Source organism: Ensifer sp. Root31 (assembly GCF_001424825.1).
Taxonomy (GTDB): Bacteria; Pseudomonadota; Alphaproteobacteria; order Rhizobiales; family Rhizobiaceae; genus Ensifer; species Ensifer canadensis.
In genome coordinates this window covers 169,197-282,151 of the sequence record NZ_LMCO01000001.1, presented here as the reverse complement: position 1 = coordinate 282,151, position 112,955 = coordinate 169,197, and the positions used below count along the sequence as shown (strand labels likewise).

106 protein-coding genes, 1 tRNA gene and 2 pseudogenes (2 of these 109 cut by a window edge) are annotated in these 112,955 nt (G+C 62.6%); 60 read left to right on the top strand and 49 right to left on the bottom strand.

The features are described from left to right. The 3 genes from ASD00_RS01325 to ASD00_RS01315 all read left to right on the top strand — a co-directional run. A protein-coding gene (locus tag ASD00_RS01325; RefSeq protein ID WP_025425669.1) for a DoxX family protein crosses the window boundary here: on the top strand, window positions 1-97 show its end. The gene continues 326 nt to the left of window position 1, outside the view; the window shows 97 of its 423 coding nt (coding positions 327-423); the start codon falls outside the window, past its left edge; the stop codon is at window positions 95-97. Window positions 98-110: 13 nt separating this feature from the next. Beyond that, window positions 111-479: a DUF1801 domain-containing protein gene (locus tag ASD00_RS01320; protein WP_025425670.1), complete on the top strand. Its 369-nt coding sequence runs from the start codon at window positions 111-113 to the stop codon at window positions 477-479. 111 nt (window positions 480-590) lie between these two features. Then, window positions 591-1,205 carry a glutathione S-transferase gene (locus ASD00_RS01315; RefSeq protein ID WP_025425671.1) on the top strand — a complete coding sequence of 205 codons (615 nt, stop codon included), beginning with the start codon at window positions 591-593 and terminating at the stop codon, window positions 1,203-1,205. 141 nt (window positions 1,206-1,346) lie between these two features. Here ASD00_RS01315 and hemW read toward each other — a convergent pair whose 3' ends face one another. The 4 genes from hemW to rph all read right to left on the bottom strand — a co-directional run bounded on the left by hemW (window position 1,347) and on the right by rph (window position 4,493). Then, window positions 1,347-2,528, bottom strand: coding sequence for a radical SAM family heme chaperone HemW (gene hemW / locus ASD00_RS01310; RefSeq protein ID WP_025425672.1), 1,182 nt, complete (start codon window positions 2,526-2,528; stop codon window positions 1,347-1,349). A 119-nt stretch (window positions 2,529-2,647) separates the two neighbouring features. After that, on the bottom strand, window positions 2,648-3,295 hold the full coding sequence (gene rdgB, locus ASD00_RS01305) for an RdgB/HAM1 family non-canonical purine NTP pyrophosphatase (RefSeq protein ID WP_025425673.1): 648 nt from the start codon (window positions 3,293-3,295) through the stop codon (window positions 2,648-2,650). A 41-nt stretch (window positions 3,296-3,336) separates the two neighbouring features. Further along, window positions 3,337-3,756, bottom strand: a complete 420-nt coding sequence (locus tag ASD00_RS01300; RefSeq protein WP_025425674.1) for a VOC family protein — start codon at window positions 3,754-3,756, stop codon at window positions 3,337-3,339. A gap of 17 nt (window positions 3,757-3,773) precedes the next feature. Further along, entirely contained in the window at window positions 3,774-4,493 is a 720-nt protein-coding gene (gene rph, locus ASD00_RS01295; protein ID WP_025425675.1) for a ribonuclease PH, read from the bottom strand. A gap of 159 nt (window positions 4,494-4,652) precedes the next feature. Between rph and hrcA the strand changes: the two genes are divergently transcribed. Both hrcA and grpE read left to right on the top strand, forming a co-directional pair. Further along, window positions 4,653-5,732: a heat-inducible transcriptional repressor HrcA gene (gene hrcA / locus ASD00_RS01290; protein WP_057204296.1), complete on the top strand. Its 1,080-nt coding sequence runs from the start codon at window positions 4,653-4,655 to the stop codon at window positions 5,730-5,732. A 154-nt stretch (window positions 5,733-5,886) separates the two neighbouring features. Next, window positions 5,887-6,507, top strand: a pseudogene (gene grpE / locus ASD00_RS01285) (nucleotide exchange factor GrpE); the annotation flags it as partial. Window positions 6,508-6,579: 72 nt separating this feature from the next. Here the strand turns inward: grpE and ASD00_RS01280 are convergent. Together ASD00_RS01280 and ASD00_RS01275 are read right to left on the bottom strand one after the other, a co-directional pair. Next, on the bottom strand, window positions 6,580-7,815 hold the full coding sequence (locus ASD00_RS01280) for a D-arabinono-1,4-lactone oxidase (protein ID WP_025425678.1): 1,236 nt from the start codon (window positions 7,813-7,815) through the stop codon (window positions 6,580-6,582). A 14-nt stretch (window positions 7,816-7,829) separates the two neighbouring features. Further along, a complete protein-coding gene (locus ASD00_RS01275; RefSeq protein ID WP_025425679.1) occupies window positions 7,830-8,597 on the bottom strand; it encodes an SDR family NAD(P)-dependent oxidoreductase in 768 nt (255 codons plus the stop codon). A gap of 137 nt (window positions 8,598-8,734) precedes the next feature. Between ASD00_RS01275 and ASD00_RS01270 the strand changes: the two genes are divergently transcribed. Continuing rightward, a complete protein-coding gene (locus ASD00_RS01270) occupies window positions 8,735-9,541 on the top strand; it encodes a helix-turn-helix transcriptional regulator (RefSeq protein WP_025425680.1) in 807 nt (268 codons plus the stop codon). A gap of 20 nt (window positions 9,542-9,561) precedes the next feature. On the opposite strand, the gene ptsN is transcribed toward ASD00_RS01270, so the two are convergent. From ptsN to lptC, 6 genes are all read right to left on the bottom strand, one after another. Beyond that, window positions 9,562-10,026 carry a PTS IIA-like nitrogen regulatory protein PtsN gene (gene ptsN, locus ASD00_RS01265; RefSeq protein WP_025425681.1) on the bottom strand — a complete coding sequence of 155 codons (465 nt, stop codon included), beginning with the start codon at window positions 10,024-10,026 and terminating at the stop codon, window positions 9,562-9,564. 172 nt (window positions 10,027-10,198) lie between these two features. Then, complete coding sequence (raiA, locus tag ASD00_RS01260) at window positions 10,199-10,768, bottom strand: ribosome-associated translation inhibitor RaiA (protein ID WP_025425682.1); 570 nt, start codon at window positions 10,766-10,768, stop codon at window positions 10,199-10,201. Window positions 10,769-11,061: 293 nt separating this feature from the next. After that, complete coding sequence (gene rpoN / locus ASD00_RS01255; RefSeq protein WP_025425683.1) at window positions 11,062-12,621, bottom strand: RNA polymerase factor sigma-54; 1,560 nt, start codon at window positions 12,619-12,621, stop codon at window positions 11,062-11,064. A 142-nt stretch (window positions 12,622-12,763) separates the two neighbouring features. After that, window positions 12,764-13,582 (bottom strand): LPS export ABC transporter ATP-binding protein, encoded by an 819-nt coding sequence (gene lptB / locus ASD00_RS01250; RefSeq protein ID WP_025425684.1) that lies wholly within the window; start codon window positions 13,580-13,582, stop codon window positions 12,764-12,766. A gap of 13 nt (window positions 13,583-13,595) precedes the next feature. Further along, entirely contained in the window at window positions 13,596-14,156 is a 561-nt protein-coding gene (locus ASD00_RS01245) for an LptA/OstA family protein (RefSeq protein ID WP_025425685.1), read from the bottom strand. 14 nt (window positions 14,157-14,170) lie between these two features. After that, window positions 14,171-14,839: an LPS export ABC transporter periplasmic protein LptC gene (gene lptC, locus ASD00_RS01240; RefSeq protein ID WP_025425686.1), complete on the bottom strand. Its 669-nt coding sequence runs from the start codon at window positions 14,837-14,839 to the stop codon at window positions 14,171-14,173. A gap of 262 nt (window positions 14,840-15,101) precedes the next feature. Here lptC and sppA point away from each other — a divergent pair, with 262 nt between their 5' ends. The 3 genes from sppA to ASD00_RS01225 all read left to right on the top strand — a co-directional run bounded on the left by sppA (window position 15,102) and on the right by ASD00_RS01225 (window position 16,921). After that, window positions 15,102-16,061, top strand: coding sequence for a signal peptide peptidase SppA (gene sppA / locus ASD00_RS01235; protein ID WP_025425687.1), 960 nt, complete (start codon window positions 15,102-15,104; stop codon window positions 16,059-16,061). Between the two features lie 129 nt (window positions 16,062-16,190). Beyond that, complete coding sequence (locus ASD00_RS01230; RefSeq protein ID WP_025425688.1) at window positions 16,191-16,493, top strand: integration host factor subunit beta; 303 nt, start codon at window positions 16,191-16,193, stop codon at window positions 16,491-16,493. Window positions 16,494-16,576: 83 nt separating this feature from the next. Beyond that, the gene (locus tag ASD00_RS01225; RefSeq protein WP_025425689.1) at window positions 16,577-16,921 is read left to right on the top strand and encodes a hypothetical protein; all 345 of its coding nucleotides are present in this window, start codon (window positions 16,577-16,579) and stop codon (window positions 16,919-16,921) included. Window positions 16,922-16,942: 21 nt separating this feature from the next. Here ASD00_RS01225 and ASD00_RS01220 read toward each other — a convergent pair whose 3' ends face one another. Further along, complete coding sequence (locus ASD00_RS01220; protein WP_025425690.1) at window positions 16,943-17,401, bottom strand: carbon monoxide dehydrogenase subunit G; 459 nt, start codon at window positions 17,399-17,401, stop codon at window positions 16,943-16,945. Between the two features lie 313 nt (window positions 17,402-17,714). Here ASD00_RS01220 and ASD00_RS01215 point away from each other — a divergent pair, with 313 nt between their 5' ends. The 5 genes from ASD00_RS01215 (at window position 17,715) to ASD00_RS01195 (ending at window position 23,549) form a co-directional block, all read left to right on the top strand. Next, window positions 17,715-18,866 (top strand): class I SAM-dependent rRNA methyltransferase, encoded by a 1,152-nt coding sequence (locus ASD00_RS01215; protein ID WP_025425691.1) that lies wholly within the window; start codon window positions 17,715-17,717, stop codon window positions 18,864-18,866. Then, window positions 18,866-19,726, top strand: coding sequence for an RNA methyltransferase (locus ASD00_RS01210; protein ID WP_025425692.1), 861 nt, complete (start codon window positions 18,866-18,868; stop codon window positions 19,724-19,726). The genes ASD00_RS01215 and ASD00_RS01210 overlap by 1 nt, the downstream gene beginning before the upstream one ends. Beyond that, window positions 19,723-20,214 carry a signal peptidase II gene (gene lspA / locus ASD00_RS01205; protein WP_025425693.1) on the top strand — a complete coding sequence of 164 codons (492 nt, stop codon included), beginning with the start codon at window positions 19,723-19,725 and terminating at the stop codon, window positions 20,212-20,214. The genes ASD00_RS01210 and lspA overlap by 4 nt, the downstream gene beginning before the upstream one ends. Before the next feature lie 55 nt (window positions 20,215-20,269). Then, complete coding sequence (locus ASD00_RS01200) at window positions 20,270-22,537, top strand: ATP-binding protein (protein ID WP_025425694.1); 2,268 nt, start codon at window positions 20,270-20,272, stop codon at window positions 22,535-22,537. A 121-nt stretch (window positions 22,538-22,658) separates the two neighbouring features. Then, window positions 22,659-23,549 carry a GNAT family N-acetyltransferase gene (locus ASD00_RS01195; protein WP_025425695.1) on the top strand — a complete coding sequence of 297 codons (891 nt, stop codon included), beginning with the start codon at window positions 22,659-22,661 and terminating at the stop codon, window positions 23,547-23,549. Window positions 23,550-23,897: 348 nt separating this feature from the next. Here ASD00_RS01195 and ASD00_RS01190 read toward each other — a convergent pair whose 3' ends face one another. Continuing rightward, on the bottom strand, window positions 23,898-26,183 hold the full coding sequence (locus ASD00_RS01190; protein WP_025425697.1) for an NADP-dependent malic enzyme: 2,286 nt from the start codon (window positions 26,181-26,183) through the stop codon (window positions 23,898-23,900). A 103-nt stretch (window positions 26,184-26,286) separates the two neighbouring features. Here ASD00_RS01190 and mutS point away from each other — a divergent pair, with 103 nt between their 5' ends. The 17 genes from mutS (at window position 26,287) to trmB (ending at window position 47,157) form a co-directional block, all read left to right on the top strand. Beyond that, window positions 26,287-29,031, top strand: a complete 2,745-nt coding sequence (mutS, locus tag ASD00_RS01185; protein ID WP_025425698.1) for a DNA mismatch repair protein MutS — start codon at window positions 26,287-26,289, stop codon at window positions 29,029-29,031. Window positions 29,032-29,234: 203 nt separating this feature from the next. Next, a complete protein-coding gene (locus ASD00_RS01180) occupies window positions 29,235-32,078 on the top strand; it encodes a [protein-PII] uridylyltransferase (RefSeq protein ID WP_025425699.1) in 2,844 nt (947 codons plus the stop codon). Beyond that, a complete protein-coding gene (gene murJ, locus ASD00_RS01175; protein WP_057204294.1) occupies window positions 32,075-33,679 on the top strand; it encodes a murein biosynthesis integral membrane protein MurJ in 1,605 nt (534 codons plus the stop codon). Before ASD00_RS01180 ends, murJ begins: the two co-directional genes overlap by 4 nt. 155 nt (window positions 33,680-33,834) lie before the next feature. Further along, window positions 33,835-34,899, top strand: a complete 1,065-nt coding sequence (gene trpS, locus ASD00_RS01170) for a tryptophan--tRNA ligase (protein WP_057204292.1) — start codon at window positions 33,835-33,837, stop codon at window positions 34,897-34,899. A gap of 52 nt (window positions 34,900-34,951) precedes the next feature. Further along, window positions 34,952-35,443 carry a universal stress protein gene (locus tag ASD00_RS01165; protein ID WP_025425702.1) on the top strand — a complete coding sequence of 164 codons (492 nt, stop codon included), beginning with the start codon at window positions 34,952-34,954 and terminating at the stop codon, window positions 35,441-35,443. 108 nt (window positions 35,444-35,551) lie between these two features. After that, the gene (locus ASD00_RS01160) at window positions 35,552-36,118 is read left to right on the top strand and encodes a NifU family protein (protein WP_025425703.1); all 567 of its coding nucleotides are present in this window, start codon (window positions 35,552-35,554) and stop codon (window positions 36,116-36,118) included. 121 nt (window positions 36,119-36,239) lie between these two features. Continuing rightward, the gene (gene tsaB, locus ASD00_RS01155) at window positions 36,240-36,899 is read left to right on the top strand and encodes a tRNA (adenosine(37)-N6)-threonylcarbamoyltransferase complex dimerization subunit type 1 TsaB (RefSeq protein WP_025425704.1); all 660 of its coding nucleotides are present in this window, start codon (window positions 36,240-36,242) and stop codon (window positions 36,897-36,899) included. Window positions 36,900-36,905: 6 nt separating this feature from the next. After that, window positions 36,906-37,403 (top strand): N-acetyltransferase, encoded by a 498-nt coding sequence (locus ASD00_RS01150; RefSeq protein ID WP_025425705.1) that lies wholly within the window; start codon window positions 36,906-36,908, stop codon window positions 37,401-37,403. A gap of 93 nt (window positions 37,404-37,496) precedes the next feature. Continuing rightward, window positions 37,497-38,288 carry a lysophospholipid acyltransferase family protein gene (locus ASD00_RS01145; protein ID WP_025425706.1) on the top strand — a complete coding sequence of 264 codons (792 nt, stop codon included), beginning with the start codon at window positions 37,497-37,499 and terminating at the stop codon, window positions 38,286-38,288. A 72-nt stretch (window positions 38,289-38,360) separates the two neighbouring features. After that, window positions 38,361-39,758 carry a tRNA (N6-isopentenyl adenosine(37)-C2)-methylthiotransferase MiaB gene (miaB, locus tag ASD00_RS01140; protein ID WP_025425707.1) on the top strand — a complete coding sequence of 466 codons (1,398 nt, stop codon included), beginning with the start codon at window positions 38,361-38,363 and terminating at the stop codon, window positions 39,756-39,758. 26 nt (window positions 39,759-39,784) lie between these two features. Beyond that, a complete protein-coding gene (locus ASD00_RS01135; protein ID WP_025425708.1) occupies window positions 39,785-40,840 on the top strand; it encodes a PhoH family protein in 1,056 nt (351 codons plus the stop codon). A gap of 18 nt (window positions 40,841-40,858) precedes the next feature. After that, window positions 40,859-41,365 (top strand): rRNA maturation RNase YbeY, encoded by a 507-nt coding sequence (ybeY, locus tag ASD00_RS01130; RefSeq protein WP_025425709.1) that lies wholly within the window; start codon window positions 40,859-40,861, stop codon window positions 41,363-41,365. 12 nt (window positions 41,366-41,377) lie between these two features. Beyond that, window positions 41,378-42,544: a hemolysin family protein gene (locus ASD00_RS01125; RefSeq protein ID WP_025425710.1), complete on the top strand. Its 1,167-nt coding sequence runs from the start codon at window positions 41,378-41,380 to the stop codon at window positions 42,542-42,544. A 219-nt stretch (window positions 42,545-42,763) separates the two neighbouring features. Further along, window positions 42,764-44,359: an apolipoprotein N-acyltransferase gene (gene lnt / locus ASD00_RS01120; protein WP_025425711.1), complete on the top strand. Its 1,596-nt coding sequence runs from the start codon at window positions 42,764-42,766 to the stop codon at window positions 44,357-44,359. Between the two features lie 147 nt (window positions 44,360-44,506). After that, entirely contained in the window at window positions 44,507-44,923 is a 417-nt protein-coding gene (locus ASD00_RS01115; RefSeq protein WP_025425712.1) for a helix-turn-helix transcriptional regulator, read from the top strand. Between the two features lie 197 nt (window positions 44,924-45,120). Beyond that, window positions 45,121-46,359 (top strand): methionine adenosyltransferase, encoded by a 1,239-nt coding sequence (gene metK, locus ASD00_RS01110; protein WP_025425713.1) that lies wholly within the window; start codon window positions 45,121-45,123, stop codon window positions 46,357-46,359. Between the two features lie 99 nt (window positions 46,360-46,458). Beyond that, complete coding sequence (gene trmB / locus ASD00_RS01105; protein ID WP_025425714.1) at window positions 46,459-47,157, top strand: tRNA (guanosine(46)-N7)-methyltransferase TrmB; 699 nt, start codon at window positions 46,459-46,461, stop codon at window positions 47,155-47,157. A gap of 120 nt (window positions 47,158-47,277) precedes the next feature. Here the strand turns inward: trmB and ASD00_RS01100 are convergent, their stop codons facing one another. Next, window positions 47,278-47,535, bottom strand: a complete 258-nt coding sequence (locus ASD00_RS01100) for a DUF1150 family protein (protein WP_025425715.1) — start codon at window positions 47,533-47,535, stop codon at window positions 47,278-47,280. A gap of 47 nt (window positions 47,536-47,582) precedes the next feature. Further along, window positions 47,583-48,014 carry an Hsp20 family protein gene (locus tag ASD00_RS01095; protein WP_025425716.1) on the bottom strand — a complete coding sequence of 144 codons (432 nt, stop codon included), beginning with the start codon at window positions 48,012-48,014 and terminating at the stop codon, window positions 47,583-47,585. 158 nt (window positions 48,015-48,172) lie between these two features. Between ASD00_RS01095 and ASD00_RS01090 the strand changes: the two genes are divergently transcribed. Further along, on the top strand, window positions 48,173-49,117 hold the full coding sequence (locus tag ASD00_RS01090) for a nucleoside hydrolase (protein WP_057204290.1): 945 nt from the start codon (window positions 48,173-48,175) through the stop codon (window positions 49,115-49,117). Between the two features lie 74 nt (window positions 49,118-49,191). Here the strand turns inward: ASD00_RS01090 and ASD00_RS01085 are convergent, their stop codons facing one another. The 3 genes from ASD00_RS01085 to ASD00_RS01075 form a co-directional block, all read right to left on the bottom strand. Further along, on the bottom strand, window positions 49,192-51,603 hold the full coding sequence (locus ASD00_RS01085) for a methyl-accepting chemotaxis protein (protein WP_057204288.1): 2,412 nt from the start codon (window positions 51,601-51,603) through the stop codon (window positions 49,192-49,194). 486 nt (window positions 51,604-52,089) lie between these two features. Further along, window positions 52,090-52,989 (bottom strand): ribokinase, encoded by a 900-nt coding sequence (locus ASD00_RS01080; RefSeq protein WP_025425719.1) that lies wholly within the window; start codon window positions 52,987-52,989, stop codon window positions 52,090-52,092. Between the two features lie 52 nt (window positions 52,990-53,041). Continuing rightward, window positions 53,042-54,232 (bottom strand): DNA recombination protein RmuC, encoded by a 1,191-nt coding sequence (locus tag ASD00_RS01075; RefSeq protein ID WP_057204286.1) that lies wholly within the window; start codon window positions 54,230-54,232, stop codon window positions 53,042-53,044. A 151-nt stretch (window positions 54,233-54,383) separates the two neighbouring features. Between ASD00_RS01075 and def the strand changes: the two genes are divergently transcribed. From def to truA, 3 genes are all read left to right on the top strand, one after another. Then, entirely contained in the window at window positions 54,384-54,908 is a 525-nt protein-coding gene (def, locus tag ASD00_RS01070; RefSeq protein WP_025425721.1) for a peptide deformylase, read from the top strand. A 104-nt stretch (window positions 54,909-55,012) separates the two neighbouring features. Next, entirely contained in the window at window positions 55,013-55,948 is a 936-nt protein-coding gene (fmt, locus tag ASD00_RS01065; protein WP_025425722.1) for a methionyl-tRNA formyltransferase, read from the top strand. Continuing rightward, window positions 55,948-56,691, top strand: a complete 744-nt coding sequence (gene truA, locus ASD00_RS01060) for a tRNA pseudouridine(38-40) synthase TruA (RefSeq protein WP_025425723.1) — start codon at window positions 55,948-55,950, stop codon at window positions 56,689-56,691. The genes fmt and truA overlap by 1 nt, the downstream gene beginning before the upstream one ends. 38 nt (window positions 56,692-56,729) lie before the next feature. Here truA and ASD00_RS01055 read toward each other — a convergent pair whose 3' ends face one another. From ASD00_RS01055 to ASD00_RS01035, 5 genes are all read right to left on the bottom strand, one after another. After that, complete coding sequence (locus ASD00_RS01055) at window positions 56,730-57,326, bottom strand: hypothetical protein (protein WP_025425724.1); 597 nt, start codon at window positions 57,324-57,326, stop codon at window positions 56,730-56,732. Then, on the bottom strand, window positions 57,313-58,506 hold the full coding sequence (dapE, locus tag ASD00_RS01050; protein WP_025425725.1) for a succinyl-diaminopimelate desuccinylase: 1,194 nt from the start codon (window positions 58,504-58,506) through the stop codon (window positions 57,313-57,315). The genes ASD00_RS01055 and dapE overlap by 14 nt, the downstream gene beginning before the upstream one ends. A gap of 185 nt (window positions 58,507-58,691) precedes the next feature. Further along, window positions 58,692-61,877 (bottom strand): multidrug efflux RND transporter permease subunit, encoded by a 3,186-nt coding sequence (locus ASD00_RS01045; RefSeq protein ID WP_025425726.1) that lies wholly within the window; start codon window positions 61,875-61,877, stop codon window positions 58,692-58,694. A 140-nt stretch (window positions 61,878-62,017) separates the two neighbouring features. Continuing rightward, a complete protein-coding gene (locus ASD00_RS01040) occupies window positions 62,018-63,223 on the bottom strand; it encodes an efflux RND transporter periplasmic adaptor subunit (protein ID WP_057204285.1) in 1,206 nt (401 codons plus the stop codon). A gap of 84 nt (window positions 63,224-63,307) precedes the next feature. Next, window positions 63,308-64,132: an alpha/beta hydrolase gene (locus ASD00_RS01035; protein WP_025425728.1), complete on the bottom strand. Its 825-nt coding sequence runs from the start codon at window positions 64,130-64,132 to the stop codon at window positions 63,308-63,310. 140 nt (window positions 64,133-64,272) lie between these two features. Between ASD00_RS01035 and ASD00_RS01030 the strand changes: the two genes are divergently transcribed. Further along, the gene (locus tag ASD00_RS01030; RefSeq protein WP_025425729.1) at window positions 64,273-65,184 is read left to right on the top strand and encodes a LysR family transcriptional regulator; all 912 of its coding nucleotides are present in this window, start codon (window positions 64,273-64,275) and stop codon (window positions 65,182-65,184) included. A 2-nt stretch (window positions 65,185-65,186) separates the two neighbouring features. Here ASD00_RS01030 and ASD00_RS01025 read toward each other — a convergent pair whose 3' ends face one another. After that, window positions 65,187-65,588: a helix-turn-helix domain-containing protein gene (locus ASD00_RS01025; protein WP_051509149.1), complete on the bottom strand. Its 402-nt coding sequence runs from the start codon at window positions 65,586-65,588 to the stop codon at window positions 65,187-65,189. Window positions 65,589-65,670: 82 nt separating this feature from the next. On the opposite strand from ASD00_RS01025, the gene ASD00_RS01020 reads away from it, so the two are divergent. Next, window positions 65,671-65,988: a multidrug efflux SMR transporter gene (locus tag ASD00_RS01020; RefSeq protein ID WP_025425731.1), complete on the top strand. Its 318-nt coding sequence runs from the start codon at window positions 65,671-65,673 to the stop codon at window positions 65,986-65,988. Between the two features lie 93 nt (window positions 65,989-66,081). Here the strand turns inward: ASD00_RS01020 and ASD00_RS01015 are convergent, their stop codons facing one another. The 3 genes from ASD00_RS01015 to dapD all read right to left on the bottom strand — a co-directional run bounded on the left by ASD00_RS01015 (window position 66,082) and on the right by dapD (window position 69,451). Beyond that, window positions 66,082-68,049, bottom strand: coding sequence for a DEAD/DEAH box helicase (locus ASD00_RS01015; protein ID WP_057204282.1), 1,968 nt, complete (start codon window positions 68,047-68,049; stop codon window positions 66,082-66,084). Between the two features lie 156 nt (window positions 68,050-68,205). Further along, window positions 68,206-68,589, bottom strand: coding sequence for a DUF805 domain-containing protein (locus ASD00_RS01010; protein WP_025425733.1), 384 nt, complete (start codon window positions 68,587-68,589; stop codon window positions 68,206-68,208). 4 nt (window positions 68,590-68,593) lie between these two features. Continuing rightward, window positions 68,594-69,451 (bottom strand): 2,3,4,5-tetrahydropyridine-2,6-dicarboxylate N-succinyltransferase, encoded by an 858-nt coding sequence (gene dapD, locus ASD00_RS01005; protein ID WP_025425734.1) that lies wholly within the window; start codon window positions 69,449-69,451, stop codon window positions 68,594-68,596. A gap of 310 nt (window positions 69,452-69,761) precedes the next feature. Here dapD and ASD00_RS01000 point away from each other — a divergent pair, with 310 nt between their 5' ends. After that, window positions 69,762-70,661, top strand: coding sequence for an LOG family protein (locus ASD00_RS01000; RefSeq protein ID WP_025425735.1), 900 nt, complete (start codon window positions 69,762-69,764; stop codon window positions 70,659-70,661). 444 nt (window positions 70,662-71,105) lie between these two features. Here the strand turns inward: ASD00_RS01000 and ASD00_RS00995 are convergent, their stop codons facing one another. Both ASD00_RS00995 and ASD00_RS00990 read right to left on the bottom strand, forming a co-directional pair. Then, window positions 71,106-71,627, bottom strand: a complete 522-nt coding sequence (locus ASD00_RS00995; RefSeq protein ID WP_158071680.1) for an EF-hand domain-containing protein — start codon at window positions 71,625-71,627, stop codon at window positions 71,106-71,108. 128 nt (window positions 71,628-71,755) lie between these two features. Next, entirely contained in the window at window positions 71,756-72,469 is a 714-nt protein-coding gene (locus ASD00_RS00990; protein ID WP_025425737.1) for a pyrimidine 5'-nucleotidase, read from the bottom strand. Window positions 72,470-72,620: 151 nt separating this feature from the next. Between ASD00_RS00990 and ASD00_RS00985 the strand changes: the two genes are divergently transcribed. From ASD00_RS00985 to ASD00_RS00970, 4 genes are all read left to right on the top strand, one after another. Next, window positions 72,621-73,418 carry a sterol desaturase family protein gene (locus tag ASD00_RS00985; RefSeq protein WP_244495987.1) on the top strand — a complete coding sequence of 266 codons (798 nt, stop codon included), beginning with the start codon at window positions 72,621-72,623 and terminating at the stop codon, window positions 73,416-73,418. Window positions 73,419-73,498: 80 nt separating this feature from the next. Next, the gene (locus ASD00_RS00980; protein ID WP_025425739.1) at window positions 73,499-74,413 is read left to right on the top strand and encodes a DMT family transporter; all 915 of its coding nucleotides are present in this window, start codon (window positions 73,499-73,501) and stop codon (window positions 74,411-74,413) included. A gap of 80 nt (window positions 74,414-74,493) precedes the next feature. Continuing rightward, the gene (locus tag ASD00_RS00975; RefSeq protein ID WP_025425740.1) at window positions 74,494-75,573 is read left to right on the top strand and encodes a trifunctional transcriptional activator/DNA repair protein Ada/methylated-DNA--[protein]-cysteine S-methyltransferase; all 1,080 of its coding nucleotides are present in this window, start codon (window positions 74,494-74,496) and stop codon (window positions 75,571-75,573) included. Continuing rightward, a complete protein-coding gene (locus ASD00_RS00970; protein WP_025425741.1) occupies window positions 75,570-76,337 on the top strand; it encodes an isocitrate lyase/phosphoenolpyruvate mutase family protein in 768 nt (255 codons plus the stop codon). The genes ASD00_RS00975 and ASD00_RS00970 overlap by 4 nt, the downstream gene beginning before the upstream one ends. A 77-nt stretch (window positions 76,338-76,414) precedes the next feature. Here ASD00_RS00970 and argB read toward each other — a convergent pair whose 3' ends face one another. Beyond that, window positions 76,415-77,302, bottom strand: a complete 888-nt coding sequence (gene argB / locus ASD00_RS00965) for an acetylglutamate kinase (RefSeq protein WP_025425742.1) — start codon at window positions 77,300-77,302, stop codon at window positions 76,415-76,417. A gap of 156 nt (window positions 77,303-77,458) precedes the next feature. Here argB and ASD00_RS00960 point away from each other — a divergent pair, with 156 nt between their 5' ends. The 4 genes from ASD00_RS00960 to msrB all read left to right on the top strand — a co-directional run bounded on the left by ASD00_RS00960 (window position 77,459) and on the right by msrB (window position 80,202). Further along, a complete protein-coding gene (locus tag ASD00_RS00960) occupies window positions 77,459-77,998 on the top strand; it encodes a sigma-70 family RNA polymerase sigma factor (RefSeq protein ID WP_025425743.1) in 540 nt (179 codons plus the stop codon). Then, entirely contained in the window at window positions 77,995-78,717 is a 723-nt protein-coding gene (locus ASD00_RS00955; RefSeq protein WP_025425744.1) for an anti-sigma factor, read from the top strand. Before ASD00_RS00960 ends, ASD00_RS00955 begins: the two co-directional genes overlap by 4 nt. Before the next feature lie 205 nt (window positions 78,718-78,922). Further along, the gene (locus tag ASD00_RS00950) at window positions 78,923-79,480 is read left to right on the top strand and encodes a fasciclin domain-containing protein (RefSeq protein ID WP_057204278.1); all 558 of its coding nucleotides are present in this window, start codon (window positions 78,923-78,925) and stop codon (window positions 79,478-79,480) included. A 221-nt stretch (window positions 79,481-79,701) separates the two neighbouring features. Then, entirely contained in the window at window positions 79,702-80,202 is a 501-nt protein-coding gene (gene msrB / locus ASD00_RS00945) for a peptide-methionine (R)-S-oxide reductase MsrB (protein ID WP_025425746.1), read from the top strand. Between the two features lie 152 nt (window positions 80,203-80,354). Here the strand turns inward: msrB and ASD00_RS00940 are convergent, their stop codons facing one another. From ASD00_RS00940 to rpmH, 5 genes are all read right to left on the bottom strand, one after another. Then, window positions 80,355-80,894 carry a DUF1269 domain-containing protein gene (locus ASD00_RS00940; protein ID WP_025425747.1) on the bottom strand — a complete coding sequence of 180 codons (540 nt, stop codon included), beginning with the start codon at window positions 80,892-80,894 and terminating at the stop codon, window positions 80,355-80,357. 119 nt (window positions 80,895-81,013) lie between these two features. Then, window positions 81,014-81,667 carry a ribosome biogenesis GTP-binding protein YihA/YsxC gene (gene yihA / locus ASD00_RS00935; protein ID WP_025425748.1) on the bottom strand — a complete coding sequence of 218 codons (654 nt, stop codon included), beginning with the start codon at window positions 81,665-81,667 and terminating at the stop codon, window positions 81,014-81,016. A 192-nt stretch (window positions 81,668-81,859) separates the two neighbouring features. Then, the gene (gene yidC / locus ASD00_RS00930; RefSeq protein WP_025425749.1) at window positions 81,860-83,656 is read right to left on the bottom strand and encodes a membrane protein insertase YidC; all 1,797 of its coding nucleotides are present in this window, start codon (window positions 83,654-83,656) and stop codon (window positions 81,860-81,862) included. After that, window positions 83,656-84,054 carry a ribonuclease P protein component gene (gene rnpA, locus ASD00_RS00925; protein WP_025425750.1) on the bottom strand — a complete coding sequence of 133 codons (399 nt, stop codon included), beginning with the start codon at window positions 84,052-84,054 and terminating at the stop codon, window positions 83,656-83,658. The genes yidC and rnpA overlap by 1 nt, the downstream gene beginning before the upstream one ends. A gap of 20 nt (window positions 84,055-84,074) precedes the next feature. Further along, window positions 84,075-84,209 carry a 50S ribosomal protein L34 gene (gene rpmH, locus ASD00_RS38180; RefSeq protein ID WP_081788836.1) on the bottom strand — a complete coding sequence of 45 codons (135 nt, stop codon included), beginning with the start codon at window positions 84,207-84,209 and terminating at the stop codon, window positions 84,075-84,077. A gap of 388 nt (window positions 84,210-84,597) precedes the next feature. On the opposite strand from rpmH, the gene ASD00_RS00920 reads away from it, so the two are divergent. From ASD00_RS00920 to ASD00_RS00900, 5 genes are all read left to right on the top strand, one after another. Beyond that, on the top strand, window positions 84,598-86,601 hold the full coding sequence (locus ASD00_RS00920) for a methyl-accepting chemotaxis protein (protein ID WP_025425751.1): 2,004 nt from the start codon (window positions 84,598-84,600) through the stop codon (window positions 86,599-86,601). Between the two features lie 243 nt (window positions 86,602-86,844). Further along, complete coding sequence (locus ASD00_RS00915; RefSeq protein WP_025425752.1) at window positions 86,845-87,645, top strand: TVP38/TMEM64 family protein; 801 nt, start codon at window positions 86,845-86,847, stop codon at window positions 87,643-87,645. A 16-nt stretch (window positions 87,646-87,661) separates the two neighbouring features. Beyond that, window positions 87,662-89,086, top strand: coding sequence for an FAD-dependent oxidoreductase (locus ASD00_RS00910; RefSeq protein ID WP_025425753.1), 1,425 nt, complete (start codon window positions 87,662-87,664; stop codon window positions 89,084-89,086). Window positions 89,087-89,108: 22 nt separating this feature from the next. Then, window positions 89,109-90,590: a HAMP domain-containing sensor histidine kinase gene (locus ASD00_RS00905; protein WP_025425754.1), complete on the top strand. Its 1,482-nt coding sequence runs from the start codon at window positions 89,109-89,111 to the stop codon at window positions 90,588-90,590. A gap of 161 nt (window positions 90,591-90,751) precedes the next feature. Beyond that, window positions 90,752-90,828, top strand: a tRNA-Arg gene (locus tag ASD00_RS00900). A 159-nt stretch (window positions 90,829-90,987) separates the two neighbouring features. Here the strand turns inward: ASD00_RS00900 and ASD00_RS00895 are convergent. From ASD00_RS00895 to ASD00_RS42415, 9 genes and pseudogenes are all read right to left on the bottom strand, one after another. Then, window positions 90,988-91,458, bottom strand: a complete 471-nt coding sequence (locus ASD00_RS00895) for an aminoacyl-tRNA deacylase (protein ID WP_025425755.1) — start codon at window positions 91,456-91,458, stop codon at window positions 90,988-90,990. A 592-nt stretch (window positions 91,459-92,050) separates the two neighbouring features. Next, window positions 92,051-92,488 carry a DUF1810 domain-containing protein gene (locus ASD00_RS00890; RefSeq protein ID WP_198956827.1) on the bottom strand — a complete coding sequence of 146 codons (438 nt, stop codon included), beginning with the start codon at window positions 92,486-92,488 and terminating at the stop codon, window positions 92,051-92,053. A 204-nt stretch (window positions 92,489-92,692) separates the two neighbouring features. Next, window positions 92,693-93,679 carry an aldo/keto reductase gene (locus ASD00_RS00885; RefSeq protein WP_025425758.1) on the bottom strand — a complete coding sequence of 329 codons (987 nt, stop codon included), beginning with the start codon at window positions 93,677-93,679 and terminating at the stop codon, window positions 92,693-92,695. Window positions 93,680-93,776: 97 nt separating this feature from the next. Then, window positions 93,777-94,361 carry a YigZ family protein gene (locus ASD00_RS00880; protein WP_025425759.1) on the bottom strand — a complete coding sequence of 195 codons (585 nt, stop codon included), beginning with the start codon at window positions 94,359-94,361 and terminating at the stop codon, window positions 93,777-93,779. Between the two features lie 170 nt (window positions 94,362-94,531). After that, window positions 94,532-98,239 (bottom strand): trifunctional transcriptional regulator/proline dehydrogenase/L-glutamate gamma-semialdehyde dehydrogenase, encoded by a 3,708-nt coding sequence (gene putA / locus ASD00_RS00875; protein WP_057204275.1) that lies wholly within the window; start codon window positions 98,237-98,239, stop codon window positions 94,532-94,534. A 189-nt stretch (window positions 98,240-98,428) separates the two neighbouring features. Next, entirely contained in the window at window positions 98,429-98,743 is a 315-nt protein-coding gene (locus tag ASD00_RS00870; RefSeq protein WP_025425761.1) for a YkgJ family cysteine cluster protein, read from the bottom strand. 310 nt (window positions 98,744-99,053) lie between these two features. Continuing rightward, window positions 99,054-99,860, bottom strand: coding sequence for a phosphodiesterase (locus ASD00_RS00865; RefSeq protein ID WP_025425762.1), 807 nt, complete (start codon window positions 99,858-99,860; stop codon window positions 99,054-99,056). 129 nt (window positions 99,861-99,989) lie between these two features. Continuing rightward, complete coding sequence (locus ASD00_RS42420) at window positions 99,990-100,289, bottom strand: tetratricopeptide repeat protein (protein ID WP_348272059.1); 300 nt, start codon at window positions 100,287-100,289, stop codon at window positions 99,990-99,992. 15 nt (window positions 100,290-100,304) lie between these two features. Beyond that, window positions 100,305-100,850: pseudogene (locus ASD00_RS42415) on the bottom strand (sel1 repeat family protein); the annotation flags it as partial. Window positions 100,851-101,081: 231 nt separating this feature from the next. On the opposite strand from ASD00_RS42415, the gene ASD00_RS00855 reads away from it, so the two are divergent. After that, window positions 101,082-101,702 carry a FecR domain-containing protein gene (locus ASD00_RS00855; RefSeq protein WP_025425764.1) on the top strand — a complete coding sequence of 207 codons (621 nt, stop codon included), beginning with the start codon at window positions 101,082-101,084 and terminating at the stop codon, window positions 101,700-101,702. A 68-nt stretch (window positions 101,703-101,770) separates the two neighbouring features. Here the strand turns inward: ASD00_RS00855 and ASD00_RS00850 are convergent, their stop codons facing one another. Continuing rightward, entirely contained in the window at window positions 101,771-103,645 is a 1,875-nt protein-coding gene (locus ASD00_RS00850) for a CHASE2 domain-containing protein (RefSeq protein ID WP_025425765.1), read from the bottom strand. Between the two features lie 5 nt (window positions 103,646-103,650). After that, on the bottom strand, window positions 103,651-104,355 hold the full coding sequence (locus ASD00_RS00845; protein ID WP_025425766.1) for a Crp/Fnr family transcriptional regulator: 705 nt from the start codon (window positions 104,353-104,355) through the stop codon (window positions 103,651-103,653). Between the two features lie 265 nt (window positions 104,356-104,620). Here ASD00_RS00845 and ASD00_RS00840 point away from each other — a divergent pair, with 265 nt between their 5' ends. Beyond that, window positions 104,621-105,043, top strand: a complete 423-nt coding sequence (locus tag ASD00_RS00840) for a DoxX family protein (protein WP_025425767.1) — start codon at window positions 104,621-104,623, stop codon at window positions 105,041-105,043. Window positions 105,044-105,114: 71 nt separating this feature from the next. Here the strand turns inward: ASD00_RS00840 and ASD00_RS00835 are convergent, their stop codons facing one another. Together ASD00_RS00835 and ASD00_RS00830 are read right to left on the bottom strand one after the other, a co-directional pair. Further along, window positions 105,115-105,543 carry an RbsD/FucU family protein gene (locus ASD00_RS00835; RefSeq protein ID WP_025425768.1) on the bottom strand — a complete coding sequence of 143 codons (429 nt, stop codon included), beginning with the start codon at window positions 105,541-105,543 and terminating at the stop codon, window positions 105,115-105,117. Beyond that, on the bottom strand, window positions 105,543-106,775 hold the full coding sequence (locus ASD00_RS00830; RefSeq protein WP_025425769.1) for an ROK family transcriptional regulator: 1,233 nt from the start codon (window positions 106,773-106,775) through the stop codon (window positions 105,543-105,545). The genes ASD00_RS00835 and ASD00_RS00830 overlap by 1 nt, the downstream gene beginning before the upstream one ends. Window positions 106,776-107,058: 283 nt before the next feature. Between ASD00_RS00830 and ASD00_RS00825 the strand changes: the two genes are divergently transcribed. From ASD00_RS00825 to ASD00_RS00795, 7 genes are all read left to right on the top strand, one after another. Continuing rightward, window positions 107,059-108,084, top strand: coding sequence for a sugar ABC transporter substrate-binding protein (locus ASD00_RS00825; protein WP_025425770.1), 1,026 nt, complete (start codon window positions 107,059-107,061; stop codon window positions 108,082-108,084). Window positions 108,085-108,284: 200 nt separating this feature from the next. Beyond that, window positions 108,285-109,370 (top strand): ABC transporter permease, encoded by a 1,086-nt coding sequence (locus tag ASD00_RS00820; protein WP_025425771.1) that lies wholly within the window; start codon window positions 108,285-108,287, stop codon window positions 109,368-109,370. Further along, window positions 109,370-110,152, top strand: a complete 783-nt coding sequence (locus ASD00_RS00815; RefSeq protein ID WP_025425772.1) for an ATP-binding cassette domain-containing protein — start codon at window positions 109,370-109,372, stop codon at window positions 110,150-110,152. Before ASD00_RS00820 ends, ASD00_RS00815 begins: the two co-directional genes overlap by 1 nt. Beyond that, the gene (locus ASD00_RS00810) at window positions 110,149-110,769 is read left to right on the top strand and encodes a nucleoside triphosphate hydrolase (protein ID WP_025425773.1); all 621 of its coding nucleotides are present in this window, start codon (window positions 110,149-110,151) and stop codon (window positions 110,767-110,769) included. The genes ASD00_RS00815 and ASD00_RS00810 overlap by 4 nt, the downstream gene beginning before the upstream one ends. A 204-nt stretch (window positions 110,770-110,973) precedes the next feature. Then, window positions 110,974-112,011 (top strand): dihydroorotase, encoded by a 1,038-nt coding sequence (gene pyrC / locus ASD00_RS00805; RefSeq protein ID WP_025425774.1) that lies wholly within the window; start codon window positions 110,974-110,976, stop codon window positions 112,009-112,011. Window positions 112,012-112,038: 27 nt separating this feature from the next. After that, window positions 112,039-112,737, top strand: coding sequence for an orotate phosphoribosyltransferase (locus tag ASD00_RS00800; RefSeq protein WP_025425775.1), 699 nt, complete (start codon window positions 112,039-112,041; stop codon window positions 112,735-112,737). A 70-nt stretch (window positions 112,738-112,807) separates the two neighbouring features. Further along, window positions 112,808-112,955 carry the beginning of a carbohydrate kinase gene (locus ASD00_RS00795; protein ID WP_025425776.1) on the top strand. 779 nt of this gene lie beyond the right edge of the window, so only the first 148 of its 927 coding nucleotides appear in the window; the start codon lies at window positions 112,808-112,810; its stop codon lies beyond the right edge, outside the window.

Here is a 112,955-nt window from a genome sequence, read left to right as displayed (position 1 = left end):
GTTCGGGTTCTATCTCGGCGTCATCGCCTGGGCTGGCCTGTGGCTCCGAGACCGTCGCGTGCGCGCGCTGATCCCGTTCAAGAACGAGCAAGCCTAAGGAGAATTTCGCGATGAGCAAAACGGTTAGCGACTACATTGCAGGCCTTTCCGGTACGCCGGCTGCCGTGGCGAAAGAGTTGCACGGTGCCATTCTTGCCGCCGGCGGCACCAGGGACAGCGTGAAATGGGGCCATCCGATCTATGAGGCCGGCGGACCGGTCTGCCTGATCAAGGCTGCCAAGGACTATGTGACGCTCGGCTTCTGGCGCGGCGCCGATATGCTCGATCTCGACCCACGACTGGCCAAGGGCGGCGGCAAGGGCGACATGGCCTTCATCAAGGTGAAAGCGACCGGCGAGGTCGACGGCGCCCAGGTGGCGCGGCTGGTAGCCAAGGGTATCGCCCTCAATGCCGAGAAGGGCGATCCGTTCAAATCTTGAACGACGAAACAAACTTGCAAAGGGCGCTCCGAAACAGAGCGCCTTTCTCTTGTCCGATGCAATACATCTTCGCGGGACCGGATAATTTCCTTCCAACACCCGCGAGGCACGATGATCCTCTATTACCAGACCCATTCCCCTTTCGCCCGCAAGGCACTCGTCTTCGCCCACGAGGTCGGCATCGCTGAGCGACTGGAGGTGATCCACCACGAGACCAGCCCGACGCTGCGCAATGAAGAGGTCCATGCCGAAAATCCACTCGGCAAGGTGCCGGTTCTCTTGCGCCCCGAGGATGCGGCGATCTTCGATTCCGACGTCATCTGCGCCTATTTCGATACGCTGCATGATAGCCGCAAGCTCATCCCCGAAAGCGGCGAGGCGCGCTGGCATGCCCTGAGATTGCAGGCCGTGGCGCAAGGGCTGGCGCAGGCGGGGATCGGGTTGCGTTGGGAAACGGAGCGACGCCCGGAAGCCTTGCGCTATCCGGCGCTCGCCGACGGCTATGCCGAAAAGATCGAGCAGACCTATGACTGGCTGGAGCAGACGCTCGATGTCGACGCGCCGCTTGATATCGGCCACATCGCGCTCGCCACGACCCTGTCCTGGATGGCGTTCCGCGACCTGCCGTCGTTCCGTGACCGGACGAAGCTGAGCGTCTGGTTCGATGCCTTCGAGGAACGACCATCGATGCGCGCGACGCCGCTCTCCGGCGAGACCCACGATTGAGCCTTCGGTTTCCTTGCGTTGGATGCAGGCAGGGCGGCCGCTAAAACATTTGCGTCTCAGACGGTGGCATCGAGACGCGATATTTCCTTGCTCTACGCATTTCCTGACGGAAAACCGCTTCGCACTTTTCCTGGAAAAGCGCTAGCAGGCGAGGTCGGCGACGACGGCGTCGAGAATCAACATGCCGGAAGGCGTGCAGCGCAGGCGGGAATTTCCCAGCCGCTCGATGAACCCGTGGTCGATCAGGAACTGCTCGCGGTCTGGATCGGGATCGCGGCCGGACAGCGTCTGCCAGCGGGCGAGATCGACGCCTTCCTTGAGGCGCAGGCCCATCAGTAACAATTCGTCGGACTGGGCCTCGAGGTCGAGCACTTCGCGCTCGACCATGCCGTGGCCGTAGGTTTCGACCAGCCGCAGCCATTCCTCCGGCTTGCGCTCGGTCGCCGTCGCCAGCTTGGCGCCGCCGACGCTGAGGCGGCCATGGGCACCAGGCCCGACGCCGGCATAGTCGCCATAGCGCCAGTAGGTGAGGTTGTGCCGGCTCTCGGCACCAGGGCGGGCATGGTTGGAGACCTCGTAGGCGGGCATGCCGATCGCCGCCGTGATGTCTTGGGTCGCCTCGTAGAGGACCGCCGATTGCTCACCATCAGGAACGATCAGCTTGCCGGCCTTGTGCAGGCCGAAGAAGGGCGTGCCCTCCTCGATCGTCAGCTGGTAGAGCGACAGGTGGTCGACGGCATAGGAGACGGCCTCCTTGAGCTCGCGTTCCCATTCCTCGACCGTCTGGTTGGGGCGGGCATAGATCAGGTCGAAGGACATGCGCGGGAAGATCTCGCGCGCCAGCCGGATCGCTTTCAGCGCGTCTTCGACATTGTGCAGCCGGCCGAGAAATTTGAGGTCCCGGTCGTTCAGCGCCTGCACGCCGAGCGAGACACGGTTGACGCCGGCCGCGCGATAGCCGTGGAAGCGCGTCGCCTCGACACTCGAAGGGTTCGCCTCCATGGTGATCTCGATGCCATCGGGCACATGCCATTCGCGGGCGATGCCCGAGAGGATAGCGTCGACCGTTGCCGGATCCATCAACGACGGCGTGCCGCCGCCGATGAAGATGCTGGTGACGGTGCGTGGACCGGAAAGCTCACGCGCCTCCGCCATTTCCTTGAGGAAAGCGGCGACGAAACGCGGCTGGTCGATCGGCTGGTGGCGCACGTGGCTGTTGAAGTCGCAATAGGGGCATTTGGCCGCGCAGAACGGCCAGTGCACATAGATCCCGAAACCGGGATCCATGCCGTCACCGAGTGCCGATAGCGTGGCCGTCTGCATCGTTGCGTCTCTCATGCGGTAGATCACGTTGACCTTGGGCCGATCGACCCGAAGTCATGACCGCGATCGCTTCTAACAAATTGGAGCGGGATGTTGCGGAAAACCGCATACACGTTTCCTCAGCCCGCTCCAAGGCAGGTTTCGGCGAAGATCTTGAAGGCGCGGGCACGGTGCGACAGCGCTTCAGCATCGCCCGGCTTCCAGCCGTGTTTCTCGTCCGCGCTCATCTCGCCGAATGTAGTGTCGTAACCCTTCGGCTGAAAGACCGGATCGTAGCCAAAACCCTGGTCGCCGCGCGGCGGCCACACGACATGGCCCTCGACCTCGCCGCGGAAAAGTTCGACATGGCCGTCTGGCCAGGCAAGGCAAAGCACCGAGACGAAACGGGCCGTGCGTTTTTCAGGCGCACTTGCGCCCTTGCCCTGCAGCGCCTTTTCGACCTTTTCCATCGCCATGGCGAAATCGCGGCTGCCGTCTTCGCGTTCGGCCCAGTTGGCGGTGTAGACGCCAGGTGCGCCATCAAGTGCGTCGATCGCCAGGCCGGAATCGTCCGAAAGCGCCGGCAGGCCCGAGGCCTTGGCCGAGGCGAGCGCCTTGATCGTCGCGTTTTCCTCGAAGGTCGTGCCGGTCTCATCCGGTTCGACGAAGTCGAGGTCGGCTGCCGACTTGGCCTCGAAGCCGAGCGGCCCGATCAGGTCGCGGATCTCGCGGATCTTGCCGGCATTGTGGCTGGCGACGATGAGCGTCTTGTCATCCAGTGTGCGCATGATGTGTCGTCTCTTAAAAGATGCGGCGCGAAGGCCGCGGTTCATTCGATGGACCAGAGGCCCGGTTCCGCGCATTCGAGGCTGTTGCCGGCCGGATCGCGGAAGTAGAAGGAGCGCGTGCCGTTCGGCCAGACAACATCGGCTTCGATCGTGACACCCGCCGTTTCCAGCTTGGCCCTCCAGGCGTCGAGTGCCGACGCGGAAACGCGGAAGCACATGTGGCCCTGGCCGGTGGTGCCGTGCGGCGGCACCGGCAGGGCCGCATCCGGCGAAGGCGGTTTGACCGTTTCCGCAGGATTGAAAATCAGCAGAACGCCCGAGCCACAGCGAAAGAACACATGTCGGTTCTCCCGCCGTGTAATCTTCTCCAGCCCCAGCACACCGCTGTAGAAGGCCTCGGCGGCGTCGAGATCCGACGCATAGAGCGCAGTCTCAAGAATGCCATCCAGCGCCGGGGCCATCGTCTCCGTCCTTCTCGTCAGCCGGCGATCGCCTGCTTCTGCAGTGCGACAAGCTCGGCAATGCCGGTCTTTGCCAGTCCGAGCAGGCTTGCGAATTCCGCTTCGCTGAAGGGTTTGCCTTCGGCCGTGCCCTGGATCTCGACAATGCCGCCGGTGCCGGTCATGACGAAATTCGCGTCGGTCTCGGCGGCGGAATCTTCGAGGTAGTCGAGGTCGATGATCGACTGGTTGGCGAAGATGCCACAGGATATGGCGGCGACATGGTCCTTCAGGACCTTCTCGACCTTCACCATGTTGCGGGCTTCCATCCACTTCAGGCAGTCATGCAGCGCCACCCAGGCGCCGGTGATCGAGGCCGTGCGCGTGCCGCCATCAGCCTGGATGACGTCGCAGTCGATCGAGATCTGGCGTTCGCCGAGTGCGGGCAGATCGACGACGGCGCGCAGCGACCGGCCGATCAAGCGCTGGATTTCCTGGGTGCGGCCGCTCTGCTTGCCGCTCGAGGCTTCGCGACGCATGCGCTCGCCGGTGGCGCGCGGCAGCATGCCGTATTCGGCCGTCACCCAACCCTTGCCGCCGTTGCGCAGCCAGGCCGGAACCTTTTCCTCAAGGCTGGCTGTGCACAGCACGTGCGTATCGCCGAATCGCACCAGACAGGAGCCTTCCGCGTGCTTGGAGAAATTGCGCTCGAACGAAACCTTGCGCATTTGGTCGATTTTTCTGCCGGATGGCCGCATCATCAAACTCCTATCGTATCTGGTGAGCCTTCTAGAGCATGGCGCAGCCAAAGGGAACCGGTGGACAGCCGGGGATCGGGGCGATTTTTCCCTTTTGCTATCGGGCGCGGGGATCACTATATTTCCGGCGGCAGGATTGGCCTGCGAACATGGAGCGACATGGTACTGCGCAATCCCGGAGTGACCGATATCGCGGCGGCGCTGGACGAGCGTTCCGGTGAAATCTTCCGTCGCATCGTCGAAACCTATTTGAACAGCGGAGAGCCTCTCGGCTCACGCAACCTTTCGCGGTTGCTGCCGATGTCGCTGTCGCCGGCGTCCGTGCGCAATGTGATGAGCGACCTCGAAGATCTCGGGCTGATCTATTCGCCGCACATCAGCGCCGGCCGCCTGCCGACGCAGACGGGCCTGCGTTTCTTCGTCGACGCCTTCATGCAGGTCGGCAATCTCTCCCCAGAAGATCGTGCTTCGATCGATCGGCACGTGCGGTTGAGCGACCATGCCCAGCCGGTCGATACGCTGCTGGCAGAGGCAAGCCAGATGCTGTCGGGCATGTCGCGCGGCGCCGGCCTCGTGATCACCGCCAAGAACGATCCGGTGCTCAAGCATGTCGAATTCATCCGGCTGGCGCCCACCAAGGCGCTGGCCGTGCTCGTCGGCGAGCATGACCAGGTCGAAAACCGCATCATCGAGCTTCCCGCCGGCGTGACGAGCTCGCAACTGACGGAAGCAGCGAACTTCTTGAATGCCCATCTCGCCGGCCAGACGATCGGCGAGGTGCGCTCGCAGCTCGAAACCGTCAAGCAGACCGTGCGCAGCGAACTCGATGCCCTGTCCCAGGATCTGGTCGAGCGTGGACTGGCGATCTGGTCGGGCAACGAGGGCGATGAAAAGCCGGCACGGCTGATCGTTCGCGGCCGGGCCAACCTGCTCGAGGGCCTGGAGGGAACCGAGGATATCGACCGCCTGCGCATGCTCTTCGACGACCTGGAAAAGAAGGACAGCCTGATCGAGCTGCTTGACCTCGCAGAGAGCGGCCCGGGTGTCAGGATCTTCATCGGTTCGGAGAACAAGTTGTTTTCATTGTCCGGTTCGTCGCTGATCGTTGCGCCCTATCGCGACAGTGAAGATCGCATCGTCGGCGCCGTCGGCGTCATCGGTCCGACGCGGCTCAACTATTCGCGCATCGTGCCGATGGTCGATTATACCGCGCAGTTGATGTCGCGGCTTTCGCGCTGATCAGGCGCTTTTGGCCACAGGCAGCATTGAACCCTTGATTTTTCGGCCCTAAACCTCGATATCGGCATCAAATCCAGTCACTGGGCATTTTACGCCATGCGGCCATCGTTGCGCGCGGGCGTCGGAATGCGGAAGACAAGACAGACGAACACCGGAGAACGTCATGACCGACGAAACAAACAAGCACGGACACGAAGCTGCCGCGACCGACGAGGCAGTCAACGATACGCCCGAGGTTGTGGAAGCGGCGCCGGTTGCCGAGCCCGATCCGCTGGAGCTTGCAAGGGCTGAGAACAACGACCTGCGCGACAAGTATCTAAGGCTCGCCGCCGAAATGGACAACCTGCGCCGCCGCACCGAACGCGACGTCAAGGATGCCAAGTCCTATTCCGTTGCTGGTTTTGCCCGCGACATGCTCGCCGTCTCCGACAATCTGCGCCGTGCGCTCGATGCCATCCCGGCTGAAGCGAAGGAAGCCGGAGAAGCGGGCCTTACTGCCCTCATCGAAGGTGTCGAGATGACCGAGCGCGCCATGCTGTCGGCGCTGGAACGTCACGGCGTGAAGAAGCTTGAGCCGGAAGGCCAGAAGTTCGACCCGAACTTCCACCAGGCAATGTTCGAAATCCCGAACGCCGACGTGCCGAACAACACGGTGCTGCAGGTCGTTCAGGCCGGCTACACCATCGGCGACCGCGTGCTGCGCCCGGCCATGGTCGGCGTATCCAAGGGCGGCCCGAAGGCGGCAGCTACGGAAGGCGACAGCCCGGCGGCCTGAGCTGCGGTCTGATCCATTTCAACGCCGCGCGTCCACTCGGATGCGCGGCGTTTCTTGTTTTCGGCAATCATATCAACCGAACAACTGCCGCAGGTGATCGTTGAGGAAACGGCCCTCCGGGTCGACTTTCGCCCGTAATGCCCGGAAATCGCCGGATCGTGGATAGAGCGCAGTCACGTCCTCCGCGCCGAGGAAATGCAGCTTCCCCCAATGCGGCCGCGAGCCGTATTGGCGCAGGATCGTATCGACGTCTTTGAGATACTCCCAATAGTCCGTGCCCGGCTCGCCCGAGACGGAAAGCGTGATCGAATCCTGCTCGTAGAACGGGCTGATCCAGCCGGTGTCGCCTGCGGTGAAGCGGTATTCGATCGGGTAGATGCAGGTCGGGTGCTTTTCCAGCATCAGCTTGCGCACAGCTTTTACAGCCTCCTTGCCGTGGGCGATGGGCACCGCATATTCAAGTTCGTGGAAGTTCGGCACATACTCGATCGGATAGATCTCCGAGGAATAGGCGATCTTCTCGAACCCCTGCTCCATCGGCGGCCGGTCGGTGATGTCGATCACCTTCATCTCGCAGACGTCGGACGTCTTGTCCGTCGTCGAAACCGACGCGGTATCCGGCAGGCAATAGCAATGCCGGCTTTCGGAAACCGGGCACCAGAAGAAGCCGAAGTGCCGATGCTTGGCGGCGAGTTCGTCGTGCTGCTCGATCATCTCGTCGAATGTGCAGCGCCAGAGCTTTTCATGCAGGTTGTAGCTGTCCATCGCCTGCAGCGTGATCTCGGAGATCACGCCGAGCATGCCGATCGAGACGCGGGCCGCCTCCAGCAGGTCCGGCGTCGTCTCGTCGACGACGAGAATGCTGCCGTCGGGCTCAACGAGCCGCATGCCGACGATCTGCGAGGCCATGTTGCCAAGTGCTGCTCCCGTGCCGTGGGTGCCGGTGGTGAGCGCCCCAGCCAGCGCCTGGCTGTCGATGTCGCCCTGGTTGATCAGCGAGAGGCCGTTCGACTTCAATACCTTGCCCAATTGGTTGATCGTCGTTCCCGCCCGGACCGAGACGCGTTTGCGCGCCTGGTCGATGGCGACCACGCCCTGCATGTTGGCAAGCGTCAGGTGGAGCCCGCTGGTCAGCGCCACCGGCGTGAAGGAATGGCCGGAGCCGGCGCAGCGCACATTGAGCCCTTGCGACGTCGCCTCGCGGACCATTTCGGCGAGCGCCGCCTCGCTCTCGGGTGCACCGCGCTGGCGCACGATGCAGGATTGGTTTCCGACCCAGTTGCGCCAGTGGCCGCCCGTCTGAAGCATATCTTTCCCCTCTCTCAGACCGCTGTGAAGCAATTGTCGACGAACAGATGCGTGCCGTTGACGAAGCTTGCCTCGTCGCTGGCCAGAAACAGCGCGGCATTGGCGACCTCTTTCGGGTCGCACATCCGCCCCTGCTGGGCAGCGATCGCCGCTTCCGAGACATCGACGCCGTATTTACTGAGGCCCACCAGTTCGCGCTTGCCGTGATCGGTGGCGATGAAGCCGGGGCAGACGGCGTTGCAGCGGATGCCGCGGTCGCGGAACTCAACCGCGATGGCACGGGCGAACATGTGGCAGGCGCCCTTCGTCGTGTCGTAGAGCACTTCCATCGGCGTCGCCGCCACGGCCGAGATCGACGAGGTGCAGACGATGCTGCCGCCGCCGGCGGCGAGCATCCCTGGAAGCACCGCCTTGGTCATCAGGAACATGCTGCGCACGTTGACGGCCATCAGCCGGTCCCATTCGTCCTCTTCCGTCTCCAGAAAGGGCCCGACCGCCAGGATGCCGGCATGGTTGAAGAGAACGGTGATCGCGCCGAAGGCTGCTTCGACCGCCTTGACGGCCGAGCTCACCTGCGCAGAAATCGAGACGTCGGCCGGCGCGAAGATCGCATCGCCGCCGTTTGCGCGGATGGCGGCGGCAACCTCTTCGCCCTTGCTGCGTGGCAGATCGACGATGCCGACCTTGGCCCCTTCGCGGGCAAAGAGTTCGGATGCGGCAAGCCCGCAGCCACCGGCGCCACCACTGATCAAAGCCACTTTTCCGGAAAGTCTGCCTGCCATCGTGTCCCCCTGTGCTCAAGCGTCGCGGCTAAACACGTGCTACGATCTTGGTCCCTCGTGGGATGAATTATTGTTGACGAAGAGGGGGCTGTCGATATCCCATGCGGGATACGGGGGTAGGGGAGAGTTCGACGCGGATGCTGGCTCGGGAGTCGGCCGATATTTCGGCCATGATCGGATTGATCGGAACACAGGATTTCGGCGGCGCGCTCGATCGCATGCTGCGCTCGGTCGCAAGCTTCGATCTCTCGGTTGCCTTCGCCTATCCCTATGATAACAGACCGATCGTGCTGCATGACGGCTACACCGCCAAGGTGTCCGCCAGCGCGCTTTCTGCCTATCTCGGCGGCGCCTATCTGCTTGACCCGTTCTATGTTGCCTGCAGCTCCGGCCAGCCGCAGGGGCTATGGCGCATGCGCGAACTTGCGCCTGACCGGTTCTTCCATTCGGAGTTTTCAAGCTCGGCCGAGGTGCATCCCTGCATCTCGATGGAAAGCGGGGTTCTGGTCGAAGAGATTGGCTTCGTCATTCCGCTCGATGACAGCGTGCAGGCCACCTATTCGCTGATGCGCGGCCGCGGCGGCACGCCGTTCAGCGACGAGGAACTGGAGCGCTTGCGGGTCTACGAGCCGATCGTGCGAGAGGCCGTGCGTTCGAACTGGCGCCAGCAAAGCCATGCCGTGGCGGCGACGCCTCGGCCCGACGACGCGATCGAAACCGCTTTCGACAGCCTCTGCGCCGACCGCCTGACCCGGCAGCAACGCAACATCGTCCGCCTGATCCTGCGCGGGCACAGCAACCTGTCGATCGGCAAGACGATGAACATCGCCGAAGGAACCGTCCGCATTCACCGCAAGAACATTTATCGCCGGCTCGGTATTTCGAGCCAGGGCGCACTGTTTCGAATTTTCATTGATCATTTGAACCGCCGTCAGCTTTACTGACGGCCGGTCCGGGCCGTGGCTCAGGCGGCGTGCGAGGTCGTGTCCTCGTTGAGCAGCGTGTAGATCGCGCTGGCGGAATCGCTCGATCGGATCTTCGCCACCATGTCGTGGTCGCGCAGTACGCGGGCGATGCGCGACAATGCCTTGAGATGGTCGGCGCCGGCGCCTTCGGGCGCCAGGAGCAGGAAGACGAGGTCGACAGGCTGGTCGTCGAGCGCTTCGAAATCGACCGGCGTGTCCAGCCGCGCAAAGATCCCGATGATCGACGGCAGGTTGTTGAGCTTGCCGTGCGGGATAGCAATGCCGTTGCCGACGCCCGTGGAGCCCAGCCGTTCACGCTGCAGGATGACATCGAAGATTTCGCGTTCCGGAAGGCCGGTGATCTTTGCCGCTTTAGCCGCCAATTCCTGAAGGAGCTGTTTTTTCGAGTTGGCCCTCATGGCCGGGATGATCGCATTTTGGTGCAGTAAGCCTGCCAATGCCATTCTTTTGTCCTCGTTCGCCGGTTAGAGCCGGACAACATCATCATAAATGCGTCGCAATGGCTCTAACCATCTTTGTCTTGGCGGGTGCCATGCACAGAAAAGTCGTATTTTCCGGCCTGTCCGCTGATCCAAGTGGCGGGAGCGCCGGCGCACCGGCACTCCCTTTTTCCACTCATCCCTTGATATTGGCGGCGTCAATCCAGCCAATATTTCCGTCGTTGCGTCTGTAGACGATATTCAACTCTGCCTTGCCGGGAGTGCGGAACATGAGGACGGGTTCATCCGTCATGTCGAGCGCCATCACGGCGCTGGCGACAGACATCGTCCTCAGGTGTTTCGAGCTTTCGGCGACGATCGTCGGTGCGTAATCCTCGGGGACTTCGTCATCCTCGAATGGCACCGAGTCCATCACTGTGTATGCCACCTCGGTACCTTGACCATTACCGTTGTGGTGGTCCTTGAGCTTGCGCTTGTAGCGACGTAGGCGCTTTTCGATGCGCTCCGACGCTGCGTCAAAGGCAGCCTGAGGGTCATTGGCCTGTCCATTCGCCTGCATAACCACGCCCGTATCGAGATGAAGCTTGCAGTCGGCGCTAAAGCGCGGTCCAGACTTTTCCACAGTGACCTGGCTTGAATATCCTCCGTCGAAATATTTGGTAACGGCCTGCTCGATCTGATCGCCAATGCGGGCGCGGAACGAATCGCCGATTTCCATCTGTTTACCGGATACACGCACACTCATGGAGTTTCCTCTCTATTTCGTGATTTGCGTAGCCAGTCTATTCCAAGCGCTCTCGTCATCCAAGCCTTTCACGCTTGCGGGAGCCTCTCTGTCGCACCTACCGGTCGTGCCGGCCGCCTGAGGAAGACCGTGTCCTCGGCAATTGCGGCGGGCTCATATCCCCTGCGTCGCGGAGAGTCAATTGAAGGTCGCAAAAAAGTTAATACGCTTTAACCTTGCGTCGTCGCTTTAGGCTCTTTTTCTTTCGCATGTCGTCGTCGCAAAACCGCTGAAAAACTGTTGCGCGACCTGCTTTAGAAGCCCGATACCTTGGCCAGCGCCCGCTTTTCGCGCCGTCGCTGCACGGAGGAGGGGATGTTCATCGCTTCGCGATATTTCGCCACCGTGCGTCGCGCGATGTCGACGCCGGCCTGCTTGAGGCTGTCGACGATATCGTCGTCGGAAAGCACCGCATCGGCGACTTCCTGCTGGATCATCATGCGGATGCGGTGACGCACGGACTCAGCCGAATGGCTGTCGCCGCCCTCGGCCGAACCGATGGAGACGGTGAAGAAATACTTCAGCTCGAACAGCCCACGCGGCGTCAGCATGTACTTGTTCGAGGTGACGCGGCTTACCGTCGACTCGTGCATCTTGATCGCATCGGCGACGGTTTTCAGGTTGAGCGGTCGCAGATGCCCGACGCCATGGACGAGGAACGCGTCCTGCTGGCGAACGATCTCGGTGGCGACCTTCATGATCGTCCTGGCGCGCTGATCGAGGCTGCGGGTCAGCCAGTTGGCGGTCTGCAGGCATTCATTGAGAAAGGCCTGGTCCGCGCTGTTCTTCTCGGTGCCGCGCGACACCGTGGTGTAGTAGGCTTGGTTGACGAGGACGCGCGGCAGGGCGTCCGGGTTGAGTTCGATCAGCCAGGTTCCGTCGGGTGCCGCCCGCACGACGATATCGGGAACGATCGCCTCGCTAACGCTGGTCTCGAAGCTCGTTCCCGGTTTCGGGTCGAGCTTGCGGATTTCGGCGAGCATATCGATCAGGTCTTCCTCATCGACGCCGCAGATTTTCTTCAAGCTGGCAAAATCGCGCCGCGCCAGAAGCTCTAGGTTGGCGATGAGGGCTTCCATCGCCGGATCGAGGCGATCGCGAAGGCGCAGCTGAATGGCGAGGCATTCGCTGAGTGTGCGTGCGAAGACACCTGGCGGGTCGAACTGCTGCAGCGTGAGGAGGACGCGGGTGACGTCGGCGCCGGATGCGCCGAGGCGTTCGGCGACCTCCTGCAGATCAGCCTGAAGATAGCCTGCCTCGTCGAGCTGGTCGATCAGGTGCTGGGCAATCAGCCGGTCGGATGGGACGGACAACGCAAAGGGCAATTGCTCCAGAAGCGTCTCGCGCAGGCTCTTGGCGCCGGCCACGAAGTCGTCGAAATCGTAGTCGCCTCCTTCGCCGCTGCCGGGCATCGATTTCCACTGGCCGAGCAGTTCCGGCGCGTCGGCGCGTTGCGGCGCCGTGTCGTCCTGGTAGACATTGCCGAAATCCGCATCGAGCTGTTCATTGAGCCGCGCCCCATCGGTTGCCGTGGCATTGTCGTAGAGATCGCGCTGGCCGGATGCCTCATCCGTTCCGCCGAAGTCTTCACCGGATGCCTGCCCCGCTTCTTCGCGGCTGCCGTGCTCGGAGCTTCCACCGAACTCGTCGTCACCGCCGTGAAGCTCGAGCAGCGGATTCTTTTCGACTTCCTGCGCGATGAAATGGTTGAGTTCCAGATGCGTCATCTGCAGCAGCTGAATCGATTGCATCAGCTGCGGGGTCATGACCAGCGACTGTGACTGGCGCAGATGAAGGCTGGCCGACAATGCCATGCGGACGTGAAACTCCCGATGAAATCTCCACCGGTCGCATCGTTGGCGGGCCGGTTTTTCAATTGGCCCAAAAATTGCTTATTGCAGGGGTTTGGTCAAGCGCGACCGCGGGGCGAGATGCCGGATTCGCCCGCGGATCGCATCAGAGGCTGAAATTATCGCCGAGATAGAGCCGGCGCACGTCCGGATTGGTGACGATATCGTTGGCGCGGCCGTGGGTCAGCACTTCGCCGGCATGGATGATGTAGGCCCGGTCGATCAGGCCAAGGGTCTCGCGCACATTATGGTCGGTGATGAGTACGCCGATACCGCGCGACGTCAGGTGTCGCACCAGCGCCTGGATGTCGGCGACGGAAATCGGGTCGACGCCGGCAAAGGGCTCGTCGAGCAGCATGAAGGTCGGGTCGGTGGCAAGCGCTCGGGCAATTTCGAGACGTCGCCGCTCGCCGCCGGAAAGGGCGATCGCCGGCGACTTGCGCAGATGCGTGATGTTGAACTCGCCGAGCAGGTCGTTGAGCTTGCTCTCGCGGCGCTCCAGGTTCTTATCGTGCACTTCGAGAACGGCGCGGATGTTGTCCTCGACCGTCAGGCCGCGAAAGATCGAGGCTTCCTGCGGCAGGTAGCCGACGCCGAGGCGGGCGCGGCGATACATCGGCATCGTCGTCACGTCGTTGCCATTGATCTCAATCGAGCCTTCGTCGACAGGCACGAGGCCGGTGATCATGTAGAAGCATGTGGTCTTGCCGGCACCGTTCGGGCCGAGGAGACCGACTGCCTCCCCGCGGCGAACGACCAGCGACACACCATTGACCACGCGCCGCTCGCGATAGGACTTTGTCAGGCCACGCGCGATCAGTGTGCCGTCATAACGCGCCTTGTCGACCGCGTGACCGGTCGCGGCTGGTGTGGCCGCCGACGGTTTGCGGACGCGCTTGCGCTTGTGAAGGAAGGGGAGTTGCACGAGCGGGTCTACGTCAGTTCTTCTTCTGTGACTTCGGGTCGAGCTGGATCTGCACCCGACCGCCACAGGCTTCGAGCTGCGCTTCGCCCGTGTTCATCTGCACATTCAATTGGCAGCCGACGAACACGTTCTTGCCTTCCGACAGAACGACCTTCTCGCCCTTCAATACGAAGGTCTGCTTGGTCATGTTGAACTCGCCGCTGTCAGCGGTTGCCTGCTGGGTGCCGGAGCTGAGGAAGACGCGCTGGCTGACTTCGATCCGCTCGATGTCGGCGTCGCCGCTCGAGACCGAGCCTGCGCCGGACTTGTAGAAGACCGTCATGCTCCCGGCCTGAAGCGTCGTTGTGCCCTGCACGACCTTGACGTTCCCGGTAAAGATCGCCTTGCTTTCTGGGTCCTTGATTTCAAGCTTGTCGCTTTCGATCTGGATCGGCTTGTCGTTCGACAATTCGAGGCCCTTCATCTTGCTCGATGTGGCCTGGGCTGACGCGCCTGAAACGATCATCAATGCGCCGATGCCGGCAACGGCCAGGCTGGCTGAAATCCTGAAAAAAGTAGCGGGTAAAACCGACATGGATGCACCAGATCCTAATTCGTGTTCTTGCGGATGGCGGCGGGTTCGAGATTGACCCTCACCATGCCCTCGAATGTTACTATGCGTCCCTTATCCGTCATTCGCAGCCGCTGCGCAATGATCGAACCGCCCTTCATGCTGATCGCAATCGGTTGTTTTGTTTCCATTTCGCCGGCATTGATGTCCAGATAGGCCGATTGGAAATCGGCGTTGACGCCATTATTCATTGTAATCGTGAACGGGGCGTTCATGTCGAGCGTGTTGGCCCCGCGGTCGTAGATGCCGTTGGTCGCGTCCACCGTGGCGATCAGCTTTTCGTTCACCGGCATTTCGGCATGGATCGTCTGCAGCGTGATGATATCGGGATTGACGATATCCTGCAGCGCGCGCTGCGCCTTCATCGAATAGCTGATGCCCTGCTTGTTGCGCCCGGCAATCGCAGGGTTCTGCATGACGATCTTGCCATCCTCGATCGTTGCACTGTCGAGCTGCAGATCGACCGGCATGAAGGCGCGCACGAAGGAAATGGCGGCAAAGATCGCCGCGATGATGCCGGCGACGACAGGCAGGATGATCTTCAGACGCCGGACGCGCGCCGAATGCCGCGCCGCGAGCGCGTAGGCGTCCGACGAGCTCGCACCCGAATCGGCAAAGAAGCCGGGGGCTGGCGCATGATCTAACATGTGAAGACCTGTTGGTTCCGTTGCTTTCCCGCGGATCGTCGAGAACCGCATTTTACATACATTCGTGTAAGTCGTCGCAAATATGGATACTTTTTGCAGCTGCACAATGGCGCCGCAAAAAACTTCGTGAAGACAGGAAAACGGCGGGCACGGCTTTTAACCGTGACCGACCGCGTCTATTGAATATGCCACCTGCCGCGCAGATAGCATGTTCCATCGGAAACTGACAGAAGCTGCGCCAACAAATTCGGGAGAAACCCACATGGATGAACTAGCCATCGCCGATCGCCGCAGCCTGCGCAGGAAGCTGAGTTTCTGGCGCTGGATCGTCGCCGGCCTGCTCGCCGTCGTGGCATTGGTCATTCTGTTCTGGTCGGGCTGGGCGGAGACCGCAGGGCGTGCCCGCGATCATGTTGCCCGTGTGACGATTTCGGGATTGATCCAGGACGATCGCGAATTGCTGGAGCGGCTTCAACGGATCGAGGACAACGATTCGGTCAAGGCACTGGTGGTCACCATATCGTCGCCCGGCGGCACCACCTATGGCGGCGAGGTCATCTACAAGGCGATCCGCAAGGTCGCCGCCAAGAAGCCGGTGGTTTCCGATATTCGCACGCTAGCCGCCTCCGCCGGCTACATGATCGCGCTTGCCGGCGATACGATTATCGCCGGCGAAAGCTCGATCACCGGCTCGATCGGCGTCATCTTCCAGTATCCCCAGGTCAAGGAGCTGATGGACAAGCTTGGCGTCTCGCTGGAATCGATCAAGTCGCGGCCGCTGAAGGCCGAGCCGTCCCCCTTCCATCCCGCGAGCGATGAAGCCAAGGCAATGATCCAGGCGATGATCGATGACAGCTATGGCTGGTTCGTCGATATGGTGGCAGAGCGTCGCAAGCTGTCGCGCGACGAGGCGCTTCTGCTGGCCGACGGGCGGATTTTCACCGGCCGCCAGGCGCTGGGCCTGAAGCTCGTCGACAAGCTTGGCGGCGATGACGAAGTCCGCACCTTCCTGGCCGACAGGAAAGTGTCGAAGGACCTTCCTCTGGTTGATTGGGATGCGCCGCGCCGGACTCTGCCTTTCGGCCTCGGATCGGCCGTCTCGGAGTGGGTCAAGATGTTGGGATATGACGCTTTTCCGGCCATGAGGGGTCTCGAAAAAATCGGGGGTGACAAGTTGTTTCTTGACGGTCTTGTTTCGGTTTGGCAGGTTGATGCTCAATGAGGATGGCAGCATATGCCCAGCCTGATCCGTAACATGGCCGCCCGCGCCAAGTGAGCGTCGGCCATATTCTTGCGGCAATCACAATGCAGACCGAAAAAGCAAAACAAACAAGAATTTAAGGGGGCGACAGTGATCAAGTCAGAACTGGTGCAGATTGTTGCAGCTCGCAATCCGCATCTCTATCACCGCGACGTCGAAAACATCGTCAACGCGGTGCTCGATGAGATCACAGATGCGCTGGCTGCCGGAAACCGTGTCGAACTGCGCGGTTTCGGTGCTTTCTCCGTCAAGAACCGGCCGTCGCGCTCCGGTCGCAATCCGCGCACCGGCGATTCGGTTTTTGTCGAGGAAAAGTGGGTGCCGTTCTTCAAGACCGGCAAGGAGCTGCGCGAGCGGCTGAACCCGGGCATGAACGGGGACGATGAAGACTGATCATCCCGCCCGATCGTCATGAGTCCGGATTGTCGCCATCGCTGCCAAGGCCTGTCGATGATCCGGAAAACTGGAGCGGCTGAATGCTCAAGAAACTGGTCAACATCATCGTTCTCATCCCGGTCGGCGTCATTCTGATCGTGCTCAGCGTCGCCAATCGCCAGAGCGTCACGCTGGCCCTCAATCCGTTCCGGCCCGAAGACAGCGTGCTGTCCGTGAGCGCGCCGTTCTTTGTTTTCCTGTTTCTTGCCGTCGTCGTCGGGTTGATTCTGGGTGCCGCCGCGACCTGGTTTAGCCAGGGCAAGTACCGTCGGCGTGCGCGCAATGAAGCGACCGAGGCGCTGAAATGGCATCGCGAAGCCGAAAAGCACCGCAGCCAGGCAGAGAAGCTGGCCACCCAGGCGACACTCGCCGCCCCGCAGAACTGAATGGCAGGGCGGCCATGCCCTTCAGCCGGCCGCTTCCGCCGGGCCGCCGATCGCTGCGCCGAAATCCGTGAAGAACTGCTGCGCCAGCTTCTTGGCGGTCGAATCGACCAGCCGGGATCCGAGCTGCGCTAGCTTTCCGCCGATCTGCGCCTTGACGTCGTAGCGCAGCAGCGTCTCCGCACCGTCGTCGACCAGGGTCACATCCGCGCCACCCTTGGCAAAACCGGCAATGCCGCCCTTTCCCTCACCGGAGATCGTGTAGCTTTCGGGCGGGTTGAGGTTCGACAGGATGACGTCGCCGGTAAAGGAGGCCGAGACCGGCCCGATCTTGATCTTGACGACGGCCGAAAGCTCGGTCGGAGATTTCATCTCGATCGACTGACAGCCCGGGATGCAACGCTTGAGGATTTCCGGATCGTTGAGGCCGCGCCACACGGCATCGCGCGGTGCCGAGATGCGTTCTTCGCCGGTCATGTCCATGCGCTTTCCTCCCACTGACGGTGCCGTGCGTCGACAAGGACGCGCGAGGTTGATGTAATCTTTTGAATTCGCTTTACAATCCTGTCCGTAAGTTGATGCCGGACGGTGGAATTATGCAAGTGTCGCTTCCGCACCGATCTTGGCAAATCGGAAACGGCTTTGCCAAGAGCATGAGCGGTGCTATTTGCACCAACAGAAAAAGCTTCGCCTCGAAATCCGGGGTGCGGCGGCATACCTCATGGTGCAGGCCCGTTTACATCCGATATCCGGGAGGGTAGCGCCTCGTGACAAAACAAAGCCCAGGGATCTCAGCGTGAAGGAAAAGGACCGGCGGTCGAAGAATGCCTCCGTGACGACGGCGAAGGGCCGTGGTGCCGAGGCGCGTGGCGGTGGCCGCCATGAAAAGAAGCGTCCACCGTTTGCCAAGTCGGGCGATTTCAAAGAACGGGCCACCATCCAGGCAACGGCGAAAGTTGCAGAGCCGCGCGAGCGGCCTCCGCGGGCACAGCCCGAAAACGAGGCACCGGCGCGCGTCATCCCACGGCGCACCGGCGACAAGCCGGGCGAACAGGTGCCGCTCATTCTCGAAACGTCGGGTGTTTCCGGCTATCATCTGATCGACAGCGGCGCCGGCGAAAAGCTTGAGCAGTACGGACCCTATCGCATCGTGCGCCCCGAGGCGCAGGCGCTTTGGCCGCGTACCCTGCCCGCCAGTGTATGGGAGAATGCCGACGCAATCTTCACCGGCGACACCGACGAGGACGGCATGGGCCGCTGGCGCTTTCCCGGCGCCGTTCTTGGCGAGACCTGGCCGATGCAGCTTCTCGGCACCGAATTCCATGGCCGCTTCACGTCCTTCCGCCATGTCGGCGTGTTTCCCGAGCAGCTCGCCCACTGGAGCTGGGTGAAGGACCAGGTAGAGGCGGCCCGCCGCCCCCTGAAGGTCCTCAACCTGTTCGGTTATACCGGGGTCGCCTCGCTGATCGCCGCCAAGGCCGGTGCCGAGGTCACCCATGTCGACGCCTCGAAGAAGGCGATTGGCTGGGCCCGGGAAAACCAGGCGCTGGCGCGCGCCGAAAAGCTGCCGATCCGCTGGATCTGCGACGACGCGATGAAGTTCATTCAGCGCGAGGAACGTCGCGGCAGCCGCTATGACATCATCCTGACCGACCCGCCAAAGTTCGGCCGCGGTCCGAACGGCGAGGTCTGGCAGCTTTTCGACCACCTGGCTGCGATGCTCGACATCTGCCGCGAAATCCTGTCGCCCGAAGCGCGCGGCCTAGTGCTGACCGCCTATTCGATCCGCGCCAGCTTCTACTCGATCCATGAACTGATGCGCGAGACGATGCGCGGCCGCGGCGGCCGGGTGGAATCGGGCGAACTCATCATCCGCGAAGGCGGCCTTGACGGCCACGAGCCGGGACGGGCGCTTTCGACTTCTCTCTTCAGCCGCTGGGTGCCGTAATGAGCAATGACAGAAGCGAACACGGCGCAGGCCGCGTCGGACAGGTGAAGGAAGTCACCAGCCTCACCAATCCTATTATCAAGGACATCAAGTTGCTGGCGCAGAAGAAGCACCGCGACGAGACACGGTCCTTCATGGCCGAAGGCTTGAAACTGGTGATCGATGCGCTCGATCTCGGCTGGAAGATCAAGACGCTGATCTACGCCAAGGCGGCCAAGGGCAAGCCGCATGTGGAACAGGTCGCAGCAAAGACCTTTGCCCGGGGCGGCCTGGTGCTCGAGGTCAGCGAAAAGGTGCTCTCGACGATCACCCGGCGCGACAATCCGCAGATGGTCGTCGGCATCTTCGAGCAGCGCTACCGGGCGCTGAAGGAGATCCGCCCGCAGCTCGGCGAAACCTATGTGGCGCTCGACCGTGTTCGCGATCCGGGTAATCTCGGCACGATTATCCGCACGGCCGATGCGGCCGGTGCCTCCGGCATCATTCTCGTCGGGGAAACGACCGATCCGTTCTCGCTCGAGACGGTGCGGGCGACGATGGGCTCGGTCTTCGCCATGCCGGTCGTGCGCGCCAGCGCCGATGACTTCGTCAAATGGCAGAAGCAGGCCGGTGTAAAGGTCGTCGCCACGCATCTGGCCGGGTCGGTCGACTACCGGACGATCGACTACAAGTCGAAACCGGTCGTGTTGCTGATGGGCAACGAACAGGCTGGCCTTCCGGAAGAGCTTGCCCGTGAGGCCGGAGCGCTGGCCCGCATTCCGCAGGCGGGGCGTGCCGATTCCCTCAACCTGGCGATCGCCACCGGCATCATGCTGTTTGAGGCGCGACGTCATCTGCTGGCGCTGGATGCCGGCGCATGAGCGAAAAGCAGGTATTGTTTTCGCGGCCGCTCCCGATCGCGGTCTTCATCGCCCTCGCGCTCGCCGCCGACCAGCTGATCAAATATCTGGTCGAATCCTATCTGCCGTTCAATGAGGCGGTTCCGGTCGTGCCGATGCTGGCGCTCTACCGCACCTACAATTACGGCGTCGCCTTCTCGATGCTGTCGGGCATGGAAGGCTGGTTCATCGTCGGCATGCGCCTTGTCGTCGTTGCCTTCGTTCTGTGGCTGTGGCGGCGCACGCCGAAGGACAGGTTCTTCGCGCATTTCGGCTACGCCTTGATCATTGCCGGTGCGCTCGGCAACCTCGTCGACCGGCTGATCTTCGGCTACGTCATCGACTACATCCTCTTCCATACGCAGACGTGGTCTTTCGCGGTCTTCAACCTGGCCGACAGTTTCATCACCGTTGGCGCCGGCGCGATCATTCTCGACGAGCTGCTGCAGGCGAAAAAGGCAAACCGCTAAGATTTTATCGATGCGCTGAAGCCATTCGGAACGCTTGCCGTGTTAGCTGAATGGCATGAGCGAGCCGTCACGATTGCTAGAGCAGATCGAATCCGGTTTCGGTGCACAAGCCCGAACCAGCGGTGCGATGTCCGCTGCCGGCAGGGCGGACGGCATCGGATCGGTGTCGAAGCCCGTGGCATCGGCCTACTCCCTGCGTCGTCTTTCGCTGGCATCTTTGGGGGTCATCGCCTCTGGCCTCGTGCTTGCGCTCGGTATCGCCGCCGGTCTTTATCTGTTTTCCGCGGCGGTTGCGGCGGCCGGCCTTGCGGGCGTGTTGCTCCTGATCGCCGATGGCATCAGGGCCGCCGACAGCGATAGACAGTGCGTGGAGGCAAGGCACGATGGCGACTGGGATCGCCAGGAAACTTCGGCGCTGCTTTCGACCATCCACGATGCGCTCGGAGATCTGGCGATCATGCGCGGCATGGATGGCAAGATCGTCCATGCCAATGCCGCCTTTCATCGCGCCTGCGGCATCGATGATGCCAGGGGGCTGACTTGTGCCGCCATCGGCCTGAACTTCGAACCGAAGATCGAACCCAATCACTACCTCGTGCTGATTGCCGCATCCGAAGGGCTGCGCCTCTACGATTGGCACGATGTCATCGCCCGGGATCCGGCGAACGGTCGGCTGATGCGCCACAGCATCGCGCGCGATGTGACGGAGGAAGCCCGTGCTGCACGTGAACGTGAAGACGCGCGCCGCCGCGCCGAGGACGCGAGCCAGGCGAAATCGCGGCTGCTTGCAACCGTCAGCCATGAAATCCGCACGCCGCTGTCCGGCATCCTCGGCATGAGCCATCTGCTCGGCCAGACCCGGCTGTCGAGCGAGCAGAAGAACTATCTTGCCGGCATGCAGCAGTCCGGCCATGCCCTGGTACAGCTCGTCGAGGACCTGATCGATTTCTCGTCGCTGTCTTCAGGGCGTTTCCAGTTCCGGCCCTCGCGACAGGATCCGCGCGGCGTGATCGAGAGCGTCGTCGAGATGCTTTCCAACCGCGCGCATGAAAAGGGCATCGAGATCGGGGCTACCGTGACGGCCGACGTGCCGGCGCTGATGGAGTTCGATGCAGCCCGCCTGCGCCAGGTGCTGTTCAATGTCATCGGCAATGCTGTGAAGTTCACGGAGGTCGGCGGTGTTTTTGTCAGTGCCGACATCGTCGAGGATTGCGTGCAAATCCTCATCGACGACACCGGTCCCGGCATGTCGGGCGACGAACTGAAACGCATCTTTGAAGAGTTCGAACAGGCCGGCAATCACGAGCAGCGCGCCAAGGGTACGGGGCTCGGACTGGCGATCTCGCGCCGGATCATGCAGGCCTGCGGCGGCAGCCTGACAGCGTCGAGCGCGTCCGGCCGCGGCAGCCGCTTCGAGATCCGCCTGCCACTCGCCGAAGTCGAGCGGGTAGCGCCGGAGCGGCGCCAGAGGCTCGCCCAATCGCATGTCCTGGTGATGGCGCCGGATGGGCCAGCATCCGCGGCACTCTCTGCCACCATCGCCACGCTCGGCGGGCGTTGCCATCGGGCAACGACGCTGGCCGCCGCCCAGAACGTCATCTCGGATGTTCTTTCCGGCGGCGCGCCATTGACCGATATCATCGTCGATCACCGCCACGCCGGTCAGTTCAAGCAGATTCTCGCCTTGCAGCCGGCCGTCGCGCGCCTCGACGTGCGCCGGACCTACCTGATCAACCCGGAGGAGCGCAACAATCACCCTGTCGATCAGATGGACGGTTACGAGGCTTGGCTGATCCGCCCGTTGCGCGAGAAGTCGCTGGTCGAAGTCCTGCTCGGACGGTTGAAGGGTATCGAGAAGCGCGATGCCATCAACGACAACCGGCCGATCCTTCGCGAGGAACCGACAATTGCGCCCGCCAGGCAGAGCCCGCGCTGCATCCTTTTGGCGGAGGACGATCCGGTCAATGCGCTGATCGTGCGCACGGTGCTGGAGCGCGCCGGACAGACGGTCCGGCTGGTGACGGATTTTGGCGCCGTCGATCAGATCCTCTCCGGGACCGGCGATCAGGTCCAGGCGATGCCGGAACTGGTCGTCACCGATCTCAACATGCCGGGCGGCGACGGATTTTCGATGCTGAAACGCCTGCGGGAGAACGAAGCGATGCGGCCGGGCCGGCGCCTTCCGGTGATCGTGCTGACGTCCGATGCACGGCTGGAGATCAGGGACAGACTTGTCGCGGCCGGCGCCGACGTCGTACTGCCCAAGCCGGCGGATCCGCAGTGGTTGATGGCTGAAATAAGCCGCCTTCTCGAGATACGGTAAGCGCTCAAGTCGTAACGGTATCAACGCCCGAGCGGGGGGTTGTGCTCCGTTTTCATGTCACTATGTTGTTGCAGAAACGTGGTCTAAGCCCGGCAGATACGAATGATTCGGGATGACGCGGATGACGATCGACCTTCTGGATTCGACGAGCGTGGTAGACACTTCTCAAGCTTGCGTCGGCAAGACAATGACCGCCCCGGCGACCGACGTTCTCGGCCGAATAGCTAATCTTGAGACCCGGCTTGCACGCAGCGCATCGGAGATCGATGCGGCGCAGGCGGTGCGCTACAAGGTTTTTGTCGAGGAAATGAAGGCGCAGGTCGGGCCGGACGCCGACCGTCGCAAGCGCGACGTCGACAGCTGGGACGCGATCTGTGATCATCTGCTTGTGCTCGACACGGCGATCGAGGGTGATCCGGAAGACCAGATCGTCGGCACCTACCGCCTGCTGCGCCAGGACGTGGCCGAGCGCGCCGGCGGCTTCTATTCCGCTTCGGAATTCGATGTCGGAGCACTTCTCTCCCGCCACTCCAGCAAGCGCTTCATGGAGCTCGGACGCTCCTGCGTGCTGCCGGATTACCGCACGAAGCGCACCGTGGAACTGCTCTGGCAGGGTAACTGGGCCTATGCTCTGAGATACGGTGTCGATGCCATGTTCGGCTGCGGATCGTTTCCAGGCGTCGTCCCCGCCGAACATGCGCTGGCGCTTTCCTTCCTTCACCACAATATCCTTGCTCGCGACGAATGGGCCGTCGGCGCCCGCCCCGAACTGCACCGGACCATGGACATGATGCCGGTAGAGGCCATCAATCCGAAGAAGGCTCTGGCCGCCTTGCCGCCGCTGATCAAGGGCTACATGCGCCTTGGGGCCATGGTCGGCGACGGCGCGGTGGTCGACCATGCGTTCCGCACCACCGACGTGCTGATCGTTCTGCCGATCAGCAACATCTCCGGCCGCTATCTCAATTACTACGGTGCGGATGCCGGGCGGTTTGCCACGTCTGTATCCTGACAGGCGCTTGACGCAATTAACCAGATATTAAGGATGGGTTTGACTTTCGATGTCGAAAGATGGACTAGTCTTGTCAAGAAGTAATTTGGTTTCATGACGAAATTATAGAATAAATAACGGAGAGAACCGCCAGCTTCATATGAGATTGGCGTATATTGCGCTCTGTCTCCATATTATTTTCATCGCACTGGAAGTAAGTCTTCCATCATGTATTGAGCTCGACCCCTTTCCCAAGGGTGTCGAGCTCTTCTTTTGTATGCAGATCCATGCTGTTTCTGCATCGGCTCGACACACCCTGTTCATCGCTGGAGCAGGGTGTGTCCCGAAATCGGACATCAATTACCGAGTCTACATTCCGGCGTTGTAGGCAGCGATTGCCGCCATGTTGACGATGTCGGAATCCTTCGCCGACATCGAAACGATCTGCACCGATTTGTCGAAACCGACGAGCAGGGGACCGATGACGGTCGAGCCGCCGAGTTCCTGCAGCATCTTCGTCGAGATCGAGGCGGAGTGGAACGCCGGCATGACGAGCACGTTGGCAGGGCCTGAAAGGCGGCAGAAGGGATACTGCTCCATCACCCGCGAATTGAGCGCCACGTCGGCGGCCATCTCGCCGTCATATTCGAAGTCGACACGGCGCTTGTCGAGAATGTTGACCGCCTCGCGCACCCGCTCCGAGCGTTCGCCCGAGGGATGGCCGAAGGTCGAATAGGCCAGCATCGCCACCCGCGGCACGTAGCCGAGGCGCTTGGCGAGGCCGGCTGCTTCCTCGGCGATATCGGCGAGTTCTTCCGACGACGGCATGTCGTGTACGGCCGTGTCGGCGACCAGAACGGTGCGGCCGCGGCAGAGGGCGATCGACACGCCGATGACCCGGTGGCCCGGCTTCGGGTCGATGCAGCGGCGCACATCGTCAAGCGCCGTCGAATAGTTGCGGGTTATGCCCGTGACCATGCCGTCGGCATCCCCGAGCGCGACCATGCACGCGGCGAAGTGGTTGCGGTCGTTGTTGATCAGGCGCTGGGCATCGCGGAACAGGGAGCCCTTGCGCTGCAGGCGCGCGTAGAGGTAGTCGGTATAGGCTCCGACCCGCTTGGAAACCCGGGCATTGACGATTTGGATGCCGGGGCGGTCGAGATCGATGCCCTCGCGCTCCGCGGTCTCGCGCATGCGGTCCTCGCGGCCGAGCAGGATCGCGGTGCCGAGCTGCTGGTTGGCATAGGCGATCGCCGAGCGCATGACCTGCACTTCTTCACCTTCGGCAAAGACGATGCGCTTCGGCTGGCGCCGGACGCGCTCGTAGATCCGTTGCAGCGTCGAGGCAATCGGGTCGCGGCGGGCGGAAAGCTGGCGGCCATAGGCTTCGAGATCGACGATCGGCTTGCGTGCGACGCCGGTTTCCATCGCCGCCTTGGCAACGGCCATCGGGATCGCCGAGATCAGCCTCGGGTCGAAGGGAACCGGGATGATGTACTGCGCGCCGAAGCGCGGGCGGTTGCCCTGGTAGGCGGCCGCGACATCGTCCGGCACGTCTTCCTTGGCGAGGCTTGCGAGCGCTTCCGCCGCGGCGATCTTCATCGCGTCGTTGATCGTCGAGGCGCGCACGTCGAGCGCGCCGCGGAAGATATAGGGGAAGCCGAGTACGTTGTTGACCTGGTTTGGGTAGTCCGAACGGCCGGTCGCGACGATCGCGTCGTCGCGGATGCGGGCGACCTCTTCCGGGGTGATTTCCGGATCCGGGTTGGCCATGGCGAAGATGATCGGCCGCGGCGCCATCGAGCGGACCATGTCCTCCGACAGCGCGCCCTTGGCCGAAAGGCCGAAGACCACGTCAGCACCCTCGAGCGCTTCGGCAAGCGTGCGGCGGTCGGTCTTGACCGCATGCGCCGACTTCCACTGGTTCATGCCTTCGGTGCGGCCCTGGAAGATCACGCCCTTGGTGTCGCAGAGGGTGACGTTTTCCGGGTTGAAGCCCATCGCCTTGATGAGCTCGATGCAGGCGATGGCCGCGGCGCCGGCGCCGTTGCAGACGAGCTTGGTGGTCTTGAAGTCGCGTCCGGTCAACGTCAGCGCGTTGATGAGGCCGGCGGCTGCGATGATCGCTGTGCCGTGCTGGTCGTCATGGAACACTGGAATGTCCATGACCTCGCGCAGCTTCTGCTCGATGATGAAACAGTCCGGCGCCTTAATGTCCTCGAGGTTGATGCCGCCGAAGGAGGGGCCGAGGAAGCGCACGCAGTTGATGAACTCGTCGACGTTCTCGGTGTCGACCTCAAGGTCGATCGAATCGACGTCGGCGAAGCGCTTAAACAGCACCGCCTTGCCTTCCATGACCGGCTTGGAGGCGAGCGCTCCGAGATTGCCGAGGCCGAGGATGGCCGTGCCGTTGGAGATGACCGCGACCATGTTGCCGCGTGTCGTGTAATCGTAGGCGGTGGCGGGATCCTCGGCGATCGCCAGGACCGGCACTGCAACGCCCGGTGAATAAGCGAGCGACAGGTCGCGTTGCGTGGCCATGGCCTTGGTGGGGGAAATCTCCAGCTTTCCGGGACGACCCTGCGAGTGAAAATCGAGCGCTTCCTGCGCGGTGACGCTCGTCATAGTGCGATCGGTCTTGTCGGTGGCCGGCATGTTTCCTCTATCCTCCTGTGGGCGACCCTGTCGGGGCGTCTCTTTATGGTTGTCGTCTATAATTGCTTGCGGATAGTGTGCCATCTCTTTTTTCGGGACAATCATGAATTTCGTGACAGACCAATCGAGCCGCTCCGGCGAGGTGTTTTCTGCAGCCGAACTGGCGACCGAGGAGAGCCGCTCCACGGCGACGCCGATGATGGAGCAGTTCATCGAGATCAAGGCGAACAACCCGGATTCGCTGCTTTTCTACCGCATGGGCGACTTCTACGAGCTGTTCTTCCAGGACGCAGTCGAAGCCTCGCGGGCGCTCGGCATCACGCTGACGAAACGCGGCCAGCATATGGGACAGGAAATCCCGATGTGCGGCGTGCCGGTGCATGCGGCCGACGATTATCTGCAGAAACTGATCGGTCTCGGCTTTCGCGTCGCGGTCTGCGAGCAGGTCGAGGATCCTGCCGAAGCCAAGAAGCGCGGCAGCAAATCAGTCGTGCGCCGCGACGTCGTCCGGCTGGTGACACCGGGGACGATCACCGAGGAGAAGCTGCTTTCGCCCTCGGAGACCAACTATCTGATGGCGCTCGCCCGCATCAAGAGCGGTTCGGAGCCGGCCTATGCGCTGGCCTGGATCGATATCTCGACCGGCATCTTCAGGCTCGCCGAAACCGGTGAGAGCCGGTTGCTCGCCGACATCCTGCGCATCGAGCCGCGCGAACTGATCCTCGCCGACACCGTCTTCCACGACCCGGAACTGCGTCCCGTGTTCGACGTGCTCGGCCGGGTGGCCGTGCCGCAGCCGGGCGTGCTGTTCGACAGCGCCACGGCCGAGGGCCGCATCGCCCGCTACTTCGGCGTCAAGACGCTCGATGGTTTCGGCAGCTTTTCGCGCGCCGAACTGGCGGCGGCATCCGCTGCCATCTCCTATGTCGAAAAGACCCAGCTTGCCGAACGTCCGGCTCTCGGCACACCCGAGCGTGAGAGCGCTGCCTCGACATTGTTCATCGATCCGGCGACGCGGGCCAACCTCGAGCTCGTCAAAACCCTGTCGGGCGCCCGCGAAGGCACGCTTTTGAAAGCGCTCGACCGAACCGTGACGAGCGGCGGAGCGCGGCTCCTGGCCGAACGGCTGATGTCACCGCTGACCGATCCCGATCGCATCAACCAGCGGCTGGATTCGATCGAGATTCTGGCCAGCCAGCCCTCCTTTGCCGGCGATCTGCGCGATTCTCTTCGTCGCGCCCCCGACATGCCGCGTGCGTTGTCGCGGCTGGCGCTTGGCCGCGGCGGCCCGCGCGACCTCGGCGCCATCCAGGCGGGCCTCAAGGCAGCGGCAACGATCTCCCGGCTGATGGCTTCCGGCAATCTGTCTGAGGAGCTTGTCGAGGCACGGGCGGCGATCGATGCCCTGCCATCGGCCGTCCTCGACCACCTCGATACGATGCTTGCCGACGAATTGCCGCTTCTGAAGCGCGACGGCGGCTTCCTGCGGGAAGGGGCAAGTGCCGATCTCGACGAGGTGCGGGGGCTGCGCGACCAGTCACGCCGGGTTATCGCCGGGCTGCAGCTGCAATATTCCGAAGAGACCGGCATCAAGTCGCTGAAGATCAAGCACAACAACGTGCTCGGCTATTTCATCGAGGTGACGGCGGGCAATGCCGGCTCGATGACCGACACCGACGAGGGCCGCGCCCGCTTCATCCATCGCCAGACCATGGCGAACGCGATGCGCTTCACCACGACAGCGCTTGCCGAGCTTGAGAGCAAGATCGCCAATGCGGCCGACCGGGCGCTGTCGATCGAGCTTGCCGCGTTCGAGGCGATGACATCAGACGTCGTGGCGGCGGCCGAAATCATCAAGGCTGCGGCGCTGGCGCTTGCGACCGTCGACGTTTCGGCTGGCCTCGCGACGCTTGCCGAAGAGCAGAACTATGCTCGCCCCATCGTCGACCACACGCGCATGTTCGCCATCGAAGGCGGCCGCCATCCCGTCGTCGAGCAAGCCTTGAAGCGTCAGGCGTCCAACGCCTTCGTTGCCAATGGCTGCGATCTGTCGCCGCCAACAGGCGAAGAGGGCGGGGCGATCTGGCTTCTGACCGGTCCGAACATGGGCGGTAAGTCGACCTTCCTCAGGCAGAACGCGCTGATTGCGATCATGGCGCAGATGGGCACCTTCGTTCCCGCCGCAAGCGCCCATATCGGCATTGTCGACCGCCTGTTCTCGCGCGTCGGCGCCTCCGACGATCTTGCCCGCGGACGCTCGACCTTCATGGTCGAGATGGTCGAGACGGCGGCAATCCTCAATCAGGCGACCGATCGCTCGCTGGTGATCCTCGACGAGATCGGCCGAGGCACTGCGACCTTCGACGGTCTGTCGATTGCCTGGGCAGCCGTCGAGCATCTGCATGAGGCGAACCGCTGCCGCGGATTGTTCGCGACCCACTTCCACGAGCTGACCGTGCTTTCGGAAAAGCTCGGCCGGCTTTCGAATGCGACCATGCGCGTCAAAGAGTGGCACGGCGACGTGATCTTCCTGCACGAGGTCGGGCCGGGTGCCGCCGACCGTTCCTACGGTATTCAGGTCGCCCGTCTTGCCGGTCTGCCGGCTTCGGTCGTGGCTCGGGCCAAGGACGTGCTTGCCAAGCTCGAAGACGCCGATCGCAAGAACCCCGCAAGCCAGCTGATCGACGATCTGCCGTTGTTCCAGGTGGCGATCCGGCGCGAGGAAGCCAAGCCCGCTGGAAACTCCAGGGTTGACGAGGCGCTGAAGGCACTCAACCCCGACGATATGACGCCGCGCGAGGCGCTGGACGCACTCTACGCCCTGAAAAAGGAACTGAGCGCCCGGTGACGGGCATACCGTTTTTCCTGTGCATGCGTCGGTGAAAAAGGCTATACAGCGCCGCGCGCCTTTCGAGGGCGTGGCGATGAGCCTGTATTAATTTTGAAATGCTGCAACGTCCCGGTTCGGCCTTGATCGGATGGGAGCATGCAGGAATGCTCTTCATGCAGCGGACCACGCAACCAGTCGGACAGGACGCCCCTCGGCACTTCATGGGCAGACACGAAACTTCCTTTCCCGAAATTCTCGACGTCGCGGCGCTTCGGGCGAAATGCGACTTCATCGCCTCGGCCCACGCCGAGCAGCGCGAACCGATGCGTCAGGCACTGCTTGCGGCCTTCAAACAGGCAAATGTTGCAGGCCGCGCCAAGGCGCGCGAACTGTTTGCTGGCGATGGCGGCGGTATCCTTTGCGCCGAGCGTATCTCCTGGCTTCAGGACCAGCTGATCACGGTGCTGCATGATTTCGTGCTCAACGAGATTTTCGATGCCGCCAATGCAGCCCCGGCAAGCCGCATCGCTGTCGCTGCCGTTGGCGGTTACGGCCGCGGCACGCTGGCACCCGGCTCGGACATCGACCTGCTCTTCCTGCTGCCGGTGAAGAAGGCCGTCTGGGCCGAGCCCGCCATCGAATTCATGCTCTACATCCTGTGGGATCTGGGCTTCAAGGTCGGCCACGCCACCCGCACGATCGAGGACTGCATCCGGCTCTCGCGTGCCGACATGACGATCCGCACGGCAATCCTCGAGACCCGCTATATCTGTGGTTCCGAAACGCTGGCGGCTGAACTCGAAACGCGCTTCGACCATGAGATCGTGCGCAACACCGGGCCGGACTTCATCGCCGCCAAGCTTGCCGAACGCGACGAGCGCCACCGCAAGGCCGGCGACACGCGCTATCTCGTCGAGCCCAACGTCAAGGAAGGCAAGGGCGGGCTTCGAGACCTGCACACACTGTTCTGGATCGCCAAGTATTTTTACCGGGTCAAGGATTCGGCCGATCTGATCAAGCTCGGCGTCCTCTCCCGCACGGAATACAAGCTGTTCCAGAAGGCGGAGGATTTCCTCTGGGCGGTGCGTTGCCACATGCATTTCTTGACCGGCAAGGCCGAGGAACGGCTGTCCTTCGACATTCAGCGCGAGATCGCCGAGGCGCTCGGCTATCACGACCACCCCGGCCTTTCGGCGGTCGAGCGCTTCATGAAGCACTACTTCCTGGTGGCCAAGGATGTCGGCGATCTCACCCGCATCTTCTGCGCCGCACTCGAAGACCAGCAGGCCAAGGACGCGCCCGGCCTTTCCGGCATCATCGGCCGCTTCACCCATCGCAGCCGCAAGATTGCCGGCACGCTCGACTTCGTCGATGACGGCGGGCGCATAGCACTTTCGAGCCCCGATGTGTTCAAGCGCGATCCGGTCAACCTTTTGCGCTTCTTCCACATCGCCGACATCAACAATCTCGAGTTCCACCCGGCAGCGCTTCGGCAGGTGACGCGCTCGCTCGGCTTGATCAAGCCGCAGCTGCGCGAGAACGAGGAGGCGAACCGGCTGTTCCTGTCGATCCTGACCTCGCGCCGCAAGCCGGAGCTGATCCTTCGCCGCATGAACGAAGCGGGCGTGCTCGGGCGGTTCATTCCGGATTTCGGCAAGATCGTCTCGATGATGCAGTTCAACATGTACCACCACTATACGGTGGACGAGCATCTGCTGCGCGCGGTCGACGTTCTCTCGCGCGTCGAGCGCGGCATCGAGGAGGACGCCCACCCGCTGGTCGCCAAACTGATGCCGGGGATCGAGGACCGCGAGGTGCTCTACGTCGCCGTGCTTCTGCACGATATCGCCAAGGGTCGGCCGGAGGATCATTCGGTCGCCGGTGCCAAGGTGGCGCGCCGGCTCTGCCCGCGCTTTGGCCTGACGCCGAAGCAAACCGAGCTTGTCGCCTGGCTGATCGACGAGCACCTGACAATGTCGATGGTCGCCCAGACCCGCGACCTCAACGATCGCAAGACCATCGTCGACTTTGCCGAGCGGGTGCAGTCGCTCGACCGGTTGAAGATGCTCTTGATCCTCACCGTCTGCGACATCCGCGCCGTCGGCCCGGGCGTCTGGAACGGCTGGAAGGGGCAGCTGCTCCGTACACTCTATTATGAAACCGAACTCCTGCTTTCGGGCGGCTTCTCCGAGCTGTCGCGCAAGGAGCGCGCTGCCCATGCGGCAACGATGCTGAGCGACGCGCTGACCGACTGGCCGGCAAGCGAGCGCGAAGCCTATGTGCGGCTGCATTATCAACCCTATCTGCTGACCGTGGCGCTCGAGGATCAGGTGCGTCACGCCCGCTTCATCCGCGAGGCGGATGCCGCCGGCAAGGCGCTGTCGACCATGGTGCGCACGCACCAGTTCCATGCGATCACCGAAATCACCGTGCTGTCGCCCGACCATCCGCGGCTCTTGACGGTCATCGCCGGCGCCTGTGCTGCGGCGGGCGCCAACATCGTCGACGCGCAGATCTTCACCACTTCGGACGGCCGGGCGCTTGATACGATCCTGGTCAACCGCGAGTTTTCCGTCGACGGCGACGAGACGCGCCGGGCGGCCAGCATCGGCAGGTTGATCGAGGACGCGCTGTCCGGTCGCAAGCGGCTGCCGGAGGTGATCGCCAGCCGCACCAAGGTCAAGAAGCGCAACAAGGCCTTCACTGTTACGCCTGAGGTGACGATCAGCAATACGCTGTCGAACAAGTTCACGGTCATCGAGGTCGAGTGTCTCGACCGTCCCGGCCTGCTGTCGGAGATCACCGCCGTCCTGTCGGACCTTTCGCTCGACATTGCCTCGGCGCACATCACCACCTTCGGCGAGAAGGTCATCGACACCTTCTACATCACCGATCTCGTCGGCCAGAAGGTCACCAGTGAAAACCGCCAGATGAACATCGCCGCCCGCCTCAAGGCCGTCATGGCCGACGAGGCCGACGAGGTTCGAGACCGGATGCCATCCGGCATCATCGCGCCTGCCGTAGGCACGTCCTCCGCTCAAAGAACGACAAAAGCCGAAACATGAGTCTGGTCAAGAAATTTGCAACCGTCGGCGGCGCCACGCTCGGCAGCCGTCTGTTCGGCTTCATCCGCGAAACCTTCATGGCGGCGGCCCTCGGCACCGGCCCGGTCGCCGATGCCTTCAACACCGCCTTCCGCCTGCCCAACACCTTTCGCCGGCTCTTTGCCGAGGGCGCATTCAATTCCGCCTTCGTGCCGCTTTTTGCCAGGGAGATCGAGGCGAACGGCATGGAAGGGGCGCGGCGGTTCTCCGAAGAAGTCTTCGGCGTTCTCTTCACCGTGCTGTTGTTCCTGACGGTGGTGATGGAACTGACGATGCCGTTCATCGTCAGCAACCTGATCGCGCCTGGTTTCGCCAATGATCCGGCGAAGCTCGGCAATACCATCGTCTTCGCGACGATCATGTTTCCCTATCTCGCCTGCATGTCGCTTGCCGCGATGATGGCGGGAATGCTCAATTCGCTGCACCGCTATTTCGCCGCGGCGATCGCTCCGGTGTTCCTCAATATCATCCTCATCGGCATCCTCGGCTATGCCTGGTACATCGGCCAGGATCCGATTGCGGTCGGCTACGGCCTCTCCTGGGGCGTGATGGCGGCCGGTCTCGTGCAATTGGCGATCGTCTGGGTCGCGGTGCGCGACGCCGGCATCAAGATCGGCTTTCGCCGCCCGCGGCTGACGGCCAATGTCAGGCGGCTGCTGGTGCTGGCGTTGCCGGCCGCGATCACCGGCGGCATCACCCAGATCAACCTCCTGATCAACACCAACATCGCCTCGGCGCAGGAAGGTGCTGTGTCGTCGCTCGTCTATGCCGACCGTATCTACCAGCTGCCGCTCGGCGTCGTCGGCATTGCGGTCGCAACCGTGCTTTTGCCGGAACTGGCGCGCGCGCTGCGCTCCGGCAACGTCAACGAGGCCGCGAACCTGCAGAACCGCTCGGTGGAATTCACCCTGTTTCTGACGTTGCCGGCGGCGGCGGCCTTGCTTGTCATGTCGGAGCCGATTGTCCGGCTGCTGTTCGAACGTGGTGAATTCTCCGCGTCGTCGACGGTGGTCGTCGGCCATATCCTGGCGATCTACGGCCTCGGCCTGCCGGCTTTCGTGCTGATCAAGGCGTTCATCCCCGGCTTCTTTGCCCGCGAGGACACGCGCACGCCGATGGTCTTTGCCGGCATTTCGGTTGCGGTGAACGTGTCGCTGGCGCTGACGCTGTTTCCGCGGCTGGGCGCAAGCGGCATCGCGACGGCGGAAATCGTTGCCGGCTGGGTGAATGCCGTGCTGCTGTTCGGCATGCTCGTCTGGCGTGGCCATTGGGGACGCGACATTCCGCTTCTGACCCGCATTCCCCGTCTCGTCATTGCCGCGGCCGGCATGGCGCTCGCCTTGCATTATGCTCTTCAGTGGTTGGCCTACGAAGTGTCGTCGGCAGCGCCGTTGATCGTGCGCGCAACCACGCTCTGCGGTCTGGTGGCCGTCGCCATGGCGATCTATTTCGCGATCGCCTTCGGTATCGGCGGCGCTAATCTCGGCATGATCCGCCGCAACATCAAGCGCAAGGCGAAGGCCAAGGCAGACCCTGCTCCAGCGCCGGACGCAGACGCCTGAACCATCCGGTGATGAAGCGGCGATGCCTATTTTAATCGGCGTCGCCCACTCGGATTCGCACCACTTGATCGCGCCCCGCCCGACGTGCATAAGCCATGCCGTTAGCAACATGGGTGATGAACCCTGGGGCCCTCCACCAGCCTATTGAGGACGACATGAACGAATTCAAGCCGCTCGTATTTTCCGGTGTGCAGCCGACGGGCAACCTCCATCTCGGTAATTATCTCGGCGCGATCCGCAAGTTCGTGGCTCTGCAGGAAAACAACGATTGCATCTATTGCGTCGTCGACCTGCATTCGATCACCGCGCAGCTCGTGCATGAGGACCTGAAGGGGCAGATCCGCTCGATCGCCGCAGCCTTCATCGCGTCCGGCATCGATCCGGAAAAGCATATCGTCTTCAATCAGTCGGCCGTGCCGCAGCATGCGGAACTCGCGTGGATCTTCAACTGCGTCGCCCGTATCGGCTGGATGAACCGGATGACCCAGTTCAAGGACAAGGCCGGCAAGGACCGCGAGAACGCCTCGCTGGGCCTGCTTGCCTATCCGAGCCTGATGGCCGCCGACATTCTCGTCTATCGCGCCACCCATGTTCCTGTCGGCGACGACCAGAAGCAGCATCTCGAATTGACGCGCGACATCGCCCAGAAATTCAATATCGACTTCATGGAGCACATCCGTCGTGGTGGCTACGGCGTCGACATGGTCGTCGGCGAAGAGCCTGTTCATGCCTATTTCCCGCCGGTGGAGCCGCTGATCGGCGGCGCAACGCCGCGTGTCATGTCGCTGCGTGACGGCACCAAGAAGATGTCGAAGTCCGATCCGTCGGATCTTTCGCGCGTCAACCTGATGGATGATGCCGAAACCATCTCCAAGAAGATCCGCAAGGCCAAGACCGACCCGGATGCGCTCCCGAGCGAGCTCGACGGCCTCAAGGGACGCCCCGAGGCGGAAAACCTCGTCGGCATCTATGCGGCCCTTTCCGACAAGACCAAGGAAGAAGTGCTGGGCGAATTCGGTGGCCAGCAGTTCTCGGTGTTCAAGCCGGCCCTGGTCGACCTGGCGGTCGAGGTTCTGTCGCCAATCACTGGCGAGATGCGCCGTCTGATGGGCGACACGGCCCACATCGACGCCATCCTTCGCGATGGTGGCGAGCGTGCCCGGGCGCGGGCGGAAAAGACCATGAGCGAGGTTCGCGAAATCATCGGATTTCTGCAGTAAAAGGCGAAAATGAGGCCTTGCGGCGGCTTATCTGGAGTGTAATGTTCGCCGCATGGTCTCGACCCGACTCTCACGACTTGAAGGTCACCGCCGCAAATTCATGGCGGTGATCGACGATACCCCGGAATGCGGCCGCGCTGTCCACTATGCTGGCATGCGCGCCAAGAATTCCAATGGCGGTCTCGTCCTGCTCTATGTCATCGCCGACGGCGACTTCCAGCAATGGCTGGGGGTCGAGGAAATCATGCGTGCGGAAGCGCGCGACGAGGCGGAAGCGACGCTCGCCAAGGTGGCGCAGTCCGTCCGCGAGCGCATCGGGATAGAACCCGAAATCGTCATCCGCGAAGGGGCAGCAACCGAGCAGATCCATTCGGCCATCGAAGAGGATCGCGACATCGCCATCCTGGTTCTGGCCGCAGGCTCGGCAAAGGAGGGCCCCGGTCCGCTGGTGTCGTCGATCGCCGGCAAGGCGGCCGCCTTCCCGATCCCGGTGACGGTCATCCCGGATCTGCTCACCGACGAGGAAATCGACGCGCTCAGCTGAGCTGCGTCTCTTTGCGCTCTTGCGAGGGCGGAACGAAGATCTTATATTCTTTTGAATTATTCTAAAGAGCCGGTTGAGAGAACCGATCCCGGCGAGACGGAGAGAGACATGTTCATCCAGACCGAAGCCACGCCGAACCCGGCCACGCTCAAGTTCCTGCCGGGCAAGGTCGTTCTGGAAAGCGGCACTGCCGAATTCCGCGACGAGGAAGAAGCACGCGCCGGTTCGCCGCTTGCTGCCCGCCTGTTCTCGATCCCTGGCGTCAGCGGTGTCTACTTCGGCTACGACTTCATCACCGTCAGCAAGGACGGGCAGGAGTGGCAGCACCTGAAGCCCGCCATCCTCGGCTCGATCATGGAGCACTTCATGTCCGGTGCGCCGATCATGGCCGGAGCGGGCCGCGCCGAGCAGCTGGACGAAGAAGACGAATTCTTCGAGCCCGGCGACGAGACCATTGTCGCAACCATCAAGGAACTGCTCGAAACCCGGGTTCGCCCGGCGGTGGCTCAGGACGGTGGCGACATCACCTTCCGCGGCTTCAAGGACGGTACCGTGTTCCTGAACATGAAGGGTGCCTGCTCTGGCTGCCCGTCGTCGACGGCGACCCTGAAGCATGGCGTGCAGAATCTGCTGCGGCATTTCGTTCCCGAGGTGGAAGCGGTCGAAGCCGTCTGATATCGCGATGGCGAACGGCTGCGCCTTTCGAGGCTGCAGCTGATCACTAGTGTGAGTAAGCGTAACCGCGATGCCGATCGGGCTTCGCGGCATGATGCGTCTGGAAATCGCTGCAACTGAAATGATCGTACTTGCCATCGACACATCAGGGTCCGGCTGTTCCGCTGCCATCTATGACAGTGGTTCGTCGGCAGTTCTCGGGCAATCCGGTGCCGACATCGGCCGTGGCCATGCCGAAAGGCTGATGGAGTTCGTCGACGAGGCGCTCGTCGCAGCCGATCGCCCGATCGGCGATATCGACCGCATCGCCGTCACCATCGGCCCGGGATCGTTCACCGGTATCCGTGTCGGGGTCGCGACGGCGCGCGGACTGGCGCTTGCGCTTGGCAAGCCCGCGGTCGGCATTTCCTCCCTTCACGTTATCGCAGAAGAAGCCCGTTCCGCGGCGCCGGGCAAATCGGTGCTGGTCGCGATCGACGCCAAGCGCGACGAGGTCTATGTCCAGGCCTACGATGCCGCAGGCCATGCCGTCACGGAGCCGGAAGCGCTGTCGGTCACGGTTGCCCGCGACCGCTTTGCCGGTTTCGAGGGATGCGTGGCCGGTTCGGGCGCCGAACTGCTCGCCTCTCTGACGCCGGTCAAGACCCCGGATCTCGTCGATATCGCAGTCGTTGCGCGGCTCGGTGTTATTGCTGATCCAGCCTCGGCCAAGCCGAAGCCGCTATATCTTCGTGGGCCCGACGCCAAGCCGCAAGCGGGCTTTGCCGTTGCCCGAGCCTAGACACAGATGAACTTCACCGATTACTTCACGCGCCGTGCCGAATTCGACATCTTCCCGCTGGAAGAGCCGGATCTCATCGCCGCCGCCGGCCTGCATCGCCAGCGCTTCGCGGCGCCTTGGAGCGATGGCGAAATCCACGCCTTGCTGGTCCAGGACACGGTGTTCGGCTTTGTCGCTCGCCAGACCAACGGCTCGCTCCGGCCTGCCTTCGGCGGCTTCGTTCTGTCGCGTGCGGTGGCCGGCGAGGCCGAAATCCTGACCATCGGCGTCGATCCGCGCTATGCCCGTTCCGGCCTCGGCTGGCGGCTGATGCAGGCGGCGATGCGCGAAGCTTCGGTCAAGGGATCGGACACGCTGTTCCTCGAAGTGGACGAGACCAATCAGGCCGCGATCGGGCTTTACCGTAAGCTCGGCTTCCTCAAGGTCGGCGAACGCCGCGCCTATTACCAGGACAAGACAGGACAGCGCACCGCTGCGCTTGTCATGCGGCTCGATCTTCGCTAGTGCGAACCGGATTGGTTCGGCACGCCCCGGATGAACCGGGGCTTCGCGCAACCATGCGGAGTGGCGCGTGAACGGCGCAGGAAATCCTTTTCGATGATCAATTGGCTGCGGATCATTTTGTTCGCGCTGGTGCTGGCGTTGGCCTCGCTCGTGCTGATGCCGATCCAGATCGTCTGCCTTTGGCTCGATCTGAAGCCGCGCCGCCTGTTGCCGCGCTACTGGCACCGCATGGCCTGTTATCTGCTCGGCATCAAGGTGCGCGTCCATGGCATGCCCGAACGCCGCCGGCCGCTGCTTCTGTGCGCCAACCACGCCTCGTGGAAAGATATCCTGGTGTTGTCTTCGGTTGCCGACGTCGTCTTCGTCGCCAAGTCCGAGGTCAAGCAATGGCCGGTCTTCGGCATTCTCGCGCGGTTGCAGGCATCGATCTTCGTCGTGCGCGAGCAAAAGCGGTCGACCGGAAAGCAGGTCAGCGAGATCGGCCAGCGGCTCGCTTGCGGCGAGATCGTCGTGCTTTTCCCGGAAGGCACGACCTCCGACGGCAACCGCCTGCTCGAAATCAAGACGTCGCTGTTCGGCGCAGCCGCTTCTGCTGTGCCGCATTCACCGACCGGCATGGTCCACGTTCAGCCGGTCGCCATATCCTATACGGGCATTCACGGAATGCCGATGGGGCGCTTCAACAGGCCGATCGCCGCCTGGCCCGGTGATACCGGCTTGGTGCCGCATCTGCTCGGTATCCTGCGCGAAGGGGCGATCGAGGTGGATGTCGATTTCGGCGAGGCCGTCGACTACGACCACCACACCAACCGCAAGGAAGTCAGCCGCGTGATCGAGCAGCGCATCCGCTCGATGCTGTCGGACCGCCTGCGCGGACGGGCCTGACGCTGGTGGCCACGTGAATGCCGGCAGGCAAAAATACTTCAATTCTGACCCGCTTTGCACTAAAGAACCGGCATGACCCAGGAAACAGCTCTTCTGACGACGCCCGCAACGGGCGACGAACGCACGCCGGCCCGCAAGGTTTTCGTCAAGACCTACGGCTGTCAGATGAATGTCTACGATTCCGACCGCATGTCGGATGCGTTGACGCGTGACGGCTATGTCTCGACGGATGTGCTTGAGGATGCCGACTTCGTCCTGCTCAACACCTGTCACATCCGCGAGAAGGCGGCAGAGAAGGTCTATTCCGAACTCGGTCGCCTGCGCGATCTGAAGAAGGCGAAGGCGCTCGAGGGCCGGGAGATGGTGATCGGCGTTGCTGGCTGCGTTGCCCAGGCCGAAGGCAACGAGATCCTGCGCCGCGCGCCGGCGGTCGACCTCGTCATCGGGCCGACCACCTATCACCGTCTGCCGGAAGCGCTGAAGCGTGCGCGCAACGGCGAGCGCGTCGTCCAGACCGACTACGCCGTCGAGGACAAGTTCGAGCATCTGCCGGCACCCGACAAGGCCAGGACCCGCGCGCGCGGCGTCACAGCGTTCCTGACGGTGCAGGAAGGCTGCGACAAGTTCTGCACTTTCTGCGTCGTTCCCTATACCCGCGGATCGGAGGTCTCCCGTCCCGTCGCCCAGATCGTCTCGGAAGCGGAAAAGCTGGTCGAAGCCGGTGTGCGCGAGATCACCTTGCTCGGCCAGAACGTCAACGCCTGGCATGGGCTCGGCCCCGACGGCCGCGAATGGGGCCTCGGCGATCTGCTGCAATGTCTTGGCGACATCGAGGGGCTGGCGCGGCTGCGTTACACCACCAGCCACCCCCGCGACATGGACGACAGCCTGATCGAGGCGCATCGATCGATGCCGAAGCTGATGCCCTATCTGCACCTGCCGGTCCAGGCAGGCTCCGACCGCATCCTCAAGGCGATGAACAGGCGGCATACGGCGGCCGAGTATCTGGCGCTGATCGCGCGCATCCGCGCGGTGCAGCCGGACCTCGCCTTGTCGGGTGATTTCATCGTCGGCTTCCCCGGCGAGACCGACGAAGACTTCGAAGCGACCATAAGGCTGGTCGAGGCCGTGGGTTATGCACAGGCATTTTCGTTCAAATATTCGACCCGTCCCGGCACGCCCGGCGCCGACCTCGAGGATCAGGTTCCGGAGGACGTAAAAGCCAAGCGTCTGGAAAGATTGCAGGCTTTGCTGATTTCGCAGCAGCGCGCCTTTGCCGAATCCTGTGTCGGACGCGAAATCGACCTGCTTTTGGAGAAGCCGGGCCGCATGCCCGGGCAACTCGTCGGCCGGTCCCCCTGGCTGCAGCCCGTGAATGTTGATGCAAAAGCATCGCAAATCGGTGACATTATCAAGGTGCGAATCATCAAGGCGGGACCGAACAGTCTGTTTGCCGAGATGATCGGGTAAGGACCAAACACAGGAGCCTGAACCGCTTGAACGGACACGAACTGATCTCTTCATCATCGCGCCAGTCGAAAACAACTGCGACAGACGCCAATCACTTCGTGCTCACATTCGAGAACAACCGGTTCGCCAGCGAACTCTTCGGGCAGTTCGATCAGAATCTGAAGCTCCTCGAGGAGCGCCTCCGGATCGAAGCGCACCCGCGCGGCAATTCCGTTGCGATCTCAGGTGATGTCGTTGCCACCAATCAGGCGCGCCGCGCACTCGATTTTCTCTATGGACGGTTGCAGAGTGGCGGATCGATCGATACGTCGGATGTGGAAGGCGCGATCCGCATGGCGGTCGCTGCCGACGACCAGCTGCAATTGCCGACCATGGAGAAAAAAGCCAAATTGACGATGGCGCAGATTTCAACGCGCAAGAAGACGATCGTCGCCCGCACGCCGACGCAGGATGCCTATATCCGCGCGCTGGAGCGTTCCGAGCTCGTCTTCGGCGTCGGTCCGGCCGGTACCGGCAAGACCTACCTCGCGGTTGCCCATGCGGCGCAGCTTCTTGAGCGTGGTGCCGTCGACCGCATCGTGCTTTCCCGTCCGGCCGTCGAAGCCGGCGAACGCCTCGGCTTTCTGCCGGGCGACATGAAGGAGAAGGTCGACCCCTATCTCAGGCCGCTCTACGATGCGCTCTATGACATGATGCCGGGCGACAAGGTGGAGCGTGCCATCACGGCAGGCGTCATCGAAATCGCACCCCTGGCCTTCATGCGCGGTCGCACGCTTGCCAATGCCGCCGTCATTCTCGACGAGGCCCAGAACACCACATCGATGCAGATGAAGATGTTCCTGACCCGTCTCGGCGAAAACGGCCGGATGATCGTGACCGGTGACCCGAGCCAGGTCGACCTGCCGCGCGGCGTCAAATCGGGTCTGGTCGAGGCCTTGCAGATCCTGCGCGGCGTCGAGGGTGTCTCGGTCGTCCGGTTCAAGGACGTCGACGTCGTGCGCCATCCGATGGTGGCACGCATCGTCCGGGCCTACGAGGCCCAGACCGCCGTGCACGATGAAAGCGAGCAGAGCGACCGCTGATCGGCGGTCGTTGCGATCATGACTGCATTGGATATCCAGATCAGCGTCGAGGAGGGCAATTGGCCCGACGAAGAGACGCTTCTCGCCTTTTCGTCGCCGGTGCTCGAGGCGGCCGCAGCCTTCCTGACTGCGGAAGAGGGCCAGCCGTTCCCGAAGATGCAGCCCGAGCTGTCGCTGGTTTTCACCGACGACGCTTCCATTCGCATGATCAATGCCGAATGGCGCAGCCAGGACAAGCCGACCAACGTGCTTTCCTTCCCGGCGTTTCCGCTGACGCCCGGCAAGATGCCGGGGCCGATGCTCGGCGACATCATCGTTGCGCGCGAAACCCTCGAGCGCGAAGCTGAGGGTCTGGAGAAGACGTTCGATGCGCATCTGACGCATCTTCTCGTGCATGGATTCCTGCATCTTTTCGGTTATGATCATATGGTAGATGATGAAGCCGAAAGAATGGAAAGCCTGGAGACTCGCATTTTGGCGCGTCTTGGCTTATCTGATCCTTACGGGGACCGATCCCCGGATTAACAGTTTGGACCAATGAGCGACTTTAAAACACAGCCCGTCGCAATGGCGACCGAGGAGGCCGATGCCTCCGGAGAGGCGGAGGCGGGCAGTAGTAGCACCGCCACTCGACAAGAGGGCACCAAATCCACATCGTCCTTCTGGAGCCGGGCCGCGCGCATTTTGCGTGGTGCCAATCCTTCGAGCCTCCGCGAGGACCTTGCCGACGCACTGCTGACGGACGCCGACAGCAACACGGCATTTTCGCCCGAAGAGCGGGCGATGCTCAACAACATCCTGCGCTTCCGCGAAGTCCGCGTCGAAGACGTGATGGTCCCGCGCGCCGATATCGAAGCCGTCGACCAGAGCATCACCATTGGCGAATTGATGGTGATCTTCGAGGAATCGGGGCGCTCGCGCATGCCGGTCTACAACGAAGGTCTGGATGATCCGCGCGGCATGATCCACATTCGCGACCTGCTCGCCTATGTGACCAAGCAGGCCCGCAACCGCCGCCGCAACGGCAAGGCTCAGACTACCGCCGCGTCGTCGTCTTCGGCTGAAAAGACACCAAGATCGCCGAAAGCGACCTTCGATCTGTCGCGTGTCGATCTCGGCAAGTCGCTGGAGGAGGTGGGCATAATCCGCCAGCTCCTGTTCGTGCCGCCGTCGATGCTTGCTTCGGACCTGATGCAGCGCATGCAGGCCGCTCGTATCCAGATGGCGCTCGTCATCGACGAATATGGCGGCACCGATGGTCTCGTTTCGCTGGAAGACATCGTCGAGATGGTCGTCGGCGACATCGAGGATGAGCATGACGACGACGAGGTCATGTTCGCCAAGACCTCGGAGGACGTCTTCGTCGCCGATGCCCGCGTCGAGCTGGAGGAGATCGCCGAAGCGATCGGTTCCGATTTCGACGTTCGCGAACAGCTTGAGGATGTCGATACGCTCGGTGGCCTGATCTTCGCGTCGCTGGGGCGGATTCCGGTGCGGGGCGAGGTGGTGCAGGCACTGCCAGGCTTTGAGTTCCAAATCCTCGACGCCGATCCTCGCCGCGTCAAGCGGGTGCGGATCATGCGCAAGCGTCCGCCGGCCCGTCGTCGCATCGTGCGATCCGAAGGCGAGTTGGCACAGGAACAGGCGCCCGCCAATCGCGGCAACGGTACCGAGCCGCAACAGGCCGCCGCCGGAGAGCAATAGGCTTTTCCCCACATTGTTTTCTCAGCGAAGCTCGGTCTCGACCTTCGCTGAGAACGGCCACCGATCCTCGATCGGTGGCGTCCCTTTTGCGCGTCAAATTCGACGCGTGGTGCTGCAAAGGGGACAAGCAGCCACTTTTTTGGAACACTGCCGGCAACTGATTCGGTTGTTCTTCCCGCGCAGCGTCGTGTTTCGCGGCCTGCGCCAACAGGAGGCTGCATGGAAAGACTGGCTGGCAGGATCATGCTTCTGTCGGGCGCCCCCCGGCTATTGCTCGCGTTTGCCGCGGGCCTCCTGGCTGTTCTGACACAGCCGCCGTTCGGCATCTTTGCGGCTGCCTTCCTCTCCTTTCCTGTTCTCGTTTGGCTGCTCGACGGCGCGACCGGCCATCCGGACGGCGGCGTAATCCGGCGGCTCTGGCCGGCAGTCTGCATCGGCTGGGCGTTCGGTTTCGGCTATTTCCTCGGCGGGCTCTGGTGGCTTGGTAACGCACTGTTGGTGGAGGCGGACAGCTTCGCCTGGGCATTGCCGCTGGCAGTCGTAGGGCTTCCGGCGTGCCTTGCCCTGTTCTACGCGCTCGCGGCCCTGATTGCCCGCATCCTCTGGTCGGATGGCGTGGGCCGGATCGCAGCACTGGCGCTGGGTTTTGGCTTGGCTGAATGGTTGCGCTCGTTCATCTTTACCGGCTTTCCCTGGAATGCGATCGGCTATGCGGCGATGCCGATGCCGTTGATGATGCAGTCGGCAAGTGTCCTGAACCTCGCAACCATCAACATGCTGGCGGTTTTCGTCTTTGCGGCGCCGGCCCTTATCGCGACCGGCAAGGGCAGCCGTATTGGTCTCAGCCTTGCTGTGGCGCTTTTCGCGGCCCATACCGGCTTCGGCTTTTATCGGCTTGCGCTGCCGGCGCCCGGCGGACCGGATCAGCCGCTTGCCGTTCGCCTCGTTCAGCCGGTGATCGATCAGGCAAAGAAACTCGATGATAGCGAGCGCGGCGCCATCTTCGAGGAGCATTTGGCTTTGACCACGGCACCAGCCGAAGGTGAAACCAAGAAGCCCGATATCGTCGTCTGGCCGGAAACCTCGATCCCGTTCATCCTCACCGACAGTCCCGATGCGCTTGCGCGCATTGCCGAAGTGCTCGATGACGGGCAGATCCTCATTGCCGGCGCGGTGCGAGCGGAAGATGCCGGCGCCGGCCTGCCGCCGCGCTATTACAACTCGATCTACGTCATCGACGAACGCGGGCAGATCATGAGTGCTGCCGACAAGGTGCACCTCGTTCCCTTTGGTGAATATCTGCCGTTCGAGGACATGCTCTCGTCCTGGGGCCTAAGCTCGGTCGCGGCCGCCCTGCCGGGTGGTTTCTCGGCCGCCAAGACCCGGTCGCTACTGACCTTGCCCGGCGGGCGCACGTTCTACCCGCTCATCTGTTATGAGGCGATTTTCCCCGACGAGATCGGCACTGATGCGCGCGGCGCCGACGCGCTGCTCAACATCACCAATGATGCCTGGTTCGGCGACACGCCGGGCCCCCGTCAGCACTTCCATCAGGCGCAGTTGCGTGCAGTGGAAACGGGATTACCCCTTATCCGTGCAGCCAATAATGGTATATCAGCGATTGTTGATGCACGTGGGGTTTTAGTGGTAGGATTGGCCTACAATTATAGGGGAGTGATCGACACAATTCTGCCGGGAAGGCTTCCTACGCCCACGAATGAGGTCATTCGTAGCCGCATTTTCGGGTTGTGCGCAATCTTCCTCCTGCTGGTTGCAGCCTTCTCGCGTGTTAGTTTTAATATTAGGAAGAATTGACCTAAAACCCCTAAAATTGCATAGTGGACCGGACCATCGGTTTCTGCTGTGGCGACTCGTTTGTCTTCACCGTTGCGGTTGCAGCGGTGTGCGGTGTCCCCACGCCAGTCCGTGGATGATCGAAACAGCGTGTTTAGGAACGCAGATATGATGGAAAATAAAAAGAAGCCGAACCCGATCGACATTCACGTCGGTAGCCGGATTCGCCTTCGCCGCACGATGCTTGGCATGAGCCAGGAAAAACTGGGCGAAAGCCTGGGGATCACCTTTCAGCAGATCCAGAAGTACGAAAAAGGCACGAACCGCGTTGGTGCCAGCCGGTTGCAGAACATTTCCAGCATCCTGAACGTCCCCGTTTCCTTCTTCTTCGAAGACGCTCCCGGTGAAAACACCAGCGCTTCCGGCTTGGCCGAAGCCTCCAGCTCGAACTACGTTGTCGACTTCCTCTCTTCCTCGGAAGGCCTTCAGCTCAATCGCGCGTTCGTCAAGATCAACGATCCCAAGGTGCGTCGCAAGCTTGTCGACCTCGTCAAGGCTCTGGCTGCGGAAGCAGAAAGCGAATAGTCCCGAAACCCATCGGGATTGGAAAACAAAGCGGCCATTTGTGCCGCTTTTTTCTTGTCCGCCGTTTCCCTCTGATATCGGAAGTGATTGGCTCCGATGTCGATATAAAGATATATTTATGTCGTTGTTCGCTTGTTTTTCGGTCGCAAAACCACTAACACGATGCCAGCGCTTATCTTCTTGAGGGGAATTCCCGCATGCGTGCAAACTACCTGTTCACGAGTGAATCCGTAGCCGAAGGCCACCCGGACAAAGTATGTGACCGTATCTCCGACGAGATCGTCGATCTGGTCTACCGCGAAGCTGCCAAGACCGGTGTCGATCCCTGGGGCGTACGCATTGCCTGCGAAACGCTGGCAACGACGAACCGCGTTGTGATCGCCGGCGAAGTCCGCCTGCCGCCGAGCCTTCTGAAGAAGGACAAGAACGGCAACGACGTCATCAACCCCTCGAAGTTCAAGTCTGCCGCACGTAAGGCGATCCGCGACATCGGCTACGAGCAGGACGGTTTCCACTGGAAAACGGCCAAGATCGACGTGCTCCTGCACTTCCAGTCCGCACACATTGCCCAGGGCGTCGACAGCGCGTCCGACAAGCAGGGTGAAGAGGGTGCTGGCGACCAGGGCATCATGTTCGGTTACGCCTGCCGCGAGACCTCGGAACTGATGCCGGCGCCGCTCTATTATTCGCACCGCATCCTGCATCTGCTCGCAGCCGCCCGCAAGAAGGGCGACGGCGAAGTCGCCAAGCTCGGCCCGGATGCCAAGAGCCAGGTCACCGTTCGCTACATCGACGGCAAGCCGGCGGAAGTCGTCTCGATCGTTCTGTCCACCCAGCATCTCGATGAGAGCTGGGATTCGACCAAGGTTCGTGCGGTCGTCGAACCCTATATCCGCGAAGCGCTTGACGATCTGAAGATCGCCAGCGATTGCACCTGGTACATCAACCCGACCGGAAAGTTCGTCATCGGCGGCCCGGATGGGGATGCCGGCCTGACGGGTCGCAAAATCATCGTCGATACCTATGGCGGCGCAGCTCCGCATGGCGGCGGCGCCTTCTCGGGCAAGGACACGACCAAGGTCGACCGTTCGGCTGCCTATGCAGCCCGCTACCTCGCCAAGAACGTCGTTGCTGCCGGCCTCTCCGATCGTTGCACGATCCAACTTTCCTACGCCATCGGCGTTGCCCAGCCGCTCTCGGTCTATGTCGACCTGCACGGCACTGGCAAGGTCTCCGAGGACCAGGTGGAAAGCGCGATCCGCAAGACGATGGACTTGTCGCCGACCGGCATTCGCCGTCATCTCGACCTCAACAAGCCGATCTACGCCAAGACCGCTGCCTATGGCCACTTTGGTCGCAAGGCCGGCCGTGACGGCTCGTTCTCCTGGGAGAAGCTTGATCTGGTCAAGCCGCTCAAGGAAGCCATCGGGGCTTGACGCTTCGACATTTGCCGGACACAGAACGTCCGGCCGCTAAAGATAAAGGCGGATGCCCCCGAAAGGGGTGTCCGCCTTGCTCGTTGAAGGAAGATTGTCATGACTGAACCGCGCCGCAGCCGCGCCACGGAAGCCTTCTTCGGACGCCGCAAGGGCAAGCCCTTGCGCGAGCGCCAGGCGGCACACCTCGAAACCATTCTACCGAAGCTGAAGCTCGATCTCGGCACTGCCGCGCCGCAGGACATGAAGTCGCTCTTTCCCGAGCCGGTCGATCGCGTCCGTATGGAAATTGGTTTTGGCGGCGGCGAGCATCTGATCCACCGCGCGGCCGAGACCCCCTCGACCGGTTTCATCGGCGTCGAACCCTTCGTCAATTCGATGGCGAAGCTGATCGGGCAGATCGAGGAGAAGGGTGTCTCCAACATTCGTCTCTACAATGACGACGCCACGCAGGTGCTCGATTGGATGCCGGACGCCTGCGTCGACCAGGTTGACCTGCTCTATCCTGACCCCTGGCCGAAGCGCAAGCATTGGAAGCGTCGTTTCGTCTCCAGCGTCAATCTCGACCGCTTCGCACGGGTGCTGAAGCCCGGCGGCCTCTTCTGCTTCGCATCCGATATCGACACCTACGTCAACTGGACGCTGCTGCATTGCCGCGACCATGCCGCCTTCGAATGGACGGCCGAACAGGCATCGGATTGGTTGACGCCGTTTGAGGGCTGGCCGAGCACGCGCTACGAGGCCAAGGCGCGCAGGGAAGGGCGGAGTTCCGCCTATCTTACCTTCCGTCGCGTTTAAGCGGCGGTCTACGCACAGCATATTAAGGACACTCGAAGCGTTGCAGCAGCTTCTGTTGCGCGCCAGATTTGACGCGCAGCGCCTTGACGTTCCAGCGGCGAGCTTCGCCGCAGCTGACGATCAATGCAGGCTGACGGTCTTCAGATCGTCTTCTGCAGCCTTGTAGAAGGTGCTGGAGCGGTTGTCGGTCAAAAGGATCGGCGTGCCGTCCGCACCGAACAGGGCCCACAGATCGATGCCCGGTCCCATTTCAGGCGCTTCCGGGAAGCAGCGGGAAACCTCTTCCGAACGCATCTTTCTGATATAGCCGACTTCGCCCTCTCCCAGATGTGCGAGGTCGTTTTTTGACAATGACGAGGTGATGGCTTTCAGTCCCATGGTGGTACTCCGTGGTCGCCGGCCAGGGGAAAATCCCGCCGGTTATCCTACTCTGGGACTGAAATGTTAATTTTCTTTACCATACGCACCGGTTCCGGACGAACGAGATCGACCGAGAGCAGGCCGTTGCGCAATTCCGCGCCAAGCACCTTCATGCCGTCGGCAAGCACGAATGTGCGTTGGAACTGCCGGGCGGCAATGCCGCGGTGCAGGTAATCGCGATCGCCGGTGTCGATCTGACGGCCGCGAATGACGAGCTGGTTTTCCTCGGTCGTGACGTCGAGATCTTCTTCGGAAAAGCCGGCGACGGCGAGCGTGATGCGCAATCGCTCTGGCGCATCGACCGAATCGTCGCCGCGGATGCGCTCGATATTGTAGGGCGGGTAGCCGTCATTTCCCTTGGCGATACGCTCAAGGGTCTTTTCCATTGTGTCGAAACCCAGCAGGAGTGGGCTCGTGAAAGGCGTAATTCTGCTCATTCCCAAGTCCTTGTAAGATCAAGCGACCATTCTGCGGACCTGCCAAGCAGCATCCCCTTCCAATATGGTAGCTGTGCGCAATGAGCGCAAGCCGCTTGCCTCCGGCGTGCACGCAAATCATAGTCCGCAGCGCGAGAATCCGAAGGAGGAACACAAGCGTGCCTGTGCCGAGAAAAATAATCATAGACACTGATCCCGGGCAGGACGATGCCGCCGCCATCATGCTCGCTTTCGGCAGTCCGGAAGAAATCGATATCCTGGGGATCACGACGGTCGCCGGCAACGTTCCTCTGGCCATGACCGCGCGCAATGCCCGCATCATCTGCGAACTGTGCGACAGGACCAAAGTCAAGGTCTTCGCCGGCGCCGACCGGCCGATCGCCCGTCCGCTCGTCACTGCCGAGCATGTGCACGGCAAGACCGGTCTCGACGGACCTGTTCTCGACGAGCCGAAGATGGCGCTTCAGGCCCAGCATGGCGTCGACTTCATCATCGACACGTTGCGCGCTGAAGCACCTGGCACGGTCACGCTCTGCACGCTCGGTCCGCTGACCAACGTCGCGCTTGCCCTTCAGAAGGCGCCGGACATTGCACCGCGGGTGCGCGAACTGGTGATGATGGGCGGCGGCTTCTTTGAGGGTGGCAACATCATGCCGGCGGCCGAATTCAACATCTATGTCGATCCGGAAGCGGCCGACATCGTCTTCCGTTCGGGTATTCCGATCGTGATGATGCCGCTCGACGTCACCCACCGGGTGCTGACGCACAAGGCGCGCGTGGCGAAGATCCGTGAGATCGGCAGCGCACCGGCGATCGCCATGGCGGAAATGCTGGAATTCTTCGAGCGGTTCGACATCGAAAAGTACGGCACCGACGGCGGCCCGCTGCATGATCCGACCGTCATCGCCTACCTCCTGCGGCCGGAGCTTTTCACCGGTCGTGACTGCAATGTCGAGATCGAAGTTCAGTCGCCGCTGACATCAGGCATGACCGTGGTCGACTGGTGGCAGGTCACGGGCCGCACGCACAATGCCAAGGTCATGCGTCATATCGACGATCAGGGTTTCTTCGACCTGTTGACAGAGCGGCTGGCGCGCATCTGATCGCCGCGAGCCAAAACCACAAAAGAAAACGCCGCCCCGAGAGGCGCCGTTTTTTTGCTTTATCGATTACTGGATCAGAACTCTTCCCAATTGTCCTGTGCCAACGCGTTGGCGCCGGACGTCTGTGTCAGGACGCGTTGGGTCGATGGCGTATAGCCGGCGCGCGCGGCACTCGGTGCCGGACGGGTGTCGCGGGCATAGGTAGGAGCCGGTGCGGGTGCCGGGCGTTCGGCCGAGCGCATGCGCTCGGCCGTACCGCGCAACATCTCCGTCGAGTTCGGCTGGGCTGCCGTCGTTCCCGAGCGCTGAGCGACGCGGAAGCGGGCGACCAGCGTGCTCAGCGAGCGTGCTTCCTCGTTGAGCGCCATGCCGGCGGCAGTGGTTTCTTCGACCATCGCGGCGTTCTGCTGGGTCACCTGGTCCATCTGGTTGACGGCCGAGTTGATCTCCTTGAGGCCGACGGCCTGTTCGGAAGCCGAACTCGAGATCTGGCGGATGAGGCCGTTGATCTGCACCACCTGTTCGGCGATCTTTTCGAGCGCGCCGCCGGCGCGACCGACGAGGTCGACGCCTTCGCGCACCTGGCCCGCCGAGGTGTTGATCAGCGTCTTGATCTCCTTGGCAGCGTTTGCCGAGCGTTGGGCAAGCTCGCGGACTTCCTGGGCGACGACGGCGAAGCCCTTGCCGGCGTCACCGGCGCGCGCGGCTTCGACGCCGGCGTTGAGCGCCAGCAGGTTGGTCTGGAAGGCGATCTCGTCGATGACGCCGATGATGCGGCTGACCTCGTGCGACGACTGCTCGATGCCCTTCATCGCGGCAATCGCCTTCTGCACCACTTCGCCGGACTGTCCGGCATCGCTGCTGGCCACGTCCACCGACTTGGCGGCGACCTTGGCGTTCTCGGCGCTGGCGTTGACCTGCGAGGTCAGCTCGTCGAGAGCTGCCGCCGTCTCTTCCAGGCTTGCCGCCTGCTGTTCGGTGCGGTGCGACAGATCGTTGGCGGCGCTGCTGATCTCGCTGGTGCCGTTGCCGATGTTGACGACGGAGTGGTTGACGGTGCGGATCGTCTCTTCGAGGCTGTCCATTGTCGCGTTGAAGTCGCGCTTCAGCTGGGCATATTCACCGGGGAATTCGTCGGTGATGCGGAAGGCGAGATCGCCGGAGGAGAGGTGCGAAAGACCCTTGCCGAGGCGGGCGACGATGTCGCGCTGGAGGGCGCTGGATTCGGCCCGCTCGGTCTCGGAACGGCTACGCTCGTGTTCCGCCTGCTCGCGCTCGTGGCGGGCTTCGCCTTCGAGCCGCTTGGTGTCGGCCAGCTGGTGGCGGAAGCCTTCGAGCGCCTTTGCCACCTGGCCCGTCTCGTCGGAGCGGTCCTGGCCGGTGATCGAATTGCCGTAGTCGCCGTTGCTGAGGTTGCGGACGTCCCTGACGAGGCCTGCAAGCGGCTGCTGGACAAAACCACGGACTGCGAAGTAAAGGCCGAGCAGCACCGCGCCGAGAACGACCAGGCCCCCGATGATCATCATGTAGGTCTGGTCGCGGACCGGCGCGTTGATCGCCGTGCGCGGCACGTCGACGAGCACGATCCAGCTGGTGTTCACACCCGAAACGGCGAAGGGGTAGACAACGCGGTCGAAGGGCTCGTTGCCGTCGTAGGACAGGTTCTTGACGACGCCCGAAGTTCCCGAAGCCAGTGCCTTCTTGACGACCTCGTTGCCTTCGCCGTCATAATCCTTGAGCAAAAGCTCCGGGATCGGCGCGACCAGCCACTTGCCGGTCTGGGACAGCAGGTAGACGCGGCCGGTTTCGAACGGCTTCAGCTTGGAGAGGCCGTCCGCCAGCGAAGCGAGCGAGATGTCGACGCCAGAAACGCCGATCAGCTTGCCGTTGGACGTGACCGGATAGGCGATCGAGCTCATCGCAGTCGGGACATCGGTGTCCTGCGCGGTATAGGGCGGGGTGATTGCGCCCTTGCCGCTCTTTGCCGCAAGGCTGTACCATTCCGCCGCGTAGTCCGCGCGGAAGGTCGAGAACTGGATCTCGTTTTCGCGGTTTTTCGACCAGTAGGGCGCAAAGATGCCTTCCTCGTTGGCACCCAGCTCCTTGTTGTTGGCCACGTCCTCCTTGCGGCCGTCAAAGGCCTTGGGCTCTTCGGCAAACCAGCTGCCGAAGGCGAATGGGTTCTGTTCGAGATTGGCCCTGAGGATGTTGATTACACCGGCGCGTTCCATCGATTTTTCCGCGTGGCTGCGTCCAAGGATGCCGGCCATCGAGCGCGAAGCGCTTGCCAGTTCGCCGATGCCGCCGGCGATATCAGAAGCGATGGCTTTCGCTTCGCCGGTTGCCTGGTCGAGCACCAGCGTTTCGACGCGCTCCTGTGTCTGGGAGATGAGAACGAAGTTCGAGGCGAGCAACACGAGCGCGATCGTGCCGCCTGTCACCGCGATCAGCTTGGTCGCCAGCGATTTGGCTTGGAACTTGAACATGAAATCCTCACGTGCTGGGAGGTCCGCAGGAGACAACCTGCGGCGAACGCATTTCACAATGTGGGTGAAACTCCATCATGGAGCGCCAGATGCCGACCGGCATTAAGGAGGCTGCCCATTCCTTGGGGAACCGGCTTTCTCATGGTCTTGAATAGCCGAGCAAATCTTAAGATTGGGCCAACGCAACGGCCAATTCATGCGCCGCTCATGGAGAATTTCCGCGCAAAGTTTTACCTCCGCGACAAAGACTGTCCGGATTGCGCAAAGGCTGTCGAAGAGTGATTTTCAGGGTCGTTGCCCGCTGAAAGGGCGCTTTCGGCACAGCAGGATCGGAAAGCCTCGCCGTTCAAACCAGGTCGCGCGACGGGCGTCAAAGTCTGCCCGGAAAAGTGTGCAGCTATTTGCGATAACGACATCGGCAAAAGCGAGAGCTTTGAAGTGCGGCAATCGAACGATCGCAACGCACTTCAAGATCGGATCAGGCCCTTAGATGCGCGGCTCGACTTCCGAGGCAAGCGGGATCGAGGGCTGGGCGCCGCGCTTCAGGCAGGCGAGTGAACCCGCCACCGCGGCGCGTCGGAGCGCGTCGGGAAATGCGAGCTTCTCGTCGAGGCTTGCAGCCAGGTAACCGCAGAACGTATCGCCGGCACCGACGGTATCGACCGGGTCGATCTTTAGGCCGCGGGCGCGATGGACCTCGCCTTCGTGCACGGCGATGACGCCTTCCGCGCCCAGCGTGACGATGACTGTGTGGCCGGTTTCGGCGTGCAGCTTTCTCATTGCCTCTTCGCGTTCGTGACCTTCGATCCCGGTCTTGCCGGCCAAAAGTTCGAACTCCGTCTCGTTGGCGATGACGATATCGGCCAGCCGGCCGAGGCGGGCCGCTTCCGGGGTCAGGGGCGCGATATTGATGACGGAGCGAATGCCCTTGCGCCGGGCTTCCGAGAGCGCCTTTTCCACCGACGCTGCCGGTATCTCCAGCTGCAGCATCAGGGTGTCGCCGGCGTTCAGGCCACCAACGGCGGCAACTGCATCGGCTTCGTTGACCGTTGCGTTGGCGCTGGCAACGACGACAATGACATTCTCGCCTTCACCGCCGACGAGGATATGGGCCGTGCCCGTCGGCTCCTCGACGGTTTTGGTCAAGGACAGGTCGGCGCCGGCCTCCCGCAGCAATTCGAGCGCGCCGTCGGCAAAGCTGTCCGAGCCGACGGCGCCGGCCATGTGAACGATGGCGCCGGCACGCCGTGCGGCCAGCGCCTGATTGGCGCCCTTGCCACCGGCGGCAGTCGAAAAGCCCGAGCCGGCAACGGTTTCGCCCGGCTTCGGCAGACGCGCGGTCGTGGCGATCAGGTCCATATTGATGGACCCAAAAACAGTGATCATGTGAAGATGTCCCGTCGAATTGCTGATTTTGGCCGGAGAGTGCCCGAGACCGTCAGTCCTCGTCAACCACCCTGAGGCGCAATTGCCCGACGCGATTGTCGACGGCATGGCGCGGTTCTTCCGGTCGTGCCGCACCTTCCGCCTCAAGTTCCAGCGCTTCGATCTTGGCGCCGCGGCGGGAAAGCTTGCCCGAGGAGATGAGGATCTCTTCGACATCCTTCTGGCTCATGGCGAAGTGACCCTGCAGCTTGCGGACCCGTTCGTCGAGGCGCGTCAAGTCCTCCATCAGCCGCCCCACTTCCCCCTGGATGAGATGCGCCTGCTCGCGCATGCGGGCGTCACGGAGGATCGACTGGATCACCTGGATCGACAGGAGCAGCAGCGACGGCGAGACGATGACGATCCGCTGGCGATGCGCCTTCTGGACGATCGCTTCGAAATGCTCGTGGATTTCAGCGAAGATCGATTCCGAGGGAACGAAGAGGAAAGCCGTCTCCTGCGTCTCGCCGGGGATCAGGTACTTGCTGGCGATATCGCGGACATGCACCTCCATGTCGCGGCGGAACAGTTGCACCATCTGTTGCCGGCGCTCAGGCGTTGCAGCGTCCCGCATGCCGTTCCAGGCCTCCAGCGGAAACTTCGCGTCAATCACCAGCGGCGGTTGGTCGTTCGGCATGCGGATGGTGCAGTCCGGCCGGGCGCCGTTGGAAAGCGTCGTCTGGAAGGCAAAGGCGCCCATCGGCAGGCCGTCGGCGACGATCGTTTCCATACGCGACTGGCCGAAGGCGCCGCGTGTCTGCTTGTTCGAAAGGATGGCCTGCAGCCCGGCCATGTCCTTGGCCAGCGACTGGATGTTGTTCTGGGCGGTGTCGATCACTGCCAGGCGCTCCTGCAATCGCCGCAGGTTTTCGTGCGTCGCCTTGGTCTGCTCGCTGATCGAGGCGCCGATCCGGTGCGTCATGCCATCGATCCGCTGGCTCAGCGTCTGGTTCAGTTCCGCCTGGCGGCTGCCGAACACGTCGGCCATTGCCGCGATGCGGCCCTGCATTTCCGTCTGCGCTGCCAGCAGCATGGCCATCTGCTCGTGACGCTCCTCGTCGCCCGCCCGCCGCCGCCGCGAAACGGTCATCAGCACGAAGCCAATCGCCAGCACGGCCAGAACCATGCAGAGATGGGCGACAGTGACCGGCACGGTGCCGATGAGAAAAACAGGCTGGTCAAACGAAATTGGCGCAGGTTCCATGCGGCAAGCCTAACAGATTCTTTTTTGAAGACCAGATCAAAACGAGAACATTTACCCGGCGCGGTTAACGGGAGACGACATTGCCGCGATGCCCGTAGCGTGCGCGCCAATTTTCTTGCACCCGGATGGAAAGATCGGTTATGGGAGCGATATGACGATCAAGCCGCTTATCATCCTTCCCGATCCTGTTCTGCGTCAGGTCTCGACCCCGATCGAAACCATCGATGCCGACATCCGTCGCCTGGCCGACGATATGCTCGAGACGATGTATGACGCCCCGGGTATCGGGCTCGCCGCCATCCAGATCGGCGTGGCGAAACGCATGCTGGTTCTCGACGTCTCCAAGGAAGGCGACGAGAAGACCCCGCACGTTTTCATCAATCCCGAAATCGTCGCTTCGTCCGACGCGTTCTCGGTCTATGAAGAAGGCTGCCTCTCCATTCCGGATTATTATGCCGAGGTGGAGCGTCCGGCGGAGGTCACCGTCAAGCACCTCGACCGTGACGGCAAGGAACAGATCGTCAAGGCCGACGGCCTGCTGGCGACCTGCCTGCAGCATGAGATCGATCACTTGAACGGCGTGCTGTTCATTGACCACATCTCCAAGCTCAAGCGGGACATGGTGATCCGCAGGTTCACCAAGGCTGCAAAGACCCGCGGCGCCAAGGCGATCTGATCCCGAGGAAAGCGCCCGCAGGGCGCTTTGTCGTTGAGGGGCTTGATTTGAGGCGCGTAAACCCGTTTGAAGGGGCCTGATTTCAAACGGTCGGAGTATCCGCCTTGTCGCTTCGCATCATCTTCATGGGAACGCCGGAATTTTCCGTACCGACGCTTGCCGCACTCGCAGGGGCAGGTCACGAGATCGTTGCCGTCTATACCCAGCCGCCGCGGCCCGGCGGACGGCGCGGGCTCGACCTGCAGAAGTCGCCGGTGCACCAGGCGGCCGAGCTGCTCGGCGTTCCCGTGCTCACGCCCGTCAACTTCAAGGACGAAGCCGATCGCCAGACCTTCCGTGATTTCAATGCTGACGTTGCCGTTGTCGTCGCCTATGGCCTGCTGTTGCCGGAAGCGATCCTGACCGGAACGCGGCTCGGCTGCTATAATGGCCATGCCTCGCTCTTGCCGCGCTGGCGTGGTGCGGCTCCCATCCAGCGTGCCATCATGGCCGGCGACCATGAGACCGGCATGATGGTGATGAAGATGGACAAGGGGTTGGACACAGGCCCGGTCGCGCTCACCAAGGCGGTGCAGATCGGCGAGACGATGACGGCGGGCGAGCTGCATGACCGGCTGATGCAGGTCGGCGCTAACCTGATGAAGGAAGCGATCGGCAAGCTTGAGGCCGATGACCTGCCACTGACCGAGCAGGCGGGCGAGGGCGTCGTCTACGCCGCCAAGATCAGCAAGGCCGAGACTCGCATCGATTTTGCGAGGACCGCGCGCGAAGTGCACGACCATATTCGCGGCCTGTCGCCTTTTCCCGGCGCCTGGTTTGAGCTCGAGATCGCCGGCAAGCCGGAGCGCATCAAGGTTTTGAACTCCGAGCGCGTGACGGCGGCAGGAACCGCCGGAACGGTGCTCGACGACACTCTCACCATTGCCTGCAGCGACGGTGCCGTGCGGCCGACGCGGCTGCAGCGGGCAGGCGGCAAGGCTCTCAGTGTTGCCGATTTCCTGCGCGGTACGCCCATCGCCGCCGGCACGAGGGTCGGCTGATGCCGCGCTTTCGACTGATCGTCGAATATGACGGCTCCAACTATGTCGGCTGGCAGCGCCAGGACAACGGCGCTTCCGTCCAGGGCGCGATCGAAAAAGCGATCCTGTCCTTGACCGGCGAAACCGTCTCGATCCGCGGTGCCGGGCGGACCGATTCCGGCGTTCATGCCGTCGGGCAGGTGGCGCATGCGGACCTGACGCGCGAGTGGAAACCTCACACGCTGCGCAATGCGCTGAACGCGCATCTGGGCATGGCCGGCGAGGGCGTCTCGATCCTCGACGCCCAGGAAGTCACAGACGCCTTCGACGCACGGTTTTCGGCGCTGCGCCGGCATTATCTCTACCGCATCATCTGCCGTCCGTCGCGGCTGGCGCTGGAGGCGAAGCGTGCCTGGTGGGTGACGAAGCCGCTCGATCACGAGGCGATGCATGAAGGCGCGCAACGGCTCGTCGGCCACCACGACTTCACCACCTTCCGCTCCGTCCATTGCCAGGCGACAAGCCCGATGCGCACGCTCGACCGGCTGGATGTCTCTCGCACCGGCAATCTGATCGAAATTCGCGCCACGGCGCAGAGCTTCCTGCACAATCAGATCCGTTCCTTCGCCGGCTCGCTGAAGCTGGTTGGCGAAGGCAAATGGACGCCGGACGAGCTGCAGGCGGCACTCGAAGCGCGCGACCGCAAGGCCTGCGGTCCGGTGGCGCCGCCCGACGGGCTTTATTTCATGCAGGTCGATTACTGAGGAAGGTAACGTCGCGCGCAGATGGCGCGTGACGTCTGTCAGGTCGGGATAAGGCCGAAGAACTGCTGCAGCAATTCGCCCATCATCATCGACGGCAGCAGGAAAAGCGCCGTCAGCGCCGTGGCCAGCAAGGTCTGGTTTCCGGTAATGATGCGCAGCAGCCGGAAGAGTATGCCGATGCTGACGAAGAGCAGCACCAGCCAGATCAGGCTCGTCAGCCCTTCGCTGCCGGGAATGACGAGGCGGATCGCCGCCGGCACCGCCATCGCATAGGACAGCGGCACGGAAAGCCAGTTGGTGGTGACGACGATCGGCACCACGGCGGCGGCAAAGCCGAGTGGGCGCGCCAGGACGAAGACCAGCACCAGCGGCAGCAGCCAGCTGGCGAGATCGACAACCAGAAGCTTGAAGACGAAGCCGAAGCCGACAGTGGTTCCTGTTGGCATTGCAGAGAGATAATAAAGCCGCCAGGATGCCCAGGTGACGGCAATGGCCGGCAGGCACCAGAGCATCGCTGTAAACGAACGCCACAATCCGCTCTCGCTGAAATCGAGCCAGCGGAAGCCTTCGCCATTGCCCTGGATCAGCAGCCAGAGGCCCTTGATATAGGAAAGAACCTCCTCAAGCAGCGGCATGGCCGAACCAGCTGAAGATGAAGGTTTCGTAGATTTCCGTCAGCGTTTCGAGATCGGCGACGGCGACACGCTCGTCCACCATATGCATGGTCTGGCCGACAAGCCCGAATTCGACGACGGGGCAATAGTCCTTGATGAACCGCGCATCCGAGGTGCCGCCGGTGGTCGAAAGTTTCGGCTGCTGGCCGGTGACCGCTTCGATAGCGCCTGACAGCGAATCGATCAGCGCATTGTTGCGCGTCAGGAAAACGTGGCTCGGCCGTTCGTTCCAGGTGATCTCGTAACGGACCGGGTCGCGGCCTGCCCGCAGAGCGCCGTCCGTTGCCGCGCGGTCGAGGCGGGCGATGATCTCCGCCATCAGGCTCTCGGCGGTCCAGGTGTCGTTGAAGCGGATATTGAAGGCAGCAGCCGCCTTCGCAGGGATGACGTTGACGGCGCCATTGCCGACGTCGATGGTCGTCACTTCCAGGTTCGACGGCTGGAAGTTTTCCGTGCCGTTGTCGAAGGGCGGGTCCATCAGTGCCTGGGTCAGTTGCAGGATGCCGCGCACCGGATTGTCCGCCAGGTGCGGATAGGCCGCGTGGCCCTGGACGCCGTTGACGGTGATCCGGCCGGAAAGCGAGCCACGGCGGCCGATCTTGATCATGTCGCCGAGACGGTCTGGATTGGTCGGTTCGCCGACAAGGCAGGCGTCCCAACGCTCGCCCTTGGCGGCAGCCCAGCCGAGAAGTTTCGTCGTGCCGTTGATCGCAGGGCCTTCCTCGTCGCCGGTGATGAGGAACGAAACCGAGCCCTTGGGGACCCCATGCTTTTCGATGTGGCGGGCGACGGCTGCGACGAAGCAGGCAATGCCGCCCTTCATGTCGACCGCGCCGCGGCCATACATTTCGCCGCCGGCGATATCGGCGGAAAACGGACCGTGGGTCCACGCGCCGTCGTCGCCGACCGGCACCACGTCGGTATGGCCGGCAAACATCAGATGCGGGCCGTCGCTGCCGAGCCGGGCATAGAGGTTCTCGATATCGGGCGTACCCGCGTCTTTGGCCGTGACCCGGTCGACGGCAAAGCCGAGCGGCTTGAGCATGGCTTCAAGCGCTGAGTGCGCGCCGCCTTCGGCAGGGGTAACGGAGGGGCAACGGATGAGGGTGGCGAGATTGGCGATCGGATCGGTCGAGGTCATGTAGCGATATGCCGTCTGCGTGGCGCTGGGGCCAATGGGATTGAGGGTGCTGGTTTATCCGATCGTTGCGCGGCTGTCACGCAGGATGGGTGTGCAGCCGACGGCTGAGGCTATCCGTCTGTCTTCAACGTAAGCGGGCCGGATCAGATCCGGCCCGCTCAAAGCGCATATGCGGCAAGATTACCTCATTCTCCGGGCGCGAGATGAGGTGCTTCGATATGCGCTCCGGCGTGCTTCAGAGGCCGCTCGCCCGAGAGCTTGCGGATCAGCACGTAGAACACCGGCGTCATGAAGATGCCGAAGGCGGTGACGCCGATCATGCCGGAAAAGACCGCGACCCCCATGGCCGAGCGCATTTCGGCGCCGGCGCCGGTGGAGATCACCAGGGGCACGACACCCATGATGAAGGCCATCGAGGTCATCAGGATCGGCCGCAGGCGCAGCCGGCTCGCTTCGATCGCCGCCTGGACGGCGGTGCTGCCTGATAGTTCCAGTTCGCGGGCGAACTCGACGATCAGGATCGCGTTCTTGGCGGAAAGCCCGACAAGCACGATCAGGCCGATCTGCGTGAAGACGTTGTTGTCGCCTCCGGTCAGCCAGACGCCGGCAAGGGCGGCCATGATGCCCATCGGCACGATCAGGATAATCGCGATCGGCAGGGTCAGGCTTTCATACTGGGCGGCCAGCACGAGATAGACCAAGAGCAGCGCCAGCGGGAAGACGAGCATGCCCGAATTGCCGGCAAGAATCTGCTGATAGGTCAAATCCGTCCACTCGAATGCGATACCGGGCGGCAGCGTTTCCGCGGCGATCTTCTCGATCGCGGCCTGAGCCTGGCCCGAGGAGAAGCCCGGCGCCGGGCCGCCGTTGATGTCGGCCGACAGGAAGCCGTTGTAGCGGATCGCCCGCTCGGCGCCGACCGTCTGCTCGACCTTCAACAGTGCCGACAGCGGGATCATCTCGCCCGATTGCGAACGCACCTTCAGCTTGCCGATGTCGTCGGCGTGGCTGCGGTAGTTTGCATCGGCCTGGACGCGCACGCTGTAGGTGCGGCCGAAGGCGTTGAAGTCGTTGACGTAGAGCGAGCCCAGATAGATCTGCAGCGTCTCGAACACATCGGTCACTTCGACGCCGAGCTGGCGCGCCTTGACGCGGTCGAGGTCGGCGTAGAGCTGCGGCACGTTGATCTGGAAGCTCGAGTAGATGCCAGCCAGCTCCGGCGTCTGGTAGGCCTTGGCAATGAAGGCCTTGGTCGCCTCGTCGAGTGCCTGGTAGCCGAGGCCGTTCTTGTCCTCGATCTGCAGCTTGAAGCCGCCGGTGGTGCCCAGCCCCTGGACGGGCGGCGGCGGGAACATGGCGATGAAGGCATCCTGGATCGCGCCGAATTCCTGGTTCAGCTGCATGGCGATCGCCCCGCCCGAAAGCTCGGGCGTCGTGCGCTCCTCGAACGGCTTCAGCGCCACGAAGACGATGCCGGAGTTCGACGAGTTGGTGAAGCCGTTGATCGACAGGCCGGGGAAGGCGATGGCATTTTCGACGCCGGGATGCTTGAGCGCGATATCACTCATGCGGCGGATGACGTCTTCCGAGCGGTCGAGCGTCGCTGCGTCAGGCAACTGTGCAAAGCCGATCAGATACTGCTTGTCCTGGGCGGGCACGAAGCCGCCGGGAACGGCGCGGAACAGCACGAAGGTGACGCCGAGCAGCAGGACATAGACGCCCATGATCAGCGACTTGCGCGACAGGATCCTGCCGACGCCGCGGCCATAGGCTTCCGAGCTGCGACCGAAGAAGCGGTTGAAGCCGCGGAAGAACCAGCCGAACACCTTGTCCATGGCACGGGTCAGCCAATCCTTCGGCGCATGGTGATTGCGCAGGAGGAGGGCGGCGAGCGCCGGGGAAAGCGTCAGCGAGTTGATGGCGGAGATCACCGTCGAGATGGCGATCGTCAGTGCGAACTGGCGGTAGAACTGCCCGGTCAGGCCGGTGATGAACGCAAGCGGCACGAACACGGCGACGAGCACCAGCGCAATGGCGATGATCGGTCCGGAAACCTCCTGCATCGCACGGTAGGTCGCCTGTACCGGCGACAGACCCTGCTCTATGTTACGTTCGACGTTTTCGACCACGACGATGGCGTCGTCGACGACGATGCCGATCGCCAGCACCAGGCCGAACAGGCTGAGCGCGTTGATCGAGAAGCCGAAGACGTACATCACCGCGAAGGTGCCGACGATCGAGACGGGCACCGCCACGAGCGGGATGATCGAGGCGCGCCAGGTCTGCAGGAAGACGATGACGACGATGACGACCAGCGCGATCGCTTCAAGCAGGGTGTGGATGACCGACTCGATCGAGGCACGCACGAACTGGGTGGTGTCGTAGACGATCTCGTAGTCGACGCCGTCGGGCATGGTCAGCTTCAGCTCGGCCATGGCCTTGTGAACGTTTTCCGAGATCTGGATCGCGTTTGAGCCCGGCGCCTGGAAGACGCCCATGCCGACGGCGGCCTTGTTGTCGAGCAGCGAGCGCAGCGAATAGTCGGCAGCGCCCATTTCGACGCGTGCGACGTCGCCAAGCCGCGTGACCTCGCCGCCGGCGCCCGACTTGACGACGATGTCGGCAAAGTCCTCAGGCGTCTGCAGGCGGCCTTGCGCGTTGACGGAAAGCTGCAGGTCGAGGCCGGGAACCGACGGCGAGGCGCCGATGACGCCGGCGGCGGCCTGAACGTTCTGCGCGCGGATGGCGTTGGCCACGTCGCTTGCCGCAAGACCGCGTTCGGCAGCCTTCTGCGGGTCGATCCAGATGCGCATCGAATAGTCGCCGCCGCCGAAGATCTGTACCTGGCCGACGCCGTCGATGCGGGCGAGCCGATCCTTGACGTTGAGCACGCCGTAATTGCGCAGATAGTTGATGTCGTACTGGCCGTTGGGCGACAACAGGTGCACGACGAGCGTCAGGTCCGGCGAGCTCTTGACGGTCGTGACGCCGAGACGGCGCACTTCCTCGGGCAGGCGCGGCTCGGCCTGCGCGACGCGGTTCTGTATCAGCTGCTGGGCCTGGTCCGGGTCGGTGCCGAGTTCGAAGGTGACGGTCAGCGTCATCAGACCGTCCGCCGTCGCCTGGCTCTGCATGTAGAGCATGCCCTCGACGCCGTTGATCTGTTCTTCGAGCGGCGTTGCCACCGTCTCGGCGATAACAGCCGGGTTGGCGCCGGGATACTGCGCCCGCACGACGATCTGCGGCGGCACGACTTCGGGATATTCGGAGATCGGCAGGCCGGTCATGCCGAGCAGGCCGCCCACGAAGATCAGGACCGAAAGAACGCCCGCGAAGACCGGGCGGTCGACGAAGAAGCGTGAGAAGTTCATTGACGTATCCCCCTTGGGACGAGTTCAGGCAAATCTCCGGCTGTCGCGGCAAGAACACTCGCCACGCGCCGGGATCTGCTAAGTGATGTCTGGGCGGCCAATCCCAACTCGGCGACAGCCGAAGCGGGTGCCGTCATGTCCTACTTGGTTGCGATCGACGCCGTCGTTTCTTCGACCTGCTGCGGTGCCACGAGCACACCCGGGCGTACCCGCTGCAGGCCGTTGACGACGATGTTCTCGCCGGTCTTCAGGCCGCTTTCGACGATGCGCAGCCCGTCGGAATTCGGGCCAAGCTTCACCTGGCGGTACTCGACCTTGTTGTCGGAGCCGACGACGAACACGAATTTCTTGTCCTGGTCGGAGCCGATGGCGCGATCGCTGATCACGAGCTTTTCTTCGGGCTCCGGTTCGCCGATGCGGATGCGCACGAACTGGCCGGGGATCAGCCGCCCGTCGGCATTTTCAAGCGCGGCGCGGACGCGGATCGTGCCGGTCGCCGCATCCACCTCGTTGTTGATGAGCTGGATATGGCCGGAGATCGGCGTGCCTTCGTCGGCAGCGGTGCCGATCTGCACCGGGATGCGCTCGATGGCGTTGCCGCCGGCCGAGGCCTGGAGCCGGGCGAGTGCAGTGGTGACCACTTCTTCGCTGGCGCTGAAGCTTGCGTAGATCGGGTCGACCGAGACCAGCGTCGTCAGCACCGGCGAAGCGGAGCCGGCGGCGACGAGGTTGCCGGCGGTCACTTCCAGCCGGCCGACGCGGCCGGAGATCGGTGCCTTGACTTCGGTGTATTCCAGGTCGAGTTCGGCCGTGCGCAACGCGGCCTTGGCGGAGCGCACGCTCGCCTGCGCCTCGTCGAAGGCGCTGAGGCGCTGGTCGACGCCGCTCTGTGGGATGGCGCTCGTGGTCACGAGCTTGCGTCCGCGGTCGAGTTCCGTCCTGGCGAGCGCCACCCGCGCCTCGGCTGCTGCGACCTCGGCTGCAGCCCGGTCGACGGCTGCCGCATAGGGCTCGGGATCGATGGTGAGCAAAAGGTCGCCCTTTTTCACCAGTGCACCCTCGCGGAAGTGGGCTTGGAGAATGGCGCCGCCGACACGGGGGCGAATCTCGACGCGTTCGATCGCTTCCAGCCGCCCGGAAAAATCTTCCCAGGTGGTGATGCGGCGCGACTGCGCCTTGGCCACCGAAACCGGCACGGCCGGTGGAAGCGCGGCTGCCGTTTCGGTTGCGGCATCCGCCTCGAAGTGCTGCGGCAGGCCAAGAAGAACCGCGGCACCGCCGGCGGCGGACAATAGGATGCTCAGGCCGGCGCCCCAGAGGGCCCGGCGGGTCACTGTCGATTTCATTTTTCTCTCCTTGCCGGTTGGGAGCCGGCGTTTTTGCTGCTGTCGTCAGCGAAAGGGAAAGGCCGGCGGCCCTGTCGTCCTTGGCTAACGCATCGTCATTTCAGCCGGCTTCGCCCCCGCCTGCTGGAAGAAGCGGGAAAAGATGCCGGTAATCGTTTCTTCCTGGGATGCCCAGGTTTCAGCGTTCACGGTATTTTCCGGTATCCACCCGGCGCGGCCGGGAAGAATATGGGACTGAACGCTCACGCCCGCCTGGCGAAGACGGTCTGCATAGGCAGCAGTCTCGTCGCGCATCGGGCATTCCTCGCTGGTCAGGATGAGCGAGGGAACAAGGCCGGCGAGCCGCGTACAGTGCGCCGGAGCGGCATAGGGATGCGTGAATCCACCGCATTCGCCCAGATACCGTTGCCAGCCTTCGGCGATCGATTGCACCGAACCCTCGGGACAGTATTTGCGAAACGATGCGGTCGCCAGGCACGGATCCAGCATCGGCGACAGGAGGATCTGCCCCTTGAGGTCGGTGAGGAACTGGTCGCGAGCCATCAGCGCCACGCCGGCTGCCACGTTGCCGCCCGCCTCCTCGCCGGCGATGAACAGCAACGATTTTTTATGCGCGAACTGCGGGCAACGCGCACGCATCGAAGAAAGCATGGAATAGGTGACGTCGAGTGCGGCCGGGAACGGATTGAGGCAGGCCGACGCATATTCCGGCGAGATGACGATGGCACCGGCCGCCGCAAGCGCCTTGGCGACGCGTTCGCCGGCTGCGATCGAGCTGCCGACGAAGGAGCCGCCATGCAGGTGCAGCACCACGGGCGGCGGGTTGAGCAGCGTTTCGCCACTATAGACACGTGCCGGGCACGAACCTTTGCCCGTCTGCATCGTCTCTACCGTAAAGCGTTCACCCATCTCTCTTGCCTTTGCCACGGGGTCATCCCACATGAGGCGACAACCCGCCATGATGGGAGAATAACATTGTCTTCTGTCTGGAATAGTCCGTCTAATCCGACTACACTATTCAGTATCTCGAACAATAATGGCTATTGAAAATGGACCAGCTCACGGCCATGCGCGCGTTTCTCCGCGTTGTCGAAACCGGCAATTTCACACGTGCTTCCGCTTCGCTCAATATGCCCAAGGCGACCGTCACCAATCTCATCCAGGGATTGGAAGCGCATCTGCGCACCAAGCTGCTCAATCGCACGACGCGGCGGGTTCTGGTGACCCCGGATGGCGCGCTCTATTACGAGCGGGCCGCGCGCCTCGTGACCGACCTCGATGAGCTCGACGGCAGCCTGTCGAGCGCCCAGACGCTGCCGAAGGGGCGGCTGCGCGTGGAGATGGCAAGCGCCATGGCCAATCTCATCGTTATCCCGGCTCTGTCCGAATTCCACAAGCGCTACCCTGACATCCAGATCGATCTCGGCGTCTCGGACCGCACCGTCGACTATGTTGCCGAGAATGTCGACTGCGCCATTCGTGTCGGCACCCTGACCGACCAGTCGCTGATTGCCCGGCGCATCACCGACATGAGCTTCGTCGCCTGCGCGGCACCCGACTATCTCGACCGTTGCTCGACGCCGCAACATCCCTCCGATCTTTCGAAGAATTGTTATGTCGTCGGCTATTTCCGCCCGCAGACCGGCCAGCAGATGCCGTTCTATTTCAAGCGCGGCGCGGAAGAGATCGAGGTTCATGGTCGTTATGCGGTGGCCGCCAACGAATCGACCACCTATCTCGCCGCCGCCCGTGCCGGCCTCGGTGTCATCCAGGCGCCCCGCTTCATGGTGCGGGAGGATCTTGAGACCGGCGCGATGCGGAGGGTGCTGCAGGACTGGCAAATCGAATCGATGCCGATCTATCTCGTCTATCCGCCGAACCGACACCTGAGCAGCCGTCTGCGCGTCTTTGCCGACTGGGTGGTGAAAGTGATCGCCCAGTCGCAACTCGACGGCGAATAGGCCTATTTGCCCCGCTCGGCGTCGTAGCGCGCGCGCGCCGCGTCGAGAGTGCCGAAATGCGTCTCGGCCCAACGGTCGAGCACCAGCAGGGTTTCGCTGAGCGAACGGCCGACAGCGCTGAGGCTGTATTCCACATGCGGCGGCACGGTCTTCTTGTCCTCGCGAATGACAAGGCCGTTCCGCTCCAGTTCCTTCAGCGTCTGCGTCAGCATCTTCTGCGAGACGTCGCCAAGCCGGCGCATCAGCGCGGCGTTGCGCATCGGCCCTTCTTCGAGCGCCGAGATGATCAGCATCGCCCATTTGCTGGCGATCAGCTCCAGCGCATGCCGCGAGGAGCAGGTCGGGTCGAAGACATCCGGAATGGAGGTGATGGGTGCTTCGAGCGGGTCTGTCGAGATTTTCATAGTTACCAAAAGGTGCGTAATTGCTATCCAGTGCCTACCCTACCAGATTGTTCTCCAGATGGAAATTTCGATGGAGACGGTAATGGCATGGATCATCCTGATAGCGGCGAGCCTGATTGAAATCATCATGGGCCTGGCGCTCAAATATGCCGAAGGCTGGACGAAACTGGTGCCGAGCGCGATCGGCATCGCAGCGGCGCTCGGCAGCGTCTACCTCCTGACGATCGCCATGCGCGACCTGCCGGCCGGCACTGCCTACGCCGCCTGGACCGGCATCGGCTCAGTCGGCATCACGGTGCTCGGCATCGTGCTTTTCGGGGATCCCGTCTCCTGGATGCGGATCACCTGCATCGCGATGATCATCGTCGCCGTCGCCGGCCTGCGCTTCCTCGAAGCCTGATACGGCCAGCCGCCGCAACTGCAGACAAAAAAAAGCGCCGCGATTTGATCGCGGCGCTTTTTGATTTGGGCTGACGCCGTTGCTGCGGCAAGCTTAGCTCTGGCGGTTCTTGGCGTTGTTGCCCTTGGGCTTCGGCTTGAAGCCGCCGTCCTTGCCGGCGTTCGGCTTGGCCTTCTTTTTAGTCCAGGCGTCGCGGTTTTCCGGCGGCTTGTCGTCGGTGTGGGCCGGGGCGGCGGCGTAAGCCGGCTTCTTGTCGAACTTGCGCTTCGGCTTGAAGTCGCCGTCACTGCGTGACGCATCGTCCGAATAGGGGCGCTTCTTGGCAAAGGCCGGTTTGTCCTTGGAGAAACCTGGCTTGTCCTTGGAGAAGTTCGGCTTGTCCTTGGAAAAACTCGGCTTCTCCTGGCGCTGCTGCGACAGATCGGGAGCGCCCGGCAGCGTCTTCACCCGGATGCCCTTCTCCAGCATGCCCTCCTTGCCGATCGACGACAGGAAGCGCTCGGCTCCATCGGAGGTCATTTCGACGAAGGTCTCTTCCTGCTGCATGCGGATCGCGCCGATGTCGCGCTTGGTCAGCTTGCCGTGGCGGCAGAGCATCGGGATCAGCCAGCGCGGCTCGGCATTCTGCTTGCGGCCGACCGAGAGCGAGAACCAGCTGCCATCGCTGAAATCGGCGCGCGGCGCGTCATAGTCTTCGCGCGGTGCAGACTTCTCATCGCGGCGCGGCTTTGCGCGGCTGTCGCCGACGGCAACCTCGATCAGGTCTTCCGGGGCCGAGCGGCCAGAGCGGAACTGGCGCACGAAGGCGGCAGCCATCTGCTCGGCACCATGAAGCTCGATGAGCGCGCGCACGATCGCCTCTTCGTCTTCGCGGATCGGTTCGGCAAAGCTCGTGTCGGCAAGCAGGCGCTCGTCGTCGCGGCGGCTGACCTCGTCGGCCGACGGCGGGCGGGCCCAGTTGGCGGTGATCCGGGCGTTTTCGAGCAGGCGCTCCGCCTTGCGGCGCTGGCTCACCGGCACGATCAGGGCGCTGACGCCCTTCTGGCCGGCGCGTCCGGTGCGGCCGCTGCGGTGCAGCAGTGTATCCGGGTTGGTCGGCAGGTCGGCGTGGATGACCAGTTCGAGGCCCGGCAAGTCGATGCCGCGGGCGGCAACGTCGGTGGCGATGCAGACGCGGGCGCGTCCGTCGCGCATGGCCTGCAGCGCGTGGGTGCGTTCGTTCTGGCTGAGTTCGCCCGACAGAGCCACCACCGAGAAGCCGCGGTTGTTGAAGCGGGCAGTCAGATGGTTGACGGCTGCACGGGTCGAGCAGAAGACGATCGCATTCTTCGCTTCGTAGAAGCGCAGGACGTTGATGATCGCGTTTTCGCGATCGTTCGACGCAACGGTCAGGGCGCGGTATTCGATGTCGACGTGCTGCTTCTGCTCGGACGCGGTGCTGATGCGCACGGCGTCGCGCTGGTAGTTCTTGGCAAGCGTCGCGATCGAGCGCGGTACGGTCGCCGAAAACATCAGCGTGCGGCGGTCGTCGGGAGACTCCTCGAGGATGAATTCGAGGTCCTCGCGGAAACCGAGATCGAGCATCTCGTCGGCCTCGTCGAGCACGACGGCACGCAACGAAGAAATATCGAGCGAGTTGCGGCGGATATGGTCGCATAGGCGTCCGGGCGTGCCGACGACGATGTGGGCGCCGCGCTCCAGCGCGCGCTTCTCGGTGCGCATGTCCATGCCGCCGACGCAGGACGCGATCGTCGCGCCAGTCTGCTCATAGAGCCATTCGAGCTCGCGCTTGACCTGCAGCGCCAGTTCGCGCGTTGGTGCGATCACAAGCGCCAGCGGCGCGCCGGGCGCGCTGAAGCGGCGCTGGTCGCCAAGCAGGGTCGGTGCCAGCGCCAGGCCGAAGGCGACGGTCTTGCCGGAGCCGGTCTGGGCCGATACCAGCGCATCCTTGCCCGCCAGATCAGGATCGCGCATCGCCTGTTGAACCGGCGTCAACTCGTTGTAACCGCGTTTTGCCAACGCCTCGGCGATCGCAGGCGCGATCCCTTCGAATTCTGTCATCTCTCGTCTTTCGGATTTCGGTTTTCGCGCCGGTAAACGAACAAGACCTTGGATCAGGTCGTCATCAGGCGCCGATTGCCGCGGCCAGCATCTTATCGCCGGCCTGTTCATGGCGCGCTACATACGCGTTCGGGCCCGAAATGTACAGTGCGCCGCTCAAGCGCCGGGTTCATCGCTGGTTTGGCCGAATTCGTTCGGCCCCTCGGTGCCCGGCCAGAGACAGAGCGCGATGAAGACGATGGGGCTCAGGACAGGGATGAACAGGCAGATCGCCAGCGGTCCGGGATAGCCGATATCGTGCAGCCGCTTGATCGCCAGCATGGCGATCGAGAGCGTGGAAACGATGCCGGACACGATCAGCGCCAGCGTCCAGAGCGCCAGCGCGGTCCTGTGGTTCTCGTTGGCGAGCATCTGCGCGACGACGAAACCGCCTATCAGCAGCCAGAAAAGCCAGGACAGGAAAAAGGGCAGGCGGGTGATGCGGCCGGAGGGGCTGAAGAACAGCCAGATCATGCTCGGCCGTCGCCCCTCCGGTGTCATCGGATCAGTCTCGAAGCAGTTCGTTGATGCCGGTCTTGGAGCGGGTCTTCTCGTCGACGCGCTTGACGATGACGGCGCAGTAGAGGTTCGGTGCCGGCTGGCCGTTGCCCATGGTCGAGCCCGACGGCATCGAGCCGGCGACGACGACGGAGTAGGGCGGGACTTCACCATAGGTCACTTCGCCGGTGGCGCGGTCGACGATCTTGGTCGACTTGCCGATGAACACGCCCATGCCGAGAACCGAGCCCTCGCGCACGATGCAGCCTTCAACGACCTCGGAGCGGGCGCCGATGAAGCAATTGTCCTCAATGATCGTCGGGCCGGCCTGCATCGGCTCCAGCACGCCGCCGATGCCGACGCCGCCGGAGAGATGCACGTTCTTGCCGATCTGGGCGCAGGAGCCGACCGTGGCCCAGGTGTCGACCATCGTGCCTTCGCCGACATAGGCGCCGAGGTTGACGAAGGACGGCATCAGGATGGCGTTCGGCGCGATATAGGCCGAGCGGCGCACGACGCAGTTCGGCACGGCGCGGAAGCCGGCCTTCTCGAACTCGTTGACGCTCCAGCCGTCGAACTTGGAGGCGACCTTGTCCCACCAGACGGATTCCCCCGGGCCGCCCCGGACGATTTCCATCGGGTTGAGGCGGAAGGAGAGCAGAACGGCCTTCTTCAGCCATTGATTGACGGTCCAGTTGCCGTCGGCGCCACGCTCTGCCACCCGCACCTTGCCGCTGTCGAGCAGGTTCAGTGCCGTTTCCACGGCGTCGCGCACCGCGCCGCGCGTTCCGGTGTTTACGGAATCGCGGTCATCAAAGGCGGCGTCGATCGTCTGCGACAGGGAGGCGAGGTTGTGGTTCGTCATCGGAATTCCTTAAAGTTCGGCGGTTATCCTGCGAAAGCTCTACTGCATAATTCCGAAAATCGGAATCGATTTAAGGACAAAATTAGGCAGCGACGCGATGTGCGCCCGTGGGTGTTCTGTATCGGCTGGAATGCGCGGCGCCCGAGGCCCGTTCCGGAAAAGTTGGACCGCTTTTCGGCTCGACGCTGCCGGCAGGGCTTGGCAAGCGCGGTCGACTGCGGCATCAGGGGCATTCATGACCGATGAAACAGGATAGGACGCGTCCGCCCGAGATGCCGATTGTCCGGAACGCGACGGGAAAGACGATAGCATGGCACGCATGAAGAAGCGCAATCTGCGCCGTAAGGATGGGGTTTGGGATCCGCTGGCCGATAGCTCGCAGAGCCGGCAACGGGCGCAGACGGTGCCGGTGACGCCGCAGTCGGCCTCTCCTTCCTATCGCCTTGCCTATATCGACGACGATTTTCTCTGCCGCGAGGAACTGCGCCCGGTGCGGCTGCAGCTCGAACTCTTGAAGACCGAAATGATGCTGGAGGAGTACGGCATCAACTCGACCGTGGTGATGTTCGGTGGCGCGCGCATTCCCGAGCCGGGCGGCGACGCCTGGGCCGCCAGGAACGATATCCAGCGCAAGAACCTGGAAGCAGCCTCGGTCTATTACGACGAAGCGCGCAAGTTCGCGCAGATCGTCTCGGAACATTCCGCCAAGCTGCACTACAAGGAATATGTCGTCGTCACCGGCGGCGGGCCGGGTGTGATGGAGGCGGGCAACCGTGGCGCTGACGATGTCGGCGCGCCGTCGATCGGCCTCAACATCGTGTTGCCGCACGAGCAGGCGCCGAACCGCTTCGTGACGCCGGAGCTGTCGTTCAACTTCCACTATTTCGCCATCCGCAAGATGCATTTCCTGCTGCGCGCCAAGGCCGTCACGGTGTTTCCAGGCGGCTTCGGCACGTTGGACGAGCTGTTCGAAACGATGACGCTGATGCAGACCGGTCGCCTGGCGCTGGTCCCGCTCATTCTCTTCGGGGAAAAGTTCTGGCGCTCGATCATCAATTTCGAGGCGCTTGCCGAGTTCGGCACGATCGCGCCGAACGATATCGATCTGGTGCAGTTCGTCGAAACCGCCGATGAGGCCTGGGATATCATCTCCCGCTTCTACGAGACCGTCGATCCGCGGTCGGTGCCGATGGCGAACGGCAGGCGATAGCGCCTCTCCGGTAAACTTGCGAAGCGGTTTCGCTCAGGGGAGGCCATCTTCATTTCCTCCGGTTCTCGTGTATTTTGTGCCCATGCAGAACGACAATCGATCATCAGTCAGAAAAACAATCTCCCTCGCCCTGGGTGCCGCGATGACGCTTGCCGGAGCGATCGGGTTCCTGATCGAGAGCCTTCTTCGTCATTCGGTTTGATGCCGCCCTAAGCCCTGCATCCAAAACCGGAACCAGCGCCAGCAATCAATGCCGGCGAGCCAGTCGTTGAGCCAGCAGCCGCGCCTAGTGCTTCGGTAACGGCAATGCGTCAAAACAAGGATTGTGCATTTCCGCCGCCCTGTTTGACACGGAGCTTTCGACACCGCCGCGTGCCAATCCAGGCGCGCGGCGGTGTCGTCGGATACTCCTTTCACCGGGCGGCGGGAAAGGGCACCGATGGATCAAATTTTCTTGGTGAAGTCGGCGGCGTCGATGACACCGTCGCCGTTCTTGTCACGACGCTTGAACATTTTTTCTGAAGCACTTGCGACCTCGGCAGCGCTCAAAGAGCCGTTGCCGTCGGCGTCGACGCGCTTGAAGGCCTTTGGCCGCATGCCGGGCACCATGGCCGGCCGCGCGTCCTTCAGTTGGGCAAGGGCTGCGTCGCGCTCCTTGCCGTCCTTGCTCTTGGCTTCCTGCCAGGCCTTGCGGGCGTCGCGGAACGCCTGGCGCTTCGCCTGCATCTCGTCGGCACTGATCTGGCCGTCGCCATTGGTGTCGAATGCCTTGAAGTTCGCGGTCATGTGCGCCTGTAACTCGTCGAGTGACACCTTGGAATCGCTGTTGGTGTCCAGTCGCTTGATCATCCGTTCGGCCCGCTGTTCGGGCGTCATCTTGTCTCTGGCGGCAAATGATGGCGCAGCCAATCCGGTAACGGCGACGGCAAGGGCGGTTACGCCAAGGATCAGGGTTCTGTTCCGCATCATGCTTCCTTTCGATCGGGTTATGCCCGAACGAATGATAGGCAGCGTGACGGCGAGCACCAGTTAAACTTTGGTAATTTAAGTCTTTGGCGGGAAAGGGGTTTTTCCCGGGCCAAAATGTGTCGGGGTCAGAGGTCGGCGACCACGCGCCTGAGGAAGCTGGCGAGATCCTCGGTGACGTAATCGATCTGCTCGTCCTCGTCTCCGGACTGCTCCCAGGATTCGGCGAACTCGTATTCGAAGTTGCGCGGCACCAGTAGAACCGTCTTCATCCCGAGCGTTTTCGGAACCAGAAGGTTGCGCGGCAGGTCCTCGAACATGACCGCATTGCGGGTATCGACCCGGTGCAGGCTCATGAACTTGTCATAGGTTTCGCCGGCCGGCTTCGGCACGAAATCGGCAGCGACGATATCGAAGATGTCGTTGAAGTGATCGAGGATGCCGAGTGCGCGAGCGGTCATTTCCGCATGTGCAACGCTGCCGTTGGTGAAGATGAACTTGCGCCCCGGTAGCGCCTTGATCGCTTCGCCCAGCGTCGGATCCGGCGGCACGATGCTGTAGTCGATCGCATGCGCCTTTTCGAGGAAGTCGCTCGGGTCGATGCCGTGATGGATCATCAGGCCTTTGAGCGTCGTGCCGTGATCGCGGTAGTAGTCTTTCTGCAGCTTCTTCGCGTCCGCCGGCTCGAGCGACAGCAGCGCCGAAACGTAAGCCGTCATGTTACGGTCGATCTGCGAGAACAGATTGACGTGGTGCGGGTAGAGCGTGTTGTCCAGATCGAAGACCCAGTCGGTGACATGGGCGAATTCGTCGTGGGTCGGCAGGCGATCGAGCTTTTTCATGACCGCCTTATGACACGGGTATGGGCGGCCACCAAACGAGAAAATTCACCCCGCCGCACGGGCTACCCTACCGGCGCAGACGTTTCCACTTTGAATTGCCAAAACAACATGGCATCGTTCGGCCGGCGCGGCTTTGACGTAGGGGTTCCGGATGCCGATGTCGGACGAACTGTTTTACCTGCTGTTTCTGTTCGGATTCTACGCGACGACAGTCGTTACCTATTTCGCCCTGGGTTATGGCCTGACCTGGGTCAACGACCGCAATCCCGAGCGAAAGATTCAGAAGGGACGCGGTTCCGACAAGCGCCGCAGGGCGGAAGTCCGCCAGAGCCTGGTGTCGATGTTCAGCGCCTGCCTGCCGCTGACGATCGGCCTCTATGTCCAGCAAAAGGGCTGGGCGCCCGGGCCCTGGACCTTCAATTGGTGGGCGGCGGTGCCGCTCTTTGTCCTGTGCATGTTCCTCTACGATACCTGGTTCTATTTCATGCACCGGCTGCTGCACACCAAGTGGCTGTTTCCACTGCACGCCCTTCATCACAGAAGCGTCGCACCAACGATCTGGAGCACCTATTCTGAGGATTTCTTCGACAACTTCCTCTTGCAGAGTTTTTCAGCCGTCGTCGTTTTCGCCGTCCCGTTTCCGCCGGCGATCCTGATCGGGCACCGGTTGTTCGAACATTTCAACGGCATGTTCGGGCACTGCGGGTTCGAGTATTTCGCCTCATCGACGGCGCGATATCCGTCCCCTCTCTTGTGCACGACGTTCCACGACCAGCATCATTCCGGCTTCAAGTACAACTACGGCAACTACTTTTCGTTCTGGGATCGCGTGCTCGGCACGATCTCGCCGAACTACGATCGGCGCGTGAAGGCCTTCGAAGACGAAGGTCAGCCGCTCACGTTCAGTCGGGCGGTCGACCTGGCGGAAGTTCAGGAAAAGCCGGACTGATATCAGCGCAGGTTGGTATATATCGGCGAGACTGTACGGAGTTCTTGGCAATATCAGGACCCGCGTGCTAGCTCGCAGCCATGGAAACCTGGGTAATCATCACCGTCGCTGCGGCCTTCCTTCAGAATGTCCGCTCCGCCATGCAGAAACACCTGAAGGGCGTCATGGGCACGACCGGCGCGACCTTCGTGCGTTTCGGTTTCGGCCTGCCTTTTGCGTTGCTCTATCTCATCGTGCTCTGGCGCGTGGCGGGCCATCCGCTGCCGGTGCCGAACGGCACATTCTTCCTGTGGGCGGTCATCGGCGGGCTGGCGCAGATCGCGGCGACCTTCCTGCTGGTACACCTCTTCTCCTTCCGCAACTTTGCGGTTGGCACCGCCTATTCGCGCACCGAGCCGGCCCAGGCAGCGCTCTTCGGCCTCATCTTCCTGGGCGAGCGGGCGAGCGAGGGCACGCTGGTGGCGATCGCCATCTCCGTCGTCGGCGTCATGCTGATTTCGGTTGCGCGTACGACGCTGAGCCCGCGCTCGCTGGTCACTTCGGTTTTCAGCCGCACGGCCGGGATAGGCCTTCTCTCGGGCACGTTCTTCGGGCTTTCGGCCGTGGCCTATCGTTCGGCCTCGCTGGTGCTCGCGCCCAGCCTGCCGGCACCGGATTACATGATGCAGGCGAGCTTCACGCTCGGCTTCGTCATCCTGCTGCAGACGGTGGTGATGCTGATCTGGATCGTGCTGCGCGAGCCGGCCGAGCTGAAGCGCATTGCCGCTGCGTGGAAGCCTGCCTTCGTCGTCGGCTTCGTCGGCGCCTCCGCTTCCTTCGGCTGGTTCATGGCAATGACGCTGCAGCAGGCGGCGATCGTGAAAGTAGTGGCGCAGGTCGAGATGCTCTTCACATTCGCCTCGTCCTTCTTCATCTTCCGCGAGTGGATCAATCGTCTCGAACTCCTCGGCTGCCTCCTGATCGTGCTCGGCGTGGTGACGCTCGTGCTTATCTGAACTGTCGCCAAACCATCGCCGGAAAAATAGACGCCCGAAAACCGGCGCCCGTCCCTTCGCACACATGGTAGAAGGGCCGCATGTTGTTCGATCTTCCTTCCGACGAAACGCTTTACGATGCCCTGATTGCGCGCAGCACCGAATACGAGGGCGCTGCCTATGTCTGCGTCAAGACGACGGGCATTTTCTGCCGCCTCTCCTGTCCCGCTCGCAAGCCGAAGCGCGAGAACACCATCTTCGTCGGCTCGATCGGCACCTGCCTCGAAGCCGGCTTTCGCCCGTGCCAGCGCTGCAAGCCGCTTGCAACCGTCGGTGCCAAGGATCCGCTGGTCGATGACCTGCTGCAGGCACTGGAGGCAGCACCCGAACGGCGCTGGACCGAGGACGACCTGGTTCGCCGCGGCCATGATCCGTCGACCGTTCGCCGCGCCTTCAAGCGCAATCTCGGCATCACCTTTCTCGATCTTGCCCGACATCGGCGACTGGGCCTTGCCGCCCGCCAACTCGCCGAGGGCGGCCGGGTCATTGATGCGCAGATCGACGCCGGATACGAATCGCCGAGCGGCTTTCGCGCCGCCTTTGCCAAATTGCTCGGCGAAGCGCCGGCTATGTCGCAGGGCCGTGTGCTGCTGTTTGCCGACCGCATCGACACGCCGCTTGGCCCGATGGTGGCGGTCGCCGACAAGACCCATCTGCACATTCTCGAGTTTCACGATCGCAAGGCGTTGCCGACCGAGCTCGAAAACCTGAAGCGCAAGACCCGCTCGGCGATCGTCCCAGGCCGCACGGCGCCGATCGACCAGATGGAGGCGGAGCTGAAAGCCTATTTCTCGGGCGATATCGCAGAGTTTCGCACGCCCCTGGCGCCTGGCGGCACTGCCTTCGAGCGTGAGGTCTGGGCAAGGCTCGTGAAAATTCCGCTCGGAGAGACACGTTCCTATGGTGACATCGCGCGCGAGGTCGATACGATCCAGGCCGTGCGTGCCGTGGCGAAGGCCAACGGGTCCAACCAGATCGCCATCGTCATTCCCTGCCACCGCTGCATCGGCTCCGATGGTTCGCTGACGGGATATGGCGGCGGGTTGTGGCGCAAGCAATGGCTGCTGCGGCACGAAGGCAAAATGAAACCTGTGGGATTGTTTGCGGAGGAAATGCAATGAACCAGACTGAAAAGGCCACCGAATTCGCCGCTCTGCATCGCAAGGGCGATCCGGTGGTGCTCTACAATATCTGGGATGCGGGCAGCGCCAAGGCCGTGGCCGAGGCTGGAGCCAAGGCGCTTGCGACCGGCAGCTGGTCGATTGCCGCCGCGCATGGGTTTGGCGATGGCGAGAAGGTTCCGCTGGCGCTGCTTACCGATATCGCCCGGCTGATCGTCGCCTCGACCGAACTGCCGGTCACGGTCGATTTCGAGGGCGCCTATTCCGACGACCCGGCAACGGGGGCTGCCAATGTCTCGCGTCTGATCGACGTCGGCGCCATCGGCATCAACTTCGAAGATCAGGTTGTCGGCAAATCCGGCGTGCATGCGGTCGAAAAGCAGGCCGCCCGCATCCGCGCGATCCGCGAAATGGCGGACCGCCGCAGTGTGCCGTTCTTCATCAATGCCCGCACCGACCTGTTCCTGCAGGAAAGCGATGCTGGCCGCCATGCCGGTCTTGTCGATGAGGCGATTGCGCGCGGAAAGGCCTTTGCCGAAGCCGGCGCCAGCGGCTTCTTCGTGCCGTGGCTGGTCGATGCCGCGCTGATTGCCAAGGTCTGCGCCGCTTCGAGCCTGCCGGTCAACGTGATGATGCGGCCGGGTGCGCCGGACCTGCAGACGCTCGCCGGCGCCGGCGTCGCACGTGTCAGTTACGGACCTTTCCCCTACCGGGCGATGATGGAAAAGCTGAAGCAGGAGGCCCAGGCCGTTTATCAGGCCTGATCAATCAGCCCAAAACAAAAGCGGGATGCGGCCTGAAAACCGCATCCCGCTTTTTCGTGTTTTCGGTTTGCTGTCGATCAGGGAACGATCAGCGTGCCGGCACCGCGCTCGGTGAAGATTTCGAGCAGCACGGAATGCGCCGTCTTGCCGTTGAGGATGACGACGCCCTGGACGCCGGCCTTGATCGCATCAATGCAGGTTTCGACCTTCGGGATCATGCCGCCGGAAATCGTGCCGTCGGCGATCAGCGCCCGTGCCTGCGCTACGGACAGTTCCTTGATCAGCTTGCCTTCCTTGTCGAGCACGCCGGGAACGTCGGTGAGGAACAGGAGCCGCGTGGCGTTCAGCGCACCGGCAATTGCACCGGCAAAGGTGTCGGCGTTGATGTTGTAGGTGTGCCCGTCGCGGCCAGGTGCCACCGGCGCGATCACCGGGATCATCTCCGAGCGGGCGAGCAGGTCAATCAGGGTACGGTCGACCTCGACGACCTCACCGACGAAACCGAGATCGAGCACGCGTTCGATGTTGGAATCCGGATCCTTGATGGTCTTGCGTGCCTTTTCGGCAAAGACCATGTTGCCGTCCTTGCCGCAAAGGCCGATCGCCCATTCGCCGGTCTGGTTGATGAGGGCGACGATTTCCTTGTTGATCGAGCCGGCCAGAACCATCTCGACGATCTCGACGGTCTTTTCGTCGGTGACGCGCAGGCCGCCTTCGAACTTCGATTCGATGCCCATCTTCGTCAGCATCGCGCCGATTTGCGGGCCACCGCCGTGCACGACGATCGGGTTGACGCCTGACTGCTTCAACAGAGCGATGTCGCTTGCAAAGGCTCGGCCCAATTCGGCGTTGCCCATGGCGTGGCCGCCATATTTGACGACGATCGTCTTGTTCTCGTAGCGCTGCATGTAGGGCAGGGCCTGGGTGAGCAGGCGTGCCTGGATTTCACTTTCATTAGCGGACATGGCGGACCCTCGAAAAATACCGGCTGCTGTTTAACGCAAGTTTCCCGTCGATGGAATGATCGGCGAGCAACATAAAACAGCAATGACGATGCGCGCTGGCGGATAGCGATTTGTGCTCTATGTCCTATCTCAAGAATGCATCGGGTCGGGTTGGCAATGATCGACGAGGAAATTTCCGGACTGCTCGGCCGTGTTGCGCTCAGGGATCGTGCGGCCTTTGCCGAACTTTACCGGCTGACCAGCCCGAAACTTTTCGCCATTTGCCTGCGTATCCTGAGAGACCGAAGTGAAGCGGAAGAAACGCTCCAGGAAATCTACGTCAGAATCTGGCAGCACGCCGACCGTTTTTCGCCCGGCCAGTCAACGCCGATGTCCTGGTTGGCGGCGATTGCGCGCAACCGTGCCATCGATCTGATCCGGGCGCGAAAACCCGTAGCCAACGCGATTGACGAAGCCTACGATTTGGCTGATCCTGCTGCCGATCCGGAAAAATCGGCAGTGGTCAGAGCAGAGGGCAGGCGGATCGATGCGTGCATGGAGGAGCTCGAAACCGATCGGGCGGACGCCGTGCGGCGTGCCTATGTCGAAGGTCTGAGCTACCAGGAACTGGCTGAAATGTACGCTGTGCCGCTGAACACGATGAGGACTTGGTTGAGGCGCAGCCTGTTGAAGTTGAGAGAGTGCATGGAGCGATGACAGCGTCCACCCCAGACAAAGGAGATTTCCGCCGCGACGAGGTGATCGCCGGGGAATATGTGCTGGGTGTGCTATCCGCCGACGACCGCCGCAAAGTCGAGGCCCGCCTTGCATCCGACCGCAATTTCGCCGCCATGGTGACGCGCTGGCAAAACAATCTCTCCTCCTTCGACGAAGCCTATGATCCCGTCGTGCCGCCGGCGCGGATTTTCGCGGCGATCGAGCGCCGGCTCTTCGAAACGGCCCCGCCTGCCGCGGCCCCGGTGCGGGCAGGCATATGGCAATCGCTTGCGCTCTGGCGTGGTCTCGCACTCGCCTCGCTTGCTGCCGTCGCCGTCATGGGCGCGTCCATGGCAGGGCTGTTTGCACCGCCGTCCGGCGGCCGGCCGCTTGTCGCCGAAATGACCGGCAAGGGCATTTCGGTCGATCTCGTCGCCCGTTTCGATCGCGAGACCGGCCATCTCCGGGTGACGCCGGTTGCCGCACAGCAGGCCGAGCAAAAATCGCTGGAGCTGTGGCTCATCAACGGCGACAACCCGGCCGTTTCCCTCGGCGTGCTGCCCCAGACCGGCGAAGGCGAGATCATCATCGCCCCGGCCATGCGCGGGAAATTCTCGCGCGGTTCGGTTCTGGCCGTCAGTATCGAGCCGCTTGGCGGTTCGCCGACCGGATCGGCCACCGGCCCGATCATCGCGCTCGGCAAGGCCCGCGATCTCTAACTCAGCGCACGCGGGCCTTCCCGGTCCTGCAGCGTCGGTCGCTTCTCACGTCGTTTTTCGCCCAACCGACCGGCAATCCGAAAATTCCTGAAACTCTTTTTCCAAGGCTTCCGTTGCTTGTCATGTTCCCGGGGAGGGAACGGCAATTTCAACGAGGCGGCTGGGTGTCGCCTCCCTGACAGGTTCAACAGGAAGGAAGACCAAGATGTTCACCTATGGAATCCGTTCGTTCGCTGCCATCACCATACTGACCGCAAGTGCGGCAATCGCCCATGCCGAGAACCCGATGGTCGGTGGCGCGGCGATGTATGCGGACAAGAATATCGTCGAAAACGCCGTCAACTCGAAGGATCACACCACGCTGGTGGCGGCGGTCAAGGCGGCCGGGCTGGTCGAGACCCTCCAGGGCAAGGGGCCGTTCACCGTCTTCGCGCCGACGAACGAGGCTTTCGAGGCCTTGCCGACCGGCACGGTCGACACGCTCCTGAAGCCGGAAAACAAGGACAAGCTGACCAAGGTTCTGACCTGCCATGTCGTCTCCGCCGACGCGATGTCCTCGGCGATCGCCAAGATGGTCAAAGGCGATGGTGGCGAACACGACGTCAAGACGGTTGGCGGCTGCGATCTCCAGGCCAAGGATGACGGCGGCAAGATCACACTCACGGACGAGACCGGCGGCACGGCCACGGTCACCATCGCCGACGTCAAGCAGTCAAACGGCGTGATCCACGTTATCGACAAGGTGCTGCTGCCGAAGGGCTGAGCTCTCGCTTCCTCCGGATCGCCGCGGCAGACATTCGCAGGCGATCCGCCGCCGGGGTCTCATCCGTGGCGCGCCGGCGCTTCTGCCACCGATCGCTTGCGATCGGTGGCCTTTCAACCCGGCTTCTTCACGGCGCTTTGATCGGTCTTGTTTTGCCGCGTGACAGGCCGGCCGCTATCTTCGACCTCGGCAGCGTCAAGGGGCATGACAAGGAGGGTTCGATCGTGAACCGGCGGAATTTTCTGATTTTTGGCGGGACACTAAGCGTGATCGCGATCGCGGCGGCAAAGGGGTTTCCGCTGGCGGCGCGCCCAGCCTCGGCCGAAACGTTCGAGGTCACGAAGACCGATGCCGAATGGCGGGCGATCCTGACCGACGAACAGTATCGGATACTGCGCCAGGAGGACACCGAGCGTCCGTTTACCAGCGCGCTCAACAATGAAAAGCGCAAGGGCACGTTTCAATGCGCCGGTTGCGCGCTCCCTGTCTATTCCTCCGAAGCCAAATATGACAGCGGCACCGGTTGGCCGAGTTTCTGGCAGTCCCTGCCGGGCGGCGTGGCAACGCGCGAGGACAACGCACTGTTCATGACGCGAACGGAATGCCACTGCCATCGCTGCGGCGGACATCTCGGCCACGTCTTCGACGATGGCCCGCCGCCAACCGGCAAACGCCATTGCATCAATGGTTTCGCGCTGACATTCGTTGCGGCGAGCGCCTAGGAGCACTTCCAGGAGAAGTGCGAAGCGGTTTTCCGGCAGGAAATGCGCGAAAACAAAAAGATGGTAGTTCTGCGACTCCGTTTAAGCCGAACGCACTAGCGCCCGTTCCTGCGGTCGACGATGCGCCCGCAGGAAGATCGCGCTGATGCGGCTCAGAACGTTCCGGCTTGCGGCGAAGGCGTCTGGGCGTCGGAGAGCGCCGCCTGGAGCTTCTGCTCCTGCTCGGGCGACAGCGATGTTTTCAGCACGCGGCCGCGCAGGCCTGAGAATTCGGCCAGGACCTTTTCCGGCTGCACCTTGCGCACCAGGACGAACAGCGCCGACGAGTTGTTCGGGATGGTGTTGCCGAGCGACTTGATGAATTCGTCGTCGATGCCGTAGTCGGTCAGCGAGCCGGAGAGCGCACCGGCGCCGGCGCCGAGCGCGCCGCCGATGGCAAAGCCAGCGAGTGGATTGAGGAACAGCAACCCGACGAGCCCGCCCCAGATGGAGCCGGACAAGAGACCGGAGGTCGCCCCGATCGCGGTCAGGTTGAGGCTCTGCTTGAGGTGGACCTTGCCTTCTGCGTCGCGCACGACGACGACGGCGTCCTCGAGATCGATCAAATATTCCTTCTTGAGGCCGGCGAGCTTGACGAGAACCTTGTCGGCCTCTTCAGGCGTGTCGAATCCCACAACGATCAAATCGGACATGTGTCTCTCCTATCCTTGACGCTATCGCGCAAGGAAACGCGCGACCGCACGGCAGAGATAGAGCGGTTTGCATGTCAGAGTAGTGACGGAGATCAAAGACTTTCGGGCGATCGTCGCTCTCAGCGCGAAAGCGCAAGCTCGATCGTCGCGCGAAGCTCATCGATGCCCTCTCCCTTTTCCGAGGAGGTGGAGAGGATTTCGGGAAATGCGGCGGGGTGCTTCTTGATCTTCTCGAGCGTCTCGGCGATCAGCCGCGGCACGCCGGCGGCCTTGATCTTGTCCGTCTTGGTCAGGATGATCTGGTAAGAGACGGCCGCCTTGTCGAGCAGCGACAGCACGTCCTCGTCGTTCTTCTTGATGCCGTGGCGGGAGTCGATCAGCACGTAGACGCGCTTCAGCGTCGCGCGGCCGCGCAGATAGTCGAACACCAGTTTGGTCCAGGCATCCACCTGTTCCTTCGGCGCCTGGGCATAGCCGTAGCCGGGCATGTCGACCAGCGCCATCGGCGGCAGATCGCCCGCTTCACCGGAATAGCCGTCGGGCACGAAGTAGTTGAGTTCCTGGGTGCGTCCGGGCGTGTTGGATGTGCGCGCCAAGCCCTTCTGGCCGACCAGCGCATTGATCAGCGACGACTTGCCGACATTCGATCTGCCGGCAAAGGCAATTTCGGTCGGTCCTTCCGGCGGCAGGAACTTCATCGCCGGGACGCCGCGAATGAAAATCCACGGCCGGCCGAACAGCGGCTTGTCGTCTTTTGTCTTTGTGTCGGCCATCGATGTTCATTCCTTCGTCAAGATTGGCTTTGGCTTCACGGTTTTGGCCGGCGATGTCAAGCTTTCGGCTCGGCGCAGCTATCGAACCGGCGGGATTTGCTGGCGCAGCCCCTCGACGGTGAGCTTAGAGCGGCCGAACGAAAAAGCCCCGGACCGAGGTCCGGGGCCTTGTGAAGGCTCTGTCTGCCGGCGTCACTCCGCCGGCTTGGGTTTCTTCGAGAACAGGTTCTTCAGATTGTCGAACAGCTCGATCTTCACGCCCTGGCGCTTCATGATGATCGACTGCTGCAGCACCGAAAGCGTGTTGTTCCAGGCCCAATAGATCACCAGACCGGCCGGGAACGAGGCCAGCATGAAGGTGAAGACAACGGGCATCCAGGTGAACAGCATCGCCTGGGTCGGATCGGGCGGCGTCGGGTTCATGCGCATCTGCACGAACATGGTGATGCCCATGATGATCGGCCAGACGCCGAGGTGCAGGAAGGACGGCGCGTCGAACGGCAAGAGGCCGAAGAGGTTGAAGATCGTCGTCGGATCCGGCGCGGACAGGTCGTGGATCCAGCCGAAGAACGGTGCGTGGCGCATCTCGATGGTGATGTAGATCACCTTGTAGAGCGCGAAGAACACCGGGATCTGGATGAGGATCGGCCAGCAGCCCGCGAGCGGATTGATCTTCTCGTCCTTGTAGAGCTGCATCATTGCCTGCTGCAGGCCCATGCGGTCGTCGCCGAACTTCTTCTTCAGCTCTTCCATCTTCGGCTGAACCTTCTTCATGTTCGCCATCGAAGAGTACTGCTTGTTGGCAAGCGGGAAGAACAGCAGCTTGACGACGATTGTCGTCGTCAGGATGGCGATGCCGAAGTTGCCGAACAGACGGAAGAAGAAATCCATCATTTTGAACATCGGCTTGGTGATGAAGTAGAACCATCCCCAATCGATCAGCTTGTCGAAGTTAGGGATAGAATAGGCGGCCTCATAGTTGTCGACGACGGGCACTTCCTTGGCGCCGGCAAATACGAGGTTCTTGAGTTCCGAGGACTGACCGGCGGCAATGGTGATTGCGTCGCTCTTGTAGTCGCTCTGATAGCGGGCGCGGCCATCTGTGAAGTGCGAGAAGCGGGTCTCGTAAGGCGTCGCCTGCGGCGGAACGATCGTTGCGGCCCAATACTTGTCGGTGATGCCGAGCCAGCCGCCCGTCGCCTTGCCGGGTTCGATCGCCTTGTCGTCCTCGATCTTCGAATAGCCGACTTCCTGCAGGCCATGATCGCCGATGACCCCGATGAAGCCTTCATGCAGAACATAGACGCTCGGTGTCGTCGGCTTGTTGAAGCGCGTCACACGACCGTAGGAGGAGAGCGACACCGGTTCTGCGGCACCGTTCTTGATGCTGTCGACCACCTGGAACATGTAGCGTTCGTCGATCGAGATCGTCCGGTTGAAGGTGATGCCCTTCTCGTTGGTGAAGCTCAGCGTCACCGGCGTTGCGGGCGTCAGCTTGTCGCCGCCCGAAAGCGTCCACACGGTCTGCGGGCCGGGCACGCTGCCGCTTGCCGCATCGCCGACATAACCGATTTCGGTGAAGTAACCGTCGGTGGTCTCAGCCGGGCTGAACAGGGTGATGATCGGGCTCTGCTTGCTGACGGTCTCGTGATAGGCCTTGAGCTTGAGATCGTCGAAGCGCGCGCCGGTCAGGTTGATGGAGCCGGAAACCGCAGGCGTGTCGATGGCAACGCGCGCCGACTTGGCAAGCGCCTTGTCGCGGTTTTCGCCCGTCCCGGGAACTGTGCCGCCAGGCAGGGCCTGACCGGTCGCCGGCTGTTGAGCCGTGGTGCCCGGCTGCGATTGGGTCTGCTGAGCCTGCTGGGCCTGCAGCGCTTCCGCAGCGATGCGTTCCTTTTCCATCTTCGGATTGACGTAAAGGAACTGCCAGGCGACGAGGATCAGCACGGACAGGCCAATCGCCACGAAATAGTTGCGGTTTTTTTCCATCATTGTTTCCTGGAACCGGCCGGCGGCCGCTTCTGTTTCGGCTTGTTTTCGATGCGCTCGCCAAGCCCCCGGGTCAAGGCGTCGAAGGGGGCATTCAGGAGATCGCGTCGGGCGACAATCACATAGTCGTGTCCGGGTTTCATTGCAAACCCGGCGGAAAGCCGCACCGCCTCTTTCAGGCGTCGGCGCATCCGGTTTCGCTCGACGGCATTGCCGTGTTTCTTGGTAACGGTGAAGCCGACGCGGGCCTCTCCCTCCGGATCGTTGCGGTCGAGCACTTCGAGGAGAAACAGCGGGCCTCTACGGCTTTCTCCTGCCCGAACGGCCAAAAACTGCGGACGGCTTTTCAGCCGCCCGACAGTCGTTTTGTCTTTATCTGACGTCATGTGCCCGGACACTGGTTTCGGGCAACTTCGGCTTAAGCCGAAAGACGCTTGCGGCCACGAGCCCGGCGGGCTGCGAGGACCTTCTGGCCACCCGAGGTGGACATGCGTGCACGGAAGCCGTGACGGCGCTTGCGAACAAGCTTGGACGGTTGGTAAGTACGCTTCATTTATTTTAATACCGCGGTGTGCGGCCCTTCTTGGGTTTGCATGTAGCAAGGAGCGTTTACGTTCCGGACATAGCTCCGCCTGTCGGGCAGGCAGGCTTGGCCGGACGTGGGCGGCTTATAAAGGCAAATTTCCCGGAAAGTCAATCACGCGAGGCCTTCGATGGGCAAAAGTGATCGCATCCCGATATCCGGGCGACCTCGATTTCGCAGGCACAAGCCGCGACGCACTATCTCAGACTGGTAAACAGGGAGCTAACCGGCACTCCCCAGAATGCCGGCCGGCCACCGCGATCTTTATTAACCATGAATGTTTTAGCGTGACTGCGGTGCAATGAGGCCGCGACCCTTCCGATAACCGGGCAAGTCTTGCGGTGTCGTGGAGGCAGGGATGAAAATACGTGGTAAGATCAATCTGATCGTCGGGGTAATGAGCCTCCTGGCGATCGCGGTGACCGGCATGTCGCTGCTGGTGGTTTCTCAATACAACAGCCGGTTCCATCAGTACCAGAACGCTTCTGAGCGTGCCTTCAACGGCGAGCATCTCAATCGACTGGTGACCGGCGTCGTCATGGAAGCGCGCGGAATCTACGCAGCGCCCACCATCGAAAAGGCAAAGCCCTTCGCCGAAGGCATTCTGAAGAACCTCGAAAAAATCGATGCGCTGTTTGCCGAGTGGCGACCCCTGGTGCCGGCCGACAAGCTCGGCTCGTTCGATGCGCTGGTCAAGCGCGCTGAGGAGTTCAAGACGTTCCGCGTCGAAACCGCGCGTCTTGGCCAGGAGGTATCGCCGCAGGCGGCCAACGAGCAGGGCAACACCGACGCCAACCGCGCCAACCGCAAGGCCTTCCAGGGCGAGATCGACGCCGTCGTCGAAGCCAACCTGGCAACGCTCGAGACCGTCAAGGCTGACATCGCTTCGTTCGAACGTTCGGTCATCGTCATCATTCTCGGCATCGCCGGGCTCGGGCTCGCCGTCGGTATCGGCACCGCCTTCTATATCGGCACCAATCATCTGAGCCGTCCGATCCTCGATCTCACCGGCAAGATGAAGCTGCTCGCCGGCGGCGATCTTTCCGCCAACGTACCCTTTGCCGACCGCAAGGACGAAATCGGCGAGATGGCTGCGGCCGTGCAGATCTTCAAGCAGAATGGCCTTGCCGTTCGCGATCTCAACGCCCAGGAAGCGGCGCTGCGCGAAAAGAGCGCCGATCTGCAGATGAGCATCGGCGTCGTCGTCTCGGCTGCGGCCGCCGGCGATTTCACCAAGCGCATCGGCAAGGACTACGAGAACGACGATCTCAATCGTTTTGCGTCGAGCGTCAACGAACTCGTCGGCAGCGTCGATGCCGGCATTGCCGAAACGCGCCGCGTCGTCGCCAGCCTTGCCGCCGGCGACCTGACCCAGAGCATGAACGGCCAGTTCCATGGCGCCTTCGCCGAATTGCAGAAGAACGTCAACGAGACGCTGTCGACGCTGCAGAAGACGCTGCGCGAAGTGCGTGTCACCACGGACTCGATCAACGGCAATTCGTCCGAGCTTCGCTCCGCCGCCGACGATCTGTCGAAGCGCACCGAGCAGCAGGCCGCAGCACTCGAAGAGACGTCTGCGGCACTCGACGAGATCACCGTCGCCGTCAGGAGTTCGACCGAGCGGGCGCAGGAAGCGACCGTAATGGTCAACGAAGCCAAGGAAAGCGCTGCCGAATCGGCCGCAGTCGTGCGCAACGCGGTCGAGGCCATGGGCCGGATCGAGCAGGCATCGAGCGAGATCGGCCAGATCACCAATGTCATCGACGAGATCGCCTTCCAGACCAACCTGCTGGCGCTGAATGCCGGCGTCGAGGCTGCCCGTGCTGGTGATGCCGGTAAAGGCTTTGCCGTTGTCGCTCAGGAAGTTCGCGAGCTTGCTCAGCGTGCGGCCAGTGCTGCCAAGGACATCAAGGCCCTGATCTCGAAGTCGGGCTCGGAAGTCGCAACCGGCGTCCGGCTCGTGCAGGAAACCGGCGCGGCGCTTGGCGAGATCGAGGAGCGCGTGCTCAAGATCAACGATCATATCCACTCGATCGCAACGGCCGCACGCGAACAGTCGACCGGCCTCGGCGAAGTCAGCACCGCCGTCAACCAGATGGACCAGGTCACCCAGCAGAACGCCGCCATGGTGGAAGAGGCGAATGCCGCGACCCACAAGCTGTCGGCGGAAGCCAACAACCTTGCGAGCCTGATCGCCTACTTCAAGCTCGACGGCACTTCGGCGGCACGCACGATCGCACCGGCGCGGGAAACCAGCCGTCCGGTGGATTCGCCCGCCCGCCGGATGATGGGCAACGTCGCCCGCGCCTTCAGCGGCGGATCTTCGGCGGCCGTCGCCAGGGACAACTGGGAAGAGTTCTGATCCGACCAGTTTGACGGATCGCACCAATCGACGCCCGCGGACGACTGACGTCTCCGCGGGCGTTTTCCGTGGATAATCTGCAATCATCGCCCCGTCGTTGCCGCCACGCTCTCGTGTAACGGCAACGTGAGTTGTCTTGTCGGCCCGTTCACGCTGTCGTTTTGCAACGCGACCATTCGTTATTGGTCTCCGGTATGGATTGCCGATACTGCAAGGAAAGACTTTTCCAAGAAACGAAATCACATGAACCGAAGCGCCATCAACAGAGCCGGGGATGCCCGTCCAACGCCGTCGGAGGCACCGGACGAGGGCTCGCCCGAAGACCGCGGCAAGGTCGCGTGGCGTCTGGTGCTGTTGGCCCTTCTTGTCGCCGGCGGGTTTGCCTCCTATGCCTTCGGACTTCAGCGTTATCTGTCTCTGAGCGCACTCGTCCATCACCGTGAGGCGTTGCGCCTCTATGTCGAAGCCTATCCGCTTCAGGCCGCCGGTCTGTTTTTCCTGGTCTACGTAGCAGTGGTGGTCTTCTCGATCCCGGCTGCTTCGGTTCTGACGATCTTTGCCGGCTTTCTCTTCGGCTGCGCCGGTGGCGGCCTTCTCGTCGTTGCAGCCGCGACGCTCGGCTCGTGCCTGTTGTTTCTGGCGGCCCGCAGCATGTTCGGCGATCTCCTGCGGCGGCGTGCCGGGCCATTCCTCGCGCGTTTTGCCGATGGTTTCTGCCGCAATGCGTTTCTCTATCTTCTCGTCCTGCGGCTCACGCCGATCTTCCCGTTCTTCGTCGTCAACATCGCGCCCGCCTTCTTCGAGGTGAGATTGAGAACGTTTGCGATGGCAACTCTGATCGGTATCGTTCCCGCCACCTTCGCCTATGCCTGGCTCGGCGGTGGGCTCGACGAGGTGATCGCCAGTTCGGCTGCCGTTGGCCGCGAGCTGTCGGTGTCGGATTTCGCAACGCCGAAATTGACCTTGGCGCTTGTGGTATTAGCGTTGTTTGCGGCATTGCCACTCGCTTTCAAGCGGGTATGGTCGCGCCGCAAGGCTGTTTGACGGGTACGGGGCAGGCGTGGCAAAAGTCATCAATCCGGATATCTGCGTGATCGGTGGCGGTGCCGCCGGGCTTTCCGTGGCGGCGGGTGCCGCCGCCTTCGGTGTTCCCGTGGTCCTGATCGAACGCGGCACCATGGGTGGGGATTGCCTCAACCACGGATGCGTGCCGTCGAAGACGCTGATTGCCGTCGCCAGGCACGCGCAGGCGATCCGTATGGCGGGTCGCTTCGGTCTGGCCGCTGGCCAACCCGTCGTCGACTATCAACGCCTTCATGCCCGCATCCACGAGGTCATTGCCGGTATCGCTCCGCACGATAGCGTCGAGCGCTTTACCGGCCTCGGCGTCGAGGTGCTGCAATCCTCGGCCCGGTTCGTCGATGAAAATACCGTTGCCGCCGGAGACCATCTCGTCCGCGCCCGCCGTTTCGTCGTCGCCACCGGCTCGTCGCCGGCGATCCCTGATATTCCGGGCCTCGACAAAGTGTCGTTCCTGACCAACGAGACGCTGTTCGATCTGACCCGGCTTCCGGCCCATTTGATCATTGTCGGTGCGGGTCCTGTTGGCATCGAGATGGCGCAGGCCTATCGCCGGCTTGGCGCCGGCGTCACCGTCATCGAGAGCCGGCGCGCGCTTTCGGATGCCGATCCCGAGCTTTCATCGATCGCGATTGCCGCACTTCGGCACGGGGGCGTGGTCCTGCACGAGGCAACGACGATCCTTGGCGCCGAGCAGGATGGCGGGCGGGTCGTTCTGCGATGCGAGAATGGAGGCGGCGTTTTCCAGGTCGAAGGCAGCGATCTCCTGATTGCCGCCGGTCGTCGGCCGAACCACGCATCGCTCGGCCTTGCCGCCGCCGGCATCGACCACAATGCGAAAGGCATAGAGGTCGGGCCCAACCTTCGCACCAGCAATCGCCGCGTCTATGCGATCGGCGATGTCGCAGGCGGGCTGCAGTTCACCCATGTGGCGAGCTATCATGCACGGCTGGTGCTGCAGCAGATGCTGTTTCGATTGCCGGCGCGGGAAGATCGGACGATTGTGCCGAAGGTCACCTACTCCGATCCGGAAATCGCCGAGGTTGGATTGAGCGAGACGGAGGCGCGGGAAAAATTCGGCGCCGTCGACGTCATCAGGACCGATCTTGCCGCAGGCGACCGTGCCCGCACGGACGGGGTCGAGGCTGGCGTGATCAAGATCGTCGCCGGCCGCCGCGGACGCATCCTCGGTGTCGGCATTGCCGCCCCAGGTGCAGGGGAGCTGATCAACATGTGGTCGCTTGCGGTCGCCAACGGCATGACGCTGAAACAGGTCCGCGGCTATGTCGCACCCTATCCGACCCTTTCCGAGATTGGAAAACAGGCGGTCATCTCCTATTATGCGCCCTTGGCGAGGAAGGCGGTCGTGCGGTCCGCCATCAGGGCCTTGCGGTATTTCGGCTGACGGACAGGGATTTTTCGGGACGATGAGCGAAGAGGCGCAGCCGACGACGGTGAGTGAAGCGCCGCGAACCGCAGCGGGCTTCCTCCGCGGGCTCTCGGGCAAGCTGCTGTTGCTGACGATCGTTTTCGTCATGCTGGCCGAGGTGCTGATCTTCGTGCCGTCGGTCGCAAACATGCGCATCCGCTGGCTGCAGGATCGGCTGAACACCGTCGCTGCCGCCGCCGTCGTCGTCGACGGCCTGCAGAATGTCGAGCTGCCCCGAAACGTGCAGGACGACACGCTGATGGCAACGGGCACCAAGGCGATCGTCATTCGCCGCAAGGATGCCTCGCGGATGATCGCTGCCGCCGACATGCCATCAGAGATCGACGGCGAATACGACACCGCCAATTTCACCGCCTTGGCGGCGATCCGCGATGCCTTCGATACGCTGCTGTTCGGTGGCAACCGGGTGGTGCGCGTCTACGGGCCGCTCGGTGAAAGCGACGCGGTGATCGAGCTGGTCATGGCTGATGCCAGCCTGCACAAGGCGATGCTCGTCTATTCCCGCAACGTGTTCTTCCTGTCGATCATCATCTCGCTGATTACCGCGACGTTGATCTTCCTTGCGATCAACCGGATGCTGATCGTGCCGATCCGGCGAATGACGGCGAGCATGCAGGAATTCTCCAACGATCCGTCCAATCCGGCGCGCGTGCTCGTTCCGCCGGAGGGGCGCGACGAACTCGCGGTCGCCGGCCAGCATCTGGCGAGCATGCAGCGCGAGCTGCAGAAGACGCTGAAGCAGCAGAAGAGCCTTGCCGAGCTTGGCCTGGCGGTGTCGAAGATCAACCACGACATGCGCAATATCCTGTCGTCGGCGCAGCTGATCTCCGACCGTCTCGCCGATGTCGATGATCCCGTCGTCAAGCGCTTCGCACCGACGCTGCTGCGGGCGATCGACCGGGCCGTCGGCTATACCCGCGAGGTTCTTTCCTATGGCCGTACCACCGAGGCCGAACCGCACCGCCGGTTCGTCGCCCTCAAGCCGCTGGTCTCCGATGTCGCCGAGCTGCTTTCGATCGATCCGCAATCCGGCATCGAATTCCAGATCCAGGTGCAGGACGACCTTGAGGTCGACGCCGACAGCGAGCAACTGTTCCGGGTGGTGCACAATATCTGCCGCAACGCCGTCCAGGCGCTGACGAATCACGAGGCCGAGGACGGGCGGCCACGCGTCGTCAGCGTTTCGGCGATGCGCATGGGCAGTGTCGTCACCATTTCCGTCGACGATACCGGCCCAGGCATGCCGGCAAAGGCCCGCGAAAATCTTTTTGCAGCCTTCCGCGGCTCGGCGCGCTCGGGCGGCACCGGTCTTGGCCTGGCGATTGCACGCGAATTGGTGCTCGCCCATGGGGGAACGATTGCCCTTGTGGAAAAGCCGACGCCCGGAACGCTTTTTCGCATCGAATTACCGGACCGCCCGGTGCCGCTCGATGCATTTCGCTCCAAAGCCCGGCATTGAAGGGGTTCGCGGGTGAGATTGCGCGCTGATTTCGCCGTGAAAATCCACAGCTTGAAACCGCGTCGTCGTAAAAATGAAATTTTTTGCCGAGCGGCGCTTGCAATCCCCGAAAGGACCCTTTAGAGAACCGCTCACGCAAGCGGTTCGACCGCTTCAGGCAAGCACCCGTAGCTCAGCTGGATAGAGCACCAGACTACGAATCTGGGGGTCAGGAGTTCGAATCTCTTCGGGTGCGCCAACAATTTCAAAGCCTTAACTGAAGGCGCTTCTCCAGCATTCCCTACAGCGTCGCGCGTCTTATTGGACGCGCAAAGGACGCTGTAGCACTTTGACTTGCCCCCGCAGGCACCAACTCCACGTCGTCCTCTGCGAGGTGTACGATGCAGGATTGCGGCGTCTACGGCAGGTGGCTGAAGCGGGCGACCTGCGCATCCTTCATCAGGCTGCGAAAGTTAGGTCCGGTGACGTGCACCAGTGTCTTGTGGTCGCCGCCTTCGAAATAGACGTCGCTGGCGTCTTCGAGGCTTTCGTCGAGGATCACCGGTACATCGTAGGCCGATCCGATCGGCGGCACCGCGCCAATGTCGCAATCGGCGAAAAGCGAACAGACCTCCTCCTCCGAGGCGAGGCCAAGGCGTCTGTTCATAACACTCTGCAATGTGGAGAGCTCGATCCGGTGCGTACTCGGAACAACGGCGAGGACGTACCCCATTTCGTGGTGTACGACCACGGACTTGGCCAGTCTGCTGCCCGGAACATGCGCGGCGCGCGCCGACTGGCTGGTCGTTGCCGTACGATGGTGCGCGACGGTGTCGTAGGCGACACCCTCGCCGTCGATATAGTCCTGAAGTTTCCTTGCGATAGTCATCGTTGGGCGCCCCTTGTGTTACGTTGTGACGCATAAGAAGACATTTTCCTCTCATCGCCTGCGAAGTCAACGACGAGCCTATGGTCGCAAGCGTGCGCGCGCTTCGGTTGATTGAGCATCCGGCTACGTTTGCGAGGCGTTTTCGTCGGCGCTTCACTAGCGCCGCGATCAAAAAAAACCGCGCTGGTTCTCCGTTCCATCCGATCGTGATGCGCCTCGGCGGAGCCGTAAGAACAGTTGTAATAAATCTATATATTAGTATAATGTAACTTACAGGCTGCGCGCTTGCGTTGCGCCTGATGGGGGCGGAAGAGAGCGATCCGGAGGCGTCTGCGGCGGCCGGAAAAAGGGGGCATCCTCACGATCTTTTGAAGCCTGCGACTGAAAAATGGCCGGTCCGATTCCCATATAAAAGGGAGCCGTACGGCTGATGGAAGGAGGTGCCCGATGTATCGTTATATGATGAAAGAGCTGCTGGTGATCGTAGCCGGGCTTTCCGTCTGCGCTTTCGTGATCCTGTTCTTCCTCGCGAGCGCCGCGCACGGCGTCTAACGCGATCCGCGGGCTGAATGCCCCTGGCGCTTGTGCGCCGTCATGGCGAAGGCGGGCCGAGCAGGTCGAGCGTTCGTCGATCCTCTTCCCCGGCAAAATAGAAACTGAGGGCCTGCCCGAAGACGCTGCCTGTGTTTGCGGCCTTCGAAAACAGCGTCATCGACGAGCGGAATTTCATGTCATCAGGGCTTGCGAAGATTTCGTGTGCCGAACACCCGATCAGCCCGTTGACGGTCTCGGTGCATTCGACAAGCCTGGGCCCGAGGATTGGATGGGCGAGATAGGCCCTGGCCTCCGCGAGCCCGGAGATGGCGAAGCGCTGGGCCATCGGCGAATGCCCGAGGCCCGCAAGCTGGGGAAAGACGAACCACATCCAGTGGGTCTCTTTGCGGCCACGCCGCAATTCGTCGAGCGCTGCGGCATGGACGCGGCCCTGAGCGTCGACAAAGCGCTGCAGCACGAAAGGGTCTGCCATGATCGCTTCTCCCGCCCTGGCGCGCCTGTGTGCCCGCTACAGCGCCGCGCGTCTTATTAGACGTGCAAAGGTCGCTGTAGCACTTTGAATGGCTGCATGTTTTTATCCTTAAATCGAATAGGACTTAAGGAAACATGCAGTCGGGTGGTGTCCGCTGCCGCCGGTCGCGCCCATTGGCGGCGGCCCCATTGGCAGCTACGATACATCCTACCAGCGATGATGAACATGAACCTTGACCAGCCGCTCGTAAAGCGCGGCGATGGCGGCCTTGGCTTTTTCGTCGATGGCAGGCAGCGCGCTGGCAGCCGCATTGGATTGCGCCTGCGTCTCATTGCGGGCGCCAGGGATGACGACGGACACGGCATCCTGCTCCAGTATCCAGCGCAGGGCGAACTGCGCCATCGGCACGCCTGCGGGCACCAGCGGGCGAAGCTGCTCGACGGCTTCCAGTGCCGTCTCGAAGGGCACGCCTGCAAAAGTCTCGCCGACATCGAAGGCTTCACCGAAGCGGTTGAAGTTGCGATGGTCGTCGGCGGCAAACGCCGTGTCGCGGGTAATCTTGCCCGACAGCAGCCCGGAGGCGAGCGGCACGCGCACGATCACGCCGACATTCTTCTTCCTGGCTTCCGCGAAGAACAGATCCTGCGGCCGCTGGCGGAAGATGTTGTAGATGATCTGGACGGTGGCAACACCCGGATACTCGATCGCCTTCAGAGCTTCCTCGACCTTCTCGACCGAGACGCCGTAATTGCGGATCTTGCCCTTGGTGATGAGCTGGTCGAGCGCACCGAAAAACTCCGGACGGTAATAGACGTCGGTCGGCGGGCAGTGGAGCTGGACGAGATCCAGCGTTTCGATACCGAGATTGCTAAGACTGCGATCGATGAAGGCTTCGATATTGGCGCCGGTGTAGCCTTCGGTGACATGCGGGTTCAGCCTGCGTCCGGCCTTGGTGGCGACGAACGGCTTTTCGCCGCCGCGCTCCTTCAGGACGGCGGCAATGATCTTTTCAGACCGTCCGTCACCATAGACGTCGGCCGTGTCGACGAGGGTGACGCCGCTGTCGAGTGCGGCATTCAACGCGCGCTTGCCGTCCGTTTCGCTGACGTCGCCCCAGGAGCCGCCGATCTGCCAGGCGCCGAAGCCGATCTCCGAAATCGTCGCACCTGTCTTGCCCAGAACTCTCGTTTTCATGCAGATCATCTCCCTGGCGTCGAAATCGTTTTCGGATTGAATATTATTCGGTTTGCGGGTCGCTTTTATGATGGTTCGATCGGCAAGGGGAAGGCGATCAATCGTCGGTCGAAATGACCGCGCGGCCGCGGCTGAGATCGGTGACCATGGCAAGAATGCCGTCTGCTTCGTCCTTGCGCATGTCGACCGTCATTACCGGCCCCTTGTCGGTGAAGGTTTCGCCTGAGATCGTGACGTCACGGGCAAGAAGGCGGGCCTTGATCAGCGCCAGATCGGCAAAGTCGCAGGCGATGGTGGTGCGTATCGTCTCGATCATTTCGATCTTCTCGGCCGCCCGCAGGCAGAGCGCGGCGGTGCCGCCATAGGCGCGGATCAGGCCGCCGCTGCCAAGCAGGATGCCGCCGAACCAGCGGGTGACCACCACGACGACGCGGTCGAGCGACTGGCCATCGATCGCAGCGAGGATCGGCTTGCCCGCGGTCCCGCTCGGCTCGCCGTCGTCGTTGAAGCGATAGGCCTGGCCGATGCGCCACGCCCAGCAATTGTGGTTGGCGGTGGGATCGGAATGCTCAGCAAGGAAAGCCTTTGCCGCCTGCTCGTCGGGCACGGGCGCGCAGATTGCCAGAAACCGGCTCTTCTTGATTTCCTGCGTCGAGGTTTCTGTGTGCTTGAGGGTGAACATCCGCTGCTTCCGTTTGTTCAACGCTGATAGCGGATTGCTGCCAAATGCGCCATCCGGCGCACGCAGGTAGCGCGGTCGTCAAAGTCCGAAGCGGCGGACCGGAGCAATGAGAACTGATTTATCCCTCTCCCCCGTGGGGGAGAGGGCCGTACTTGTTGATGCAGGCCGGCTCAGCCGATCGCCATCAGGCTGGCATTGCCGCCGGCAGCGGCGGTGTTGATCGAGGTAGACACCTCTTCCAAGAGCCAGTTGAGGCAATAGGCGTCGGGGTTGCGGCCGATCTCGTCAGTCGAGGCGGCCTGGACCAGAACCAGCGGACCCGGCAGGCCGGCGATCACCTTGTTCACCTCACGCACACGCTCGCCGTCGCCTTCGACCAGTGCACCGGCGAAGGGGCCGTCCGCCGACCAATCCTTCGACCAGGACAGGCGGGTGGAAACACTTGCCGGCAAGGTCTTCAGCGAGGACTGCAGGCCCGACGCCGCGTCGATGACGACGGTGTTGCCGGTCGCCAGTGCCGCGCCGAGCTGGCGATAGAGGCCGGTCTCGGTGGCTGGCACCAGGAGCACGCGGCCGCGAGGATGCAGCGCATAGAGGTTACGCTCGCCAACCGGGCCTGGAAGCTCGGAGATGAGGCCGAGGGCCGAGTTGCTGCCGGCTGTGCGGGCGGCTTCGGCTTCCGCCTTGACACCCTTGCCGTCGAGCCATTTGGCGAAGTCGAGCAGCGCCGGATCGGTGTGGACGGAGCTGTGCTGCGGCGGCACCGGGGCGGTGGCGACGAGGCGGCCGAGATAGAGCGGACCGCCTGCTTTCGGGCCGGTGCCCGAGAGGCCACGACCGCCGAAGGGCTGTACGCCGACGACAGCGCCGATGACGTTGCGGTTGACGTAGAGGTTGCCGGCCTTCACGCGAGACGTGACGTGGGCAATCGTCTCGTCGAGGCGGGTGTGCAGGCCGAAGGTCAGGCCGTAGCCCGTCGCGTTGATATCGTCGATCAACCGGTCGAGATCGTCACGGCGGTAGCGGATGACGTGGAGAACGGGACCGAAGACCTCGCGCTTGAGGTCGGAGAGCTTTTCGAGCTCGACGATCGTCGGCGGCACGAAGGTACCGAGTTCGGTACCGGACGCGAGGCCGATCTGCTCGACCTTGCGACCCATGCCGCGCATGGTTTCGATGTGCTTCTCGATGATCCCCTGCGCTTCCGCGGTGATGACAGGGCCGACGTCGACGGAAAGCTTGTCCGTGCGGCCGATCTTCAGTTCGTGCAGCGCGCCCTTCAGCATCGCGAGGATGCGGTCGGCGACATCTTCCTGCAGGCACAAGACGCGCAGCGCCGAGCAGCGCTGGCCGGCGCTGTCGAAGGCCGAGGCGATCACGTCGCCGACGACCTGTTCGGCGAGCGCCGAACTGTCGACGATCATGGCGTTCTGGCCGCCGGTTTCGGCGATCAGCGGGATCGGCCGGCCCGACGGCGACAGCCGGTCGGCCAGCTGCGCCTGGATGAGGCGTGCGACTTCGGTCGAGCCGGTGAACATCACGCCGGCGATTTCAAGCGCGGCAACCAGTGCCGCACCGATGCGACCGTCACCGGGCAGGAGCTGCAGCGCGTCGGCCGGAATGCCGGCTTCGTGCAGGATGCGCACGCCCTCGGCGGCGATCAGTGGCGTTTCTTCCGCCGGCTTTGCCAGCACCGGGTTACCTGCGACGAGTGCTGCGGCAATCTGGCCGGCAAAGATCGCCAGCGGGAAGTTCCACGGGCTGATGCAGACGATTGGTCCGAGCGCCTTATGAGCAGGACCGAGTGTGCGGCGGGTCTGTTCGGCATAGTAGCGCAGGAAGTCGATCGCTTCGCGCACTTCGGCGATGGCGTTCGGCAGCGACTTGCCGGCTTCGCGCACGATCAGGCCGAGCAAAGTCGGCATGCGGGCTTGCATGATGTCGGCTGCACGCACGAGGCAGGCTGCACGCTCTGCCGGTGAAACCGCCGACCAGCTCGAGGCGGCCTTCGCGGCAAGGCTTGCGGCCTGGCGGGCGTCCGCTTCCGATGTCTCGGTGACGGCGCCGACGATATCGCGGTGGTCGCCGGGGTTGACGACCGGGCGGGTCTCGCCCGATGCAGGACCGGTTGCCAGTTGCGGCACCGCGCGCCAGTCGATGGCAGCACTGGCCTTGAGCGCTTCGGTTAGCGATGCGAGCGAGGTTTCGTTGGAAAGGTCGAGACCACCGGAGTTCGGGCGTGCATCGCCGAACAAACCGACCGGCAGGGCGATCTGCGCGTGCGTCGCGCCGACGACAGGCATGGCGCGCACGATGTCGACCGGATCGGCAACCAGTTCGTCGATTGAGACCTTCGGGTCGGCGATGCGGTTGACGAAGGAAGAGTTGGCGCCGTTTTCAAGCAGGCGGCGCACCAGGTAGGCCAGCAGCGTCTCGTGCGTGCCCACGGGCGCATAGATGCGGCACGGCCGGTCGAGATTGCCCTTGCCGACGACTTCGTCGTAGAGCGGTTCGCCCATGCCGTGCAGGCACTGGAACTCGTACTTGCCGACCTGGAAGTCCTTGCCGGCCAGTTCGTAGATGGTGGCGAGCGACTGAGCGTTGTGGGTGGCAAACTGCGGGAAGATCACGTCGGTTGCTGCCAGCAGCTTGCGGGCGCAGGCGATGTAGGAAACGTCGGTGTAGATCTTGCGGGTGTAGACGGGGAAGTCTTCCAGGCCGTCGAGCTGCGCGCGCTTGATCTCGGCGTCCCAATAGGCGCCCTTGACCAGCCGGACCATGATGCGGCGGCTCGCGCGGCGGGCGAGGTCGATGATGAAGTCGAGCACGAAGGGGCAACGCTTGCCATAGGCCTGGACCACGAAGCCCATGCCGTCCCAGCCGGCGAGATCCTTGTCGAGGCACAGTTCTTCGAGCAGGTCGAGCGAAAGCTCCAGCCGGTCGGCTTCCTCGGCGTCGATGTTGAGGCCGATGTCGTACTTCTTGGCAATGACCGCGAGTGCCTTCACCTTCGGCAGAAGCTCTTCCATGACGCGGGCCGACTGCGCGCGCACGTAGCGCGGATGCAGCGCCGAAAGCTTGATGGAGATGCCGGGGCCTTCGTAGATGCCGCGTCCGGCCGATGCCTTGCCGATGGCATGGATCGCCGTTTCGTAGTCCTTGTAATAGCGCTCGGCGTCTTCAGCCGTGGTCGCGGCTTCGCCCAGCATGTCGTAGGAGTAGCGGAAACCCTTCTGCTCGAGCGCGCGCGAGCGGCGCAGCGCCTCGTCGATGGTTTCGCCGGTGACGAATTGTTCGCCCATCATCCGCATCGCCATGTCGACGCCGCGGCGGATCACCGGTTCGCCGCAGCGGGCGATCAGGCGCGTCAGCGCGGCCGAAAGGCTGCGGTCGTTGACCGTCGACGTCAGCTTGCCGGTCACGACCAGACCCCAGGTCGCGGCGTTGACGAACAGCGAGCGGCCACCGCCCAGATGCGACTTCCAGTCACCGTCGGAAATCTTGTCGCGGATCAGCGCGTCGCGCGTTGCCGTGTCGGGAATGCGCAGCAGCGCCTCGGCCAGGCACATCAGCGCCACACCTTCCTGGCTCGACAGCGAGTATTCGTGCACCAGTCCTTCGACGCCGGAACCTTTATGTTTTGCGCGCAGGGCCTCGATCAGCTTGCGGGCGGTTCTGGCGGCTGCCTTCTGTGTCTCGGCCGGAAGCGTTGCTGCTTCGACGAGCGGCGGCAGCGCTTCGGTTTCCGGCCGGCGGTACGCGGCGGTGATCGCCTGGCGCAGCGTGCCTTGCGCGCGGATCGGCGGTGCGAAGTCGGCAAAGGGGGCCGGGGCCGCATCGGCCTTTGGGCTGGATTTTTGAAGCTGGGTCTGGCTCATCGAACGCGGTCCTCCGGAAGGCGGTGACAAGGCGCAATGCGCCTTGGATTTCGTGGGCAGAAAATACGCGTCGTCCCGCCGAACATCCATCCGGCAAATTTCGTCATTCTCGGAATGTTTCACTATCGCAGTGCCGGCAAACCGATGGGGATACGGAATGTAGGCTTGAGTGCCGGATGATCCGAAGTTCTACGCGGCCTGCCCGAAGTGCCGTTCGCGCGCCATCAGACACTCGTCGTCACCGGGCATGCAGGTGCGACAGACGATCGGCCTCACAGCGTAGATCTTGCAGGCGACATGCACCCCGAGCTTGCCGCCGAGTGCCGTGCAACGGTTGTCTTCGCAGCGCATGCCGCCGAGGTCGGCGGCGACGTACTCTTCCGGTATCAGGTCGAGTTCCTCGTCCGTCTCCATCGAGAATCGCGGCCAGTCGGAGGAGTAGGCGCAGCAGGCGCCGCAGCTCTGACAGTCGAGGATTTCATCGGTGGCGGTGGTTTGGGTCATGGGCCAACCTAGCATGAAGGCCCGGCGGCCGGAATGCCCCTCATACCAACCTGCACGGATATTGGCCCACTGCGTGGGACCGTCTGCGGTCGTCCGGGAAGGAGCGGACCTTAGAGCGATGCCTGGACATCGGTCGAGGATTGCGAGGCTGCCGGTGGCCGACAGGCGGCCCATCCGAAGGGCCGGGCGCTTTTGGCCTCCTGATAGCGTCGACAATCCTCACCGGACCGCGTGGTCCGGCTCCGGTTTTCTCCTTACAGGAAACCAAAATCGCGCCGGCGCAATGGGTCAATATCCGTGCAGGTTGGTATCAGGCGAAGGCAGCGTCCCGGCGGGCGATTTCGTAATCCTCGGTATGAACGAGAACGCCATCCTTCGTCACCACGGCAATGCCGTAGGCTGCTGGTTCATCGACTGAGAGCGAGGCATCCGGCGCATCGAACGGCATCGGCTGCTGGTGCACCGGGCTCTTGAAGACAGAGAAGGGTATGCCGCGGCTGGAACCGCTGATCGTGCGGTGCACATGGCCGGCGAAGATGTGGCGCACATTGCCGTGGTTCTTCACGAGCGCATAAAATTCCACTTCGTTGACGAGGCGGATCATGTCCATGCCGGTGAAGCCGGTGGCGTGCGGGGGATGATGCATGAAGATGAGCACCGGCCTGTCGCCGGCTTCTGCCAATTGGCGATCGAGCCAGGTAAGGCGTTTCTGGCACAGGAGCCCGGCATGGCTGTTGGGGTAGTCGTAGGGCGGCGCAAACAGCGTGTCGAGCAGGATCGCCCGGCAATCGCCAAAGTCGACCACTTGCTGCACGAAGCCATCGTCGTCCGTTACGGCGTCTGCAAAGACGTCGAGAAACACGTCGCGCCGGTCGTGGTTGCCGATCATGATGGCGGCCGGAGGCAGCAATTGATCGGTCAGCGTTTTCAGCCGCTCGTAGGAGGCGCGGTCGGCATGATGCGCGAGGTCGCCGGTGAAGATCACCCGGTCGGCATCCGCGTGGTAGCGGTTCACATGTGCGATACCGTTGGCCAGGCGCTGGTAGGGATCGAGGCCGATGATCGTCGTGCCCTCGGGCACCATGTGCAGGTCGGTAAAGATAATCAGTTTCGTCATTACATTTCCAGGCGAGGGGTGTCTTCCCGCCACGCTGTAGTGCGCCCGGCTGCACGTCAAGCTGCATCTTTGGGGGGAACCTGTCGGGACATAACGCGGACCGACCGGTTGAGGTCGGCTCGCAATGCGTCACTTGATGCGGCTGGTCTTGTCGAGCATGGCCGTCTCGAAATTGCTGCCGCCGCTGAGTTCGGCGAACTTGCGCTCAGCAAAGGCGTCGCCCTCGGCCGCGGCTTTGCGGAAGATGGCGCGCGCGGCCGATGAATCCTTGGTTACGCCTTCGCCGGTCTCCAGCATCAGGCCGAGATTGACCATCGCGTCGACATTGCCGCGCTCGACGGCGAGGCGATAGAAGCGCGCGGCCCTGGCGTTGTCTTCCGGCACCAGCTTGCCTTCCTCCAGGATGACCGCGAGGTTGAATGCGGCGATGTCATCGCCGGCGAGCGTCGCCCGCTCGAACCATTCGATGGCGAGCTTGCCGTTGGCGGCGGTGCCCATGCCGTCGCGGTAGGCGACGCCGAGATTATAGGCAGCGAGGATATTGCCGGCTGCGGCGGCTTTCTGGTTGAGCGCGAATTCGGTCTTGATGTCGCCCTGTTCGCCGACAAGCACCGCATAGTTGGTCATCGCCAGCGCATGGCCGTGTTCGGCCGCTTCGCTGAGGATGCGCAGCGACTGGATCTTCTGGCCGGCCTTGTCGAGCACGCGGGCCAACTGGAACTCGATGCGGGCGCCGGCATGCTGGTTATAGGCCTCGCGGCAGGCCGAAAGGGCGATACCGATCTTCATGTCCTCGGTCGCAACTGCCGGGAAGGCCTGGTTGCGCTGCAGGTCGAAGATGCTGCCCGCCTCGCGGTCGCAGATGTCGACGGCCGAAAGTTCTGCCGCACGGGCGGGAGGAAGCGCGATTGCCGCAAGCGCCAGGAAGCTGACGATGGCGAGAAGCAATGCGTTGAAGATGCGAATGCCTGTTTTGCGCTGATTTTCCATGATGCTCTCCCCGTCTCTTGACGCGAACTTAGCCCGGTGGGTTCGCACTGCCTGTTCCGGCGGTAACAGCCGGATTGCTGGGGCTCTGGCGAAGTGGAGAGGTGGCAAGGAACGCACCATTGCGCGTTCGGCTTGTTTCCGCTGATATCGGGGATATCCTTTGGGAAAGCCGGACGCTCGAGGGCTCGAACGCGTCGAACAGGGAGAAGGACCATGATGGACCGGGAGCTGGTGCGGCAGATGCTGGTGAGCAGGCGCGTCGTCGTTGGTGGCCTGTTGTTGGCGGCCATGGGCGGCGGCGTGGCAACGACCATGGCGAGCCCGGTGATCGGCAAGGCAACGGAAATCCGCGGCGACGTTCGTCGTCGACAGACTGAGCAGGAAGAGGCTCTGGCTGTCGGTGCGCAGATCTTCGACAACGATCATGTGCGCACCGAGGCCGAAAGTTTCGCAACCCTGGCGCTTGGTGCCGACACCCGCGTCCTCTTGGGTGCTGAGACCGATCTGCTGGTCGACAGCTTCATTGCCGGCCAGGGCGGTACGCTCGAACTCGGCATCGGCCGAATGGTATTCGACCGCCCCGAGGGGCTGCCCAAGGTCGATGTTGCCGTCAGGACCGCTTTCGGCATGATCGGCGTGCGCGGCACCAAGTTCTTTTGCGGCCCGAGCCGTGTCGCCTTCGCCGTCTTCGTCGAGCATGGCAGCGTTGCGGTCGCCGCGGGCGGCGTAACGCAGATTGTCGCTGCGGGGCAGGGCGTCGAGTTCCGACAGCGAGGCGACGCGCCGAGCGACCCCGTCAACTGGGGACAGGCGCGGATCCGGGAAGCCTATGCCAGTGTTGGCCAACAGTAGCGTCGGCAGCACCACGAGGAGCAATTCTCTGCCTCAATCGATGCCGACCATGGAATTCTGCAGTGGCGCTACACCTGTTCAGGGTCGGCGACTGTGAAGAGTTCCATCGTGGCAAAGCCGCGGATTTCATGGCTGCCGAGCGAGCGAAGCCGTTGCTTGCTTTCAGCTGCTGCAGCCGGGCCGACGCAGATGGCCGTGCCCAGAAATTTGTTTGCCTCCTGCAGTCGCGCTGCAAGGTTGATGGCGTCGCCATGGGCGGTGTAGTCGAGCTTGCCGCCGGCGCCGACTTCGCCAAGCACCGCCTGACCCGTCTCGACCCCGATGCGCGTGCGCCCGAAATCCCGTGCGGCAAACTGCGGTCGCCTGCGCATTTCTTCGGTCAACGCATGGATTGCCTTGGCGCATTCGATTGCCTTGTCGACATGATCGGCCAGATCCTCCGGCGCGTTGAAGAAGGCGTGCACGGCGTCGCCGACCACCTTGTCGACCATGCCGCCATATTGCGCTACCAGCCCGTTGACCTCGGTAAAATAGATATCGAGCAGGGCGATGAGGTCGCGCGGCCCGAGTTTTTGCGAAAGCGTCGAAAAGCTCTCGATGTCGGTGAACAGCGCCGTCACCGCCCGTTCCTCGCCCGCAACCCGGGCAGCACCTGGATTGTCGATGTAGCGCGCGACGACGGATTGCGGCAGGTATTGCGAGAATTTTTCCCGCGCCGTCGCTTCCGCCCGCCTGACATGGGCGAACTGCAGCGTGCTGGTCACTGCCAGCACGGCAGCAAGTGCGACTGAAATGCTCACTGCATCGACGAGCCAGCCGCTGGTGCGGTAGATCGCGGCAGTCGCCGCGACGACGACGGCAACCGCGACGATGCCGAGCACGGCCGATGTCATCGGCCGGAGCCTTGCCGCGCCATAGGCGGCGGCAATGCCCGCTGCCAGCGAGAACAGGGCCTCGATGACGGGAAGCCGCGCGTCACGCCGTGGAATGAAACCGGTGGCGATCGCATTGGCGATATCGGCATGGATCTGAACCGAGGGCTCGAGCGGCATTGAGGCGCTCGGCCGGAGGCCGCCGAGATTGGGCAGGCTGCTGCCGATGAAGACGAGTTTGCCCGCAAACCTGTCGCTGCCTGCTTTCCCTGAGAGAACGTCGGCTGCCGAAATGGTCCGGGCGGCGATCAAGTCAGGGGTGCTCGCGACGAAGCGCAGGCTGCCGGTATCGTCGAGTGTGATCACCTGCCTGTCGAGCCGCAGCCAGGCTGGGTCGCCGCCGAGTATCGGCGTTCCTGCACCCATCATCAGCCGCGTCGCCTCGATCGCAAGCGTCGGATAGGCCTCTTCGCCGAGAACAGCGAAAGCCTGCACCCGTCGGATACGGGCATCCTCGTCGCCGACAAGAAATGATGCGGCCGCCGCCTTGGCGTGATCCATGAAGGAAGGGCAGGAGGTTTCCGCGCCGTCGAGGAACCAGAGTTCCGGTGCTGCGAAGGGGCGGCTCAACGCCAGTGGCGGAGCCGGGCGAGGGCGCTCCTGCAGCGTATCGGCAATGAGAAAGCCGAGAACGACGGGGGTCTTCGAAAGCGCTTGCGAAAGCGATGTATTGCCTGGCAGCTCTGCCGCACAATCGGAACTGAAGACGAAGTCGACGGCGATGACCTTGGCGCCGGCCACGGTCAGTCCGGATAGGAGTTCGGCGGTTGCCGCCCTGTCCCAGTCTCCATCAGGCCGGGATTGGTAGGCCGCCCGGTCGATATCGACGACGACGATGTCGGGCGATTGCGGTGACGGCACCCATTGCATCAGGCGGTCGAAGAACAGCTCCCGCTGCGTTTCGAATACCGGTTCCGCATAGAAATAGAGTGCCAATGCGACGATCAGGCTCGTCAGGATCCCGCCGGCGAGCGGAGTGAAGCGAAATTGCCGGCGAGGTTGCACGGTCATGCCGCCTAATCCTCTTCAGGATCGGCGATGCTCAGCAGCCGGCCGACCTTGCAGGCGATGATCCCTTCTCCCCGCTTGATGGCGCCGCTCTCCTCTAGCCACAGAATGGCCCGGTTGACCTTGGGGCGACTGGCGCCGAGAACGCCGGCGATATCCGTCTGGCTCATCGTCAGCCGCAGATTGGCGCTTTCGGGAAGCTCGTTGCCGTGGATCTGCCGGAGTGTGGCCAGGAAGAACCGCGCAACGCGGGCGTTGAGGTCATAGAGCGCGATGGTTTCCAGCCGCTCGGTGGTGTCGCGCAGCTGGGCGCAGAGAAAGCGGATGACGGACTCAGCTGCCGCCGGCCGGGTAGTGACCATATCGAGAAACGCCTTCTTGCCGATCACGTAGCCTTCGGACGCCGTCTGCGCCGTGGCGTCTGCCGACCGCGTCTGGCCGTCGAGCACCGCCATCTCGCCGAAGATCGCGCCGGCTTCATGCTGGCGCAGCATCAGTTCGCGGCCCTGCGGTGTGATCAGAGAAAGCTTGATGCGGCCCGATATGACCACGATCATATAGTTGCCTTCGTCGCCACGCTGGAAGATCACCGTGCCGGCCGGCCACTTTCGATAGGTGGCGATATCGGCGAGATCCTCGATCGTTTTCTTGTCGAACCCTTCGAAGATCGCGAATGAGTGCCAGAAGGCCGGGCTCCTGTTGATTTCGTTCATGAGATGCCCCCGCGCGGCGTCCCCTGCCGCGCCTGAATTTCACCCAGCAGCCCCGTCCTTGCAACAGAAAAGAACACTTGTGGCCGAACCAGCGCTCGCTAGGACGAAAAGCACTGCACAGACTGGGCCGCGGCTCAAATGTCGGTTGACGATAAATCCCGGTTGTCTCTACGTTGTGAACGATCTGTCGCCGGGCGTGCGGCTAGATGAATTTGAAAATGCTGATACTTCTGCTGCCAACACTCGTTTCTCACAGGAGCCTCGCATGTCTCAGAATGTCGTCGTCCTCATCGGGCGCATTCTCCTTTCGATCATGTTCATCACCGCTGGCTTCGGCAAGCTGACTGATCCCGCCGGCACCGCCGGAATGATTGCTAATGCCGGCTGGCCGGCAGCAACCGCGCTTGCCTATCTCGCCGGCGCTTTCGAGCTGATCGGCGGTCTTGCCGTTCTGGTCGGCTTCCAGACGAAGATTGCAGCCTACCTGCTGGCTCTGTTCTGCCTGGTCACCGCCTTCGTCTTCCACAGCGGCGCAATCAACATTCCGACGTTCCCGCCGGAAGCCAACGGCCTGCTGAGCGTCTTCAACGGCCTGATGATGATGAAGAACATCTCGGTTGCCGGCGGCTTCCTGGTGCTTGCCGCCTTCGGCCCGGGCGCACTGTCGATCGACGCACGTCGCGCCTAAGACATTCCAGACATGAAACGAAAAAACCCGCCGGTTCCGCCGGCGGGTTTTTCGTTTTGTCGCCCGATCCGTCAGGGATAGATCACGCCCTTGCGCAGGATGACGTTGCCGTAAAGCCGCGGTTCGCTGGTCTGCACCACCGTGTGCGCCGCTTGCACCCGCGGATAGAATTCCGGGCCGAGCAGGGGCACGACCGTTCGTGCCGGCTCATGCCTGCCGCAGCAATCGATGATCTCCCGGTGGACGGGATCTAGCGCGTCCCGGTCCTGCTTGACTGTAGCGCGGAAGATCGCCGCCGGCACGAAATCGTCGATCGGCATCACGCTGAGAATGGCGTCCAGCACCGGGATCAGCCCGTGGCCGTCGAGCCGAACCAGCCGGCGAGCATGTTCCTGGCCGGGATAGTTGCCGTCGACCAGCGCAATCTCGTCGCCATGGCCCATTGCCCTAAGCGTCGCCAGCAATTCGGGGCTGAGGATCGGGTCTATGCCTTTCAGCATCAGCTGAGCTCCTTGAAGAGGACGTTGGTGTCGAGCAGGTAGCGGGAGAACAACGGCAGGCTCGCGCCGCCGATGGCGCGGGCATGGCTGCCGACCAAACCTTCGACCAGTTCCGGGATCGTCACGCCCTGCAGGTCGAGGTCGTAGAGCGCCTTGCGCGTTGCCGTCAAAAGCCGGGCGCGGACCCAGGGCGGGAAGCCGCCGTCGATGACAACGGCGGAGAAGTCGATGATCGAGGCGGCGGAGACGACCGCCTGGGCAAGGGCTGCCGCACTGTCGTCGATCCAGATCGTGAGTGGCTCACCGAAATCGATCCAGTCGTCGGCCGAATACCACAGCGGCTTCGGATCGATGCCGCGTTCGCGCAGCAGGTTTTCGAGCACGAAGACCGAGGCGATCTTCAGGAGCTGGATGGTCTTGCCGTCCTTGCCGGAAACCGGCAGCGGGCCGACGGCGCCGGCGGTGCCGGTGCGGCCGGAAAAGAGCGCGGAATTGATGACGATGCCGCCGCCGATGAACGAGCCGATGTAGAAATAGACGAAGTCGGGATAGCTGGCGCCGACGCCGAAGGCGAGTTCGGCGCCGCAGGCGCTGGTGCCGTCATTCTGCAGGAACACCGGGTGGCGGGTGCGTTGGGCCACGATCGCCTGCAGGTCCACCTCGCGCCACCGGTTCATTTCTTCCCGCGGGGCGCCGACTTCTTCCGCCCAGTTCCACAGTTCGAAGGGCGTGGCGATACCGACCCCAGCGATGCGCTTGCGCTCCTCTGGGCTCAGTTGCGCCTCGAGTTTCTCGATGCCGCCGACGATGAAGTCGACCAGTTCGCCGGGCAGCGGATAGGCATGGATCTGGTGCAGGTGCAGGCGGATATTGCCGACGAAATCCATCAGCACCAGGTCGGCACTTCGACGCCCGATCTTCACCCCAAAGGAAAACACCGCATCCGGGTTGAGCCGCATCGGCGTCGACGGCTGGCCGACACGGCCGCGCACCGGCGCGCCGCGCACCAAGAGGCCATCGCTTTCGAGCGCCCGCATGATGACGGAAACGGTCTGCGCCGAAAGGCCGGAGCGTCTGGCGATATCCGCCTTCGACAGCTCGCCGTGACGCCGCACCAGCGACATCACCAGCCTCTCGTTGTAGGCGCGCACGCGCGTCTGGTTCGCCCCGCCGCTCGGGTCGATGACCTCAGGTTGTATCGGTCCCCTGTCGGGGCCGTCTGTCAATGACATGCCACCGTCTCCTCCCGTTGGCATTGGTGCCCGCTTGGCGCGGGTCTGTTGTTTCCGCTCTGGGCGGACCTGTCAATTTGCGCGACGGCCCGGATGGCCTCGGATCGCTGTTATCCAGAGAATGCCACATCGAAATAATAATTCAATTTGATTTATTTATTGACACCCCCGAAATTTAATGTTTGTTTTTGATCCGGAAGCGCCTGCTGCAGCAGAGGAGAATGCTGTGGCGGCGAGGCCTGGGCCGGTCCACCGGCACGTTTTTCATCCTTGGGAGGATTACATGAAGAAGACTGTTCTCTCCGCCGCGTTCGGCGTGCTGTCGCTCGGCGTCGTTTTTGCCGCTCCGGCACAGGCCGCCGATATCGGCGCCTGCCTGATTACAAAGACCGATACCAACCCCTTCTTCGTCAAGATGAAGGAAGGCGCTACCGCCAAGGCCCAGGAACTCGGCGTCACGCTGAAGTCCTATGCCGGCAAGATCGACGGCGACCATGACAGCCAGGTGGCTGCGATCGAATCCTGCATCGCCGATGGCGCCAAGGGCATCCTGATCGCCGCTTCCGACACGAAGGCAATCGTCGACCAGGTGAAGAAGGCGCAGGAGGCCGGTCTTCTGGTGATCGCGCTCGATACGCCGCTTGATCCGGCCACCGCCGCCGACGCGACGTTCGCTACAGACAACCTGCTCGCCGGCAAGCTGATCGGCCAATGGGCCGCCGCCACGATGGGCGAGGGCGCCAAGACCGCCAAGGTCGGCTTCCTCGATCTGATACCGTCGCAGCCGACCGTTGACGTCCTGCGCGACCAGGGCTTCATGATCGGCTTCGGCATCGACCCGAAAGATCCTAACAAGATCGGCGACGAGGATGATGCCCGCATCGTCGGCCACGACGTCACCAACGGCAACGAAGAAGGTGGCCGCAAGGCGATGGAAAACCTTCTGCAGAAGGATCCTGATATCAACGTGATCCACACCATCAATGAGCCGGCCGCCGTCGGCGCCTACCAGGCGCTGAAAGCCGTTGGCAAGGAAAAGGACGTGCTGATCGTATCGGTTGACGGCGGTTGCCCCGGCGTCAAGTCGGTGGCCGAAGGCGTCATCGGCGCGACCTCGCAGCAGTATCCGCTGATGATGGCGGCGCTCGGCATCGAGGCGATCAAGAAGTTCGCCGACAGCGGCGAAAAGCCGAAGCCGACCGAAGGCAAGGACTTCTTCGACACCGGCGTTTCGCTCGTCACCGACAAGCCGGCTGCTGGCGTCGAATCGATCGACGTCAAGGTCGGCACGGAGAAGTGCTGGGGCTGATCGCTCCCGTTCTTCGAACGCATGAGCAGCAACGGAAGGGCGGCCCGGGCCGCCCTTCGCGTAAGCGTCGATGTCTTTGACAAGGCGACGAAAACCGCGCAGCTTCTTGAATGAGTGCTGATGCCCGCCACATGGTGGGCGGGCTGTGCACCAGATTGCATCGCAACCCCTTGGGAGTGGGGTTCACCGGAGGAAGGTCCATGGGCGAGCCCAACGCAGCCGCACAGCCATCCCAGGAATTCGAAAAGGTCCTGGTCAACAGTTCGACGCAGGTCGCGTCGTTCGACACACATGACAAGACGCTGATCCAGAAGATCCAGCATTTCCTGCATTCGACGCCGGCGGCTGTGCCGTTCATCGTGCTCGTTGCAGCGATCCTGATCTTCGGTCTGACGATCGGTGGAAAGTTCTTCTCGTCCTATACGCTGACGCTGATCCTGCAGCAGATCGCCATCGTCGGCATCCTGGGGGCCGCGCAGACCCTGGTCATCCTGACGGCCGGCATCGACCTTTCGATCGGTGTGATCATGGTGCTTTCGGCTGTCATCATGGGCAATTGCGCCGTGACTTACGGCCTTCCGGCGCCGATCGCGATCTTCATCGGCTTCGTCGTCGGCGGTGCCTGCGGCTTCCTCAACGGCTTCCTCGTCTCCAGGGTCAAGCTTCCGCCGTTCATCGTCACGCTCGGCACCTGGTACGTCATCATGTCGACGAACTTCATCTACTCGGCAAATGCGACGATCCGCGAGGCCGATGTAGCGGCCGTCACCAAGATGCTTCACCTCTTTGGCGTCAGCTTCAAGGTGGGATCCGCCGTCTTCACGCTCGGTGTGGTGATGATGGTCGTGCTGGTCCTTGGCCTCTGGTACGCGCTCAACCATACGGCCTGGGGACGCCACCTTTATGCCGTCGGCGACGATCCTGAGGCAGCGAAGCTTTCCGGTATCCGCACCAGCCGCGTGCTGCTCAGCGCCTATACGCTCGCCGGCCTGATTGCGGCACTCGCCGCCTGGGTCTCGATCGGCCGCAACGGCTCGATCTCGCCTTCGGCAGCGGTCACCGACTACAATCTTCAGGCCATCACCGCGGCCGTAATCGGCGGCATCTCACTCTTCGGCGGGCGTGGATCGATCCTTGGAACGCTGATCGGCGCGATGATCGTCGGCGTGGTCTCCATGGGGCTCAACATGTTGGGCGCCGATCCGCAATGGAAAGTCTTCCTCACCGGCGTGCTGATCATCACCGCCGTCGCAATCGACCAATGGATCAGAAAGGTAGCAGGCTGATGGCTCAGGAACCCATTCTCACCGCGCGCGGCCTGGTCAAGCGTTATGGCCGAGTTACGGCTCTCGACTATGCCGATTTCGACCTCTACCCGGGCGAGATCCTGGCCGTCATCGGCGACAACGGCGCCGGAAAGTCCTCGATGATCAAGGCGATCTCCGGCGCCATCACGCCGGATGAGGGGGAAATCCGGCTCGAGGGCCAGCAGATCAACTTCCGCTCGCCGATGGAGGCGCGCACGGCCGGCATCGAGACCGTCTATCAGAACCTGGCGCTGTCACCGGCGCTCTCGATCGCCGACAACATGTTTCTCGGCCGCGAAATCCGTAAACCCGGCATCATGGGCAAGCTTTTCCGCACGCTCGACCGTGCGGAGATGGAGAAGCGGGCGCGGGCAAAGCTGTCCGAGCTCGGCCTGATGACCATCCAGAACATCAACCAGGCGGTGGAAACGCTTTCGGGCGGCCAGCGCCAGGGCGTGGCGGTGGCGCGAGCCGCAGCCTTCGGTTCCAAGGTGGTGATCATGGACGAGCCGACGGCAGCCCTCGGCGTCAAGGAAAGCCGGCGGGTGCTGGAGTTGATCCTCGACGTGCGTTCGCGCGGCCTGCCGATCGTGCTCATCTCGCACAACATGCCGCATGTGTTCGAGGTGGCCGATCGCATCCACATCCACAGGCTTGGCAAACGCCTCTGCGTCATCAATCCGAAGGAACACACGATGTCTGATGCCGTCGCCTTCATGACCGGCGCGAAGGAGCCGCCGCGCGAGGCGCTCGCCGCATGAATGTCGGGCCGGTGGTTGATCAGATCCTCGAACGGGCGGCTGGAGCCGCCCGTTTCGTCGTGGCGATTGCCGGCCCGCCGGGTGCCGGAAAATCCACCCTGTCCGACGCGCTTGCCGAAGCGCTGGTAGCTGCAGGAGAAATGGCGGCGGTGCTGCCGATGGACGGCTTTCACATGGACAATGCCGTGCTCGAAGAGAAGGGCCTGCTTGCCCGCAAAGGTGCGCCGGAAACCTTTGATGTCAGGTCGTTCCTGGCGACGATCGCTGCGGTCAGGGCCAATGACGGCGAGGTGCTGGTGCCGGTCTTCGATCGCTCGCGCGAACTGGCGATCGCCTCGGCGCGTGTTGTAGCGGCCGATACCCGCATTATTCTCGCCGAGGGCAACTATCTGCTGCTCGACGAGGCGCCCTGGAACAAGCTTGCCGGTGCCTTCGATTTCTCCATCTTCATCAATCCCGGCATCGAGGAACTGGAGCGGCGGCTTTTGAAGCGCTGGTTCGACCACGGCTACGACGAGGAGGCGGCGAAGCGAAAAGCCCATGGCAACGACATCCCCAACGCGCATCGTGTGGTCGAGCATCAGCGACGCGCAGATGTCGTGCTTGCGGATTTCTGAGCGATGGTCGGATTGCGGATTGTGTTTGCGGGCGCATTGGTGATATCGAGACGCGGTTTCACCACATGAGTAACCGCCCAACACCCGCACCTGCCGGCTGCAAAGCTGCGCGCGCGGATCGGGCGCGAGCACCGGGAGGGGGATCAGGAAAAGTGTACGCGGTTTTCCGCCTGCATCCCGCCCTGACTTAGGAGAACGCTGACCATGCAAGACCTCGTTATCCGCCGGCCGGATGATTGGCACCTTCACCTGCGCGACGGCGACATGCTGAAGGGCGTCATCGCCGACACCAGCCGCCATTTCGCCCGCGCGATCATCATGCCCAACCTCGTGCCGCCGGTCGTCACCGCGGCCGACGCTGCTGCCTATCGCGAGCGCATCCTCGCGGCCATCCCGGCAGGCGACCGGTTCGAGCCGCTGATGACGCTTTATCTCACCGAGGGCACGAACCCCGACGACGTCGAGGCCGGCCACAGGAGCGGCCTCGTCAAGGCAGTCAAGCTCTATCCGGCTGGCGCGACGACGAATTCGCACAGCGGCGTGCGCAACATCGATGAGGCGATGCCGGTGCTCGAGCGCATGGCGAAGATCGGCCTGCCGCTCTGCGTGCATGGCGAGGTCACGACATCGGACGTCGACATCTTCGACCGCGAGGCCGTGTTCATCGACACCGTGCTTGATCCCTTGCGCCAGCGCCTGCCGGAACTGAAGGTCACGATGGAGCACGTCACCACCAAGGACGGCATCGACTACATCAAGGCGTCGAAGGCCAATCTTGCCGGCTCGATCACCACCCATCACCTGATCATCAACCGCAACGCCATTCTCGTCGGCGGCATCAAGCCGCACTACTACTGCCTGCCGGTTGCCAAGCGCGAAAACCACCGTCTGGCGCTGCGCGCTGCCGCCGTCTCGGGCGACAAGCGCTTCTTCCTCGGCACCGACTCAGCACCGCATGTCGATCCGCTGAAGGAATGCGCCTGCGGCTGCGCCGGCATCTACACCTCGATCAACACCATGAGTTGCCTGGCGCATGTGTTCGAAGAGGAGGGCGCGCTCGACAAGCTCGAAGCCTTCGCCTCGCTGAACGGTCCCACCTGGTATGGCCTGCCGGTCAACGAGGAGACGATCACGCTCAGGAAGCAGGCAGAAGCCGTGACCTATCCCAAGAAGATCGAGACCGGTGCCGGTCCGGTCACCGTTTTCGATCCGATGTTCCCGCTGCACTGGGCCGTCGCCTGATCGTTTGGAATTTTGAAGGAGAGTTTGATGTTTTCCAATGCGTTCACCGACAAGGCCGTGATGGCCGAGCTGGTCGCCAAGATGCTCTGGGAGATCAAGGCGGTGCATTTCAGCGCCGACAAGCCCTATAAGCTCTCGTCCGGAATGGCGAGCCCGGTTTATATCGACTGCCGCAAGCTGATCTCCTATCCGCGCATCCGTTCGGCCGTTATGGATTTTGCCGCGGCATCAATCCTGCGCGAGGCGGGCTTCGAGCAGTTCGACGTCGTCGCCGGTGGCGAGACGGCGGGTATTCCCTTCGCGGCGATGCTGGCCGAGCGCCTGGGCCTGCCGATGATCTACGTGCGCAAGGCGCCGAAGGGTCATGGCCGCAACGCCCAGATCGAGGGCCACATGCCGGAGGGCGCCCGTGTTCTTGTTATCGAGGACCTGACGACCGCCGGCGGCTCGATGTTCAAGTTCATCGATGCGATCCGCGCAGCCGGCGGCATCGTCGACCACGGCATCGCGCTCTTCTATTACGATATCTTCCCGGAGGCCGTCGGCGAGATGAAGGGCAAGGGTGTCGACCTGCACTGGATCGCCACATGGCGCAACGTGCTTGCCGTTGCCCGCGAGCAGGCGCTGTTCGACGACGAGACGCTTGGCGAAGTCGAGGCCTTCCTCAACGACCCGCTGGCCTGGTCTGGCCGCAATGGCGGCGTCAGCGCGCTTGCCGCCCAATAGTCGGCGACACTCTGGGATTTCGTCGAAAGTCATTGAAATCAGTTGAAATGTCTTCAGGGGAGAAATGCCGATGATCGTATGTTGTGGTGAAGCGCTGATCGACATGCTGCCGCGGGACACGACCGCGGGCGAAAGTGCATTTGCGCCCTATGCCGGCGGGGCGATCTTCAATACGGCGATCGCGCTCGGTCGGCTCGGCATTCCCACCGGCTTCTTCA

Bases quoted from the DNA above. Each gene is read 5' to 3' on its own strand.
- ASD00_RS01320 (WP_025425670.1), top strand. From the start codon at position 111: ATGAGCAAAACGGTTAGCGACTACATTGCAGGCCTTTCCGGTACGCCG.
- ASD00_RS01315 (WP_025425671.1), top strand. From the start codon at position 591: ATGATCCTCTATTACCAGACCCATTCCCCTTTCGCCCGCAAGGCACTC.
- hemW (WP_025425672.1), bottom strand. From the start codon at position 2,528: ATGCAGACGGCCACGCTATCGGCACTCGGTGACGGCATGGATCCCGGT.
- rdgB (WP_025425673.1), bottom strand. From the start codon at position 3,295: ATGCGCACACTGGATGACAAGACGCTCATCGTCGCCAGCCACAATGCC.
- ASD00_RS01300 (WP_025425674.1), bottom strand. From the start codon at position 3,756: ATGGCCCCGGCGCTGGATGGCATTCTTGAGACTGCGCTCTATGCGTCG.
- rph (WP_025425675.1), bottom strand. From the start codon at position 4,493: ATGCGGCCATCCGGCAGAAAAATCGACCAAATGCGCAAGGTTTCGTTC.
- hrcA (WP_057204296.1), top strand. From the start codon at position 4,653: ATGGTACTGCGCAATCCCGGAGTGACCGATATCGCGGCGGCGCTGGAC.
- ASD00_RS01280 (WP_025425678.1), bottom strand. From the start codon at position 7,815: ATGCTTCAGACGGGCGGCCACTGGCGCAACTGGGTCGGAAACCAATCC.
- ASD00_RS01275 (WP_025425679.1), bottom strand. From the start codon at position 8,597: ATGGCAGGCAGACTTTCCGGAAAAGTGGCTTTGATCAGTGGTGGCGCC.
- ASD00_RS01270 (WP_025425680.1), top strand. From the start codon at position 8,735: ATGCTGGCTCGGGAGTCGGCCGATATTTCGGCCATGATCGGATTGATC.
- ptsN (WP_025425681.1), bottom strand. From the start codon at position 10,026: ATGGCATTGGCAGGCTTACTGCACCAAAATGCGATCATCCCGGCCATG.
- raiA (WP_025425682.1), bottom strand. From the start codon at position 10,768: ATGAGTGTGCGTGTATCCGGTAAACAGATGGAAATCGGCGATTCGTTC.
- rpoN (WP_025425683.1), bottom strand. From the start codon at position 12,621: ATGGCATTGTCGGCCAGCCTTCATCTGCGCCAGTCACAGTCGCTGGTC.
- ASD00_RS01245 (WP_025425685.1), bottom strand. From the start codon at position 14,156: ATGTCGGTTTTACCCGCTACTTTTTTCAGGATTTCAGCCAGCCTGGCC.
- lptC (WP_025425686.1), bottom strand. From the start codon at position 14,839: ATGTTAGATCATGCGCCAGCCCCCGGCTTCTTTGCCGATTCGGGTGCG.
- sppA (WP_025425687.1), top strand. From the start codon at position 15,102: ATGGATGAACTAGCCATCGCCGATCGCCGCAGCCTGCGCAGGAAGCTG.
- ASD00_RS01225 (WP_025425689.1), top strand. From the start codon at position 16,577: ATGCTCAAGAAACTGGTCAACATCATCGTTCTCATCCCGGTCGGCGTC.
- ASD00_RS01220 (WP_025425690.1), bottom strand. From the start codon at position 17,401: ATGGACATGACCGGCGAAGAACGCATCTCGGCACCGCGCGATGCCGTG.
- ASD00_RS01210 (WP_025425692.1), top strand. From the start codon at position 18,866: ATGAGCAATGACAGAAGCGAACACGGCGCAGGCCGCGTCGGACAGGTG.
- lspA (WP_025425693.1), top strand. From the start codon at position 19,723: ATGAGCGAAAAGCAGGTATTGTTTTCGCGGCCGCTCCCGATCGCGGTC.
- ASD00_RS01200 (WP_025425694.1), top strand. From the start codon at position 20,270: ATGAGCGAGCCGTCACGATTGCTAGAGCAGATCGAATCCGGTTTCGGT.
- ASD00_RS01195 (WP_025425695.1), top strand. From the start codon at position 22,659: ATGACGATCGACCTTCTGGATTCGACGAGCGTGGTAGACACTTCTCAA.
- ASD00_RS01190 (WP_025425697.1), bottom strand. From the start codon at position 26,183: ATGCCGGCCACCGACAAGACCGATCGCACTATGACGAGCGTCACCGCG.
- mutS (WP_025425698.1), top strand. From the start codon at position 26,287: ATGAATTTCGTGACAGACCAATCGAGCCGCTCCGGCGAGGTGTTTTCT.
- ASD00_RS01180 (WP_025425699.1), top strand. From the start codon at position 29,235: ATGGGCAGACACGAAACTTCCTTTCCCGAAATTCTCGACGTCGCGGCG.
- murJ (WP_057204294.1), top strand. From the start codon at position 32,075: ATGAGTCTGGTCAAGAAATTTGCAACCGTCGGCGGCGCCACGCTCGGC.
- trpS (WP_057204292.1), top strand. From the start codon at position 33,835: ATGAACGAATTCAAGCCGCTCGTATTTTCCGGTGTGCAGCCGACGGGC.
- ASD00_RS01165 (WP_025425702.1), top strand. From the start codon at position 34,952: ATGGTCTCGACCCGACTCTCACGACTTGAAGGTCACCGCCGCAAATTC.
- ASD00_RS01160 (WP_025425703.1), top strand. From the start codon at position 35,552: ATGTTCATCCAGACCGAAGCCACGCCGAACCCGGCCACGCTCAAGTTC.
- tsaB (WP_025425704.1), top strand. From the start codon at position 36,240: ATGATCGTACTTGCCATCGACACATCAGGGTCCGGCTGTTCCGCTGCC.
- ASD00_RS01150 (WP_025425705.1), top strand. From the start codon at position 36,906: ATGAACTTCACCGATTACTTCACGCGCCGTGCCGAATTCGACATCTTC.
- ASD00_RS01145 (WP_025425706.1), top strand. From the start codon at position 37,497: ATGATCAATTGGCTGCGGATCATTTTGTTCGCGCTGGTGCTGGCGTTG.
- miaB (WP_025425707.1), top strand. From the start codon at position 38,361: ATGACCCAGGAAACAGCTCTTCTGACGACGCCCGCAACGGGCGACGAA.
- ybeY (WP_025425709.1), top strand. From the start codon at position 40,859: ATGACTGCATTGGATATCCAGATCAGCGTCGAGGAGGGCAATTGGCCC.
- ASD00_RS01125 (WP_025425710.1), top strand. From the start codon at position 41,378: ATGAGCGACTTTAAAACACAGCCCGTCGCAATGGCGACCGAGGAGGCC.
- lnt (WP_025425711.1), top strand. From the start codon at position 42,764: ATGGAAAGACTGGCTGGCAGGATCATGCTTCTGTCGGGCGCCCCCCGG.
- ASD00_RS01115 (WP_025425712.1), top strand. From the start codon at position 44,507: ATGATGGAAAATAAAAAGAAGCCGAACCCGATCGACATTCACGTCGGT.
- metK (WP_025425713.1), top strand. From the start codon at position 45,121: ATGCGTGCAAACTACCTGTTCACGAGTGAATCCGTAGCCGAAGGCCAC.
- trmB (WP_025425714.1), top strand. From the start codon at position 46,459: ATGACTGAACCGCGCCGCAGCCGCGCCACGGAAGCCTTCTTCGGACGC.
- ASD00_RS01100 (WP_025425715.1), bottom strand. From the start codon at position 47,535: ATGGGACTGAAAGCCATCACCTCGTCATTGTCAAAAAACGACCTCGCA.
- ASD00_RS01095 (WP_025425716.1), bottom strand. From the start codon at position 48,014: ATGAGCAGAATTACGCCTTTCACGAGCCCACTCCTGCTGGGTTTCGAC.
- ASD00_RS01085 (WP_057204288.1), bottom strand. From the start codon at position 51,603: ATGTTCAAGTTCCAAGCCAAATCGCTGGCGACCAAGCTGATCGCGGTG.
- ASD00_RS01080 (WP_025425719.1), bottom strand. From the start codon at position 52,989: ATGATCACTGTTTTTGGGTCCATCAATATGGACCTGATCGCCACGACC.
- ASD00_RS01075 (WP_057204286.1), bottom strand. From the start codon at position 54,232: ATGGAACCTGCGCCAATTTCGTTTGACCAGCCTGTTTTTCTCATCGGC.
- def (WP_025425721.1), top strand. From the start codon at position 54,384: ATGACGATCAAGCCGCTTATCATCCTTCCCGATCCTGTTCTGCGTCAG.
- truA (WP_025425723.1), top strand. From the start codon at position 55,948: ATGCCGCGCTTTCGACTGATCGTCGAATATGACGGCTCCAACTATGTC.
- ASD00_RS01055 (WP_025425724.1), bottom strand. From the start codon at position 57,326: ATGCCGCTGCTTGAGGAGGTTCTTTCCTATATCAAGGGCCTCTGGCTG.
- dapE (WP_025425725.1), bottom strand. From the start codon at position 58,506: ATGACCTCGACCGATCCGATCGCCAATCTCGCCACCCTCATCCGTTGC.
- ASD00_RS01045 (WP_025425726.1), bottom strand. From the start codon at position 61,877: ATGAACTTCTCACGCTTCTTCGTCGACCGCCCGGTCTTCGCGGGCGTT.
- ASD00_RS01040 (WP_057204285.1), bottom strand. From the start codon at position 63,223: ATGAAATCGACAGTGACCCGCCGGGCCCTCTGGGGCGCCGGCCTGAGC.
- ASD00_RS01035 (WP_025425728.1), bottom strand. From the start codon at position 64,132: ATGGGTGAACGCTTTACGGTAGAGACGATGCAGACGGGCAAAGGTTCG.
- ASD00_RS01030 (WP_025425729.1), top strand. From the start codon at position 64,273: ATGGACCAGCTCACGGCCATGCGCGCGTTTCTCCGCGTTGTCGAAACC.
- ASD00_RS01025 (WP_051509149.1), bottom strand. From the start codon at position 65,588: ATGAAAATCTCGACAGACCCGCTCGAAGCACCCATCACCTCCATTCCG.
- ASD00_RS01020 (WP_025425731.1), top strand. From the start codon at position 65,671: ATGGCATGGATCATCCTGATAGCGGCGAGCCTGATTGAAATCATCATG.
- ASD00_RS01015 (WP_057204282.1), bottom strand. From the start codon at position 68,049: ATGACAGAATTCGAAGGGATCGCGCCTGCGATCGCCGAGGCGTTGGCA.
- ASD00_RS01010 (WP_025425733.1), bottom strand. From the start codon at position 68,589: ATGACACCGGAGGGGCGACGGCCGAGCATGATCTGGCTGTTCTTCAGC.
- dapD (WP_025425734.1), bottom strand. From the start codon at position 69,451: ATGACGAACCACAACCTCGCCTCCCTGTCGCAGACGATCGACGCCGCC.
- ASD00_RS01000 (WP_025425735.1), top strand. From the start codon at position 69,762: ATGGCACGCATGAAGAAGCGCAATCTGCGCCGTAAGGATGGGGTTTGG.
- ASD00_RS00995 (WP_158071680.1), bottom strand. From the start codon at position 71,627: ATGCGGAACAGAACCCTGATCCTTGGCGTAACCGCCCTTGCCGTCGCC.
- ASD00_RS00990 (WP_025425737.1), bottom strand. From the start codon at position 72,469: ATGAAAAAGCTCGATCGCCTGCCGACCCACGACGAATTCGCCCATGTC.
- ASD00_RS00985 (WP_244495987.1), top strand. From the start codon at position 72,621: ATGCCGATGTCGGACGAACTGTTTTACCTGCTGTTTCTGTTCGGATTC.
- ASD00_RS00980 (WP_025425739.1), top strand. From the start codon at position 73,499: ATGGAAACCTGGGTAATCATCACCGTCGCTGCGGCCTTCCTTCAGAAT.
- ASD00_RS00975 (WP_025425740.1), top strand. From the start codon at position 74,494: ATGTTGTTCGATCTTCCTTCCGACGAAACGCTTTACGATGCCCTGATT.
- ASD00_RS00970 (WP_025425741.1), top strand. From the start codon at position 75,570: ATGAACCAGACTGAAAAGGCCACCGAATTCGCCGCTCTGCATCGCAAG.
- argB (WP_025425742.1), bottom strand. From the start codon at position 77,302: ATGTCCGCTAATGAAAGTGAAATCCAGGCACGCCTGCTCACCCAGGCC.
- ASD00_RS00960 (WP_025425743.1), top strand. From the start codon at position 77,459: ATGATCGACGAGGAAATTTCCGGACTGCTCGGCCGTGTTGCGCTCAGG.
- ASD00_RS00955 (WP_025425744.1), top strand. From the start codon at position 77,995: ATGACAGCGTCCACCCCAGACAAAGGAGATTTCCGCCGCGACGAGGTG.
- ASD00_RS00950 (WP_057204278.1), top strand. From the start codon at position 78,923: ATGTTCACCTATGGAATCCGTTCGTTCGCTGCCATCACCATACTGACC.
- ASD00_RS00940 (WP_025425747.1), bottom strand. From the start codon at position 80,894: ATGTCCGATTTGATCGTTGTGGGATTCGACACGCCTGAAGAGGCCGAC.
- yihA (WP_025425748.1), bottom strand. From the start codon at position 81,667: ATGGCCGACACAAAGACAAAAGACGACAAGCCGCTGTTCGGCCGGCCG.
- yidC (WP_025425749.1), bottom strand. From the start codon at position 83,656: ATGGAAAAAAACCGCAACTATTTCGTGGCGATTGGCCTGTCCGTGCTG.
- rpmH (WP_081788836.1), bottom strand. From the start codon at position 84,209: ATGAAGCGTACTTACCAACCGTCCAAGCTTGTTCGCAAGCGCCGTCAC.
- ASD00_RS00920 (WP_025425751.1), top strand. From the start codon at position 84,598: ATGAAAATACGTGGTAAGATCAATCTGATCGTCGGGGTAATGAGCCTC.
- ASD00_RS00915 (WP_025425752.1), top strand. From the start codon at position 86,845: ATGAACCGAAGCGCCATCAACAGAGCCGGGGATGCCCGTCCAACGCCG.
- ASD00_RS00905 (WP_025425754.1), top strand. From the start codon at position 89,109: ATGAGCGAAGAGGCGCAGCCGACGACGGTGAGTGAAGCGCCGCGAACC.
- ASD00_RS00895 (WP_025425755.1), bottom strand. From the start codon at position 91,458: ATGACTATCGCAAGGAAACTTCAGGACTATATCGACGGCGAGGGTGTC.
- ASD00_RS00885 (WP_025425758.1), bottom strand. From the start codon at position 93,679: ATGAAAACGAGAGTTCTGGGCAAGACAGGTGCGACGATTTCGGAGATC.
- ASD00_RS00880 (WP_025425759.1), bottom strand. From the start codon at position 94,361: ATGTTCACCCTCAAGCACACAGAAACCTCGACGCAGGAAATCAAGAAG.
- putA (WP_057204275.1), bottom strand. From the start codon at position 98,239: ATGAGCCAGACCCAGCTTCAAAAATCCAGCCCAAAGGCCGATGCGGCC.
- ASD00_RS00870 (WP_025425761.1), bottom strand. From the start codon at position 98,743: ATGACCCAAACCACCGCCACCGATGAAATCCTCGACTGTCAGAGCTGC.
- ASD00_RS00865 (WP_025425762.1), bottom strand. From the start codon at position 99,860: ATGACGAAACTGATTATCTTTACCGACCTGCACATGGTGCCCGAGGGC.
- ASD00_RS00850 (WP_025425765.1), bottom strand. From the start codon at position 103,645: ATGACCGTGCAACCTCGCCGGCAATTTCGCTTCACTCCGCTCGCCGGC.
- ASD00_RS00845 (WP_025425766.1), bottom strand. From the start codon at position 104,355: ATGAACGAAATCAACAGGAGCCCGGCCTTCTGGCACTCATTCGCGATC.
- ASD00_RS00840 (WP_025425767.1), top strand. From the start codon at position 104,621: ATGTCTCAGAATGTCGTCGTCCTCATCGGGCGCATTCTCCTTTCGATC.
- ASD00_RS00835 (WP_025425768.1), bottom strand. From the start codon at position 105,543: ATGCTGAAAGGCATAGACCCGATCCTCAGCCCCGAATTGCTGGCGACG.
- ASD00_RS00830 (WP_025425769.1), bottom strand. From the start codon at position 106,775: ATGTCATTGACAGACGGCCCCGACAGGGGACCGATACAACCTGAGGTC.
- ASD00_RS00825 (WP_025425770.1), top strand. From the start codon at position 107,059: ATGAAGAAGACTGTTCTCTCCGCCGCGTTCGGCGTGCTGTCGCTCGGC.
- ASD00_RS00820 (WP_025425771.1), top strand. From the start codon at position 108,285: ATGGGCGAGCCCAACGCAGCCGCACAGCCATCCCAGGAATTCGAAAAG.
- ASD00_RS00815 (WP_025425772.1), top strand. From the start codon at position 109,370: ATGGCTCAGGAACCCATTCTCACCGCGCGCGGCCTGGTCAAGCGTTAT.
- ASD00_RS00810 (WP_025425773.1), top strand. From the start codon at position 110,149: ATGAATGTCGGGCCGGTGGTTGATCAGATCCTCGAACGGGCGGCTGGA.
- pyrC (WP_025425774.1), top strand. From the start codon at position 110,974: ATGCAAGACCTCGTTATCCGCCGGCCGGATGATTGGCACCTTCACCTG.
- ASD00_RS00800 (WP_025425775.1), top strand. From the start codon at position 112,039: ATGTTTTCCAATGCGTTCACCGACAAGGCCGTGATGGCCGAGCTGGTC.